Raw genomic sequence first — 113,022 nt, 5'->3', positions numbered from 1 at the left:
AACAGCTGGGTGCGGGCTTCGAATTCCTTCTGGCGACGTGCCGATTCCTCGGCCTCGGTCATGATGTCGATGTCCAGATTGGTCAGCTGGCTGGCCAGACGCACGTTCTGTCCGCGGCGGCCGATTGCCAGCGAGAGCTGCTCCTCAGGCACCACAACTTCGATTTTACCGGCTTCTTCGTCCAGAACCACCTTAGAAACTTCGGCAGGCTGAAGCGCGTTCACAAGGAAGGTCGGCTGATCTTCGTTCCACGGGATGATGTCGATCTTTTCACCCTGCAGCTCGTTCACAACGGCCTGCACGCGGCTGCCGCGCATACCAACGCAGGCACCGACGGGATCAATCGAACCGTCGTACGAGATCACAGCGATCTTGGCGCGCGAACCGGGGTCGCGGGCCACGGCCTTAACCTCGATGATGCCGTCATAAATTTCCGGCACTTCCATCTTGAACAGCTCGGCCATGAATTCCGGCGCAGTGCGCGACAGGAAGATCTGGTGGCCACGAACCTCGCGGCGAACCTCTTTGATGTAGGCGCGCACGCGGTCGTTGGGGCGATAGCTTTCGCGGCCGATCTTGTCATTGCGGCGCAGAACAGCCTCGGCACCGCCTAGATCGACGATGACATTGCCAAATTCTTCGCGCTTGACCGCACCGTTGATGATGGTGCCTGCGCGATCCTTGAACTCTTCGTACTGGCGATCACGTTCCGCTTCGCGGACCTTCTGCAGAATCACCTGTTTGGCGGATTGCGCCGCGATACGGCCCATTTCAACCGGGGGAACTTCTTCGACGAAGACGTCACCAACCTCGGGGTTTTCCATGTACTGCTTGGCTTGTTCGACGGTGAACTCGGCCTGATAGTTTTCCAGCTCTTCATCCTCAACCACGGTGCGGACGCGGGTAAAGGTCGCCTTGCCGGTCTTGCGGTCGATGGACACGCGGATGTCCATCTCGGCGCCGTAGCGGCTCTTGGCGGCACGGGCGAGCGATTCTTCCATCGCTTCGACAACCAGACCGGGGTCGATCATCTTTTCGCGGGCCACGGCCTCGGCGGTCTGCAGCAGCTCCAGCTGGTTGGCTGAGGTGATTGCCATCAGTTCGTCTCCTCTTCGGACCCTTCGGTCTCAATCTCGTCGAAAGCGTTTTCGTTCAGGGCACCGGCGTCTTTGCGCTGGCGCAGCATTTCCTTGATCAGGTCATCGGTCAAAACCAGCTTGGCGTCGCTCAACCAGTCGAATTGCAGACCGATTGTGATCGTCTCAGACCCTTCGGGGATGTTGATCAGAACCTCATCCCCTTCGATCCCGGCCAATTCGCCCTTAAAGCGGCGACGGCCGTCGATCAGCTCGGCGGTTTCGATCTTGGCCTCATAGCCTTCGAACATCTCAAAATCCTTGAGACGGGTCAGAGGCCGGTCGATACCGGGGCTCGACACCTCAAGCGTATAGGCGTCCAGAATCGGGTCCTCGACATCCAGCGAAGCGCTGACGGCGTTGGAAATCTCGGCGCAGTCATCCACTTCGATGCCGCCATCGGGCTTATCGGCCATGATCTGCAGCGTGGTGGTCTTGCCGCTCATCAGGCGGATACGGACAAGCTCATACCCCAGATCCTCGATCACGGGGGTGATGATCTCGGCCAGTCGCCGGTCGATGGCTGCTTTGGCTATCAGGTCGTTTGTCATTCAGGTCTCTACCCTTCAATCGGGCACAAAAAAACGGGCGCGCGGCCCGTCGTATTTTCCGGTGGAGCCTTGGACCAGAAGTCCAACGCGCCGCTGTTGCAACTGCATATACGCAGGAGTTGCCGAGTCTGCAACCCCCGGCGTGAAACGTGATCAGGTCAGGCCAGCCACCACCGTTCTGCAATGCGCCCATCGTCCAGCGCACGCCCCCCGATCTGGCGCGGCATTCCCACCTGTCCGGCCACGGCCAGCGCCATGTCGTCCTGACTGGGGTGGTACCGCAGGCCGCGCTGATCCTTCAGGCCATCGCTGTCGGGCAGCGCCGCCACGTCCACATAACCGTCACGCAACGCCTCGGCCCGAACTTTGGCGTCAGGGATCACAATAACCTCAAGCGCATCGGCCCAACCGGCCTGTCCGTCCTTGTAGTGATCCGACACCCGGCGGCCAAGAAAATGCCGATCATCCTCGGCCCGTTCCACCCGGTAGCATCCGGTGCCATTGGCGGTGTGCAAGGGCGTCACGCCCTGGCCATCGCGCGTGATGACGAACCGCGTATCGGCCAACAGGAAAGGCAAGCCGGGATTGGCCTCGGCCAGCTCCAGCCGCACCGATTCCGGCGTCAGAGCTTCAGCCCGTCCGACCTGTTGCAGCACCGACACCACATCCGCCACATTCAGCGCCGCACCGTCATGAAATGCCACATCATCGCGCAGGTCAAAGCTCCAGACCCGCGCATCCGCATCCGTGTGCCACCCGGTCGCCAATTCACCCCGCAGGGTGCCATCGGGCGCGATCTCGGTCAGGGTATCAAAGACAGCCCCGCGCGCCACCTGTTCCAGACTGTCATCGCGCGGTACGGCAAGTCGCAGCGTTCCGCCCTTTTTGGGCGTATCCGCCAGCGAGGCCCCCGTGGCCGCCAGCAATGCCGCCGCAGCACCCGAGGCGAATAAAGCACGACGGTCCATCCGGGTCATGCGATCCCCTCCGCCACACGGTCCATGATCCGCACCAGCTCGGCGCTGATGCCGGGCTCGGACAGGGCATGACCTGCCTGACGCACCATCTTCAGCTCGGCATTTGGCCAACGCTCGGCCAAAGACCACGCGGCCTGCGGCGGGCAGATCATGTCATAGCGCCCCTGCACAATATGGCCGGGGATATGGGCGATCCGGTCCATCTGATCCAGAATCTGCCCATCTTTCTCAAGGAAAGCCCCATGGGTGAAATAGTGATTCTCAAGCCGCGCAAAGGCGCGCGCGTATTCTCCGGGGCTTTCGCCGGTGGACCCGTGCGAATGAATCGACGCCAGCGCATTTTCCCACGCCGACCATGCCCGCGCATACAGGATTTCCGTCGCACGATCGCCCGAAAACAGGCGTTTGTGATAGGCACCTATGGTGTCCGACAGCTCATCCTCGGTCAGCAGAGCGGTGAATTTCGCCCATTGCTCGGGCCAGAACTTGCCCGCGCCGCCGCCATAGAACCAATCCAGCTCGGCCTGCGTCGCCAGAAACACACCGCGCAGCACCAGCCGGTTCACCCGGTCCGGATGCGCCTGCGCATAGACCAACGCCAGCGTCGCGCCCCAGCTGCCGCCAAACACCGTCCAGTCGTCGATATCCAGCAACGTCCGCAGACGCTCGATGTCATCCACCAGATCCCACGTCGTGTTGTCCACCACCGAGGCATGCGGCCGCGACCGCCCGCACCCGCGCTGATCAAACAGAATCACCCGAAACACACGCGGATCGAAATAGCGCCGCATCGCCGGGCTACACCCGCCACCGGGGCCGCCATGCAGGATCACAACTGGCAGCCCTTCGGGATTGCCGCATTGCTCCATATAAATACGGTGCCCGTCGCCCACATCGACCATCCGCTGATCGAACGGGTCGATCGGCGGGTACAGATATTGAACTGCGCGCTTTTGGTCCGGGTACTTATCCATTAGGGCCCTATATAGTCTTTAAACGTAAAAGAGCACACGGAGACAGGAATGCAAGCGCATCCGAACACGGTGGACCCGTCCGAGATCGCAAAATTCGAGGCGATGGCCGCAGAATGGTGGGACCCCCATGGGAAATTCAAACCCTTGCACATGCTCAATCCGTGCCGTCTGGACTATATCACACAGCAGATTGCCGGTGAATTTGACCGTGACATGACGGCTGCGAAACCTTTCGAGGGCCTGCGCCTGCTGGATATCGGCTGCGGCGGCGGGCTGTTGAGCGAACCGATGGCGCGTCTGGGCGCGACGGTCGTGGGCGCAGACGCCGCCGAGCGCAATCTACCCGTCGCCCGCATTCATGCCGAGCAGTCGGGGCTTGAGATCGATTATCGCCACACCACCGCCGAGGACATGGCCGCCGCGGGCGAGCAATTCGACGTGGTGCTGAATATGGAGGTGGTCGAACACGTGGCCGACCCTCTGGGTTATCTCACCGCAACACAACAGTTGCTGATACCCGGCGGGTTGCAGGTATGTTCGACCATAAACCGCAACCCAAAATCCTATGCGATGGCCATCTTCGGGGCCGAAGTCGTCATGCGCTGGCTGCCGCGCGGCACGCATGAGTGGAACAAGTTCATCACCCCCGATGAGCTGTTCGACCTGCTGCGCCAAGCCGGGCTGGAGCCAGTGGACCGCAAGGGGTTCGTCTTCAACCCGATCCTGTGGAGCTGGTCGATCTCGGACCGCGATCTAAGCGTGAATTATGTGACGGCGAGTGTGAAGCCAGGGTGAGGCTACTCCCCCTCCAACTGCAACCTCAAATCCCGCAGCACGGGCAACGTGCTGCGCACCCGCTCCAACCCTAACTCTCCGACCACGCGGTTGATCAGCGGCGCAATCGAGGAAATCGCCTGATCGCGGGCGCGGCGACCGGCTGGGCTGATGGCGACCATCTTGCGGCGGGCGTCGTCCCAGTCGGGACGGATGTGGATGTATCCGGCCCATTCCAGCTTGGCCAAAGTGTTGGTCATCGCCCCACGCGTCACGTGGAAGGTGCTGGCCAGTTGCGCCGGGGTGCGTTCATCTCCGACAAACACCAGATGGTTCAGCACCGAGAAATGCGAGATTTCCATGCCCTTGGGCAGCACCCGGCTTAGTCGGTTGCGCAATAGCTGGTCGGCGGTCAGGATCTCGCTGAACAGCGTGACCGCAAGGGCATTGGTGTCGTCCGTCATTGGGTCCGGCTCTGGATCAGGGGCCGTCAAAAGCCCGCAGGTGCGTCAATGAGGGCACGCGGCGGCGCGCCTCTGTCACAGAACTATCATCCAAATCGAAAATGTGAATGCCCGGATCGGTGCCTGCGTCGATGACGACCTCTCCCCATGGGGCCACAACCATGCTGTGACCGTGGGTGTGGCGGGTCTTGCCACGGGTTTTCGGATGCGCGCCGGTTTGCGCCGGGGCCAGTACCCAGGCTCCGTTTTCAATCGCCCGTGCGCGCAGAAGCGATTCCCAGTGCGCCTTGCCGGTGACCGGCGAAAATGCCGCCGGAACGGTCAGAATCCGCGCCCCGCCCTGCGCCAAGGCGGCAAACAGATGCGGAAAGCGTATGTCGTAGCAGATGGCCATGCCGACCTTGCCGAAATCAGTGTCAGCAATCACCGCCCGGTCGCCGGGTCGGTAGTTTTTCGATTCGCGGAAGGTCTCGGAGTCTGAGACCTGCACGTCGAACATATGGATCTTGTCATAGCGCGCCACGATCTGCCCCTGCGGGTCGATCATGTAGGAACGGTTGGCAAAGCGCCCATCGGCGTCATGCGTCTTGATCCCAAGCGAGCCGATCAGCAGCCAAACACCCAGCGCGGCGGCCTGATCGCGCAGGCCCGCCAGCGTCTGGTCGTCTTCCTCGTGCTGCAGAACCTCGCGCTGGCGCGTGGTGGAATTAGACACACAATTCGTCACCTCGGGCGTCAGAATGAACTGCGCGCCCTGCCCGGCAGCCTCGGCCATCAGGGCGCGCACCATGTTCAGATTATAAGACGGATCATCCGACGAGGTGATCTGCAGCAGCGCAGTCTTCATGCCGCCAGCAGACGGTCCAGCTTGCCCTGACGGTCCAGCTCGTACAGGTCATCGCAGCCACCCACGTGCTGGGTGCCTATGAAGATTTGCGGCACGGTGCGTTTGCCGCCCGCACGTTTGATCATCTCGGGCTTGCGCTTGGGGTGCATCAGAACGTCGACCTCTTTGAACTCGACGCCTTTCTGTTTCAGCAGGCGTTTGGCGGCGTGACAGAAGCCGCACAGAGGCGATGTGTAAATCTCAACCGGTTTCATAAGTCGTCCCTTCGGGTTTCGCGTAATCCTGCGCGAATTAGGTATCCTTGGCAACGCGCGCTAGGGTCAACACGAAAATATGATTTGCGCCCGACGCAAGACAGACTCGCGCACAAGCCGCCAGCGTCGCGCCCGAGGTCATCACGTCATCCATCAACAGCACATCCCGCCCGTGCATCCGGTTTAAGCGTTTGGGATGCGGCGCAATAGCGTTTTCCAGCGTCTCGGCCCGCTGCGCGGCGGTTTTTCCATCCAGAACCGGGGTTTTGATGCATCGGATCAGCAGGTCAGGGCAGACCTCAAGCCCCGTGTGCCACCCCAGATGCTGCGCCAGCAGGGCCGACTGGTTATAGCGCCGTTTCAACAATCGGGACCAATGCAGAGGTACCGGGGCCAGCAACATATCGTCGCGGAACAAATCTCGACCCGCCTGCGCCATCCACCGCGCCGCCGGACGTGCCAAGTCCGGCCTGTCGCCATGTTTCAACGCAAGGATCAGCCCCCGTGCCTTACCATCATACAACAGCGCCGAGCGTCCGTCCTGCCATGGTCGGGGCGTTTTCATACAGTCGTCGCATTCAATACGGTGGCCATCTGCCTCACCAGGCAGGGGCATTCCGCAGCTTTCGCAGACCACCCCTCCGATAAAGGGCGTGTCGCGCCAACAGGGGCCGCAGAGGCCGAAATCGGACTCGGTCAGCTCTCCACACCCTATGCAGCGGGGTGGATAGATCATCTGAAGGGCGGTTTGAATCCGCGGCCAGATGCGATACTTGCGCCCTATGAAACTGCCTGCTTCCAACGCACCCTCTCTGTTCGACCGCAAGGCCCTGACCCTGCATCGCGCCCGCGCGCGGGACGAGGCGCTGTTCTTGCACCGCGCCGCCGTGGACGAGGTTCAGGATCGACTCAGCATGGTTAACAAAACCTTTACGGCTCCGGCTGTGGTGACGCCCTTCGCCCATGTCTGGCGAGATGTGATGCCAAAAGCGCAGATCGTGGCGGATGATGAGGTGCTGAACCTGACCCCTGGCGCGCATGATCTGGTGATCCACGCGTTGGCGCTGCACTGGGCCAACGACCCTGTCGGCCAACTCATTCAATGCCACCGGGCCCTGCAGCCTGACGGGCTGTTGCTGGTGGTCTGTCTGGGCGGAGAAACCCTGCACGAACTTCGCGCAGCATTGGGTCAGGCCGAGATCGAAATCTCTGGCGGACTCAGCCCACGCATCGCACCGATGGGCGAACTGCGTGATCTGGGCGGCTTGCTGCAACGGGCCGGGCTGGCCTTGCCGGTGGCAGATACGGCGCGACTGACGGCGGAATACCGCGACCTGCGGCACCTAATGCAGGACTTGCGCGCCATGGGTGAAACCAACAGCCTAACCGATCGCATCAAACGCCCCACTCGGCGGCAGATCTTTGACCGCGCCCAGCAGATATACGCCGATCACTTTGCAACGCCCGAAGGGCGGCTGAACACCACCTATGAACTGATCTGCCTGACCGGCTGGTCCCCTGATGACAGTCAGCAAAAGCCCCTGCGCCCTGGATCGGCCCAAACCCGCCTTGCTGAAGCGCTGGGCACAAAAGAGGGCAAACTGACCGATTGACGACTGGACAAATCCGTTTATCTCAGCCCGGTACAAAGAAATTCAGGAAGCCCCTCATGTTTGACGCCACTCGCCCCGCCCATGCCCCTGCCGACCACCCGAAGGTGAAAATGGGCCGCGTCGGCATTCTGCTGGCCAATCTGGGCACGCCGGACGACTATACCTATTGGCCCATGCGCCGTTACCTGAACGAGTTCTTGTCGGATCAGCGCGTCATCGACTATCCGAAATGGAAATGGCAGCCGATCCTGCAGGGGATCATTCTGACCAAACGGCCCTTCAGCTCGGGCGAGGCGTACAAGTCGATCTGGAACCACGACAAGGGCGAAAGCCCGCTGATGACGATCACAAAGGACCAAACCGCCAAGATGCGCGATGCGATGCAGGCGCGCTATGGCGATCAGGTGATGGTCGATTTCTGTATGCGCTACGGCAACCCCTCAACCAAATCCAAAGTGCGCGAGATGGTGGCCGCGGGTTGTGATCGCATCCTGTTCTTCCCGCTCTACCCGCAATATGCAGGCGCAACGACGGCTACTGCCAATGACCAGTTCTTCCGCGCCCTGATGGAGGAGGCTTGGCAACCCTCCAGCCGCACGGTTCCGGCTTATTTCGACGAACCTGCTTATATCGACGCTTTGGCCGGGTCGGTGGAACAGGCCTACGCCGCGATGGAGACCAAGCCCGACATTCTGGTCTGCTCCTATCACGGAATGCCGGACCGCTATCTGCAGCAGGGCGATCCCTATCACTGCCAATGTGCAAAAACCTCTCGCCTTCTGAAAGAACGGCTGGGTTGGGCGGATGATCAGCTTGTCTCAACCTTCCAGTCGCGATTCGGCCCCGAGGAATGGCTGAAGCCTTACACGGTCGATCACGTGGCAGAACTGGCGCGTCAGGGGAAAAAGAATATCGCGGTGATCGCGCCTGCGTTTTCGGCCGATTGCATCGAGACGCTGGAAGAAATCAACGAAGAGATCAAGGAAAGCTTTGAAGAGGCCGGCGGCGAGAGCTTTACCTATATTCCCTGCCTCAACGACGACGATTCGCACATTGCTGCTTTGGGCAAAGTAATCGAGGACAATTTGAAAGGCTGGCTGGACTGACCAGCTCTGTCAGGACCGGCGAACAGACACAAAAAAGGCGATGGATTTCTCCACCGCCTTTTTCTTGGATAATTCGTATCGAATTAGCTTGCTGCAACAGCTGCTGCAACAACAACCAGCAGGATCAGCGGCAGGATGATGCCCTGCGACGAACCCTGAGTTTCTTCGACAACAACAGGTGCTTCAACAACCGGCTCTTCCAGGTTGCCAGCATAAGCGGTCGAAGCAGCAGCAGTCAGTGCAGCGGCGAGAACGAGTTTCTTCATATTAACCTCCAGAATAAGCACGGTTTCAGATAGCGAAACCGCACACCCAAGACTTACCTCGTGTTTTTTTCTAACCAGCTATCCAACTGGAATGCAAATGGAAGTTGCTTCGCAAGCGACTTCATGCGCGGTTTTGTCGTCAAATTAGCAACACTTGAGTGCCAACCTTCGCCATCGAAAACAGCTCGGCAATATCTTCGTTGAAAAGACCGATGCATCCGTTCGAAGACCGACGCCCTATTTTGCGCGTATCGTGGGTTCCGTGGATTCGGTAGTACTTCCAGCTTAGATACAAAGCGTGCGTTCCCAACGGGTTATCTGGACCCGGCGGGATATAGTCCGGCCATTCGGGGTTTCGCTTCTTCATCGAAGGTGTCGGCGCCCAGCTGGGCCCTTCGACCTTGCGAATGACGCTTGTGCGACCGCGACGCGTGAGTTCTTCGGTCAGCGGAACCGATGATGGGTAGAGTTTATACACGCTTTGGTCGTCTGACCAATAATGCAGTGCCCGTGAAACGGTATCGACCAGGATTGCGCCATTGCGCGTGTTGTCAAAATAGGGCTGCCAGTCCAAAGCACGGAAACCCGAAATGTTTCGCCGCACCTGCGGTTCGGGTTCGGGTGCCGGACGCAGAGGATCGCCCGGAATGTACTGAGCAATCGCCGGAGTAGACAGAAAGGCTGACGCACCGACCAGAAATCCGCGGCGCGAGGAAGGAATGAGTTTCTTGACCATTTGTGACGGTCCTTTGCTAAACCAGAAAAGGAATTTGACGCATTTTATTGCCTGAATACGTCAATCGCAAATCAAACCGGCAAAATCACGCGGGAATCAGCCATTGCAGGTTTGCCCAAGCCCGTTGGTCGCGCTATTGCGTAAGATGACACAAAAATCAGGTCGACCATGACGCGTATTATTACACTTCTGTTCTTATGTTTTGCTGCAGTGGCGGCTTGCACCCCAAGCTCAACCACGACGATTGGTGCGGATGGCCGTCCGCTGCCCACTGTTTACAAGATTCGCGGCAATCCCGAAAAGCTGCAGTTCCGCATGCTTGATTCGGTTAACGCACTGCGGCAAGCTTCGGGTCTGCAGCCTGTGCAACTGAATTCACAGCTCAATGCTGCGGCTGCCACACATTCCAAGGATATGGCACGCCAGAACCGGCCATGGCATTTTGGGTCCGATGGATCATCCCCAATAGATCGGGCCGCGCGCGTTGGGTATTTCGGCACATTCCTGGGCGAAGCTATTTCGGAAACCTTCGAAACCGAAACCGAGACATTGGCTGCCTGGATGCAGGAACCCGGTCCAAGATCAGTGATACTGGATCCTAAAGCCACGCAGATGGGATTTGCTTGGCATCAAGAATCGGGTGGAAAAATCTGGTGGACGTTGGAAATGGGAACCGGCGGCTGACCACCGCCGTAGCCTCGAAATACAAAGCCCCCGATTATCGGGGGCTTTTTCGTTAGTACGCTTCAAGCGCAGGATCAGGCCGCTTGCATCGATTGCGCCTCGGTCAGGATCGCATAGAGCTTGACCGGGTCAGGGTTGGCACGCAGCTTGGCGCAAACCGCTGTGTCACGCAGGGTACGAGACACCAGCGCGAGCGCTTTCAGATGGTCTACACCCGCTTCTTCCGGTGCGAAAAGCGCGAAGGCGATATCGACTGGCTGACGATCAACCGAGCCAAAATCGATGGGCTTTTCCAGCATGACAAACGCGCCAGCGACCTGTTCGATTTCAGTCAGACGCGCATGGGGAAGCGCAACGCCATGGCCCACACCCGTGGGCCCAAGGCTTTCACGTTCGAGCAGACCATCAACGACAGTTTGCTCGTCCAGGCCCAAGGTTGCCGCAGCAACATCGCCAATTTCCTGAAACAGCCGCTTCTTGCTGGAAGCGGCTGACAATACACGTACTGCTTCGGGCTTCAGAATGCTCGAAAGCTCCATGATTTTGCTCCAATGGCAAGCCCCTGCCAATGCAGGGGCACGCCTTTCTAATCTTGCCTGTTATGGATCGATCCAGCCGATGTTACCGTCTTCCCGACGATACACGACATTCAATCCATCCTTGTTCTCATTCCGGAACACCAGCACCGGGGCACCAGCCAATTCCATCTGCATAACGGCTTCACCAACACTCAGCGATGGGATCTTGGTTTCCATCTCAGCCACGATCATCGGCTGCAGAGATTCTGGCTCATCTGCCGACTCAGATTCGTCAGAGGCGAGGATATAAGAGGAAGCTCCGAAGAGTTCAACCGGCTCGACCCGATCCTTGTGGTGATCCTTTAGGCGGCGTTTATAACGGCGCAATTGTGTTTCCATCTTGTCACAGCACCCCTCGAATGCCGCGTAAATCTCGGTAGCATGGGCTTTGGCCTGCGCCGTCAGGCCGGTGGAAAGATGTACGGTGGTCTCGCACACATATTCATGCGCAGAACGGGAAAAGACGACATTGGCGTCGGTCGGTCGCTGGGCGTATTTGCCCACAACCTCGCCAAGTTCGGTCTGCACATGGGTCTGAAGTGCTTCACCGATGTCGATCTGTTTTCCGCTGATTTGGTAACGCATGTGATCTCCTTCACAATTCACACCCATTCTGACGCTGCGTAACACAGCGCGCTTCTTTTTATCGGGTGGGGGGTATCGGCATGTTCCGCGGTAGCCGGAACTTGATCCCTTCCAAGAAGGGGCATCGTGATCCAGACTGGAACCGAAAAAATGCCATGACCCAATTGAGGCAAGAGACGGCGGAAGAGTCAATCAAAACAGGCGTGTATATACGAGATTTCCGCCATGCATTCGGCGCAATACCGCGCAAACCTATGAAATACGGAAGTTTTCGCCCAAGTAGACGCGCCGCACGTTTTCGTTTTCAACGACTTCGTCCGGTGTTCCGGACATAAGTACCTGACCGTCATGCAAAATATAGGCGCGGTCCACGATCTCGAGCGTTTCACGCACGTTGTGATCCGTGATCAAAACCCCGATCCCGCGTTTTTTCAGATCAGCGACCAGATGACGGATGTCACCCACGCTGATCGGGTCGACCCCGGCAAAAGGTTCGTCGAGCAACAGGTACTTTGGATCGGCAGCCAGACAACGCGCAATCTCGACCCGGCGGCGCTCACCACCCGACAAGGCCAGCGCGGGCGCACGGCGCAGATGCTCGATCGAGAAATCGGACAGCAGCTCTTCCAGACGTTCTTTGCGGCGATGGGCGTGCCCCACCGTGATATCCAGAACAGCCGAGATATTGTCTTCAACGCTCATCCCGCGAAAAATCGACATCTCTTGCGGCAAATATCCGATCCCAAGCCGCGCCCGGCGATACATTGGAAGGGTCGTCACCACCTGCCCATCGATGGTTACGCGACCAGCTTCGGGAAAAACCAACCCTGCAACAGAATAGAAAGTGGTGGTCTTGCCGGACCCGTTCGGCCCCAGCAACGCGACCACTTCGGATCGGTCCAACGTCATTGACACATCTCGGATGACGGTCTTTTTCCGATAAGACTTCCGCAGCTTTTCGATCCTGAGCCCCGAACTGCCCTGAGCCAGTTTCAGGTTCGGTCCAGCCATCAGTTGGCACCCTGCTGCAGAATGGTTTTAACGTTGCCCGTCATGGTCGCCGTCCCTGTCGTCAGGTTGGCGTTCATCTGATCGCCGCTGATCGTACTTGGCCCCTGCGTCAGCAGAACGTTGCCGCGCATGACGATCACACCCGAATCGATGGTATATTCGGCCCAATCCCCTTCAGCTGCATCTGGCGGGCTGACCAGAACCACATCCTCGGTCGCTTCCATACGCTCGATGCCAGACCGATCCGCATTGTAGATGACAAGTACGCGCTCGGCCGTCAGGCGCATTTCACCCTGAACGACAATTACATTGCCAATGAACTCGGCCGAGCCATCTTCCTGATTCACGTTCAACGACTCAGACGTGACTTCGACTGGCAGGCTGGGGTCAGCTTTTTGTGCGCCAAACGCCACTTGTGTTTCCTGAGCGGACACTGAAAAAGTGCTGCTCAACAAGGCAATTCCGACAAGGGCAATTCGAAAATCGAACACAGGCTATCTTTCTGCTCTTTTCGGCTCGTATATCAGTTTCACGCCGTCTGTAAAAATAATATGGACCGGGCCGTCCTTTTTTTCGGTCCCAAAGGTCATGCGACCTGCTGAAAAATTTCCGATAACCCCGGTCCCATTGACCTGACCCGGAGTGTCGCCGCGTATCTCGTCCAGCGCGGTGTTCAGCAAATTCGTGGTCACTTCGATTCCGTCAGTGGTCGTGATCACCACATCCCCGATGAAGGTCGCAGTGTTCTTGTCAGGACGGATCATGCCCGAGTTCGAATCCAGAGTGATAATACCCCCGTTAGACAGCCCCAGCCGCCCACGGAACTCGGATGCTGTCGGGACCGAGTTCTCGGTACCTTGTGTGGCCTGGATTGCTTCAATCTGAACTTCTTCGCCCTTGCGCGTGGTTCCGCGATAATTGGGCCGAGTCACGATCTGATCCGCCAGACGTTCTTCTATATCGCGTTGTGTGAAGGGAACTTTGACGTCGGTTTCGATACTGCGGGACAGAAGGAACACGGTGGACAGCATCACGATAGCCACCAACGGCAGCAGCACCTTGAGGAATTGCACCATGCGTGAATGGCTGTCCACGGTCGCGCCCTCTTAACCCAGTCCAACGCGCAGGCAGTCGTGGATATGCAGCAGGCCCAGCGCCTGCCCGTCCGCATCCGGTTCGACAACGAACAAGGACGTAATCTTACGATCATTCATTATGGCCACTGCCTCTTCTGCCAACGCATCGGGGCCAATAGTGGTCGGGTCTTCCGTCATCACCTGAACTGCGGTTTTGGTCAGCAAACCGTCCATGTGGCGACGAAGGTCCCCGTCGGTGATGATCCCGGCAAGTTGCCCGTCAGCCGTTGTCACGCCGGCAACGCCAAAGCCTTTTTGGCTGATTTCGATCAGCGCGTCGCTCATCGCGACGTCTGACGCCAACAACGGTAAAGCACTGCCCGTGTGCATCAAATCTCGCACCGTGCTAAGCCGTGCACCCAGTTTGCCGCCGGGATGAAATGCGCGAAAGTCCTCGGGCTTGAAATCTCGATACTTCATCAGCGCAATCGCCAGCGCATCCCCCATCGCCAGCGTCAGCGTGGTCGAGATGGAAGGCACCATGCCAAACCCGCACGCCTCGCCCATCGACGGGATCAGCAAATGCACGTCCGCTTGTTTCATCAGCGTGCTTTCGGGTTTGCTGGACAAGCCGATCAGCGGAATGCCAAAGCGGCGCGTGAAAGCCAGAAGGTTTGCCAGTTCAGGCGCTTCGCCCGAATTCGAGATCGCAAGAACAACGTCCCCTTTGGACACCATTCCCAGATCGCCATGACTCGCCTCGGCCGGGTGAACAAAATAAGCGGGTGTTCCGGTGCTCGCCAATGTCGCCGCTATCTTATGGCCGATATGCCCCGATTTGCCGATGCCACTGATGATGATACGGCCCGTCGCCTGCAGGATCAGCTGCACGGCCTCGGCGAAATCTTCGTTCAGGCTATCGGCCAGCACGTCAAGCGCGCGGGCTTCGTCGGTGACGACCTGTCGGGCGGTTCTCAGGAAAGCTTCGGTATCGGTCATGAGTGCGCAAAAATATCCGTTTCGGGCCAACCGGCGAGGTCAAGTTTCGCACGCATCGGCAAGAAGTCAAAACAGGCCTGAGCCATTTCCGTTCGGCCTTCGCGGGCCAGCCGCTCGTCCAGCGCCTCGCGCAGGCGGTGCAGGTACAAAACGTCCGAGGCAGCATATTCCAACTGTGCGTCGGTCAGGGTTTCGGCGCCCCAATCGCTCATTTGTTGCTGTTTCGAGATGTCGACGCCGATCAGCTCCTGACACAGGTTTTTCAATCCGTGACGGTCGGTATAGGTGCGCACCAGACGGCTGGCGATCTTGGTGCAATAAACCGGCGCGGCCAGGGCACCAAAGGCATGGTACATCGCGGCGATGTCAAAACGGCCAAAGTGGAACAGTTTCAACACATTGGGATTTTCAAGCATCGCACACAGGTTCGGGGCTTTGGTCTGACCCTTTTCCACTTGCACGATGTGGCTGTTTCCATCGCCACCCGACATCTGGATCACGCACAGGCGATCCCGATGCGGGTTCAGACCCATGGTTTCGCAGTCGATGGCCACGACAGGGCCAAGGTCCAACCCGTCCGGCAGGTCGTTTTTATAGAGATGGTTGGCCAACGAGCTTGTCCTTTGTGCGATTTCGCCTCCGAGATAGGCGGTTTGATCCGTAAACTCAACGCCATCCGTGGAACGCGGCCTATATGCGCGGGTTTCTTGACCTCGCGTTCCAGTGCTGGAAAATGGCGGCCACCCCCGTGTCGTTGATATCGCGCTTAGGAAACCCCGAGGTATCGCAAATGCTGAGCGTGCTGCGCAACCGAACCTACCGCCACTTGCTGGCCGCACAGGTCGCGGCCTTGACCGGAACCGGGTTGGCAACAATTGCCTTGGGTTTGCTGGCCTATGACCTCGCACAAGACGCTGCAGCATTGGTGCTTGGAACTGTTTTGACAATCAAAATGGTAGCCTATGTCACCGTAGCACCACTGGCTGCGGCATTTGCCGAGCGCGTCGATCGGCGCAAAATGCTTGTTGTGCTGGATATCGTGCGCGCAGCCGTCGCGGTGTTCCTGCCCTTCGTAACCGAAGTCTGGCAGGTCTATGTGCTGATCTTCATCCTGCAATCGGCGTCTGCCGGTTTCACTCCAGCCTTTCAGGCCACCATCCCCGACGTGTTGACCGACGAACAGGATTATACCAAGGCCCTTTCGCTGTCCCGGCTGGCCTATGATATGGAAAGTGTCCTGAGCCCATCCTTGGCTGCAGCTTTGCTGACTATCGTCAGCTTCGACAACCTGTTCTGGGGCACCGCCTTGGGCTTTGTCGCTTCTGCTCTGCTGGTCGTTTCGGTCGCCTTGCCTTCGCCCATGCCGACACGGCCCCGCGGGATTTACGACCGCACAACCCGTGGCATTCGTATCTACCTGAACACTCCGCGTCTGCGGGCGCTGCTGGCCCTGACGTGGACCGCTGCCGCCCTCAGCGCGATGGTCATCGTGAACACTGTCGTCATCGTGCGCACCGATATGGGGTTACCGGAAAGCGCAGTCGCACTGGCTTTGGCCGGATTCGGAGGGGGATCAATGCTGGCAGCCATCACTCTGCCATCTTTGCTGAACAGGTTTCGGGACCGCTCGGTTATGCTGTTCGGGGCCACCACAGGCACAATTTTCATGGCCATGGCTGCTTATCTGTTTGCCAATTTCCCGATGACACTCCCTACACTCGCCTTGATCTGGGCCTGCGTTGGGTTTGGGTATTCGTCCACCCTGACACCGTCCGGGCGCTTACTGTCCCGATCCGCGAAACCAGAAGACCGCCCGGCCGTTTTTGCCGCGCAGTTTACGCTGTCACATCTATGCTGGCTGATGCTTTATCCATTGGCCGGTTGGCTAATGACAACGAAAGGCACGGCAGTGACGCTGACTTGGATGACCATTGCTGCGTTTGCTGGTCTGGTCATTGTCAGTGTGCTGTGGCCTGAAAAATCACCCGAGGGGACCGCAGGTAAAGATGCGCCCAAGCCTTGAGGCTGCACCCCACTCTGCCTTACACCTTGGCGTTATGGATCAACTGGACCGTCGTATCATCGCCGCCCTGCAACACAACGCGCGGGAATCAACTACCAAGATCGCAGCCAAACTTGGGTTGGCACGCACAACCGTGCATGAGCGGATCAGGCGGATGGAGGAAAGCGGAGTCATTGCAGGGTATTCCGTTGTGCTGAACAAGGCTGAAGACACCCCGCGAGTTCAGGTCGTGGTGATGCTGGAAGTCCAACAGAAAGAGACGACCCGCATCATCAAACGGCTTGAGGCTTACCCCGAGGTCAAGCGGTGTCTTTCAATCAATGGCGAGTTTGACCTGCTTCTGTCCGCCGAAGCCCCCAGAATCGAGGACCTGGACATTCTGGTTGACGAATTGGCTAAAATCCCCGGTGTTCTGCGCACCAATACCAGCGTTGTTTTTGGCCGCAGGATCGACCGGAAATGATTGGGCGCTAACCCTCTGTAAACCCTGCCGCAGCTAACCTGACCCGGATTGATCAGAATCCCGGACCGGCAGAATGCCCCATCGAACGATACCTGGACTTTTGGCGCTTGCGCTTTGCGTGGGTCAACAGGCGCTCGCCATGCCCAACCCCCACACCGCAGACATATGCGATCGGGCCGCCCAGCGTGCGGCTACGTCCGAAGGCGTCCCGCTTGAGGTGTTGCACGCCATAACACGCGTTGAAACAGGCCGCGCCATTGACGGACGGCTTTCGCCTTGGCCATGGGCCATCAATGTCGAAGGAAAGGGCTTTTGGTTCAAATCCGAGTTTGAGGCAAAGTCTTATGTTTTCAATATCTTCAAGGCAGGAAAACGCAGCTTTGACATTGGATGTTTCCAGATCAACTACCGCTGGCATGGCAAGGCGTTCCGGTCCATCGACGCAATGTTTGACCCCGATGAAAACGCCACTTACGCCGCACGGTTCCTGAAAGATCTTTATGCTGAGCTCGGCTCGTGGACCGCGGCTGCGGGGGCATACCACTCGCGCACACCCCATTTGGCACAGACCTATTCTGATAGGTTCCAGCGTGTCTTGGCGCAGTTGGACTACAACGAAACACGCGCCATCGCGTCACGCGATCCGTTTACCGGATCGGCGTCTCCGCTGATCCCGCTGCGGGCCGATCAAGCGCCCGCTGGCGCGCTTGGGTCGCTGATGCCGGCGACCGGATCTGCCTCTGCCTTCATTTCCTTCAACTAGGAGCCTCGCGTGCCCAAGATCGACGCCCGTTCCCTGTTTTCCCCGACCGTTCTGCTGGCAGTGGCTCTGATGACGGTCATCGTGATGATGATCCTGCCGATGCCAGCCTGGGTACTGGACGTTGGGTTGGCCGCCTCGTTCGCGTTGGCCATTTTGATTTTTACGCTGACCCTGTTTGTCGAGCGGCCGCTGGATTTCTCATCCTTCCCGACGATCCTGCTGGCCTCACTTATGTTGCGGCTATCGCTGAACGTGTCCTCAACCAAGCTGATCATTGGTCAGGGCCATACCGGCCCCAACGCCGCGGGCGACGTGATTGAGGGGTTTGCTAACTTCGTCATGGGCGGCAGCATCTTTCTGGGTCTCGTGGTATTCGGCGTGCTGCTGATCGTGAATTTCATGGTCATCACCAAGGGCGCCGCCCGCATGGCCGAAGTCGGCGCGCGCTTTGCGCTGGACGGGATGCCGGGCAAGCAACTGGCCATCGACAGCGACATGTCCGCCGGTGCCATCGACCATCAACAGGCCAAGGAAAGGCGCGAACGGGAACAGCAAGAGACTACCTTTTTCGGCTCACTTGATGGTGCATCGAAATTCGTCAAAGGAGACGCGGTTGCGGGTCTGCTGATCACGTTGTTGAACCTTGTGATGGGACTGATCATGGGGGTGATCGTCCATGGGATGCCGGTTTCTTCGGCGTTTGAAACCTATGCGATTCTCACCGTAGGCGATGGGCTGGTTACGCAGATTCCGGCCGTGATCATCTCGATCGCATCCGCGCTGCTGCTGGCGCGTGGCGGAACGCAGGGCGCAACCGACAGCGCGTTGTTCTCGCAGCTTGGCCGCCACCCGGCGGCGCTTGGTACCGTTGCAGTTCTGATGGTTCTGTTTGCGCTGGTGCCGGGGTTACCGTTCTTGCCCTTCATCATCGGTGCCGGGGTCTTGGGGTACACCGCATATAGCGTCTACCAAAAGCAAAAAGCGGCTGACGATGCGGCGATGGCTCCGACACCGGATACAGACACACCCGTTTCACAGGCCATTGCGGACATTCTCGACCTGGACGATGTGCATCTGGAATTCGCGCCCGACCTTGTCAGCATGGTTCTGAACCCCGGTACCGGTCTTGATGCACGGATCGCCAATATGAGGACCTATGTCGCCTCAACCTTCGGGCTGATCCTTCCGGACATTCGCCTGACTGACCGGGCGGATCTTCCCATGGGGACCTATGTGGTGAAGGTTCAAGGCGTCGAACAGGCGCGCGGGGTTCTGAACCCCGATCTGGTTTTGGCGCTGGTACAAGACGGACATGACCTGTTGCCCGACGGCAATGACGTGACCGAGCCGGTTTATGGTGCACCCGCCCGCTGGATCTTGCCCAAAGATCAAGAAGCCGCTGCAATGAGTGGTGCCACCATCGTCTCTCCACCAGAGATTCTGGCGACTCATTTGCTTGAGATCATCAAGCAGAATTTCTCGCGCCTGCTGACGCTGAAATCCCTGCGCCGCCTGCTGTCTGAAATGACCAAGCTAAGTGATCCTGTTCGGGCCGAGGCCAACCGCAAACTATTGGATGAGTTGATACCGGATAAAGTGCCCATCGACACGCTGCACGCGGTGTTGCGGTTGTTGCTGGACGAGCGGGTCTCGATTCGCAACATGGCCCTGATTTTGGAAAGCGTGGCCGAGGCGCGCCTGACCACCACCCAGCCCGAAGGTATCTGCGAACTGGTTCGGCAACGCTTGGGCTTTCAACTGGTCGCCGAAATGAAGCGCGAGGATGGATCGATTCCCCTGATTCAGCTGGCGCCAGAATGGGAGGACACATTCGTCACCTACCAGATCGACGCACCCAATGCCGGTCTGGACGTAGCTTTGCCGCCGAACCTGTTCAACAAACTGGCCGATGGTGTCGTGGACAGCGTCGCGCAATCCGCCGATCACGGGCTGTTCCCCGCAGTTGTGACCTCGACCCGGCGACGCAGGCTATTGCGCACGATCATGCACGCCCGCGGCATATCCAACCCGGTCCTGTCTTTTGAAGAAATCGGTCTGGAAGCGCGACCGGCCCTTGTTGGAACGGTTCCCGCGTGATCGCCCTCCCGCCCGAGCTATTGCCCCAGTTGGGGGACGGGCTTTGGCACCTTTTTGCCGTGTTTCTTAGGGTATCGGCACTGGTCTCTTTGCTGCCAGCATTTGGAGAGCGAAGCATCCCAACCCGCGTAAAACTTGCCATCGCGGTTGCTTTTACATTGGTGGTCAGCCCAGCCACGCCGTCCCCTGAAGGTGGAACAGGCTTGCTGCCTCTTGTCCGACTTATCGGAACGGAAATTCTGGTCGGGATGATTCTGGGGTTGGGGCTGCGTCTGTTCGTGCTGGCCCTGCAAACTGCGGGATCTATTGCAGCGCAGGCCACCTCCCTTTCCCAAATTCTCGGAGTAGCCGCAGCCGATCCTGTTCCGGCCATGGGATACATGCTGACGCTTGCCGGGTTGACCCTTGCGGTATTGCTTGGTCTGCATGTCCGTGTAGCCGAGTTTCTGATACACAGCTACATGCTGTTTCCAATGGGCACCGCGCCTGCGGCATCGGATCTCTCGCACTGGGGCGTTCGCAACATCGCCCAGAGTTTTGCGCTGGCCTTTAGCCTGGCAATGCCATTTGTGATTGCCTCACTGATCTATAACCTCGCGCTTGGCGTCATCAACCGCGCCATGCCCCAACTCATGGTCGCTTTCGTCGGTGCGCCTGCGATCACATTTGCGGGCCTGTTTCTTCTTTTTTCCGGAACACCCTTGATCCTGTCTGTGTGGTCGGACGCCCTGTTCGCATTCATTGCCAACCCGTTGGGGGCCACCAGATGAGCGCTGGTGACGACGAAAGCGAAAAGTCCTTTGAACCAACCCCGCAAAAGCTGCAGAAGGCACGCGAAAAGGGCGAGGTTGCAAAATCCAATGACCTGTCTGTCGTTGCCGCATATTCCGGATTTCTTTTGGCAATGTTGGCCGCGGGCCAATACGGTGTGCAACAGCTTGGGACCGTCTTTGTCGTTCTGATTGATCAAGCAGACGACCTTTCAGGTCTGTTAGTCCAAGGCCCTTCCGTCAACCCTGTCGGCGGTATGCTCAAGACCACCCTCGCCGCAGTTTCCGTTCTGTTTGCGTTACCTGCTGCGGCCGTTCTACTCAGCCTGATCGCCCAGCGCGCGCTGATCTTCGCACCGACCAAACTCAAACCCAAACTGTCGCGCGTTTCGGTGCTGTCCAACGCCAAGAACAAGTTCGGGCGTGGAGGCCTGTTCGAATTCGCCAAGAGCTTTGTAAAACTGACAATTTATGGAACCTGCCTCGCCTTGTTTTTGCGTGCAAACCTGGACGATATCCTGTCGGCAAGCGCTGCACCGGTACAATCATCCTTATTGTTGATGATAAACCTGCTGCTTCGATTCCTTTTCATCGTCGTAGTGATCGCCCTTGTGATCGGAGCCGTGGACTATTTCTGGCAATATGCCGAGCACATCCGGAAGAACCGCATGTCGCGCAAGGAAATCCAGGACGAAACCAAAGATGCCGAAGGCGATCCCCATGTTAAACAACAACGGCGGCAGAGAGCTCAGGACATTGCCACAAACCAGATGATGGCTGACGTTCCGAGGGCAGATGTGGTGATCGTGAACCCAACCCACTTTGCGGTAGCGTTGAAATGGTCCCGCAAAACAGGATCTGCCCCCGTTTGTGTGGCCAAAGGTGTGGATGAGGTTGCGGCCTCGATCCGGTCGGCTGCCGGGACGGCAGGTGTCCCCATCCATTCTGATCCGCCAACCGCAAGGGCATTGCACGCCACCGTCGAGATCGGTCAGGAAATCCCGGAGGAACTCTACCGCCCGGTCGCCGCTGCCATTCGCTTTGCCGAAACGATGCGCAAACGCGCGAAGGAACAGATCAGATGAAATCAAAGAAATATGCGGATATCAGCGCGGCGACCCAGGCCGCTTTTCAGAAGGAATACCAAAACCTGAAACCTGTGCTCGAAGAGGAAGCGCGGATCAAGCAACAGCTGTCACGGCTGGACGGTCAGGTCCAGAAATCGCGCGTCGACGCGGGACAAACCAAAGGATACCAAGTGACCGGTACTGACGTCTTGTGGAGTGGATGGGAGTCCCGGACGCGGCGTCAACTGAACATGGAACTTGCTCGCGTCACGGCGCAAAAGCTTGCCTCGATGGATGCTTTGCGGTTGGCATTCGGGCGGCAACAAGCCGTAGAAAGACTGTCCGAAATGCAAAAAGCCGAACGCCGTTTGGCGCTCGGCAAGAAACAGACCTATTAGCCCGGTTTCAGATGTCTTGTCGGTTGACGCTCGTAATCAGCACGTTTTGAACGCTTTTCCCAAGATCCTTCTGCGCCACCTCAAGCAAAGCCTTGCGCAATAAATCAAGATTATCAGAGGTGGTGAAGTTGCCATCAAATCCACCCATGTTGGCGTGATCGAACAAGACCTGCAGGAAACGATCCCTCAGCTTGGGCTCAATCGCATAAAAACTGTCGGATATCCCGCCATCCGCTTCAAGGCTCAGTGACATCGTAACCATGCCCGAGATCCGTTCGGCCTCGACAACCGGAATTACGAATTGTTTGGTAAGCTTCAGATACTCCATCCCGCCTGACTTGCCTTTCTTGTCAGCCGATTTGGATTTGGCGTCTTTCTTTTTTTCTTTTGCTTCGGTCTTGTCGGCTTTGTCCGCTTTTTTTGCATCGCTTGGCTTTACCTCGTCCGACGGTGACAGAACGACGCCTGCGCCGATACCGCCACCGAGACCAACCAACAGAAAAATAACTGGAAGAAGTTTCTTAATCAAAGCGCGACCTCAGAACGGCAAAAGTGTATCGAGGACCTGCTGCCCGTAGCGGGGCTGCTGGACGTCGGTAATCTGGCCACGGCCACCATAAGACACGCGCGCCGAGGCGATTTTGTCATAGGTAATTTCATTCTGTCGCGAGATATCCTGCGGGCGCACATAGCCTGTGACCAGCAGCTCTCGCAGTTCGAAATTCACTCGCAATTCTTGTGAACCGGAAATGGCCAGCACACCGTTGGGAAGCGCATCGATAACAGTCGCAGCGACCCGCAATGTCAGCTTTTCCTTGCGTTTAACCGAGCCCTTCCCACGACTGGACGACGCCGAATCGATCGAAACCGCTTCATCCAGAGACGCCCCTTCAGGCAGTTGTTCCAGCGCCCTCTGCGGCAGGCCAAACAGACCCGGTATCTCAAGATTTTCAGACCCGGACCGAGACCGGTTCGTGTCGTTCGAAATTTCAGCTTTTTCGTCAAGTTCGATGACAACAGTTAAGATATCGCCTTTTTTGATGGCGCGCTGATCCCCCAAAAGCGATTTCTGCCCCCCGGTCCAAAGCGATGATTGGTCAACAGGCCGCTGCGGTTGAGTATGCAGTGGCAAACCCGGCCAGAGCATCGCGACATGTTCCGGAGAATCCTCGTTCGGAGTAAAACTGGGCGGTTTGCCCAGATGATCCACGCGGCCACAGGCCGACAAAGCAAGCGCGCCCAAAAGAACTGTTTTGGCAAGTCCTGACATCATTTTACCTCGATTTGACCGTCGAGCCGGATGAGACCGGTCACGGTGGTTCGGGACGACAGATTCATCACTCGGATCCGGTCGCCAACTGCCCCACGCCCCAACGCGCGTCCTTCGGCAGTGATTGACAGAGGCTGGCGGTCAAAAACTAGAACCACCAGGTCATTGCGGTCCACGAGTGCGGGTGGGCCGAAGTCACCCGCGCGAATGGGGCGACCGGGATAAAGCGCCACTCTCGCTTCCTGTCCCACCAGAATATCCGGGGTCGCAACCGCTCCGGGAACATCCTGTTCCTTGGTGACAAGGTCGGTGGGCGCGATGATCTCTTTCGCGCGAATTGTGCGGGTTGGTACGACGATATCGGCAAGCGCCGCAGAGGGCCCCACCAGGGCAAGGATCAAAAGAAATGTCCGCATCAGCGCACCTGTGTCGTCGCGCCCATCATCTGATCAACAGCAGAGATGACTTTGGCGTTCATTTCATAGCCCCGCTGGGCCTCGATCAGTTCGGTGACCTCACGCACGGCGTCGACGGAACTGTCCTCGAGGTAACCTTGCCGCAACGTGCCCAATCCGTCCTCACCCGGAGTGCCGACTACGGGCGCGCCCGAAGCCTCGGTCTCTTTGAACAGATTGCTGCCGATCGCCTCCAGACCTTTGGCGTTCGAAAAGCTGGCCAATGTGAATTCACCCAACAGCTGACCTTCTGGCGCGTCGTCGAAATAGGCATAGACCTCGCCCGATGCGTTAATCGAGATCGATCTTGCATCGTCTGGAATGGTGATTTCGGGCGCAACAGCGAACCCGTCCGAGGTGACGATCAGCCCCTCAGCAGATCGCTTCAAACTGCCATCGCGGGTAAATGCCGATTGGCCATTGGGCAACGTGACTTCCAGATAGCCGCGCCCCTCCACAGCCACATCAAGATCGCTACCGGTGGCGGACAAAGCACCCTGCGCCAATTGTACGGTGACGGCAGCAGGCCGCACGCCAAGGCCAAGTTGAATGCCCGTAGGCAGAACTGTGCCGTCATTAGCGTTCACAGATCCGGCGCGCGCCATTTGCTGATAATGCAGATCAGCAAACTCAGCCCGGCGGGCGTTGTAGCCTGTGGTGTTCATGTTCGCGAGTTTGTTCGAGATCGTCTCGACCCGCATTTGCTGCGCGGTCATGCCCGTCGCTGCAATTTTCAATGCTCGCATGTCAGATCCTCCGTTCCAATGTCAGCGCATCAGCGCTTTGAGCGCGCCCCGCACCCGTTCGTCTTCGGTTTCAAGAAAGCTCTGGCCCAGCTCATAGGCGCGCTGGATTTCGACCAGCCGTGTCACTTGTTCGATCGCGTTGACGTTGGACCCTTCGAGAAAGCGATGAACGATCACCGGCTCTTCGATCGGCACTACGTCGCCTTCGCTGCGGAACTGCGTGCTGCCTTCGCGTACCAGGGACTTGGGATCTTCGACCCGGTAGACACCAAGCTGTCCCAGCAATTGCCCCTCAATACTGAGGGTGCCGTCACTGCCGACGTCGATCGAGGCCGCGTCGGGGGGTACAAAAACCGGCGCGCCGTTGCTATCCAGCACACGGTGGCCATCCATCGTGACCAAATCTCCCTCGGCGCTGGGCGAGAACGCCCCTGCCCGTGTCAATCGATTGCCGTCCGGAGTTTCGACCATGAAGAATCCATCGCCTTCGATGGCGAAATCAAAATCGCCCCCAGTCTCAGTCAGAACCCCTTGCTGCAATGACGTGTTGCGCACCTCGGCCCGCGCCATTGACAAGGACGGATTGCCGGGCATGTCGCGCACGAATTCGGAAAACACCAAGCCTTGCGCGCGGTATCCGGTGGTGTTGGCATTGGCGATATTGTTCGCCACCAGCCGCATTTCGTTCATCAGCCCCGACTGGCGGGACAAGGTGGTATAGGCGGTATCCATCAGCGACCTCCGGCGATAAGAGGGACAAGGGTTGTGGTGAAAAACGTCACCAGCGTCTGGGTCATGAACCCCATGGAAATCCAAAACACGATGACGATGGCGATCAGCTTGGGCACGAAGGTCAGCGTCATCTCCTGCACCGAGGTCAGCGCCTGGAACAGGCCCACGATCAGGCCCGAGACCAGCGCCACCGCCAGGATCGGGACCGAGGTGATCACCGCGACCCACAGCGCCTGACGCACGATGTCATAGAACAGACCTTCGCTGAGCATCGCGTCAGACCGGCATCCGCAGGATTTCCTGATAGGCCTCGACCACTTTGTTGCGCACGACCACGGCCGTCTCGACCGCCAGTTCGGTCTGCGCCAGCGCCTGCACCAGCGCGTGCGGATCAGCCTGGCCGGTCATCGCGGTATGCGAGATGGCCTCGGACTGTTTCAACATCGCGGCGAAATCCTGAAACGTACTGCGCAATCCTTGCGCCATTCCGGCGTGATCGGGATCGGCCTGCGTTGCAGAGCGCGCGCCAGCATAGTTCTGGGCAGCATTGAGGGCTCGGATATCCATTCTGGTGTCCTTTATTTTCTGAGGAGTTCCATCAGGCTCGACGACATCTGACGTGTCTGGTCGAACATCTTGAGATTAGCTTCGTAACTGCGCTGTGCCTCGCGGGCGTCGGCGATCTCGATCATCAGATCGACATTCGAGCCGCTATAATGGCCGGTCTCATCCCCCATCGGATGACCGGGGTCGTAAACGCGCGACGCGTCGCGGCGGTCCAGCTTGACCCGCCCGGCCTGCACCACCTCGCGCCCGTCTTTCTGCACGGTTTCAAAAGGCACGGTCTTGCGGCGATAGCCCGGCGTATCGGCGTTCGAAATATTCTCGGACACATGTCGCAGACGCGCCGATTGCGCGCGCAGGGCGCTGGTCGAGGCGGCAAGGGAATGGGAAAAATCACTCATCTGGTTGCCTCCTTATGACCGACCGAGGCTAGTGCGCAGGATGTTCACCGAGGATTTGTAGATGGTCAGCGCGCGGTCATGCTGGCGCTTGACCTCGACCGCCTTGAACATCTCTTCCTCGACGGACACACCATTGCCATTGGGATCACCCGAAGGCGCGACGTCATATTCGGCCCAGGGCTGCGACGCGTTGTTGCCGTTCAAATGCCCGGCGCGCGTTGCGGTCATCGCAGCCCCGCGCCCGGTCATTTCAAATGCTTTTTGAAAGGCCTCAAGATCGCGGGGCTGGTAGCCCGGCGTATCCGCGTTGGCCATGTTGCGCGCAATTACCGCCTGCCGTTGCCCGGCATGGGTTGCCATTGCGTGCGCTGTCTTAAAGACGTTCAGGTCATAGAACATCGGGGCTTCTCCCTCGATCAATTTCAATCAAGGCTTAACCCCGATTCCTTTAGAAACCGTTTTCAGAAACCCGTTGGAGAACCCACGATGTCCGATCTCGACCCAAGCTTTCTGAAATCCGAATTCGACCGTCTTTCCGCCGTGCGCCATATGGGGCGTGTGTCCGGCGTGACGCGTGGAGTTGTTGAAATTCTAGGACTTGAAGGGCAAGCACGGATCGGCGATCACCTGACCCTGCGGCGGCGCAACGGCCCCGATCTGGCCGGAGAAGTGCTGCATGTCGAATCGGACCTGATCCACATGATGCCCACCGCCGCACCTGATGGCGTTTGTCTGGGCGACCGGGTGATTCTAGAGCAGACGCCTGAGTTTGCGCCGGGGATGCATTGGCTGGGGCGGGTGATCGATCCGTTCGGGAAACCACTGGATGGCAAACCTCTGCTCTCTGGTACGCAGGAGCGCGTCATCATGCAGGCCCCGCCCCTCGCCGTGGCCCGAAAACCTTTGGGCATACGGATGGAGACCGGGCTGGCCATGCTCAACACCATGCTTCCGGTGGTGCAAGGGCAGCGCGTTGGGCTGTTTGCGGGTTCGGGCGTGGGCAAGTCGACGCTGTTGGCCACGCTCGCCAAGTCGATGCAGGCGGATGCGGTGGTGGTTGCACTGGTCGGTGAACGTGGGCGCGAGGTGAATGAATTCGTCAAACACGCGCTGGGGCACGAGGGGATGAAACGGTCGATTGTGGTGGCCGCGACCTCGGATCAGTCGGCGTTGGCGCGCAGACGCTGCGCTTGGTCGGCAATGTCCGTGGCCGAGTATCTACGCGATCAGGGGCTGAACGTCCTGCTTCTGGCCGATTCGGTGACCCGCTTTGCCGAGGCGCATCGCGAAATCGCCGTCGCCATGGGCGAATCCCCGTCCCTGCGCGGTTTCCCTCCGTCGGTCACGCCGCTGATCGCCGGTCTGTGCGAACGGGCCGGACCGGGGGCGGCGGATCAGGGCGATATCACCGCCGTGTTCAGTGTTCTGGTGCCCGGATCGGATATGGATGAACCCGTGGCCGACATTCTGCGCGGCGTTCTGGACGGCCATATTGTCCTGAGCCGCGAAATTGCCGAGCGCGGGCGATTCCCGGCCATCGACCTCAGCCGCTCAGTCTCGCGCAGCCTGCCGGGTGCCGCGTCCGAGGATGAAAACCGCATGATCGCCGAGGCCCGCAAGCTGGTCGGCAGCTATGAACAATCCGAGGTGATGATCAAGGCGGGGCTCTATTCCGAGGGCGCGGACCCGCTACTGGATCAGGCCGTGCGGGTGCATGAGGAACTGGATGCTTTCTTTGCTAAATCTGAATCAAATGGGATCAAGAACAGCTTCAACCACCTGCAGCTGATCCTGCGACGGGCCGGGTCCACGCTGGCGCGACAGTGAAATCCGAACAGTTTTAAGTGTTAAGCCCACCTTAAGACCTGCCCGGCTACCCCTGTCGTCGGGTGATAGAAAAGGTGGTGGAGATGGGTGCGCAATCCAATGCGGCGCCAATCATCATCAAGAAGAAACGTGTGTCAGGTGGCGATGGCCACCACGGTGGCGCGTGGAAAGTGGCATATGCCGACTTTGTCACGGCCATGATGGCGTTCTTCATGTTGATGTGGCTGCTGAATGCAACGACGGAACAACAACGCAAAGGGCTGGCGGATTATTTCTCGCCAACGATTCCGGTGAATCCAGTCTCGGGCGGAGGCGACGGGGCCTTTGGCGGCAACAATATGTTCTCGGAATTGACCATGGTCATGGATGGCTCGGGTGCCAGTCAGCGCAGCCCCACCGCCGCCCGTCAGGCACGGGGGTCGATCGGTGTCGCCAATGAAGGGGGCAAGCAAAGCACCGAGGAGTTCTCGACCCTTGAAGCGCGCCTTATGGGACGAACCGGAGAGAGCATGGTCTCGGACAAGGTGCTGAAACACATTGTCACGCGCCTGACCGATGAAGGGTTGGTGGTCGAACTGTTCGACACTGAGGATCAACCTCTTTTCGAATCGGGCAGCGACACACCGACTGCGATCATGCGTGCTCTGGCGCTATTGGTTGCCCGTTCTTCGGACCTTGTGACCAATGATATCGCGGTTGAGGGTCACGTTGGCTCGTCTCCGGTCGTGGTGGCCAGTAATCCGGTTTGGACAGTATCGACATCTCGGGCGCAGAAAGTGCGTCAGATGCTTCAGGATAAAGGTGTTCCACCTGTTCGGCTGGATCGGGTTACCGGTCACGCGGATCGCGAATTACATGATGAGAACCCGATGGCGGCGCGCAATAACAGGATCGAGATCATCTTCCTGCGCAATTCCTGATAGGAAAGGATAGGACGCATTTTACCTGTTAGCGCGCTGTTAAGGCCCAGCGCGTTAGCTGTTGCATCAAGGATTGACGCAACAGAAGGGCGTGCCCATGACTATTTCATCTTCATTGAATGCTGGCGTGGCTGCATTGAATGCCAATGCAAATCGGTTGGCAACGATTTCCGACAACATCGCCAACTCGTCCACATTTGGGTACAAGCGGGTTGAAACTGATTTTCATTCCATGGTCACGTCTGGCCAAGGCGGCAGCTATTCGGCGGGCGGTGTGCGCACCACCAGCCAGCGACTGATCGACCAGCGCGGCTCGCTGGTAACGACGAACAACTCGACTGATCTGGCAGTACGCGGGCGTGGGATGTTACCGGTGCGTCCCAGTTCCCAGATCGCGGGTGGTTCGAACGAGATGTTGTTGACCACAACCGGTTCGTTTCGCACCAATGAAGAAGGGTATCTGGTCACCGAATCCGGTTTGGTTTTGCTAGGCTGGCGGGCAAATCCTGACGGGTCCATCCCGGCAGTACCACGGGACACGCCCGCCGCGCTGGAACCCATTCAACTGAGTGTCAATCAGTTGTCTGGCGCGCCAACCACGCAGATGAACCTGCGTATGAACTTGCCTGCTACCGCAACCGATGCGGGGGCATCTGGGGACAGCCAACCTCTGCCCGTCGAATATTTTGACAATCTGGGTAAATCGGAAAGCATCGATATCGAACTGGTGCCCACCGTTCCCGCAACAGGATCCAGCAACGAATAGACCATGATCATGCGCGATTCGGCTTCGGGCGGCGCTGTGATCGGGGAGTATACTTTGACCTTTACCGACAGCCGGACAGCAGGCGGCACCCTTGCCAGCGTCACGGCAGTTTCGGGCGGTGCTTATGACCCTGCCACCGGCAGCGTTGTGGTGAACACGGCGGGCGGCCCGATGGAGGTTAATATCGGCCAGATCGGCGACGCAGATGGTATCACACAGTTGTCGGATACATTTGCGCCGGTTTCGATCACTCGGGATGGGTCAGCTGTGGGAACGATGACCAGTGTTCAGGTCGACGAGAATGGCTATGTCTACGCGTTTTATGACACTGGCGTCAGCCGCCGTATGTTCCAGATTCCGTTGGCAGATGTTCCAAATCCCAACGGCTTGACGGCATTGGACAGCCAAACCTATGCACCGTCGCGCGAAAGCGGCACGTTCTTTTTGTGGAATGCGGGTGAAGGTCCGACGGGTGATCTGGTTTCTTTCGCGCGCGAGGAATCCACCACCGATGTCGCGACCGAATTGACCTCGATGATCCAAACGCAGCGGGCTTACTCTTCAAGCGCGAAAGTCATCCAGACGGTCGATGAGATGCTGCAGGAAACCACCAATATCAAACGCTGATTTCGGCGCTAACCCAGCGAAAGGACCCGTGCCATGAACATGTCGACGGCCCTGAACAATGCCATTGGCGGTCTTACGGCCGCCAGCCGCGGCGCCTCGGTAGTGTCCGAGAACATCGCCAACGCGCTAACGCCCGGCTATGCACGCAGAAGTTTGGAACTGACGACGAACACGATTTCTGGCCATGGCGTTAGAACCGTCGGCGTGGTTCGAAACCAGGATCCTGTGCTGACAGCCAACCGCCGCACCGCAGATGCCGAACTGGCACGTCAATCGACCGTTTCAGGTTTTCACAGCAGATTGGAGGGACTTGTCGGCACCCCGGATGACGCCACATCCGTTGCAGCCCGTCTGGCCGATTTCGACGGCGCCTTGATCACCGCGTCCAGTCTGCCCGACTCGTCAGAGCGTCTGGATCAGGTTGCCCGCACGGGTCGTGATCTCGCAAACAGTCTGAATGCTGCCTCGGAAGGGCTGCGTGATCTGCGGTCGGACGCGGATCGGTCAATTGGTCGATTTATCGACAGGCTGAACCAGACGTTGACCGACATTGAGGCATTGAATGCCAAAATTCCCGCCGTCAAATACGCCGGTGGTGAGATTGGAGCCTTGCTGGACCAAAGGCAGGTTCTGATCGATCAAGTCAACGAGGTTATTCCAGTTAATGTTGTGCCTCGGGCCAATGATCAGGTGTCCATCTACTCGGATGGAGGGTTGATCTTGCTTGAAGGTACAGCAGCCGAGTTTACGTTCACCACAACTGGCGAGACCAAGCCCCATATGACTGTGGCAAACGGCTTGTTGTCGGGCCTGCAGATGAACGGAAACCCGGTTCGCACCAGCGGTGACAACGCGCAGATCATAGGGGGTGCTCTTGCCGCTGAGTTCGAAAGCCGCGATGAGCTTGCTGTTGAGGCCCAGGGTAATCTGGACACGGTCGCGCGCGATCTGATCGAGCGGTTTGAAACACCGGGTCTGGACCCTACGGCGCTGGCCACCGATCCAGGGTTGTTCACTGATGAAGGCAATCGTTTTGATCCGACTGCGCCTGCCGGGCTGGCCTCGCGGATTAACCTGAATTCCATTGTCGATCCTGACAACGGCGGCCAAAGCTGGAAATTGCGCGCAGGCCTAGGGGCAATAACCCCCGGAGACCCCGGAAACGCCACGCAATTGCAGGCGTTCGGGGCCGCTCTATCGCAAGCGCGACCGGTAGCCGGATCCCCTTTCGGGACCGGAGACATGCGCGCATCCGACCTGACCGAGGCGCTTCTATCCAGGACCGGTGCGAATGCGCACACGGCCAGTCAACGTCTGGCTTTCGCCAATAGCGCCCAGCTCGAGATGACCAAGATCGAAGCAGAACAAGGCGTGGACACGGATCAGGAGCTTCAGCGTCTGATCCAGATTGAACAGATCTATTCAGCGAACGCGCGGCTTATCTCGGTCGTGGATGAGTTGATGGAAACATTGCTGAGGTTGTGATCATGACTTTGACATCTATAGGTGATTTGGCGCGCGGCCTCACTCTGAAAAGCCGCGCAACCGAAATCAAAACCCAGATCGAAACTCTGTCCTACGAAATGTCAACGGGCAAAGTGCAGGACGTCAGTGGCCGTCTGGACGGGGACTATTCTCATCTGCTTGATCTCGATCGCAGTCTGTCACAGCTTGAGGCGTTCAAAGTCTCAACTGCCGAGGCCAGCTTGTTCACCGATGCCATGCAGCTAAGCCTGACGACGATTGACGACTCGGTCGGAGAGATAACCGCTGCACTTTTGTCTTTTGGCACGTCCAATCAAGCGGTTACCCACGAAAACGCTTCGGTACTGGCAAGGAATGAGCTGGACACGATCATGTCAGCACTGAACACCCGTGCCGGGGGGCGCAGTCTGTTTTCAGGCACAGCAACGGATGTCTCACCCTTGCCGACCGCAGACACCCTTCTGACAGCGCTTGAGGCCGAGTTGACCGGGTTGGTCACGGCAACAGATATTCAGCAGGCGGCGGAAGACTGGTTCAATGACCCTACGGGGTTTGACGCGGTTATTTACCAGGGTTCGGCGGCAACGCTTTCTGCGATGCAAATCTCTGAGAATGAAAGCGTCAACATACCGGTAACTGCGACCGACCCGGCGCTGAAGGCCGCGATCAGGGACATCGCTGTCGCTGCTCTGGTTTCGGATAACGCGTTGAACCTACCCCGCGATCAACGAACCGCGCTGTTCAAGCAGTTGGGTGTCGATCTGGCCAACACGCAAAATGAAACAGTAAACCTGCGCGCTCTGGTCGGCGCAGCAGAAGCCCGAATTGATCAGGCGGCAACACGCAACAGCGCAGCAATGACAAGCCTTGAATTCAGTCGAAACGAACTGATTGCCGCGGACCCTTATCAAACCGCTGCGCAGTTGCAGACAGTCCAGTTTCAATTGGAAAGCCTGTATTCCGTAACCGTTCGCAACGCGAACCTGTCACTGGTGAACTTCCTGAGATGAGAGTTCTGGTTTTCATTTTGATGTTGCTGCCTGGCCTGGCCTCGGCCGGAGCGATCCGGTTGAAAGACTTAGTGGACTTTGATGGTGTTCGGGGAAATGACCTTGTCGGCTATGGCCTTGTGGTTGGCCTGAACGGAACCGGGGATGGGCTGCGCAATTCCCCATTCACCGAGGAAATCATGTCCAACATCCTCGAACGTTTGGGCGTGAACGTGAACGGTGAGGATTTTCGGCCCAAGAACGTGGCCGCCGTGTTGGTAACCGCCAGCTTGCCACCATTTGCCAGGGTCGGTGGCGAGATTGATGTGACGGTTTCAGCCATCGGGGATTCCAACAGTCTTTTAGGAGGCACCCTGATCATGACGCCCTTGAACGCAGCGGACGGTCAGATCTATGCGGTCGCCCAAGGCACCGTTCTGGCAGGTGGTGCCGCTGTCGAGGGCGAAGCCGCGTCTGTCGTGCGCGGGGTTCCAACCTCTGGCGTCATCCCCTCTGGGGCGAGGGTCGAGCGCGAGATTGATTTTGACCTTTCGTCACTGACACAAATGCGGCTGGCGCTCAGAGAGCCGGATTTTACTACTGCTGGCCGGATTGAGTCTGCAATCAACACGGAATTTAATCGCCCCGTTGCCATCATGCGAGATTCTGGCACGGTGGAGTTGAACATTGCCGCGACACAGTCGATCTCGACTGCGCATGCGTTGGGTCGGATCGAAAACATTCTGGTCGAGCCGGAAACCAAAGCGCGCGTCGTCGTGGATCAGCGCTCTGGCACGATTGTCATGGGTCAAGAAGTCCGCATTTCGCGCGTTGCAGTCTCGCAGGGGAACCTGACCCTCACGGTAGAAGAAGCACCTATTGCAGTACAACCCAACCCGTTTGCGCGTGGTGAAACAGTTGTTGTCCCCCGAACGATCGCCGGGATCGAAGAAGAAGAAGGGACTGGTTTGGCCGAAATCCCCGAGGCAACAACCCTATCAGAGGTTGTTGCCGGCCTGAACGCACTAGGCGTTTCCCCCCGCGACATGATCGATATTCTGAAAACGATCAAAGCCGCTGGGGCATTGCACGCGGAATTTGTAGTGCGTTAAGGGTGCGGCGGGTCCATGGGCCCCATCTTACCTTTTCCGAAAGAAGAACGGGCATTACTTGGATTTCCAGCTGTCCAGCCACTTCCTGAACCTGCTGCTTTGCTCTCCAATCGCATCCCCGGCGGCGTATAACCCGTCTTCGACGTTTTCGATCACAGGATCGACTCGTGCCGCGCGGAACCTGCGCCAACGCACCCATATGGCCCAGACGATCGCGAAAAAGACGGTCAGGAAAATGATGTTGAACCAAGGGATCAGCCGCACATCGGGGCTATCGACCGGGCGAACAGAAACAGCATTTGGAAAGATCGACATTAGCTGATTACGCCAGCCGTAATGGCGCAGCACCACCCATTGAGGGTTATCCGCAGTCGAGACCAAATTGGTCAGTTCGGCCTGCAGGTTCGAACTATCAAGCTTGAAGTAAGGTGGCCATCCCCAACCGGTATCTTCATTGCGGTAAACACGCGGTTTGCCATTGGGGCGGAAGGTTTCCACAAAGCGCACATCGCGATTGACGGTCTGCGCGCCCTCTTGCCCGGTGTCCTGCTGCGCCCAGAAGATCGAGTTCTCACCGAAATCGACGCGCCGCACCTCGGTCTTGACGATCCGCACCACATCCTGCTGCGGCAGGGTGTATTCCAGAACCGAGGCAACAAGCCCCCAGAAGACGATGATGAATGCCCATTTGATATAGACCATCTATTCGGCCCTCACATGAAATTTGTTATATAGATCAGCAGGGCAATGCCCCCCAGCGGGATGACATAGACACCCAGCAACAGTTTCTTTCGAAACGAGTTATCATACTGCCGCATCCCCCGCTGTAGAAATGCGTCACGATCGCCGTGCAGCCCTTTCTTTTCCCAATGTGCGATCAGTTTACGACGGCGTATCAGACGGGAATAGATCGACAACCCGACATAAATCACTGTCAGAATGACCAGTAAGGGGATCAGAAAACGGATTGCGACGATCATTCAGCTTCTCCCTACCGCGCCCCAGGGGCCGACCCGCGCGATGACCGCGTCGCTGACCCGGTCGGTGCCGCTCATGTCCGGTTCATGGCCAAACAGCGCGGCGCGGGCACCGGCCTTGTCCACCTGATACTCGCGCGCGAGGAAGTCGGCAACATAGGCTTTCTTGGTGTCCGGCCAGGTGGAATAGGTCCGGTAGAACAGCTCTTTGTGGCAGATGAACATCTGGCGCGGGTCCAGCGGGGCCAGCTCGGCCAGCAACATGTTCACCAGATCGCGGTTCGGCGTGTCGGCCGCGCGCAGCGTATAGAAATAAGCTGGGTGGTCCGAGGTGATCCGCGGCCACGGCCCTCCGTCACTGGCCCAGCGCAGCAACTGGGCCAGGCCATGATAGGCCTCGGGCAAGTGATCGGCGTGGTTGCGGGCCAGACGGCGCATATCGCTGCGGTCCAGCCCGGTCAGGTCAACGCCTGCGTCGGCGGCGGCATGGATGGTCAGGAAATCCATCTTTTGCTGCAACACAGCAGCCGAGTTCACGCCGCGCGCCTCGATGATGGTCTCGACCAGAGAATTATCGTTCAGGAAGGCCGCAATCTGGTGCCGTTGCACCGGATCGAGCACGTGGTTCAACGGCAAATCATCAGCCCGCTCGCCCATGCAAATCGCCGCCGGATAGTCCAGGTCAGGGAACAGGTAGAGCCCGCCGAAATGCGCCGTCCAGAAATTGCGCTGTTCGAACGCAGTGTGACGCAGGTGAACGGGGTTTCGGGTGACGTCCCCGGTTTCTTTGGCGGTTTCGATCATTTTGGCGATCAGCACATCGTCGAACCAGGCGTCCTCTTGGGTTTTGAACTGTTCGACCATACCTGCAAGTTGTTCAGCCCTGCGCAGAGTACCGCCCACCGTGTCGGCTTCAATCTCAATCTTGCGTAGGTTCAGAAGATCGGCGGACGTGGTGAGTTTGAAGACCGAGTTCACCAGCTCTCCGGCCACCGCATCCGTGGCGGTCAGGGCGAACAACTGCGCCTCGTTCATCTCGATGAACTCGCGCAGAATGTCGCGCGAGGTCGAGAATTTGACGTTCAGCAACGGCGCGCGTTTCTGTTCAGTCGTCAACAGGATGAATTGCCGGTTGACCCCGTTGGGGTTGAGGTAGAGCGGGTCGTCCAATTCCTGCCCCACTTCGGGCGAATAGCCCGAGATATCCACATGGAAATCTGTCAGATCAGTGGTCTTGCCCGCCAAATGCTGCAACGCGCGGTTATACCGCTCGACCAAGGCCGGGCTGGAAATGTGGACGAGGTTGCCAAACATCAGGCCTTTTTCGATGAGACGGATCATGGAAGATACCTTTTGAAAACCCATCGCTCCAGAAGAAGCAAAATTGATAAGATCACGCCGAGGAAACACCCAAATACTAGGAAGCTGAGAAAAACTTCGTTTGGTGAATCCGTTGTGCCACAACTACGAATGACCCGGAAGTTTTCGGGCATCAGCCCTTCCCAACCGCAAATAGTGGTGGTCATAAATACAGCCAGAATGACTGCAAATAAGACTGCGGCGATGATCACTCTCAAGTTCGTCACCTCATCATTCTATTTAGACGACCAACAACCACAATTGCCAGCACCAACAGTGGCAGCGCAAACGCCCGCGCGGTGATCTGCAAGTTGAAGCCGATATAAGACACCACACTGCCTTCAAACAGGATCAGGGTCTCGTCCCACGACGCGCCTTCAAAGCCGCTGCCTGCATTCACACCGAACTGAGTCAGATACAGAACCGCAACGGCGCCCAGAAATCCGAACACACCCCAACGCAGGGGCAGGATCAGGCCCAGTACAAGCGCCAAACCAGAGATTGCGAGAGTTAAAGTCATGTCATTACGTCCTTTTTCCGGCGATGCGTGACTGCATACGCTCCGCCGGCCAAGATCATTGCGGGGACGAACCAGAACAACGCCTGCGCAAGAAAATGTGAAGGGGCCTGACCCGGACCAAAGGCGTGGACCAATGAGGCGGGGCGCAGGACCGAGGCACCGTTGATCCAGATTTCAAACAACGCGCTCCAAACGTAAGTAACCGCGAAAATAATTAGCGCCATCATTGCAAAGGCGGGCCGGGCAGCTGCGCGGCGACGCGCGACCGTGATGCCGAAAAACAGGCACGCGCCGATCAGCGATCCGAAGATCAAGATCAAGCCGCCGGTCATGTTTTCCCCTTCAGATACCGCCGCTTGGCTTCTTCCATCCGGCCCATTTCGCGGACGGCGTTCTCGATGGCGACCTCGTCGCTCTTGTCGGCATAGCGGAATTCACTGTCGGCATAGCGGTTGATTTCCTGCATCACCATGTCCACCGTGATCGGCTGGCGCAGGTCCTCGATCATTGCTTTCTTGGTGTCGTAGTCGCGGAACAGGAACAGTTCGGGGTTCTCCATCCACTCATCAGGCAGTTCGAAATCCATCGCGCGGACCTTGACCGCGTCGGTGATGTTCTTGATGGCGCGGCCCGTGAACCGCTCATCCGCTTGCTGTATCGCCTTGAGATAAGTGCCCAGCTTGGCGATCGTATCCATCTGGCCGATCTCGCCGGAGACCCGGTCATAGACCTGCATCAGTGCATCCTCATGCGGGCGCGCATGGCTTTCGAAACTGGCGGCGACGGCCTTTTTGATTTCTTGCGCGGCATAAGCCTCGTGCTCGCCCAGCGGGATGTCGTGGTTGCGGCCCATCAGCAGATGCAGAATGTCGATGTAGTCCTCGCGCGTCTGGGGACCGTCCACCAAAAACCGCGCTCCCGCCCGCTGGCGCAGAGCATCGTCCACATTCTCAGGGTAGTTCGAGAACATACCAAAGGTGCAGTTGCCGCGTACAACGGTGTTGGCACCCGCAAAGCTCTCCATCAGCACAGCGGTGATTTCCAATTGCCCGGCTGAGGACTGCCGGTCGCCGCGTTTGCCTGCCAATTGGTCGATATCATCGATGGTGCCAAAGCCGATAACCGAGGGGTCGATGATCGTGTTGATAAACGCCTTGGCGTTCTGGCCGGATTTGCCCTGATAGCTGTCGATATTGTCGGTGCTCAGGTTTTGATAGCGGAACGGATAGCCCGCGTTCTGGCAATAATCGTTGATCAGCCCGGCCATCATTTGGATCAGGGTGGTCTTGCCTGTGCCCGGTTTGCCGTCGCCCATGAAGGTAAAGATGAACCCGCCGAGTTCCGCAAACGGGTTCAGGCGGCGGTCAAAGTCATAAGCCATCAGCATCTTGGCCAGCTTCATGGCCTGATATTTGGCGATGTGGTTGCCCACCACCTCGTTCGGCTTCTTGAACGTCATGGTCAGGGTGGTGGATTTGGCCTTGGAGGCGGGCTCGAACCCCCGGATCGTCAGGTCGTCGGCCTCAATATGCCACGCGGCGTTCTGGAACGGGGCCAAATGATCCGCCGACTGCGCGCGCAGGGCAGCCTTGTCCATCAGTTGTTCAGCATAGGCGCTCGTGGCCGCGATCAGATGCACATCATCGGGGGCGTGTTTTGCCAACACTTGATCCAGTTCCCACAGGGCACCATGCAACGCAAGCTGGCCATTGTCGGTCAGGACCTCTTCGATTTCGCCGAGGTCGACGGTGGTCTCGCCCAGATGCGAAGACATCAGGTAGGCCAGCGCATTCCCGAAGGTATGGGACGTGATCAAAGCCTCAGCCGTCAGCAATTCCGAGAATTCTGTTTTGCGCGCGGCGGGCAGATCCCCCGCCAGGTTGGCGCGTTTCAGATCGGCCAGCGGGGTCTGTTCCGCATAAGCCTCGGCCACGGCCAGAGCGATCGCAATCGCCCGGCGAATGGCTTGCTGTGTTGTGGCTTGCGGTGGCGAGACCAGTGTATCGCCGTCGTCCGAAGCCTCGATCCGCTCAACCAGATGCACCCCGTCCGCGCGCGCGGTGCGCCGCGTCACCAGCCCCGGCGTCGTGGATCGAAACCGCCGTCCGGTCGAAACACCCGGAGACCGCTCAACCGCTGCCTCAACCGGTTTGGCAATCCGCGGCGCGTGTTCGAACCCGTTCAGCAAAGCGGTCGCTGCCGGGTAATGCTTGCGAATGTCGTCTTCGCGCAATTCCATCTGATCTGACGTCAAACTCATTTAAAAAACCGCCGTTGCTTCTTCTGTTCAAAAATACTTCCGCCCGATGCGAAAAAACTAGTATCTCAACACCTGCCCGGTCTTGCTGACAACGAATTTGCGCACATCAGCAAACCCTGGCGGGCTGCGCTCGGCCAGCACCTGAAACGGGCGCTGGGGCAGGATGATCGACCGCTGCGTTTGCGTCGCTCCGGTCTCGGCCCCCTGCCCGCCGAACGGGTCCAAGGCGAACACCTCTCGCTCGACGGTCGAGAACCACCCAGCGCGTTCTTCGATTACGTCCTCGCTTTCCAACTGTTCCATGGTCCAGGCCAGCGCCCAATCCTGACCTTCGGGGGCCTGCGCGTCCTCCAGCACTTGCCGCAGGGGTCCGGATTGTTCCGTATAGGCCGAGGAATACATCGGGCCCACATGGATGCGGCGCAGGTGTTTGGGGTGCAGGTCGTCAAAATCCTGATCGAAGCCCGTGGCGATCGTCACCTGCTTCAGCCCGCCCAAAGACTGCGCCATCAGATGCGCCTGTACCTCGGGCCAGCGACGCTGGTCCTTGGGCAGGGCCGTGCGCCCGCTGTCTTCCAACTTCATCATGTAGATGACTGGCAGGTTGATCTGGCTGTCATAAACCGCCCAGTGGATCAGAAACTTGCGCCGATCCCCTTCATTCCCGATCCAAAGGCATTCGGGATCGTTACGGGCCCAGAACAGCTGTCCTTTCAGCAATTCCTCGTAATAGAGCCTTTGCGACAGTGCGAATTGCAGCTTGGTCGGTATCTCGCGGTCGCCAATGATGGTGCGTACCATGTCGGTTTTCAGATCGTCGGCTGATGGCATATTGGCCAGATGCACCTGCGCCTGCTGCGCGTCATTGGCCATGGTCAGCAACTCGGCCGCCACCGGAAACCCGCTGTCGCGTTTGTCCATGGCAAGGCTGCCAAAGAACCGCCCCGTATCACGCCCGACCAGCAGGTATTTCATGGACAGTGCCCGGAACGTATAGAGCAACCCGGAGAGGTAGCGCGACACGATCCGCACCTCTTGCTTGCTGATCGCGCCCTCGGCCTCCATCGTCGCGGCCACGCGAAGGAGGTGGACGGTGATCACCTCGAATTTGCGGAAGTAGCGACGCGAGGCGAAGGTGTCGGTCAGGCCGACATGGTCTTGAACGGGGTTAGTCATTTGGGGGCTTTTTGTAGTTTTCGCCAAACATGTGCCGGGCATGATCTTTGCCATACAAAAATTCGATGCCTTCGCCCAACCCGTAGTTTCTGAAACTTTCTAAACAGAGTTGAGCGGCCCCTAGGAACGCAACAATCACCCCCATAGCTGCAGCTACCGAGCCGATCGAGATCGCAGTTTTATTCGCGAAACTGATTCCGAACGTGAAAGCGACCCCGCTGGAACAAGCTGCAACGAGGACAAACAATCTCAGAGCTTTCTTCTCAAAATCGTTCATCCGCCGCACAAACTCCTAAAGCTTTTCTTAACAACCACTTTTAGCCCAAAAGGGGCAAAGGTGCCGTTCAGGCTGACACGCTCTCGGGTGGGGTTAGTCATGCATCACCACCGCCAAAGCCACCAAAATCCCGGCCGGGCGACTGCCCGCCATCGCCATGGTTGTTGGTTGGTACGCTGTTAATTCCTTGCGACCTGCGAAACATCTCCAACCGATAGGTAGACCAAATAGCTCCGAGAGCACCAGCACCGCACAATAAGTAGAATCCATTCACCATCATCGTCAGAAAAAAGATTAGAAAAGCGAGCCCAATTGCACCCCAAACAAGCTCACCGTTTCGCTCGACCCATGTCTTGCTTTTGTCTTGCTCCAAGAAAAATGGCATTCGTCGCAACCAGCCTTTTCTTATCCACCATACAAATTCTTATCATGCTTCTCGACAATCGCCGCGAACCGGCGGGCAAAGCGTTCATCCGCCTTGGCTTTTTTCTCCAGCACGTCGCGGGCAAAGACCATGTGGCCTTCGTGCGCCTCAAGCATGTCGGCCATTTTCTGGTTGGTCGCTGTGCCGATGGCCGCCATGGCCGTCTGCGCCTCTTGGTCGGTCTGCACGCCGATCTCGTTGATGCGGTGGGCCACGTCCTGCTGCTGCGCGGTTTTCAGCGATTTGGTCAGGGCATCGTACAGCACCACGCGCTGCTGCGTGTCTGTCTGCAGCTTGTTGATCAGCACCATCTGCGTCGCCGCCTGGTTCTGCAGTGAATCGACCCAGGTCTTGCCCTTTTCAATGTAACGCTCCAGCGTCTGAGACTTAGCCAGCTTGACCTGCTCTTCCTGAACCTTGGCGTTGTATTGCTTGTTCAGTTCGGCCAGCTCGGTTTCAAGCTGAGTGCGCGCGGCGGCGTCCTGTTCGACGCTGATCTTGTTTTCCAGCGTAATGATGGTCGGGTCCATGCCCTGGATTTCAGCCCGCAATGCTTCCAGTTCGGCCACTGTCGCCTCACGATCATCCAGCGTGCCGGTCAGGTTGTCCTCGACCTTCACGCGCTGTTCCTCCAGCACGGACAGCTGCCCTTCCAGCAGTTTCACGATCACGTCGGATTTGGCGATCAGGTCCTGCAGCTTGTCGTCGATATTGGCGGTGCGCATCCGCTCCTGCCGCATGGATTCGGACTTGCCCTTGGCGAAGATGCCAACAAAACTCTCCCACCCGGTTTTCGAGCGCATCTCGTCGAAATCCTTGGAGAACGCGTTGGTGACGTCATCCAGACCCATGATCAGCTCGGCAATATTGGCGTTCATCACCTCAGTATGGGCGTGCACATCTTCCAGCGTAGCGTTTTCGATGTCGATATCGGCCTCGGCCGTGCCAATCTTGGCCCGGGCGTCGTCAATGCGCGAGGTCAGGTTTTCGATCTGCGACTGGCTTTCGCGGACTTTCGCCTGCGTTTCTTCGATCAACGCGTCAAATCTATGGTTCGACATCTGCACTATCCCCTTTTTTGTTCAATTACCCAATAAGATAGGGAATGTTACATCTATTTACATCCCCCGAGAGACAAAGTTCCTGCAAACTGTGGCAAACTCGGCCCGAAAAAGATAGGCGCGATCTTTCGCGCCCGAGTGCCGCTTTTGATCAAATCTGGATTGATCCCTGCCGGGTTGTGGACATAGACATTCCAGACCCCACCTGTTTGTGTGCGACAACTCTAAATTCCTGCCGGAGGCCAAGCTATGCTGGACACGACAACCGATCTGAAATCCATCCTGAAAAACCCCGATCTCCTAGCAACCAAGGCCTATATTGGCGGTCAGTGGGTGGACGGCGACAACGGCACGTTTGCCGTCACGAACCCCGCGCGCAGAGATGTCGTGGCCGAGGTCGCGGACCTAAGCCGCGCGCAGGTAGCAGGTGCGATTGCGCAGGCCGAGGCAGCGCAAAAGGAATGGGCCAAACTGACTGGTAAAGAACGCGCAGTTATCCTGCGCCGCTGGTTCGACCTTATGATGGAAAACGCCGAGGATCTGGGCAAGATTCTGACCGCCGAACAGGGCAAACCGCTGGCTGAAGCGATTGGCGAAATCGGTTATGGTGCGTCCTTCATCGAATTCTTCGGCGAAGAGGCAAAGCGGGTTTACGGTGAGATGATCCCGGGCCATCAGCGCGACAAGCGGATCATGGTTCTGAAGCAACCCATAGGCGTTGCAGCCTCGATCACGCCGTGGAACTTTCCCAACGCGATGATTACGCGTAAAGCCGCGCCGGCACTGGCGGCCGGATGCGCCTTTGTTGCGCGCCCTGCTAAGGAAACACCTTTATCTGCACTGGTCATGGGCGTTCTGGCCGAACAGGCTGGCATTCCGGCGGGCGTGTTCAACGTGCTGCCGTCCTCCAGCGCCAGCGAGATCGGCAAGGAGTTCTGCGAAAACCCCGGCGTGCGCAAACTGACCTTTACCGGCTCGACCGAAGTGGGCCGTATCCTGCTGAAACAAGCGGCCGATCAGGTCATGAAATGCTCGATGGAGCTGGGCGGCAACGCGCCGTTCATCGTGTTTGACGACGCAGATCTGGATGCCGCGGTCGAGGGCGCAATGCTGTGCAAGTTCCGCAACAATGGTCAGACCTGTGTCTGCGCGAACCGTATCTACGTGCAGGCAGGTGTCTATAACGCTTTCGCGGCTAAACTGAAAGCCGCCGTTGAGGCGCTGAAGATTGGTGATGGCCTGTCCGAAGGCACGACCACGGGCCCGCTGATCAACGCAGAGGCGGTCGCCAAGGTCGAAGAGCATATTAAGGACGTCACCGATAAGGGCGGTGCCGTTTTGACTGGGGGTCTGCCGCATGATCTGGGTGGCACCTTCTTCCAGCCCACCATCGTAACTGGCGTGACGCAGGACATGATGGTCGCGCAGGATGAAACCTTCGGCCCGCTGGCCCCGCTGTTCAAATTCGAGGACGAAGATGACGTGATTGCCATGGCCAATGACACGATCTTTGGTCTGGCCTCTTACTTCTATGCCAAGGATCTAAGCCGCGTCTACAAGGTGGCCGAGGCATTGGAATATGGCATAGTCGGCGTGAACACGGGCATCATCTCGACCGAGGTTGGGCCTTTTGGCGGTGTCAAACAATCCGGTCTGGGTCGCGAAGGCAGCCATCATGGAATGGAGGACTACCTTGAGATGAAATACGTCTGTCTTTCGGTCTAACTCTTCGCGGCCACTGCCCCGGTAGTGGCCGCGTTTGTCACAAAACTGAAGCCAAACTGTCACAACACCGCAACGATCCCGGTCCATCCCCCTCGCATCCGAGTGAAAAGAGGAAACCCACCGATGTCATTGCGCACTGTCTGCCTGACATCTGCCCTTGCTCTGACTGCTAGTCAGGCCTTGGCAGAGATGAATTTCAACCGAATTGCATCCTTCCCCGTGGTGAAAAACATGGCCGAAGGCGCGGACACCACCCGCGAAACCTCGCCCGAGATCATCGCGGCGACCGCAGATGGCATGACGCTGGTCTACACCGACAGCCCGCTGGGCGTGATCGGCATGGTCGACATCACCGATCCCGCGAACCCTGCGCCCTTGGGTGCGATGGAGGTTGGTGGCGAGCCAACCTCAGTCGGGATCGTTGGCGCAAATGCTTTTGTTGGCGTGAACACTTCGGACAGCTATACCGCCCCGTCGGGCAAACTTATATCGGTCGATATCGCGGGAAAGGCGCAGACCGGCGCCTGTGATCTGGGCGGTCAGCCAGACAGCGTCGCCATCGCTCCCGATGCCAGCTTTGTTGCTGTGGCGATAGAAAATGAGCGGGACGAAGACCTCAACGATGGCATCATCCCGCAGCTGCCCGCAGGTGAGCTGGCGCTGGTGCCGCTAAAAGATGGCGCGCTGGATTGCGCAGGCATGAAAATGGCCTCGCTAACCGGCCTGGCCGAGGTTGCGCCCACCGATCCCGAGCCCGAGTTCGTGGATATCAACGGCCTTGGCGAAACGGTCGTCACCCTGCAGGAAAACAACCACATCGCGGTTGTTGCCAAAGACGGCACCGTGATCAGCCATTTCTCGGCCGGCAGCGTGGATCTGGAAGGCATCGACGCCACCGATGAGCGCGGCGCGCTGATCTTCACCGAAAGCCAGCCGGGCCGCCTGCGTGAACCCGACGCGGTGAAATGGATCGACGACAACCACTTCGCCACCGCCAACGAAGGCGACTACGAAGGTGGCTCGCGCGGCTGGACGATCTTCCACAAGGACGGGACCGTTGTTTACGAAAACGGCACCGATTTCGAAAAGGCCATCATTCAGATTGGCCACTACCCTGACAAACGCTCGGACAGCAAAGGGGTCGAGCCGGAAAGCGTGACCGCAGCCACCTTTGGCGGTACTCCGATGATCTTTGTGGGAGCCGAGCGCGCCTCGGTCGTGGGGGTCTATGACGCCACCGACCCTGCGAGCCCGGTTCTGAAACAACTGCTGCCCTCGGGCGTTGGTCCGGAAGGCTATGTGGCAATCCCCGAGCGGAACCTGCTGATCTCGGCCAATGAAAAAGACCTGATCGAAGATGGTGGGCCGCGTGCACATGTGTCGATCTTCGAATATCAGGATGCGCCCGCCGCCTACCCGCACCTGACATCGGAAGGCGCGGATGAGCTGATTGGATGGGGTGCGCTGTCCGGTCTGGTCGCGGATGAAGACGGCATGATCTATGCGGTCAATGACAGCTTCTATGGCTTCCAGCCCTCGATCTTCAAGATCGACCCCAGCCAGCAACCCGCCCGCATCGTGGACGTGATCCGCATTCACCGTCAGGACGGTAACCCAGCGCAGAAGCTGGACCTTGAGGGCATCACGCTGGACGGCAAGGGTGGCTTCTACGTCGCATCCGAAGGTCGCACTGACCGTGTGATCCCGCACGCGATCTACCACGTTTCAGCCGAGGGCAAGATCAAGGATCGCAAAGGCGAGATCGGCTTGCCTGCCGAGTTGATGGCGGTCGAGAAACGCTTTGGCTTCGAGGGCATCACCCGCGTCGGTGACACTCTGTGGATGGCTGTTCAGCGTGAATGGAAGGACGACCCGGAAAACCACGTGAAACTGGTGGCCTATAACCTTGAGACCAAGGAATGGGGCGCGGTTCACTACCCCAAAGCGGACCCGGATACCGGTTGGGTCGGCCTGTCGGAAATCGTGGCCTTCGGCGACCATGTCTATGTGATCGAGCGCGACAACCAGCACGACCATCGCGCCGTGACCAAAAAGGTCTATCGTGTTCCACTGTCGGAAATGACCCCTGCCCCGCTGGGCGGCCCCCTGCCAGTGGTCAGCAAGGAAGAGGTTCGCGACCTGCTGCCTGATCTGACCTCGACCGGAGGCTATGTTCTGGACAAGATCGAAGGTCTTGCCATCCTACCCTCGGGCGAGGCGTTTGTGATGACCGACAATGACGGCGTCGACGATGCCTCGGGCGAGACGATGTTCTGGTCGATCGGGTCGGTGACGGCTGGGAACTGAGGCACATATTCCTAAACTATTGGCGCCGCGCATTACCTGCGCGGCGCTAAACTTTTCAGCATGTAACTCTTAGTCAGTTGCAAGCCGACTGACCTGCATACATTCCAAGTCCAGCACCTGCCGCAGTCGCCAGTGTTTGGCCTGATCCGCCGCCAAAGCGATTACCGACAACGCCACCAAGAGCCGCGCCGCCCAAAATACCTGCTGCGCAACGCGCATCGTGTTGGACCCGGGCCTGTGTTGGCGTCGTTGGCGCCCCGCACGCCGCCAAAGCAAGCGTGCCCACAAGCAGGCAAGATATAGTTACTTTCTTCATTTCAGATTCCTTCCATTCACTCGCACTCAGTTGTCCTTACTTTTGGTCATGTAAGTCCCAACGAATCCCTACCCACCACGGAACTGACCCAGATCAAGATGGCTGGGTTCAAGTAGCTCGTTGAACATTCAACCTCTGCACTATTGCGCAGGATAGATATTGGTTTGGGGAACAACGCCCCGCGTCTGGAGGAACGCGGGGCGTGCAGTCTGCGATAACCCCGAGAGGCAGGACTATCGCGGTGGTCGGACGGCCTTAGTTCACGGCTTTGGCGTCAACCACGTCCTTTTCGATGGCCTGACCAGACGAAATCTGAATCCGGCGCGGTTTCAGCGCTTCGGGCACCTCGCGCTTGAGGTCGATGTTCAGCATCCCGTTCTCATGGCTGGCACCAGTCACGCGGACGTGGTCGGCCAGCGCAAAGCGGCGCTCGAACGCACGGGTGGCAATGCCACGGTGCAGGTAGGAACGGTCCTTGTCCCCGGCAGCTTTCTTGCCGGCCACGATCAGGGCGTTTTCTTTTACTTCGACCGACAAATCGGCCTCGGCGAAACCAGCGACAGCGACGGAAATCCGATAGGTGTCGGCATCGGTTTTTTCGATGTTATAGGGCGGATAGCTGGGCTGAGCCACGTCATTGGTCAGAACGCGATCCATCATGTCGGCGATCTGGTCGAAACCAATGGTGGCGCGGTGAAGCGGTGCAAAATCAAAACTACGCATGTGGTGTATCCTCATCTGAGCGATCTACGATATGCCCTCCGGTTTGGACGGGCGCTTGCTGTGTCAGGCCCCATCATTGGCGACCCGATACAGTTCAGATGGGTAACGATTTGACCGAGTTCAACCCCCGCCCGAGCTGATGAATTTCGCGCCGGAATTGGACTTGCCCGAACCGACCTGCAAGCGTCGGATCTCGGCTTTGGGTTGCGGCGCGTCCCGACGCAGCGCGGCCTTCAATTCCGACACTATTCCGGACAATTCCATCCCGAACCCGACCTTTTGCCGCCCGTCGCTGCCGACCGCGGATACGACGGAGAGAATCTGCCAGCGTGACCCGCTCCGGGCCAGCAAGGCCGAACCGGACGACCCAAAGGTGATATCGCAATTGAACGTGATCAATCCCTGATGGCGCTGCAGAATACGACAAGAGCGTTCCCGCGTTATCGCCTCGGACCGGCCGCGCCCGTACGAAGCAAGGCTGACCTCATTGCCCAAAACGCGCCCGCTGTGCAGGGCGAAAGGATTGGCCACCGAATACGGGATCGGCTGATCCAGCCGCATCAGCGCAACGTCAATCCGAACAGCCTCGGCCGATTGCCCACCGTGCTTGGTATAGTCGGGATGAATGGCGATCTGTTCGACTTTGCGCTCGGCCAGTGCCTCACCATCGCTCAGCCCAGCCCGAAATGTTAACTGGCCGGGTGCATATAATTGCCCGGTTCCCCGATCCAGCGCACAATGGGCAGCGGTCAGGACAATATTCTGCGCGATCAGAGTTCCGGTGCAAAAACCTCGGTTGCCGATATCCAGACGCCCCACAGCCTCCCAACCGTAAAGATCATCCCGGTCGGTCAGCTTTCGCTTTGCGCTCTGTGCAAAAGATGCGGTCGCTAGGCCGATAAGGCACAAAGCAGTCAGCAATGCACGGATCATGGTTTGACGAACCTTGCGCCAACATTATTTCGCGCGGCGCCCTGCGGGGTCTTGGCGATAAAGCCACGCCCCGCCGACAATTCCCTTTGCAGAATGGTCAGAGAATCTTCGACCGTTGTTCCGACCGCCACGCGCTGTCCGTCAAATTCTGCCTTTGCGGCGACCACGGACACAATGCGAGGACGATCACCCTCGAAGGAAAATACTGGCGCACCAGAGGACCCGAACTCTACGTCACAAGACATGACAAGAACGTCGGATCTGCGGCTCATGACTGAGCACACCTCTTGCAGAGCCGGAGCTTCGGCCCTGTCTCGCGCGTAGGATACGACACCAACCTCTTCGCCTCGGGCAGGGCGATCACCTGTTTCAAAAGGAATGACCGTTGTGTTTCGGATCGGTTGCCACAACTCGATCAGCGCAATGTCACTGCCGATGCGGGCTGCGGTCGCATCTTCGCCATACTGGTATTTCGGATGCACAACCGCTCGACGCGCGGCGCGATAGGCAGATGCGCGCCCAAGTCGCCATGCGGCCAGAAACTCGACATCAGACAAATCCACACGCTGACCTGTGGCTTTGTCAAACAGGCAATGCGCGGCCGTCAGGACCAGCGTCGGAGAGATCAACGTGCCTGTACAGAACCCCGTTCCGCCAATATCCAAGCGTCCAACCGCCATCCACGCGCGGCCCGCATCAGTCGTGTCCAGGCTTTTCAACCTGGAATCCTGGGCCATCGCAGCCATCGGCATCAAAGCCAGTGTCAGAACCTTCAACCAGTGTCGCAAGCGCTTCTCCGACGTTGCTTGGTACGTTTCCTCCTACGCGCCACGTGGGGCGAAATTAGGGCGCTTGCTTGTCGGGTTGAATCCGATCGCGACAGTCTAGCACTGCCGCATCAGATACCTACCTTAAGATCGGCACCTCTCGGTCTGGCCTGCGGTCCTGCTGCATAGCCCGCGGCAGCGGACCTCCGGTCGCCCAATCAAGCAGTTCGACCGTATGCAGAATCGGAACCTCGGTGGCCGACCCTATTTGCATCATACATCCGATATTGCCTGCGGCAATAACGTCGGGGTTCTTGGCCTCCAACGTTCTAACCTTGCGTTGTTTCAGCTTGCCCGAGATTTCGGGCTGCATCAGATTGTACGTACCCGCGCTGCCGCAACACAGATGGCTGTCGGCGGGTTCAACCACTGAAAAACCCGCGCGTTTCAGCAGATCCTTTGGATAGGTCTTGATCTTTTGACCATGCTGCAGCGAACAGGCCGCGTGGTAGGCGACGGTCATGCCCTTTTCTGCGCCTTCAGACAGGTCCATCTGCATCAGCACCTCGCTGATGTCCATGGCGATATCCGACACTCGCGCCGCGTCCTTGGCCAAGGCGTCATTGCGGAACATATGCCCGTAATCCTTCACGGTCGTCCCACAACCCGAAGTGTTGATGACGATGGCATCCAACCCGTCCCCGTCCATCTCGGCCACCCAAGCGCGGATATTGGCAGCGGCCGCTTTGTGGCTGTCATCGGACTTGCCCATGTGATGCGTCAGCGCCCCACAACAACCCGCGCCCTCGGCTACGACAACCTCACACCCCAGCCGGGTCAGCAGGCGGATGGTGGCATCGTTTATATCAGTGTTCAGCGCCTTCTGAGCGCATCCCGTCATCAGCGCCACACGCTTTTTGCGCGCACCCTTGGGCGCAAAGCTTTGCGGATCATCATTGCGACTGACCGGAGGGATATGTTTTGGCGCCATATCCAGCATCGCCCGCAACCGCGCATCCGGCATCAGGAATTTGAACGGACGGCCCAGCTTAGCCCCGATCAAAGCCCACCGGAACCGCATCGGATAAGGCAGGATCTTCGCCAGCACCCAGCGTAAGGCGCGGTCGGTGAAGGGACGTTTGTACTTCTGCTCGATATATTCGCGCGCGTGATCGACCAAATGCATGTAATGCACACCGGATGGACAGGTGGTCATGCAGGCCAGACAGGACAGGCAGCGGTCGATATGTTTGACCGTTTTTTCATCCGGTACACGCTCGTTCTCCAGCATGTCCTTGATCAGGTAAATGCGCCCGCGGGGGCTGTCCAACTCGTCGCCCAGCACCTGATAGGTGGGGCATGTGGCGGTGCAAAAGCCGCAATGCACACAACTGCGCAGAATCTGGTTCGAGCGCTGGATCGCCGGATCTTGCAGTTGTTTTTCGGTGAATGTCGTCTGCATCGGCCTACCCCATCAATCCCGGATTGAACAACCCGCGCGGGTCGAAACGCTGACGAATGCCCTGTGTCAGAGCCTGAATCCCGGCACTTTCCGGCTGGAACCGCCCCAGGGCCTCAACCGTTTCGGCCGCTGCCCTGACCAGGGTCGCGTGGCCGTCAAATGCCCCAAGACGTGCCCGCAGGTCGTCCCCTTTGCGCACCAGCGCCCAGATCAGCCCGCCGCCCCAATCGAACAGAGTCTGATCCGCCCCAAGCCGCGCCGCAATCCCAGGCGCATCCGAGGGTTTGACCGAGATCCGCCATACATCTCCTTCATGCCCGTGAAACACCGATACGTCCCGAATGGCCTGCCAAATCTCGGCCGAACCGTCGCGCTCCGCGACATCCCCGTATTCCGCCAAAACCGACTTTAACTGCCCAACGCGATACGCCACTGAGTCAGCGAAACCCTCAATTCTAAGCAAAGCATGACCGTCTTGCGGATCAAAGGCCGCACCCGAGACCTCGAAAGGGGATTTCAAGGCCGCAGACAATGCCCCCACCGCACGGGATCCATCCGCAACTCGCACTGCCAACGTCGCCACCGCCTGTGGCTTGGGCAGCACTTTCAGCGAAACTTCGGTCAACACACCCAATGTGCCCCACGACCCGCCCATCAGCTTGACCAGATCATAGCCGGTGACGTTCTTCATCACCCGCCCGCCATTCTTGACCACTTGGCCCTTGCCATCGACATAGCGCACACCCAGCAAGAAATCGCGACATGCCCCGGCCTGAATGCGGCGCGGGCCCGAGATATTGGCGGCCACGACACCGCCAATGGTCGGTGCACCATTCGTACCCAACAGACCGCGATGATCCATCGGCTCAAACGCCAGTTGCTGCCCTTCGGCCTCCAACGCGGCCTCGATCTCGGCCACGGGGGTGCCGGCTTGCGCCACAATCGTCAGCGCGCCCGGTTCGTACAGGGTGATCCCGCTAAGTCCGCCGGTTTCGATAGTCATCTCTGACCCGCCGATCCCACGGGTACCGCCACCGGCAATTCGCACGGGATCCTGCAGCCCGGCCACTGTTTCGGCCAGCTCGGCCTCAGTCCTGGGTTTCATCATATTTCTTCTTTATTAGAGCCTATTCTGCAGCGATCCGCGCCTCGCGGCGGGGCTGAGAAACATCCAATGGGAACACCTTGGCCGGGTTCAGCAACCAGTTCGGATCGAATACATCCTTGACGGCCATCTGCGCCTCAAGATCCTCAGGCGCGTATTGATGCGACATCAGATCCCGCTTTTCGATGCCCACACCATGCTCGCCGGTCAAGCAGCCGCCCACATCCACGCAGAGCTTTAGGATATCCGCTCCGAACGCTTCGCATTTCTCAAGATCGCCGGGTTTATTGGCATCGAACAGGATCAGCGGGTGCATATTGCCGTCGCCCGCGTGGAACACGTTGCCCACGGGCAGGCCATACTCCTCGCTCAGCTCTCCAATACGGCGCAAAACCTGCGGCAATGCCGAGACCGGGATGGTCCCATCCAGACACATATAGTCGTTCATCTGACCCATCGCGCCGAAGGCCGATTTGCGCCCTAGCCAAATCTTGGCGCTTTCTTCTGCGGACTGACTTTCGCGCAGCTCGACAGGGTTATGCCGCTTGGCAATCTCAATGATCTTGGACAGCTGATAGTCGATTTCGGCCTCAGAGCCTTCGACCTCGACGATCAGCAAGGCGTGGCAGTCGGGGTAGCCGGCCTGAGCAAAGTTCTCGCACGCCTTGATACACAGCGTATCCATGAACTCGATCGCCACCGGCAGGATGCCAGATTTGATAATGTCAGAAACACATTGCCCGGCGACTTCGTTATCATCAAACCCCATCAGCACGGGCCGCGCGCCTTCGGGTTTGCGCAGGATGCGCAGCGTCGCCTCGGTCACGACACCCAACTGTCCCTCGGATCCGCAGACCACGCCCAGCAAGTCCAGCCCGCCCGCGTCCAGATGCGCGCCACCGATTTCGACCACACTGCCATCCATCATCACCATCGTGACGCCCAGCAAGTTGTTCGTGGTCACACCGTATTTCAGACAATGCGCCCCACCCGAATTCATCCCGATATTGCCCGCAATCGCGCAGGCCAGCTGCGACGACGGGTCGGGGGCATAGAAGAAATCATCTTCTTCCACGGCACCGGTCACACTCAGATTAGTACGGCCGGTCTGAACGCGGATGAAGCGGTTATCATAGTCGGTTTCCAGAACGTCATTCATTCGGGCAATGCCAAGAATGACGCTGTCCGCCGTGGGCAACGCCCCACCTGCGAGCGACGTGCCCGAGCCGCGCGGCACCACCGGCACGCCCTCTTCATTGCAGATGCGCAGCACGTCCGAGACCTCAGACGTCGTAGACGGTAGTACCGCCAACATCGGAGGGCAGCGATAAGCCGTCAGCGCGTCGCACTCATAAGCGCGCGTCTCGGCCGGGTCGTGGATCACCGCATCTTCTGGCAAAACCTGCTGCAATCGGCGCAGAACCACGTCCTTTCGACGCAGGATGTCGGGATTTGGCTTTGGCATTTCCATGGCGGCCCTCCAGTTTGGTAAAATAATATTACCAATTTTCTGATCTGGCAAGTTCTAACGTCACAACTTAGTGTCACGCTTATGTCCTGGATTGATCAGTCTCTGCCCTTCGCGCCACTCGATTTTGTCGGCATCGCCCTGCTGATCGGCGCGTGGCTGTGGATCGGCTGGCGGATCGAAAACCCGCCCCCTGAAAAACCCTCGGTTGGGATGATCATGGATGGCTATCGCCGGGACTGGATGAAGGAAATGGTCACGCGTCAGCCGCGTATGTTTGACGCGCAAGTGGTGGGCACGATGCGACAGGGTAGCACATTCTTCGCCTCGACTACGATGATCGCCATCGGGGGCGGGCTGGCCCTGTTGGGCAATACCGAACGGTTGGCAGGACTGGCGCAGGATCTGGCCCTGGGGACCGCACCCGCGTTGGTGTGGGAGGTCAAGATCCTGATCATCCTGTTGTTTTTGGCCAATGCCTTTCTGAAATATGTCTGGGCGCATAGATTGTTTGGCTATTGCGCCGTGCTGATGGCCGCCGTTCCAAATGACCCCGATGATCCCACCGCTTATCCCCGTGCTGGGCAAGCAGCCGAGATTTGCGTTACCGCCGCCCGCGCCTTTAATCGCGGCCTGCGGGCGACGTATTTCGCACTGGCGGCCGTGGCGTGGATTCTAGGGCCTGTAGCTTTGATTGCGGGGACCGTAGCAACACTGGCGATGCTGTATCGGCGCGAGTTCGCATCGCATTCGCGCACGGTGCTGCTTAACACCGGATCGTGATCACCACTCTGCATCAATGAGGTTAAGTTCACATCATGCGATATCTTGTTTTAACCGCCCTTCTGGCCACCCCCGCCCTTGCCGATGATCCCGTGATCGAGGCCGTCACTGCCAAACAGAGCGGCGCGACATGGCGATTCGATGTCACCGTCCTCCATCCCGAAACGGGTTGGGATGACTACGCAGATGGCTGGCGCGTGCTGGATATGGAGGGGAAAGAGCTAGGGATGCGCGTACTGCATCACCCGCATGAGAATGAACAACCCTTCACCCGATCGCTCAGTGGTGTGGCGATTCCCGAAGGAGTGGCGCAGGTTCAGGTGCAAGCCCGCACCAACACGGACGGCTGGGCCAAAGAGACCTTTGTGGTCGATTTGCACTGAGATCAGAAGACCCCCATCGCCAACCCAGCGGCCATAGCCAAGCCCAATTCGCGGCAGTTGTCCAACTGGGCGTCGGGGATGGTTTTCTCGGCCAATATCGCCTCGGGCGTTTGCGCATGGGTGCAGATGATCAAAGGCGGCTGCACCTCTTTCAACCGCCAGCCCGTTGCGATTCGGGCGGTTTGGCGTGCGGCGTTTTCGCCATCGGACCCGGCGCAAACCATTTGCGCATAGGGTCGGCCCTCAATGCGGCCCAGAACCGGGTAGTAGCTGCGATCGAAGAACTCTTTCATTAGACCCGAAATAGCGGCCAGATTCTCAGGCGCGCAGAAGACATAGCCGTCAGCTTTCAGTAAGTCTTCGGGTCCGGCCTGATCCGCGGTTTTCAGAACCACATCCGTCTCATCCCGCGCGGCCTGCGCTGCGGCTTCGGCCATCTGCCGGGCCCCGCCGGTACGCGAATGGTAGACGATCAAAAGCTGCGCCATATCAGACTCGATGATAAGGGCCGCCCGAGAGAATGGTCGTAGCCCGATAGAGTTGCTCGGCCAGCATCACACGGACCAGCATATGGGGCCAGACCATCGACCCGAATGAGATGGAAAAATCCGCTTCATCCCGCAGATTAGGGTCTATTCCATCCGCCCCGCCGATGATCAGCGCCAAATCCTGCCGCCCGGCATCACGCCAGCCGCCCAGCTTTTTGGCAAAATCCGGCGAGGACATCACTCGCCCGCGTTCGTCCAGCGTACAGATCACCGCGCCCTTGGGCAGCGCCTTGCGTAGCAGCGCGGCCTCGGCCCCCATGCCTGCGTTTTTTTTGTCTTCAACCTCAATCACCCGCGCGGGACCAAGGCCCAGCGCGCGGCCGGTCCGGTCAAATCGGGTCAGGTAATCGTCAAGCAGGGTCTTTTCGGGTCCGGCGCGCAATCGCCCGACCACAACTATGCTGATCCGCATATCTCTCTCGCCTCCGACCCTTCAACAGGGGCCGGGATGGCGCCTCAGTTGGCCGAGGCGCTGCCGCCCGCAGGCAGCCACATCTTTTCCAGCTGGTAGAATTCACGCACTTCGGGGCGGAAGATATGGACGATCACGTCGCCCGTATCGATAAGCACCCAGTCGCCGGCATCCTTGCCTTCGACCTTCGAGGTGAAACCGAATTCCTGCTTGATGCGATCCGTCAGCTTTTCCGCCATGGCCGCCACCTGACGGGTCGACCGACCCGAGGCAATCACCATGTGATCCGCAACAGAAGACTTACCTTGCAGGTTGATCTGCACGACGTCTTCGGCCTTGTCATCGGAAAGTGAGGAAAGGATACGCTCAAGCAGCTTGTCGCTGATTGACTGAGAGTGGGCCATCACGCTGGCCCCGTCATCGGCGGGCAAACCCGCCTGGGTATGTAGAGACAGGACATAGTCCTCCTTTGCTGCACGCCATCAAATCCCGGCGCCGGGGTACTAATAAGGTAACAAGGGGAATGCAACATTTCAATGAAGCGCCGCGCAACGTGGGGTCACTCCAATGCGATCTGTTGCTACTCTGCGTCGGACAAAAGTCGCACTTCACGCTGCGGGAAAGGCAGCGATATCCCCTCGGCTTTAAACGCATCCCAAAGCGCCAAATAGACATTGCCGCGGATGTTTGTCAGCCCTTTGGTCGGGTCGCTGATCCAAAAGCGCAAGACATAGTCGACGCTGCTGTCCCCGAAACCGGTAATATGGCAGACCGGTTCATGTAGACCGCCGCTCAGAACACGACCTACCGCTTTTACTGATTTGATGGCCGTTGCACGTACCTGGTGCGGGTCGTCGTCGTAGCTGGTGCCGAACTCAAGATCCAGCCGCACGAACTTGTCGGAATGCGACCAGTTCACGACCTGACTGGTAATCAGATCTTCGTTCGGGATCAGGTATTCCCGCCCATCCCGTGTCACGACCGAGACATAACGCGCGCCCAGCGCGTTGATCCACCCAAACGTATCGCCAAGCGATATCACATCGCCCGGCTTGATCGAGCGATCCATCAGGATGATAATCCCCGAGATTAGGTTCGATACCACCTTTTGCAGCCCAAACCCGATGCCCACACCGATGGCACCGGACAACAGCGCAATCCCGGTCAGGTCAAAGCCCAACGTGCGAATGGCTGCCAAGAAAACCGCACCATACAGAACCACCTGAATGCCCTTGGCCAATAGCACCTGCATGGAAGGCGTAATGTCATCGTTGTTTTTCAAACCACGTTCGGCTGCGCGCGTACCCACACGCGCCAACGTCAGCAGAACACCGATCAAAAGCGTCGCCTTGATGATCCCCAGCACCGAGATATGCAGATCTCCGATAGAAATCGCGACTCCGTCCAAAAACTCGGCCACGTCATCAGTCAGATTCAGGGCAACAAGCGTTGCATAGACCCACATGGCCCATTTGAAGATCCGCCGCAGCGTCCGGTTGCGCACCAGTCGCGCCACCAGCGCTATGGCCAACCACGCCGTCGCCAATGTCGCGATGACGCCAATGATATAGCTGCGGGACGGCCATGTGATCTGCTGCATGACCAGATACAGTGCCCAGGACAGCACTACGAAATAGACCAGCGTCAAGCGCTGCATCAGCTGTACTAAAACGCGCAACCGCCATTTGGGCCACCCAGTGCGCGCCCGCGCCCAAGAATCCCACCGGCCTTGCGTGAAAAGCTTAAGGCCAAATGCCAAAGCCCATAGCAATAGAATGATCACCAGCTGGTGCTGACGCCAGCCCGGCGTGACCACCAGTTCAAGAAGGTTTTCGAATTGCACGGAAAAGCCCGCGACCATGTTGTCATAAAGGTCCGACAGCGAGCTGGGGATCAGGTCTTGATTCATACCCCCAGCTTGGACAGCACAGCCCCATGATGCAAGCCTGACGCAGTTTTGAACCTTGATTGACGGCAAGCCGCGATATATCTGGACGCCATGAGACTCACTGTAGCCCAAATTCAGAACCTGGAAGACCGCGCGCGTCTGCGTGAACGGTTCTTTGGCGCTGCCCGCACGGTTCTGGCGCGGCTATCCGCGGCCTGAGCCATTTCGCCAGCCATTTCTCATTACATACGGGAGAGGACCGATGTCCCCCAAAACACTCTATGACAAGATCTGGGATGCCCATGTCGCGCACGAAGCCGATGATGGCACCTGCCTGCTGTATATTGACCGCCACCTGGTTCACGAAGTGACCAGCCCGCAGGCCTTTGAAGGGCTGCGTATGGCGGGCCGCAAAGTGCGCGCGCCGGAAAAAACCATCGCCGTGCCGGATCACAACGTTCCGACGACACCGGACCGTGTGAACGGGATCGAGAACCCGGAATCGCGCATTCAGGTCGAAGCGCTGGACAAGAACGCCAAGGATTTCGGCATTCACTACTATCCTGTGCATGACGTCCGTCAGGGCATCGTCCACATTGTCGGCCCCGAACAGGGCTGGACCCTGCCCGGCATGACCGTTGTCTGCGGCGACAGCCACACCGCCACCCACGGCGCGTTTGGCGCGCTGGCCCACGGCATCGGCACATCCGAGGTTGAGCACGTTCTGGCCACCCAGACCCTGATCCAGAAAAAATCCAAGAACATGAAGGTGGAAATCACCGGCAAATTGCAGCCGGGCGTGACCGCCAAGGATATCACTCTGGCCGTGATCGGTGAGACCGGTACCGCTGGCGGCACCGGCTATGTCATCGAATATTGCGGTGAAGCGATCCGCGATCTGTCGATGGAAGGCCGCATGACAGTCTGTAACATGGCGATCGAAGGCGGCGCCCGCGCGGGCCTGATCGCCCCTGACGAGACCACGTTCGAATATGTCAAAGGCCGCCCCCACGCCCCGAAAGGCGCACAATGGGAAGCCGCGATGGACTGGTGGAAAACGCTCTATACCGACGAAGGCGCGCATTTCGACAAGGTCATCACCCTGCGCGGTGAAGACATCGCGCCCGTCGTCACATGGGGCACCAGCCCCGAAGACGTGCTGCCAATCACCGCAACCGTGCCGAACCCCGAAGATTTCGAAGGTGGCAAGGTCGACGCGGCCCGCCGCTCGATCGAGTATATGGGTCTGGAAGCCGGTCAGAAGCTGAGCGATGTGCAAATCGACACCGTCTTTATCGGGTCTTGCACCAATGGCCGGATCGAAGATTTGCGCGCCGCTGCTGAAATCCTGAAGGGCAAAAAGATCAAGGACGGAATGCGCGCCATGGTCGTGCCTGGCTCGGGCCTTGTGCGCCTGCAGGCCGAGGAAGAAGGGCTGGCAGATATCTTCAAAGAGGCCGGTTTCGAATGGCGTTTGGCGGGATGCTCCATGTGTCTGGCGATGAACCCTGACCAGTTGCAACCGGGCGAGCGCTGTGCTGCGACCTCGAACCGCAACTTCGAAGGCCGTCAGGGCCGCGGAGGCCGCACCCACCTGCTAAGCCCGGCCATGGCTGCCGCTGCGGCACTCACAGGACGGCTGACAGACGTCCGTGAATTGATGTAAGGTGCCCTCATATCTGAATATTTGAGGGATTGAACTGATGAGTGACTGGATCAAATGGCTGCTGTTGGGGCTTCTGTCCATCGCGTTTGGCATCTTTGTGCTGGGCGCGCCCGCGGTGGCGTCTATTGCAGTAACGGTGGTAACCGGTGTGTTACTGCTGATTTCGGGTGTGTTGCAGATTGTCGGCGGCTTTACGGTCGAGGGCACCGGTAACAAGATCCTGTCGCTCATCATGGGTGTGGTGATGGTGTTCCTTGGATGGTCCTTCTGGATGCATCCGCTTGAGGGCACGCTGACATTGGCAACCGTCTGCCTAATCCTATTTCTGGCTGGCGGTATCGCCCGGGTTATCCTGTCGTTCCAGATGCGTGGCACACAGTATTTCTGGGCAACGCTGATCTCGGGCGTGATGTCGATTGTTCTGGCCGTCCTGATCTGGCGCTTTGCTGCCACCGACCCTGCGGTACTGTTCCAGTTGCTGGGCATTCTGCTGGGGATCGAGATGCTGTTCAACGGGCTTGGTCTGGTCTTCATGGCGTTCTTCGTCAAGAACAACCCCGATGCCGCCCTATCACCTGACGAAACCACAGAAGCGAAACAAGCTTAAAAGCAGGGCACGGGCGCGGCCCTCCCCTGCAGGAGTGTAGAGATGGAAAAGTTCGAAAAAGTCCACGGGGTGGCCGCCCCAATGCCGCTGATCAATATCGACACCGATATGATCATCCCCAAAGTGCACCTGAAAACGATCAAACGGTCTGGCCTTGGCGTCGTGCTGTTTGACGAGATGCGCTATCACGACCACGGCGGCGAGAACGAAGATTTCGTTCTGAACAAACCCGCCTATCGCAACACCGAGATTCTGGTGGCCGGCGACAATTTCGGCTGCGGCTCGTCGCGCGAACACGCGCCCTGGGCGATCAAGGATTTCGGCATCAAGGTCGTGATCTCGACCAGCTTTGCCGACATCTTCTTCAACAACTGCTTCAAGAACGGTATCCTGCCCATCGTGGTCGAGGACGAGCACCATGCGATCCTGATGGATGACGCGCACAAAGGTGAAAACGCCCGCATGACCGTGCATCTGGAAGAGCAGAAGATCACCACTTCGGACGGCGTCGAGATCACGTTTGACATCGACCCGCACCGCAAACATTGCTTGCTGAACGGTCTGGACGACATTGGCCTGACCATGGAGAAAGATCACCACATCGACAAGTTCGAGGATCACGCAAGCCAGGCCCGCCCCTGGGTCTGATTCTTTCGATTCTGCAAACACTCAACTTATTGGGGTCGCGTCAGCGGCCCCTTTCGCATTCTTGGGGTCGAGATTAACGCAACCACAACATGTAGCGGGCATCTTAAATACCGCGTCGGATTTGCGACACGAATGATGCAATCCCGCACCAGTTTTGCCATCTTTTTGCCCAAAATGGCGTGTTTTCTGCACCTTGGCTTGAGCGAAGTGCCTCAGGGGGCCAGTGTTGGCGCTAAAGAGGCATCCGTCAGAATAATCAACGGCGGGCACAAGTTGGAAAGAAGTCGGCAAAGAATCGGCCTATCCAGTTTGAAAGGGTTCGGATAGTGATTGCGCGCACAACAGGGGCGGCAATTCGGGGGATATTGGTTGCACTTATGGTGCTGACCCCCGCGTTGTATCTGCCCGTATCGTCAACGAATGGGACCGAGATCGTCGTGTTTCTCGCCATTCTCGCGTTTTTCCTGACGTTTGCTGAATATAACTCGGCCTTTCCCAGCTTTATCGAATTCCGAGATGCGCCGCCTGTAAACCGCCTGAGGTTCGTCGGACTTGTATCGATGATCATGTTCCTGACACTGATCTGCAAGAATGCCTACGCGCCGACCGCTTTGACCGAGGTATTCTACACGATAGGCGTTGGTGTCGCGAATGTCGTCGATTTCCCGTATTCGCCCGTTCGGCTGATAGTTCTTATGCTGCCCGTTGACGCAAGCATTCCACTGACCGAACTGGTTCGCATTTCAGCCAGCGTTGCGTATGTGGCTGCGCTGGCCACGATCGGCAGCTTTGCATATGCGGTTAAACTGCGCGGGTGGCCCACAGGCAATGGCGCGTTCAATGTCTGGACCAACCTACCCCTGTTCGACCCCACCAAAGGCGGAGACGTCGTCACCCGCCTGCAGCGAGACGGTCGTCTGAATATCTCGATCGGAGTATTGCTGCCCTTCCTGATACCGGCGCTGATCAAACTGCTGACCGACTATGCGAATCCGATCTCGCTCACTAACCCGCAGACGCTGATCTGGACCATGAGCGCCTGGGCCTTCCTGCCGGCCAGCATGATCATGCGCGGTATGGCCACCCTGCGCATTGCGAACCTGATCGTCGAAAAGCGCCGTGCGTATTCAACAACCGAGTCCACACAGACCGCATGATCCGCGTCTTGCTTTTGCTGCTGCTGCCCTTTGCGGCGCAGGCAGAAACCATCCGTGTAGCCTCATTCAACACCGAGCTCAGCCGTGACGGCCCCGGCCTGCTGCTGCGCGATATTCGGCGCGGCGATCCGCAGGTACAGGCCGTGGTCGCGGTTCTGACACGGACCCGCCCCGATATCGTTGCGCTACAGGGTGTCGACTGGGACCTGAATGGCGAAGTGCTTGCTGCTCTGAAGTCCAAGCTGCGCTTGGCTGGGCTGGACTATTTGCACCACTTTTCCGCGCAACCAAACGCAGGTTTGGAAACCGATCTGGATCTGGATGGCGACGGTCGCACACATGGTCCCGGAGACGCTCAGGGTTGGGGTCGTTTTACTGGTCAGGCGGGCATAGTAGTTCTGTCCCGCTATCCCATTGTGCGTGAAGGCGTTCAGGATTTCACGCCATTGCTGTGGCGCAATGCACCCGATGCGCAGCTACCGGTCAAGGATGGTGCCCCCTTCCCATCCGACGCGGCGCACCGCGTTCAGCGCTTGTCTTCGGTCGGGCATTGGGTTGTTCCGGTCGAAACGCCCTTCGGGCCATTGGACCTGCTAACCTTCCACGCAGCGCCGCCGGTGTTCGACGGGCCTGAAGACCGCAATGGCCTGCGCAACAAAGATGAAATCCTGTTGTGGCGTGCCCTTTTAGACGATCGGATCGGCACACCACCCCATGCGGCTTTCGTCATTGCCGGAGACGCAAACCTGGACCCGTCACGGGGCGAAGGGCGCAAAGAGGCCATTCGCATGCTGTTAGAAGACCAACGTCTGCAAGACCCTGAGCCTGCGGATCCGACCGGCAACACGGCCACGGTCAGTTGGAAAGCAGTTGGGGAAATGCGGGTCGACTACGTTCTGCCCTCGACGCATTTGCGTGTGGTGGACGCGGGCATTCATTGGCCCGACAAAGACACAGGCTTGCGAAAAGAGGCGCAAGCAGCCAGTCGCCACCGTTTGGTATGGGTCGACTTGGCCCAGCCATAGAGGCTCTAAAAGCGATATCAGCAGGAATACAAACCCTGCACAGGACGTCAGCCCGGACCAGCAGATATCCGGGCTGCGTCACAGAATTCAATCAGAGCGGGCCGGTATAGGTGCCACGCGGCGGGTAATCATTGCCTAATGTGAATTTCAGGCCGCCGACGATATCAGAAATGGCCGGGCGGCCGAACGGCGTTGTCTGCTGCCACGCATAGTACAACGTCCTGTCTGTCCCGATATAGAAATGGCCGGGTTCGGCGAACATCGCGGGCTCGGTACTGCCCTCGCGCGCGGTTGAGATTTGCAGCCCCCAATACTCACGCGCGGCGGCCAAAGGCAGGCTGTGCCCCACACGCAGACGCGACACCCCGGCTTTTTCGGCAGTTTCCGCAGCACGTTCAGCAGTATCCGTGGTCACCATGATCACCTCAACACTCAGAGCGGCGAAATCGTCCAGCGCGGCCTCAACCTCGGTCATCTGCTTGATGCAGATAGGGCAATGCAGCCCGCGATATTGAATCACCAGCGTGCCGTTTTCACCCTTATCGGCATCCAGATCGAAACTTCCGTGGCTGACGGTATCGATTTTCAGGCCTGGAACAGGATTTCCCGGTGTTAACATGTGTTTTCCTCGTGATTTGGCTGGATCGTCTCATTGACCCGCTCGGGTCCAGACGCTAGGCCCTGTGCGACGAAACGCAAGGAGATCCTTCATGTCCAACCCTTCGCTCCTCATCCTGCCCGGAGACGGAATTGGCCCGGAAGTTATGGCCGAAGTGCGCAGAATCATCGGATGGTTCGGCGACAAGCGCGGCCTTCACTTTGACGTGAGCGAGGATCTGGTCGGCGGTGCCGCCTATGACGCGCATGGCAAGCCCCTTTCGGATGAAACCATGGCCAAGGCACAAGAGGTGGACGCGGTTCTGCTGGGTGCCGTGGGCGGCCCGAAATACGACGATCTTGATTTCAGCGTAAAGCCTGAACGCGGCCTGTTGCGCCTGCGCAAGGAAATGGACCTGTTTTCCAACCTGCGCCCGGCCCAGTGCTTTGACGCACTGGCGGATTTCTCGTCGCTGAAGAAAGACATCGTGGCCGGACTGGACATCATGATCGTGCGCGAGCTGACATCGGGCGTCTATTTCGGCGAACCGCGCGGCATCTTCAACGAAGGCAATGAACGCGTGGGCATCAACACCCAGCGTTACACCGAGTCCGAAATCGAACGCGCCGCGCGCTCGGCCTTTGAACTGGCGATGCGCCGGAACAAAAAGCTGTGCTCGATGGAAAAAGCCAACGTGATGGAATCGGGCATCCTGTGGCGCGAGGTCGTAGACCGTGTGGCCGCCGATTACCCCGAGGTCGAGCTGACCCACATGTATGCTGACAACGGCGCGATGCAGTTGGTGCGCGCGCCCAAGCAGTTTGACGTGATCGTCACCGATAACCTGTTCGGCGATATCCTGTCGGATTGTGCGGCGATGCTGACCGGCTCGTTGGGTATGCTGCCATCCGCTTCGTTGGGTGCGCCCATGGCCAACGGTCGCCCCAAGGCGATGTACGAACCCGTCCACGGCTCGGCCCCCGATATCGCGGGTCAGGGCAAGGCCAACCCGATTGCCTGTATCCTCAGCTTTGCTATGGCGCTGCGCTATAGCTTTGATCAGGGGAATGAGGCGGATCGCCTGGAAGCGGCAATTGAAAAAGTGCTGGCCGATGGCGTCCGCACCGCCGACCTGCTGGCCGAAGAGGGCGTACAGCCTGTGTCGACCACCGAGATGGGTGACGCGATTCTGGCGGCGCTGGACGAAAGCGTCTAATCCCCTCGACCCAAGTCAAATAAAGGCGGTGCCCGGTGCGCCGCCTTTTTCTTTGGCCGGTCAATTCCCGAAAATGTTGTTCAACAGGTTATTGATGGCCCGATCCAAACCGGTTTGCTTTTTACGACGCTGTTGCTGTGGCTGAGCGGTCCTGACGGGCGGGTCCGGTGCCAACATCGGCAGCGGTGTGGGCGTCATCCCCTCGGTCACGCGGACCATTGTTTCTTTCCATATCTCGGCGGGCAGACCACCTCCGGTAACGCCGGACAGTGGCGTGTTGTCATCATACCCCATCCATACACCAGCCACGTAGTCCGCCGTGAAGCCGACAAACCACGCATCCCGAGCGGCCTGCGTTGTACCTGTTTTGCCTGCCACCTGCCAGCCCGGCAGTTTCGCGCGCCCGCCGGTCCCTTCGGACACCACACGCTCCATCATCCAGGTCAGCTGCTTGGCCGCCTTATCGTTGATCACACGTTCGCCGATACCAGTTGTCGTCACCATGACAGGCGTTTCATCGCCCAATAGCTTCAGTTCAGTCAGGCCATAAGGCTCGACCGACGAACCGCCGTTCAGGATACCCGCATAAGCGCCGGTCATCTCGATCAGCGTGCTCTCGGACGCGCCCAGCGCCAGAGCTGGCCCCTCGGCCAGGTCGTTTGCGATGCCAAAACCGCTGGCAACAGTGCGTACGTTATCAAGCCCCGATATCTCGGCCACCTTCACCGCCGGGATATTCAGCGAGTTCATCAGCGCGTCTGCCAATGTCACCCGGCCATAGAACTTGTTGGTATAGTTCTTGGGACACCATGGTCCCGAACCGGGAATATCGATGCAGTAGGGTTCGTCCATCACCGTATCCAGCGGCGAATAGCCCAGCTCAAGCGCAGTCGCATAGACGAAAGGTTTGAAAGATGATCCGGTCTGGCGCAGTGCTTGTGTGGCGCGATTGAACGCACCCGAGACGCGGGTCTTGCGCCCGCCGACCATCGCGCGCACCGCACCATCCGCCGACATCACGACAATCGCGGCCTGAGCCTTGGATCCTTCACGCACCTTTTCCTGAAAGATATATTGCAACGCTTCTTCCGCCGACTTCTGCAGCCGCTGATCCAGAGTCGTGCGGATCACCACATCCTCAGTGGTGTTTCGGGTAAAGAACTCGGGTCCGCTGGCCATGACCCAATCGGCGAAATACCCGCCTGCGCGCGCAGCCGCGGCCTCGGACAGTTGTGCCGGCCGTGCGCGCGCCTCGCTGGCCTGCGCGGTGGACAGGTATCCCTGATCCTCCATCAACCCAACGACAAGCCGCGCCCGGTCCTGCGATCGTTGCAGGTTGTTGGTCGGCGCATAGCGGGTGGGGGCGACCAGCAAGCCCGCCAGCATCGCCGCCTCGGACGGTGAAACCTCGGCCGCTGAAATACCGAAATAACGCTGGCTGGCGGCTTCGAACCCGCGGGCGCCAGCGCCAAGGAAAGCACGGTTGAGGTAGATCGTCAAAATCTCGTCCTTGGAGTATTTCACCTCCATCGCCATCGCATAGACGGCCTCTTTTGCCTTGCGCCAGAGCGAACCCTGTCGGCAATCGGACTCGTATGCGGCCTCTGACTCCCACTCGGCGGGATCATACGGCACACCCAGACACAGCAACTTGGCCGTCTGCTGCGTGATGGTCGAGCCCCCATGGCCCGACAACGGCCCCCGTCCTTCGCTAAGGTTGATACGCACGGCACTTGCCACACCACGGGGGCTGACACCGAAATGACGGTAGAACCGTTTATCCTCGGTCGCGATGACCGCGTGTTTCAGATGCGGTGAAACCGTATCTGCTGTGATCACACCGCCGAATTGGTCGCCGCGCCATGCAAAGACCTTACCCTCGCGGTCCAGCATCGTCACGGAACCCCGCGCGCGTCCGTCCAACAGCGAATCGACATCAGGCAGTGAGGTGTAGACAACACCGATCGCCAACACGAGCAACAGCGCGCACACGGCCCCCACGCGCCAGGTCACGCCCCAGACCATACGCCAGAGCCAACGGATCAGGCGGCGGAAAAATCCGCCCCCTTTGCCACCTGATTTGTTACGTGTTTTCTTACGGGTGGACTTTCGGGTGGTGGTCTTGCGTGCGACAGCCTTCTTGCCCGCAGGTTTCGCGGTGCGCTTGGTCGCCTTGGGTTTACGACCCTTGGACGGGTATCTTTTGTCCGCAACCAAAGGGGATTTGCGACGCCTGGAATCTGTCATTTCCGAACTCTGCCCGGTTATCGTTTTGAGCCACCATACCTTGCCCGACCAATGAAGTTGAGGTCTGAATTTCAGGTAAATCGCTTCCTTATTGTGCACAATTTTTAGGCGTTGTCCTCATTCTGTGCAAAAATTGTGCACCTCGCCGCAAATTTCCCCAGCGTTTGGCTGCTCTCGGCGTTCCTAAACGCGGCCAGTCAGGCTTTTTTGCTGCGAGTGCAAACAAGCCGGACAGACCGGGAAGCAGAGGGGATCAACGTGAAACTGATCATTGCGACAATCAAGCCGTTCAAGCTGGAGGAGGTGCGCGAGGCACTGACCGAGGCCGGTGTGCGCGGCATGATGGTGACCGAAATCAAGGGCTTCGGCTCGCAGTCCGGTCACACCGAGATTTACCGCGGCGCCGAATACGCCGTGAACTTCGTACCTAAGATCAAGCTGGAAATCGTGGTGCCCGCCACGATGGCCGACCAGATCGTCGAAACCATCACCAAAACCGCCAAGACCGGCAAGATCGGCGACGGCAAGATTTTCGTCCTTGATGTCGAGCAGGCCCTGCGCGTGCGGACCGGGGAAACGAACGAAGAGGCGCTGTAAGGCGCCCCCATCCGTAAAAGGACAGATATCAGATGAAACTAAACCGAATTCTCACCACAGCCGCTGTGCTGGTCGCCTTTCCTGCGGCTGCCTTCGCTAATGACCCGCCTTCGTCGATGGAGGACGTGGGCTATATCTTCACCACTCTGCTGTTCCTGATGGCCGGTTTCCTGGTCTTCTTCATGGCGGCTGGTTTTGCCATGTTGGAAGGTGGCCTTGTGCGCTCCAAGAACGTGGCGATGCAGATGACCAAGAATATCGCGCTGTTTTCGATTGCGGCGATCATGTATTGGCTGGTTGGCTTCAACACGATGTATCCCGGCGACTTTAACGGCTTCTTCTCCCTTGGTGGTCAGACCGTTCTTGATCCGGTTGGCATTGCGTCTGCGGATGCGGCGCTGGATTATGCGTCGATCGGATCGGACTTCTTCTTCCAGCTGGTCTTCGTTGCCGCAACGGCCTCGATCGTGTCAGGTGCAGTAGCCGAGCGTATCAAGCTGTGGCCCTTCCTGATCTTCGTCGTTGTTCTGACCGGCATCCTGTACCCGATCTCTGGTTCGTGGCAGTGGGGCGGCGGCTGGCTGTCTGAAGCTGGCTTCTCGGACTTCGCTGGTTCGACCGTTGTACACTCGGTCGGCGGCTGGGCCGCTCTGGCAGGCGTGATCGTTCTGGGCCCGCGTATCGGCAAGTACAAAGACGGTAAAGTCCACCCGATGCCCGGTTCGAACCTGGCACTGGCAACCCTGGGTACGTTCATCCTGTGGCTGGGTTGGTTCGGCTTCAACGGCGGCTCGCAGCTGGCAATGGGAACCGTGGGTGACGTTTCCGACGTGTCGCGCATCTTTGCCAACACCAACATGGCCGCTGCATCCGGTGCCGTAGCGGCGCTGATCCTGACGCAACTGCTGTACAAAAAGCCTGACCTGACCATGGTGCTCAACGGCGCGCTGGCCGGTCTGGTCTCGATCACGGCTGAACCTCTGGCCCCGACTCTGTTCGGCGCACTTTGGATCGGTGCCGTGGGCGGTGTCATTGTAGTCTTCGCGGTTCCGATGCTGGACAAGTTCAAGCTGGACGACGTTGTCGGTGCGATCCCGGTTCACCTGTTCGCCGGTATCTGGGGCACCATCGCCGTGATCTTCTATGGTGAAGCCTCGTTGGGCACTCAGCTGCTGGGCATCGCAGCTTACGGTGTGTTCACCTTTGTCGGCGCGCTGATCCTGTGGGTCATCCTGAAGACCACCCTTGGCATCCGTGTCAGTGAAGAAGACGAGATCAACGGTCTCGACATGGCCGAGCTGGGCATGGAAGCCTACCCGGAATTCTCGAAGGGTTAATATCCCTGAGATACCCAAACCAAAGCCGGGCGTTCGCGCCCGGCTTTTTCTTTGGATCATACAGGCATGAAAAAAAGCCGCGCCCTAAGGCGCGGCTTTGATGTATTATTCAGATAGGCTTAAACGCCGACGTCGACAATCGCCTTGGCCAGAATCGGCACCGTGTTGGCGTTCAGACCAGCGATATTCAAACGGCTGTCTCCCACCATATAGATCCCGTGATCGTTGCGCAGTTGCTCGACCAATTCAGGTGCTGCGCCCAGACGCGAGAACATGCCGCGGTGCTGGGCGATAAAACCAAAGCGGTCTGATCCGGTCAGGCGTTGCAGCTCATCGGCCAGTTGCTGACGCAGGCCCAGCATGGACAGGCGGACCTCTTCCAGCTCGGCCGCCCAGTCGGCGCGCAGGGCATCGTCATTCAGGATCGTGGTCACAACCCGCGCGCCGTGGTCGGGCGGGAAGGAATAGTTCTGACGGTTCAGGAAGGCCAGCGTCGACTGGTTCAGCGACGTTTGCGCTGCGTCATCACTGATCGCCATCAGCAAGCCAGTCCGTTCGCGATAAACGCCGAAGTTCTTCGAGCAGGACGCCGCGATAAGGCAACGCTTGACGGATGAGGCTACCAGACGGGTTGCCTGCGCGTCTTCCTCAAGCCCGTCACCAAAGCCCTGATAGGCAATGTCGACCATCGCCACGAGGCCCAGCTCGTTGATAACGTTCACAACCTCTTGCCACTGGACCATGTTCAGGTTGGCCCCGGTCGGGTTGTGGCAGCAGCCATGCAGCAGCACGACGTCGCCTGCTTTGGCGGTTTTCAGATCGGCAATCATACCGTCGAAATCAACGCCACGGGTCTCACCGTCGAAGTACCGATAGGGAACGGTCTCCATCCCCAGATAGTTCAGGATCGACAGATGGTTCGGCCATGTTGGGTTCGACACAAAGACGCGGGCCGAGGGGTTGGCCATGCGGATCATCTCGAACGCCTGACGACAGGCACCGGTGCCGCCGGGGGTCGCCACGGCGGCGATGTTGCCACGCGGCACGGCATCGCCGAGGATCAGGTTAATCATCGCATCGGCATAGGCCGGATCACCAGCCAGACCCGTGTAAGCCTTGCTCTCCTGTTCCTCCAGAATGCGCTTTTCGGCGGCCTTGACGGCGCGCATCACCGGGGTCACGCCTTCGGCATTCTTGTAGACGCCCACACCCAAGTCGATCTTTTGATCGCGCGGGTCTTCGCGGTACATCTGCATCAGCGCCAGGATTTTATCGGCGGGCTGCGGTTTGAGGTTCTCGAACATCAGTTCTCTCCGGTTGCGACGGGCAGGGTCGGGAAGGCACCCCATTCAGCCCAGGAGCCGTCATAAAGCGAATGGTCTTTCTTGCCCAAGCGTTCCAGCGCCAGGCTAAGGATCGCGGCGGTCACGCCCGACCCGCAAGTGGTGATCGCGGGTTTTGTCAGATCAACGCCTGCGGCCTCGAACACGGCGCGGCAATCCTCGGGCGATTTCATAGTGCCGTTTTTGTTCAATAATTCGCCAAAAGGTACGTTGTGCGAACCCGGGATGTGGCCCGAGCGCAGCCCCTCGCGCGGTTCGGGCGCAGTGCCTGCAAAGCGCGCAGCCGCGCGTGCGTCGATGATTTCGTGGTCATTCAGCTTGGCAGCGGCCGAGACCTGCGTCACGTCCCGCACCAGATGGTTCTGCACGCGCACAGTCATGTGGCGGTCACGGATCACGGGGGGCAGGTCTTCGATCTCGCGGCCCTCGGCCTGCCATTTGGGAAAGCCACCGTCCAGCACGGCCACGTTCTCTTGCCCCATCAGACGGAACAGCCACCAGACCCGTGCCGCCGACATCAGCCCGGCACCGTCATAGACCACGACCTGATGCCCGTCGCCGACACCCATCGCCCGCATCCGCGACATGAACTTTTCAACCGGGGGCGCCATATGCGGCAGGTCCGAGCGGCGGTCGGAGATTTCATCAATATCAAAGAACCGGGCACCGGGGATATGGGCCGCGTCATATTCGGCCTTGGCATCGCGGTTCTGCGCAGGCAGATACCATGACCCATCCAGAACCCGCAGGTCCGGGTCTTTCATATGGGCCGCAAGCCATTCGGTAGAAACGAGGGTTTTCGGATCGTCCTGCATCAAAGCCTCCCCTAAGCGAGCTTGGGTTTTCCCTATACGCGCAGGGGTGCAGGTTCAAGACTGGATGGGAGCAGCGGACCGCTTAACCGGCCTGACCATAGTGGTGCATGTTCAGAAACGCGGCACCCTGCGGTCCAGCGCGATAGCCATGGGGCAGATCGGCGGCAAAGCGCAGCCCTTGCCCGGATTGCAAAGGCACCCATTCGCCATCGCGCAGAATCTCTAGCGATCCGTTCAGCACGAACACCTCTTCGGTAACGCCCGCGGCGTGGGCGGCGGATTCGTGGCTCTGATTTGGGGCCAGATCGACATGAAAGGTCTCGGCACCCAGAACAGGATCATAGGGAAAGACGATCTTGACCTCGATGCTGCCGGGGAAAGTCACGGTTCGAAAGAGGCTTTCATCCGTAGGGTCACGCAACACCGACGATCCTATCAGCGCGCTGAGCGGCAACTGAAACCCTTTGGCGATCTTCCAAAGGGTCGCAATGGTCGGGCTGGATTCGCCGCGCTCGATCTGGCCCAGCATGGCTTTGCTGACGCCTGTCATCTCGGCCACCTTGGACAGGCTCAGCCCAGAGGCTGCGCGCACATCCCGTAGTTTCAGCGTAATGTCGTCCTGTGCCATGTCGTTCGTCTTTCGAATCCTCTTGTGCGTTATAGCGCACATGTGGTACGTGCGCTATAACGTACGAACCCCAAGACATGCAACCCGAGGCAATAGGGACACAGCGTCATGCCACTATACCGATCCAGAACCTCTACTCATGGCCGCAACATGGCCGGCGCCCGCGGCCTGTGGCGCGCAACCGGCATGGGGGATGACGATTTCGGCAAGCCAATCATCGCCATCGTCAACTCGTTCACGCAATTTGTGCCCGGTCACGTCCACCTGAAAGACCTTGGCCAGATGGTCGCGCGCGAGGTTGAAAAGGCCGGTGGCGTCGCCAAAGAGTTCAACACGATCGCAGTGGATGATGGCATCGCCATGGGCCATGACGGGATGCTGTATTCGCTGCCCTCGCGCGAGGTAATCGCGGATTCGGTAGAATACATGGTCAATGCACATTGCGCCGACGCGATGGTCTGTATCTCGAACTGTGACAAGATCACGCCAGGTATGCTGATGGCCGCCATGCGCCTGAACATCCCTGCGATCTTTGTTTCGGGCGGGCCGATGGAGGCGGGCAAGATCGACATCGCCGATCTGGACGCCAAGAAAATCGACCTTGTGGATGCAATGGTTGCTGCCGCCGACGACCGGTTCACCGACGAGCAGGTCCAGCATATCGAGGAAAATGCCTGCCCCACCTGCGGGTCGTGCTCGGGCATGTTCACAGCGAACTCGATGAACTGTCTGGCCGAGGCGCTGGGTCTGGCACTGCCGGGCAACGGGTCCACGCTGGCCACCCACTCGGATCGCAAAGAGCTGTTCCTTGAAGCCGGTCGCCGCATCGTCGAGATCACCAAGCGCCACTATGATCTCGACGAAAAAGGCTTCCTGCCCCGCGAAATCGCCACGTTTGATGCGTTCGAAAACGCCATGTCGCTGGACATCGCCATGGGTGGCTCGACCAACACCGTGCTGCACCTGCTGGCCATCGCGCATGAGGGCGGCGTGGATTTCGACATGTCCGACATGGATCGGCTCAGCCGGAAAGTGCCGTGTCTGTGCAAAGTCGCACCCAATACAGAGAATGTGCATATGGAAGACGTTCACCGCGCCGGTGGCATCTTCTCGATCCTCGGCGAGCTCAGCCGCGCCGGTCTACTGCACGAAGGTTGCAGCACTGTACATTCCGGCACCATGGGCGAAGCGATTGCCAACTGGGACATCAAGGTGGCCAACAACCCCAAGGCGCAAGACCTGTTCAAAGCGGCCCCCGGTGGAGTGCGCACAACGCAGGCATTCAGCCAGTCCAACCGGTACAAAGAACTGGACACCGACCGCGAAGGTGGCGTGATCCGGTCCAAGGAGCACGCGTTCAGTCAGGATGGCGGTCTGGCCGTTCTGTTCGGCAATATCGCGCGCGACGGCTGTATTGTGAAAACCGCCGGTGTGGACCCGGCCAGCCTGACGTTCACCGGCTCGGCCTATGTCTGCGAAAGCCAAGATCAGGCGGTGAACGACATCCTGACCGGCAAGGTGAAAGAGGGCGACGTGGTCGTCATCCGCTACGAAGGTCCGCGCGGTGGTCCGGGGATGCAGGAAATGCTGTACCCGACCTCATACCTGAAATCCAAAGGTCTGGGCAAAGCCTGCGCGCTGCTGACCGACGGTCGGTTCTCGGGCGGCACCTCGGGTCTGTCGATTGGCCACGTCTCGCCTGAGGCGGCCGAGGGCGGTGTTATCGGTCTGGTGCGCCAGGGTGACAAGATCGAGATCGACATCCCCAAACGCTCGATCCATCTGGCAATCTCGGACGAAGAACTGGCTACCCGCCGCGCCGAGCAGGATGAAAAGGGCTGGGAGCCCGCCGCACCGCGCAAACGCAAAGTCTCCACGGCGCTGAAAGCCTATGCCAAGCTGACCACAAGCGCGGCCAAAGGGGCTGTGCGCCAGGTTTGAGTTAGACACCGCTCAAGAAAAAAGCGGCCCACCTTTAGGGTGGGCCGTTTTTTGTTCTTTCATGCGGACAAAACCGCGCTTTCGCTGCGGCTTCACCAATGGCAATTTTTCGTAAAACTTTTCAGTTTTGCGTATTGAAATCAAAGAGTGTCGAATACCGATCTCGGGCAAGCGTTTTAGCCTCGGCCACGTTCAGCGACGCCTGCGTTTCTTATTCTGTCAGGCCCTTGGCGCACGATTTCGACCACAAACGGCGTGCAGATACGGGAGACCAGGGTAAGGCAGCTTCTGACAAACACAGTCTCAGAGGCGCTGGCAGGCCATCATAGGCTGACATGGGATCACCAGTCCGACGTTTGCGGCGGAGGCTACTTTGTTCAAGATTGCCGCTCATATTTCGTCTTCCTGATCGGCCACGGGGTCGAGAACGAGGACGAGCCGGGTTTCGCCTGTTCCCTCGATGGGCGGCGATCGATGTAGCAAACCCGAAGGTGTCTCGGCAGGCCAAAGCGTTCCGCGCAAGAGGATGGGTGAGCCGGTTTGAACCGTGAACACACGTTCCGGTTCAGTACCGTCGGTCGATATTCCGTATTGCGTTCCGGTGCCTCGATAGGTGCACACAAGCCGTGCAGTGATGGCGTCGATGTGAAACCTGCGACAGGCGTTGGTTGTTACGACGTCCAACCGCAGTCGCAGGAAACTGGCGATCATCAAGTCTGAGAACATGTCGGCCAGCCCAGCGATATCCGCCTGAAGCCAGTCGCGTTCCGCCCCGGCGGGCAAATTGGCCATGTCAAAGAGGTGCTGGACCGTTTCACCGACTGCATGCGCCGGAAGGATAACCCGAGCGCGAGGCAGAGTTTCGACGTCAACGCCATCCAACCAGGATTGCACCTCTGGCGGCGTTTGCCGACGCCAGATCGCAGCGGCACAGCCGGGCTTCAGGAACGTGCTCAAGGCCGTTGGATCATCTGCGATACCGACACCAATGGCGGCATCCTTGATGTTCTTCCGGGCAAAATTCATGCTGCATCCTCAACACGACGCCACCCCGGAAACGGATCGGGCAGGTCAAGCGGCAAGGCGTCTGGTCCGCTTGCCACGACTGTCGGAACAAGGCAGCCATCCAGTTTTGCCGTCAGAGCGGTCCAGTTAATACCGGCACCGATGAAAACCAGTTCCTGCCGCCGGTCTCCCCAAGGCTTTGCCCAATGTTGTTTCATGTAGCCAGATGCCGCGACATGTTCGGGCCAGCGATCTTTGGGCACGTTCGCCCACCAGGTTCCAATGGGCTTGATGCTCGACAACGATCCAGCCAACGAAAATTCCGCCACCCATTCTGGTCGGGTTGCGATCCAGAAATGACCTTTAGCCCGGATGACGCCCGGCATGTCATCGTTCAAGGCTGCAAGAATTTTTTCAGGGATAAACGGAGCCTTTGCACGGTAAACGTAGGAGGCCACACCATATTCCTCTGTCTCAGGCACATGGTCAGCAAAACCATACAGCTCCTTTGCCCACATCGGATGTTCATGTGCCTGCTCGAAATCGAAAAGACCTGTATCGAGGATCTTTTCAGCTGCAACCTGCGATTGGTTGGTTTCGATGATTTCCGCATCGGCATTGAGGCTTCGGATTATCTTGCGCGCCCCGTCGACCTTTTCGGGGCCTGCATCATTGACCTTGTTCAAGATGACAACATCGGCAAACTCAATCTGATCTGTCAGCAGATGCACGAGGGTGCGTTCGTCCTCTTCGCCCATGGTTTCGCCGCGATCGCTCAGGAAATCGTGGCTGCCGTAGTCGTTCAGAAGGTTCACGGCATCAACCACCGTGACCATGGTATCGAGCCGAGCCACATCTGACAGGCTCTCCCCGAATTCATCTCTGAAATCGAAAGTGGCGGCGACGGGCAGTGGTTCGGATATCCCGGTGGATTCGATCAGAAGATAGTCAAAGCGCCCCTCTGTGGCGAAGCGGCGCACTTCGTCAAGCAGGTCATCACGCAGGGTGCAGCAAATGCAACCGTTTGAAATCTCCACCAGCGTCTCGTCCGTTCGACTAAGCTCGGTATCGGCCCGGACCAGGTCCGCATCAATGTTCACTTCCGACATATCGTTGACGATAACCGCGACTCGTCTTCCGTCCCGATTATTGAGAACCCGGTTGAGAAGAGTTGTTCTTCCTGCACCCAGAAAGCCGGAAAGCACCGTGACCGGAAGACGTTCATCTGACATAAACCGCTCCAAAGCTGATGTGATATTTCTCGCAACTTACGCAGTTACTAGACTAATGCAACTACAAAAGTTACGTGTATGATCCGTTTGGAGAAAAACCGCACATGAAACGAAACTCTCGCCTGTCGCTTGCTCTGCATACACTCAGCCATATGGCCGGAGAGCCGGACCGCGTGCGGACGTCGTCCGACATCGCAGATCACGCGGGCACCAATCCTGTTGTGGTCCGCCGCGTGCTAGGAAGGCTGCGAGAGGCGGGTCTGCTGACCTCGGAGAAGGGTCACGCAGGCGGTTGGCGCCTGGCCCGCAAACCGCAAGAAATTTCCCTGGCCGATGTCTACCTTGCCCTTGATGAGCGTTTGGTCGCTTCTGACGAGATCAGCGAAGCCCCTGCATGTTCCGTCGAGCACGCGTTGCAAAAACGCGTATCCGGTGTCCTTGAGGAAATCGAACAGAGCCTTATCCAGAAGCTTAGCGAAACATCGATTTCCGAAGTGCGGGATGCCTGATCTGGCATAGATCCGCACAGAGCAACCGTTTGGTTAGCGTGCAGCATCGTTTGGTTTAGGCTCGGAGCAGACATTTGCCGCGCCTGGGCAGAATGACGGTTCTGCAGACAAAGCTGCCATTAGCTAATAAGTAAGCAATGGCAGCGGTTCGCAAGAAAGCGGACATTTCCGCTCCACACGTTGGTCCGGACGACCGCCTCGGCTTTGCTCATTCACAGTGTAACCTCCGCGCGTTTACCTTTTAACGCAGCTACACTAACTCGAAAAACGGCCTTCTGAGCTGCCGATAAGACAAACAGCAGTACCGAGACGACGACGTATTACGAAGTTGTCTTTTCAGTTTGACAAGAAGTGCTCGGGTTTCTCTCCGCCTCACTTTAACTAATTCGTATTTTTGACTTTGTTTGGTAAGCGCGTACAATTGTAACAGCTTTAGGCGCAAAATCCGCAAGTTAGGCCACCTTCACAGCGACGAAGTAAGGAACGCGGAAGGCACGGGAGAGGGATATGAAGAGAATTTTTGGTTGGCTATTTGCCTTCGTGTTGCTTACCGGCTGCTGGGAGAAGGAAGAAGATGCGACCCAAACACTTATTCGACCTGTCAGAGCCATCGAGATTTCCGACCTCTCCAGTTTGCATGACCGATATTTTGTCGGAACAGCCAGGGCCGCGCGCGAAGTCTCATTGGCCTTTCGCGTACCGGGCAATGTTGTTGGCGTCGATGTTCAGGTTGGCGACCTTGTAACGAAGGGTGCCATTATGGCAGCCTTGGATCCAGCCCCATACCAGGCCGAAGTAGACCGGCTTACCGCCGAACTAGCAAGCGCACAGGCAACGTTTGAGAACGCCAAGTTGCAAACAGATCGGCAACGATCGTTGGTCGAAAAGGACGTTGCAGCTCAGGCGACACTTGACCGATTTATCGCTGGCGAGACATCCGCTCAGGCGGCCATCAATTCTGTTCAAGGCGCTCTGGACAGAGCCACTCTGGATTTAACCTATACGAGTTTGGCGGCACCGTTCGATGGCCGTGTTGTCGGCAAATACATTGAAGATTTCGAAGAAGTCGCCGCTCAGACTCCGGTGCTGCGCATTTTGGATGCCGAACGCATCGAAGTGGTGATCGATATCCCCGAACGATACATCGCCCTGATCCCCCACATTGAAGACATCACCGTTACTTTTGATGCTCTGGGGGATGTGGTTCTACCGGCGGAAATCAGCGAGATTGGATCCGAGGCTTCGGCGACGACCCGAACCTTCCCTGTCACGTTGATTATGGATCAACCGGAAGACGCACTTGTTCTTCCCGGTATGGCTGGGCGCGTCCGTGGCCAGCCAAAGGAGGGGCACGAACCATTCGATGCGATCATGGTTCCTGCCAGCGCGGTTTTCGTGCCTGAAGGGGAAACAGATCCGCATGTCTGGGTATTCGATGCCAGCTCAGAAACCGTAACGGCAAGGAAGGTTTCGCTTGGCACGCCCCGGTCACAAGGGGTGGCCGTTAGTGAAGGTCTGGAATTTGGTGATGTGGTCGTCACTGCCGGAGCGAACTCTTTGCGAGAAGGCCAAAAAGTTTCACGACTTTCCGAGGATACAGAGTAATGGGTCTCGCGGCGTTCTCCATCCGCAACGCTAAATTCGTTTGGTTCACGGTAGTCATGCTTACGTTGGGCGGCATTTCGGCTTTCTTTAGTCTGGGGCAGCTAGAAGACCCCGAGTTCACTATCAAAACTGCGGTTGTGACCACCCTCTATCCCGGCGCCAGCCCTGAAGAAGTTGAGCAAGAGATCACAGAACGTATCGAGCTGAAACTCCAGGAAATTAAGGAGATTGATTACATCTCGAGCGAAAGCAGGGCGGGTGTGTCGACGATTAAAGTCGAAATTCGCCCGAACTATTGGTCGGACCAGCTACCGCAAATCTGGGACACACTACGTCGGAAAGTCAGAGACGTGGAAACAGACCTGCCCCCTGGCGCGGGTCGTCCTGCCATCAACGATGATTTCGGTGATGTCTTCGGTCTACTGCTGGCGATGACGTCCGATGGGTTCTCCGCTCAGGAGCTTGATGGGTATGCCGAAGATTTCAAGCGAGAGCTCTCGTTAATCGACGGTGTCGGCCGCGTCGATCTTTGGGGCGAACGCGACAGGGTCATTTATCTGGAAACACGGGAAGAAGCCTTGGCCGCATTGGGAGTCTCGGCTCAGACAATTCTCAACACGTTACAGACCCAGAATGCGATCGTGGATGCAGGGCAGGTAAACGTCGGTGACTACCGCATGCGCATTGCGCCCAGCGGAACCTTCACAAGCCCAACTGACATAGCAGATCTAGTCGTCCGACCGAGTGGTCTGGATCAGGCTCAAAGCGGTCAACGTCGTGGGCCAGAGTTGCTAAGGCTGGGCGACATCGTTGAGGTTAAAGAAGGCTACATTGACCCACCGATAACTATGATGCGCTATAATGGCCTTTCATCTATTGGGTTGGCCATATCCTTCCAGTCTGGGGTCAACGTTGTCAGTGTTGGTGAGGCGGTAGATGCGAGAGTATCAGAACTGATCGCAAGCCTGCCGATGGGCATCGAGGTTGAACGGGTTCATTGGCAATCCGATGACGTAAACCTTGCGGTCAGCAGTTTTCTGGTGAGCCTTGCCCAAGCCGTCGCAATTGTCCTGGTCGTTTTAACTTTGGCGATGGGTGTTCGGATGGGGATCATCATCGGCAGTGGGCTGATTCTAACAATCCTTGCCACCTTCATACCCTTGGCAGCACTTGGCATAGATCTTCAGCGCATGTCCTTGGGTGCATTGATCATTGCGCTCGGCATGATGGTAGATAACTCGATCGTCGTAGCGGACGGCGCGATGGTACGGATGTCGCAAGGAATGGACCGAGCAAAGGCCGCGATTGAGGCCGCAACGCGTCCCGCCATGTCGTTGCTTGGGGCCACGTTTGTCGCGGTCATGGCTTTCTACCCGATCTTTGCATCTGTCGAGAGCGCAGGGGAGTACTGCCGAACACTCTTCTCAGTTGTCGGGATCGCGCTGCTGGTCAGTTGGTTGCTGTCGATGACGGTTACGCCACTGCAATGCGTTGCCATGCTACCGGAGCCAAAAGGTGGAGCAAGCGAGACCTTTGACACCGGTTTCTATGCGATTTACCGCCGCTTTCTAACTGCGGCGATCCGCGTGCGTTATCTGACGATCGGGGTGGCTTTGGGTGCTTTGGTCATTGCCGGGGTTGGTTTTGGCTCTGTCACGCAGCTGTTCTTCCCGACCTCGTCGATGACCAAATACATGATCGACTATTACGCGCCCGAGGGAACTCGGATTGAAGCCGTGTCAGAAGCGATCTCACGGATCGAAGAAAAGGTTGAAATGGACGATCGTGTGACCGGCATCGCCAGCTTTATCGGAGCTGGCCCGCCCCGTTTCTACCTGCCAGTCGACCCCGAGGGAACCAACCCGTCCTACGCGCAAGTCATTGTGAATGTCGAGGATTACCGCGACATTCCCGAGATGACCAAAGAGATATCGCTTTGGATATCAGCCAACATGCCTGAGGCGACCTCTTTCACACGTCAATTCGGTGTGGGACCCAGCAACACCTGGGCATTCGAGAACCGCATCATTGGCCCATCGGATGCTGATCCTGAGACTCTGCGCGAAATTGGTGACAGAGCAGTTGCGATACTGGATCAGCATCAATGGACGAAAGTGGCGCGCACCGATTGGCGCAACCGTGTCCTGAAAACTGTCCCAGACTATGACCAGGACCGAGCACGGTGGACCGGTATCACGTATGAAGATCTTGGAAACACAACAAAACGTGCATTTGACGGGCGTTCGGTCGGCCTCTACCGCGAAGGTGACGAGTTGCTGCCAATCATCGTTCGGCCTGGTGCAGAAGATGTGGCAGCCGTCGACAACTTTGAACTGTTGCAACTTCAGTCACCGTTTTCTGTTGAGCCTGTCCCATTGGCACAGGTTGTACGCGGCGTGAATATTCAGCCGGAAGATCCAACGATCAATCGTCGCGACCGGCGCCGTGTTCTGACTGTGCAAGCCAATCCAATCGATAGCGTAACTCTGCCGAGTTATCGCGCCGCAGTTCTTGCCGAATTCGAAGCTTTGGAGGCTGACTTGCCACCGGGCTACAGCATGGAATGGGGTGGAGAGCACGAGGACACAGTGTCCGCGCAAGCGTCTTTGATTCCGGGTATGATCCCCGCGTTTTCGATCATGGCACTGATTGTCGTTGGGCTATTTAACTCATACCGCAGACCGTTGGTCATTTTCCTGACTGTACCTTTTGTGCTGATAGGTATTGTTCCGAGCCTACTTCTGACAAATACACCGTTTGGGTTCGTTGCATTGCTCGGGGGCATGAGCCTGGCGGGCATGATGATCAAAAACGCAATCGTTCTGATCGATCAGATCAACGATAACTTGGCCGAAGGTCAGCCGGGCTATGACGCCGTTTTGAATGCCGGGGCCTCAAGACTTCGCCCCGTCGTACTGGCCGCCGCCACTACCGTTTTGGGTGTGATACCGCTACTCCCAGACGTGTTTTGGGTCGGTCTTGCTGTCACGATCATGGGCGGTTTGACGGTGGGTACGATGCTCACAATGATTCTGGTCCCGGTCTTGTTCGCCACGCTGAGCGGCATTCGACAGTCACCGAAAGCGGTTTGACGTCACCTTTTTTAACGGTCTTTGGATCGTTTTTTGTGGAGCATGTAGTTGTTGAGTTTAGACAACTCATTCGGGGGTAAAGATGGACAATACGGTACTCTACTTTCTAGTCGGCATCTTCGTGGTTGGCTTAGTTTCATTGGGATATTTTGCCAAAGGTAGCGGGGCACTGCTTGTGATAGTGATACTGGTTGGTGTGTTGTTGGCAATGAGCGCATATTTTGGAGGTTTCTTTGGCGAAACACCGAAGTGAGCTTGCTATGGCATTTTTGAAGACGCGTCGCTAGTTGCACGAAACGTCAGTTTATCCGAGAACGAGGCTTACTGGATTCTCTGTCTTTTTGCTGCGCCGAGAAAAAGATGGATTTCCTGTGCTAGTGGCCGATTTTCACCAGCGCCTCCTGAGAATATTGCCGCTGCGAAAGCGCCTGTCAAACTTGAGTCCAACAAACGAAACCTCGCGCATAGCAGCATAGACGCGACTAGAAGTCGGTGTGCTCTCCTCCTTGCGGTCAACAAGTCGCAATTAGAGATACCAGTTAGCAGATTTCCATAAGTTTAAGCGCAATCTGTTTGGCCTGCTGTGGTTGCTTTTCAGACCTTCACCAATGCCCGAATGGCTATCCGCACGGAGGTATTCGCCTAACTGCGAGAAGTCCGCTTTCTGCGCATTGCCTCCGCTTTTCCAATGCAAAGCGTAGATCAAAGTGGACTCAAAGCAGACGCTCATAAGCAAATCATGCCTTAGACAAATGCATCTCTGCCCGGGGGCGCCTGCGGCCCCTCAATCGCCCAGTTTGGCGTGAACCTCGTCCAGATCAATCTCGCCGATTGGCATTTTGTTCGCAGGGTTCTCGAAATCATATTTGAACAGCTCGAAATCCTGTTTGTAGATTTCATAGACCAGATGCATCGACAGATCGTCGAAGTAATCCTCGACCGGGTGGGCGCGCTTGGGGCCGTGACCTTCGGACTCGTTGAAGCGCGGGATCTGGGACAGGTCCACACTGTGCGGCGTGTCCAGATGGTTCAGAACGTCCTGCATTCCGTCATTGAACGCTTCGGTCCAGAAAATCTGGTCGTATCGCCCGCCGTTGACGATCAAGGTCGAGACATGACCTGACATAGCCGACCAGTGAATATCGGGATCCATCGGCCTGCGCCAACGGATCGTATCACGCGCAAACAGCAGAAACCGGCGGAAACTGGCGATCTGGTCGAACTCACCCTTTCCGTCATCACCGCCAACCTCGATCCCGTAATTGTAGATCAGCGTCGGTACCAGGTTCCCGCGATACCGTTTTCCGTTGCGCTGAATCCCGCATATCTTGTCAAAAAACGAACTTAGAATCCGGGTGTATGGATTGCGCACGCATGTGAACGCATAAGACGCATGCGACCTGACATTGTCCGAGATCGGCCCCTGACTGCCGTCAAAAGCCCATTTGTGCATCCCATCCTTGGCGTCATGGATGTCACCTTCAAAAAACTGACCGTGATCCGAATAGTACATGATCTGCCCGATGGTCGAGCAGGCGCATTTCGGTACCACACGGTACACCATGCTTTCACTCTCGGTCATCCATGTTCCGGGAAAACCCATCTGCAAGCCTCCTATGCGGTTTGCCGCACTCGCATTTCATTGCAAAAAACCAAAAATATTCTGTTTATTCAATCGTTCATCCTCAGTATCACGGGTGGCACCGGGCGAAAATGGGAAACAATGAACCAACATGGCGCGCATTGCCTATATCCTTCTGTGTCATAAAGATCCGGACGCAATCATAGCGCAGGCCGAACAGCTGACTGCGGCCGGTGACTGTATGTCTATACACTTTGATGCCCGCGCCGATGCGGTGGCGTTTCAACGCATACAGGATGCGCTGAAAGACAATCCGAATGTGACCTTTGCCGGCAAGCGGATCAAGTGCGGTTGGGGGGAATGGTCCCTGGTTCAAGCGACACTGTACGCCTTGCAGGCTGCGGTGCATGCGTTTCCCCGGGCCACGCATTTCTACATGCTGTCCGGCGATTGCATGGCCATCAAGACTGCGGAATACACGCACCGTTTTCTGGCCGAGCAGGACATGGATATCGTGGAATGCCACGATTTCTTCGAAAGCAATTGGATCAAAACCGGGATGAAGGAAGACCGGCTGATCTATCGCCATTTCTTCAACGAACGCACGCAAAGCTGGCCCTTCTATACCTCATACGAATTGCAGAAACGCTTTGGCCTGACCCGCGAGGTTCCGGCGGATATTCAGGTGATGATCGGCAGCCAATGGTGGTGCCTGCGCCGCCGCACGATCGAGATGATCCTGGATTTCCTGCGCAAGAGGCCGGACGTGAAACGGTTTTTCTCAACCACCTGGATTCCGGACGAGACGTTTTTTCAAACGCTTGTGCGCCATCTTGTGCCAAAAGAAGAGATCGACAACCGCACCCCCACTTTCCTGATGTTCTCGGACTACGGGATGCCCGTGACGTTTTACAACGATCACTATTACATGTTGTTGGGTCAGGATTACCTGTTCGCCCGCAAAATCAGCCCCGAGGCTCACGAGTTGAAAGAACGTTTGGGCCGACTTTATGCAACCAAGGGCGTTGATTTCCCGATCTCGAACGAAGGGCGCAACCTCTATAGCTTTCTGACAGGACGTGGCCGTGTCGGGCGTCGACATGGGCAACGCTTCTGGGAAGCCAGCAATACTCTGGGGTCCGAGCGCGAGCTGTTCGTGGTCGTTTGCAAAAAGTGGCATGTCGCCAAGCGCCTTGTCGACCAAATCGCCTCGGAAACGGATGTTCCTTGCGTCGAATACCTGTTCAACGAAGATGATACCCAATTACCCGACTTGGGCGGTATAGAAACAACATTGTTGAAACGGTCGCGCCACCGGCGTGCCGTCGTGCGGATGCTGTTTGAAAACTTTGAAAGTGATGCTCTGGTCTTGTGCGTCGATCCGGCCAACCTGGACATCATCAAGGATTTCTGCGCCGATCAAGCCAAAACCCACGTGTTAGAGATAGAATGTCAGTATTCTGACGACTACCTGATCGGTCATGCCCGACGTGTCGGATTGGCCGGGGTGGATAGTCCTGCGGACACTGTTGCGCCATTAGTTCCAACGCTGCGCAATGCCTTGGCCTATGAATCTGAATTGATCAGAAACGCCGCACTTGATGAATACACACGCTTGCGCGAGACAAATTCGCGGGCCGAGAACGAGGCTGCGGTTGCCCGGTTTCTGCGTGTATCGAAAGAAAAGGCGCAAGCGATCATGCAGCTGGATTACCTTTTCGCGGATTGATCCGGCGGCGCTGTTTTGCGCCGCCGGGCTGCTTGTTCAGATGTCGAACTTCACGCCCTGTGCCAGAGGCAATTCAGCCGAGTAATTCACCGTATTGGTCTGCCGCCGCATATAGGCTTTCCAGGCGTCCGAGCCGCTTTCGCGCCCACCGCCGGTTTCTTTTTCTCCACCAAAGGCTCCGCCGATCTCGGCCCCAGACGGACCGATATTGACGTTGGCGATACCGCAATCCGATCCGGCCGCGGTCAGAAACTGTTCCGCTTCGCGCATGTTCAGGGTGAATACGCAGGACGACAGACCTTGTGGCACGTCGTTCTGAATCTCGATGGCGTTATCGAAATCATCATAGCCCATCACATAGAGGATCGGCGCAAAGGTCTCGGTCTTTACGGTGGCCGTCTGGCCAGGCATCTCGACAATGGCGGGCTGCATATAGACGCCATCCGGCACGCCCTCGGTGACGCGCTGACCGCCGAAAACTGCGCCGCCTTCGGCCTCGGCGGCCTTCAGCGCGGCCGTCATGGCCGCGCCCGAGGCCTCATCGACCAGCGGGCCAATCAGCGTGCCCACAGTCAGCGGGTTACCGATAGGCAGACCGGCATAGGCTTTCTTCAGGCGGCCCACCAGTTCCTCGCGGATTGAGTTATGTACGATCAGGCGGCGCAGCGTGGTGCAGCGTTGACCGGCTGTTCCCACGGCTGAGAAGACAATTGCGCGCACCGCCATTTCCAGATCGGCCGAAGGGCCGACGATCATCGCATTGTTGCCTCCCAGCTCCAGAATGCACTTGCCGAACCGCTGCGCCACCACAGGCGCCACTGCGCGGCCCATGCGGGTGGAGCCGGTGGCCGAGATCACTGGAACATCCTCACTGGCCACCAGCGCCTCGCCCAGCGCAGCACCGCCGATCAGCGTTTGCAGCAGATGGTCGGGCGCATCGCCGAAACGGGCTAGCGCGCGTTCAAAGATCTTCTGGCAGGCCATCGCGGTCAGTGGTGTTTTTTCGGACGGCTTCCAGATCACCGTATCGCCGCAAACCAGCGCAATCGCCGCGTTCCAAGACCACACCGCAACCGGGAAGTTGAAGGCCGAAATCACGCCGACTGGCCCCGCCGGGTGCCATGTCTCCATCATCCGGTGGCCGGGGCGCTCGGACGCAATCGTCAGGCCGTATAGTTGCCGCGACAGACCCACGGCAAAGTCGCAGATGTCGATCATCTCCTGCACTTCGCCCAGCCCTTCGGAGGTTATCTTGCCCGCCTCCCAACTGACCAGCGCGCCCAGATCATCCTTGGCGGCGCGCAGTTCCTCGCCCAGAAGGCGGATCAACTCACCCCGGCGCGGGGCGGGTACGGTGCGCCAGGCTTTGAACGCCGTTTTGGCGTTTGCGAACACAGTCTCAATGTCGCCCGCCGGGGTTTCATGCACCTCGGCCAGCAGGCTGCCGTCGATGGGCGAGTGCACGGCCAATGAGCCGCCGGTCAGTTCTGCGGCCGTCAGGTCCAGATTGGCGAGGGTGGTTTGCGCAGTCATCACGATGTCTTTCATATCTCAGGCCGCCTTGTTTTGTTGGGTTGCATCACCAGCGCGGTACAGCTGGCCAAATTCGGTGTTTAGGAAATCGGACAGGACCACTTGTTCCTGCCGGACAAAGCCCTTGGAAGGCAGCGCACCGGTGCGCATCAGATCGACCACACCCAGAACACCGGCGGCAGTGGTGACTTGAATGGCGCTCCAAACCTGTCCGTTGATCTTGCGGGCATAGCTTTTGTTGATCAGGGATTTCTCGCGCAGTACCCCGTCGATCTGGCCTTTGGCAGTGCAATAAACCAGCACCACATCCTGATCCGTGCGCGGAAGGGCGGTCTCGAAAATATCCTTGAGCAGATCGCGCCGACGTTCCAGCCTCAGATCCTTGAGCAGCAGCTTCAGAATATCGCAATGGCCGGGATACCGGATCGAGCGATAGGACACTGCGCGCGCCTTGCCCTCCAACGTTTCGGGCAATGTGCCCAAGCCACCCGAGGTGTTGAAACACTCATACTCCACCCCATCATGGCCGATCCGCTCGTAATCCTCCAGCGGGGCGGTCTTGACCCGTGCGCCGTTCACAATCGCATCGCAAGGGTTGCAGTATTCGTTAATCAGCCCGTCGGTGGACCATGTCAGGTTGTATTTCAGCGCGTTGGTCGGGAACAGAGGCAACGCCCCTACCCGCATATGCAGGCTGTCCAGCGTATCGAACTCGGCCGCCAGCGCCGCCCCGGCGATGCCGACAAAACCCGGTGCCAGTCCACATTGCGGCATGAAGGCGGTTCTGCTGCCTTCCGCCAGATCACGCACGGCATTGGTGGCGGCCACATCCTCGGTCAGGTCAAAGTAATGCGCGCCGGCATCCTTGGCCGCCTTGGCAATCTGCGGCGTCAGAAAGAAAGGCGCGGCCGAGATCACCGCATCGAACCCATCCAACGCCTTGGTCAGGTGCACCGCATCGGTGACGTCAATCTGCCGTGTGGAAATACCTTGCCGGTTCAATCCCGACAACGCGGCCAGATCGCGGTCGGCCACGGTGACCGAGTAGTTGGATGATGATTTCAACAAGGCAGCGATCATCTGACCGATCTTGCCTGCTCCGATGACACAAATATTCCAGCTCAAAACGCGCCTCCTCTTTCGTTTTGGGAAAGTATGAAGGCACGGCTGTTCGGTCCGCAGGGGCAATCTTGACGAAATTATCGATTATTCCGTCATTTCGACGGTTTTTCCGTCATTTATCCGACTTGCGCCATCCGTGATGCGATTGCCGCTGCAGGCGGTGCGGCGCTACGCACCCCCATCTGTTTCAGCGCATGATCCGCTGCCGCCACAACAGCGCGCATGACCTCGGCATCCATGCGGCCAATGCAGCCGATGCGGAAACTGTCCACCTGGGTCAGTTTGCCGGGATAGATGATAAAGCCTTGTTCCTTCATCAGATCATAGAACCGCGTAAATTCGAAACGCGGATCGGCAGGGCAAAAGAATGTCACGATGATGGGCGACAACCACGCATCCGGCAGCAGGGTTTCAAACCCCAGCGCGCGCATCCCCGCGACCATCACATCGCGGTTCTCTGCGTAACGCGCGCCGCGCCCGGCCACGCCACCCTCGGCTGCGTGTTCGTTCAATGCTTGCAGAAAGGCGGCAACCACATGAGTCGGTGGGGTAAAGCGCCACTGGCCGGTTTTCTCCATCGCGTCCCATTGCGCGTACAGGTCGAGACTGAGCGAGGGGCAATTCCCCTTGGCCGAGGCCAGCGCCGTTTTGCGGGCCAACACAAAACCAAAACCCGGTACGCCTTCGATACATTTATTGGCCGAGGAAACCATCGCCTCGAACGTATATTCGCTGGGGGACAGCGGGATCGCACCAAAAGCCGACATACTGTCGATCAACAGCTTGCGGCCCGCCGCTTCGGCGGCCTGTGAAATCTCGTGCAGAGGGTTCAGGATACCTGAGCTGGTCTCGCAATGGATTGCAACCACATGGGTGATCGCCGGATCATCAGCCAGAATTTGTGCCACTTCGACCCCACGCGGCGGCAGATAATCGCCCTTGTCCGACACAACACAGGCCCGCCCGGCATAGTCCAGCGTCTGCGCCGCCCGTTTGCCATAAGCCCCGTTGGCCAGCACCAGCGCCTTGCCATCTTGCGGGATGAAAGAGGTCAGCATCGCCTCGACCGCGAAACTGCCCGAGCCCTGCATCGGAACACAATCATATGCCTCGTGCCCGTCGCCCAGCAGGCTCAGCAGCCGCGCGCGCAGTTCGGCTGTCATGGCGCGGAAGTCGCTATCCCAGCTACCCCAGTCGCGCAGCATCGCTTGTTTCACGGTATATGAGGTCGTCAGAGGACCTGGTGTCAGCAAGTAAGGCTCACCAAGTTGCGGGCGGGGCAAGGAAGTCATCGGGCACGGCCTTTTTGAAAAGCGGTTTGGCCCGGTCACTGTATTGAGATTTACTTCTTTAGGATATGCATCATAGCTTTTTTGTATGACATGCCCGCTGTCAGAAATCTGACATGTGATTTATTATCACGACACCTCCCCGCGGCACGACAAACCCTTCAGGGTCTGATGTACCGGGTGGGTCGGATTGTGGTGTTCATGCCTCGGGGCTCAGCCCTTCGGTGGACAGATCGTCCAGTTTGGGCATCAGCCGCAGCAGTTCGCTTGCATATTCAGTCTGCGGATTGGCAAACAGATCGTTGGTCTCTTGCAGTTCTACCACCTTGCCCTGTTTCATCACGGCAACTCGGTCGCACATCTGGCGCACGACCGGCAGGTCATGACTGATGAACAGCAGGGTCAGACCCAGATGCTCCTGCAAATCCTTCAGAATGTTCAGGATTTGGGCCTGAATAGACACGTCCAGCGCGCTGGTTGGTTCGTCACAGATCAGGAAGCGCGGCTGCGTGGCAAGCGCGCGGGCAATGGAAATCCGCTGACGCTGACCGCCCGAGAATTCATGCGGATACTTCAGCCCAGCCTCATGACCCAGCCCAACCTGATCCAGCAATTCATCCACACGGCGCTTGATGTCAGCACCGTCCATCAGCTTGTGATGGCGGATCGGCTCGGCCACGATCTCATCCACCCGCATTCGGGGGTTGAGAGAGGAATACGGGTCCTGAAAGATCATCTGGATGTTCTTGCGATAGGCATCCAGCGCGGCCTTGTTGGTCAGATCGCTGACCGTCTGCCCTTCGAAGGTGATCGTGCCGCCATCAACAGGGTAAAGCCCGGCAATCATCCGCGCGACGGTGGACTTGCCCGAACCGGATTCACCAACCACGCCAAACACCTCGCCCGCGCGGATATCAAAGCTGACATCGTCAACAGCGGTGAAATAGGTGCGGTCCCACGGCAGAAGTCCGCGCTTTTGCAGGAACTTCTTGGTCAGGTTACGGATTTCAAACACCGGCTTGCTGGTGTCATTGTCCACCTTGGGCCAGTGGCGGGCCATGTCTTCGATCGCAAAGCGGGTCTCGCGCCCGCCATAGCTGATTTGCGGAAAGCGATGCAGTTTGAGTGTTGGGCGCGGTACGGCGGCGATCAGGGACTTGGTGTATTCGTGGGTCGGCTGGCCCATGACCTGAGACGTAGGGCCGCTTTCGACCACTTTACCCGCATACATCACCGTCACTTTGTCGGTGGTGTCGGCAATCACACCCATGTCGTGGGTGATCAGGATAACGCCCACCTGACGCTCGGTCGCCAGTTCCTTGATCAGGTCCAGAATCTGCGCCTGAACGGATACATCCAGCGCCGTGGTCGGTTCATCCGCGATGATCACGTCCGGCTCGGTGCACAACGCCAAGGCGATCACCACACGCTGCCGCATCCCGCCCGAGAACTGGTGCGGGTACTGGTCCAGCCGTGTATCAGGGTCAGGGATACCTACCCGGTCAATCAGATCGCGGGCGCGTTTGTTGGCCTCACTATCCGAACCACCCAGATGCGCCTGAATGGTCTCGACCAGTTGCTCGCGCACCGTGAACAGCGGGTTCAGCGAGGTCAGCGGATCCTGAAAGATCATCGAGATCTTTTTGCCGCGCAGCCCGCGCATCGCGTCGGCGTCCAGACCGCTGATCTGATCACCGCTCAGCCGGATGGTGCCGCTGGCAATACGGCCGGGGCGATCCAGCAGGCCCATGATGGCTGCACCGATGGTGGATTTACCGGCCCCGGATTCGCCCACAAGACCGTGGATTTCGCCGGGCTCCACCGACAGGTCCACATGGTCCACGGCAGTGAACAGTTTGCGGCGGGTCGGGAATTCGACCGTAAGGTCATTGATCGTCAGAAGGCTCATAAAATCACCGCAGCTTGGGGTTCAGCGCATCGCGCAGCCAGTCGCCCAGCAGGTTCACAGACAAGGCCAACGCCAGAAGGGTGCAGGCCGGGAAGAACAGAATCCACCACTCACCCGAGAACAGGAAACCCTGCCCGATGCGGATCAGTGTGCCCAAAGACGGCTGGGTCGGCGGCGCGCCCACACCCAGAAAGCTGAGCGTCGCCTCGGCAATGATCGCCAGCGCCAGCGAGATCGTGGCAATCACCAGAACCGGGCTGAGGACATTGGGCAGGATATGGCGGAACATGATCGGGAAAGATCCGCGCCCGATCAGACGGGCGGCTTGGACGTATTCCTTGTTTTTCTCGACCAACGCCGCACCACGCACCACACGGGCGAACTGGACCCAGTCAGACAGCGCAATGGCGACGATCAGGACGTAGATCGCCATCTCATCGCGGTATTCCGGCGGGGTGACGCCTTTGGCGATACCAAAGATCAACATGGCGACCAGAATGGCCGGGAAAGTCAGCTGCACATCGGCGACCCGCATGATCAGCGTTTCAATCCAGCCGCCGAAATAAGCCGCGACCAGCCCAAGAACGATGCCGATGATCAAGGCCAACAGCACGGCAGATGCGCCCACGAACAGGGAAACGCGCATCCCGTACAGGATGGTCGAGAACACGTCGCGCCCCTGATCGTCGGTTCCCAGCAGGAAGGTCTCCTGCGTAAAGGCGTTGGGTGTTCCGGGCGGCGTAAACCCGTTCATCAGGTTCAGTGAGGACGGATCGAACGGATTATAGGGCGCGATCAGCGGCGCAAAGATCGCCGAAAGCACAAGTATGGCGACAACCAGAGTCGCGACAATAGCCACAGGTGAATGCCGAAAGGACCATGCGAAGTCGCCGTCCCAGAACTTGGCGAACCGCGACTTTTCCGGCGCTTTGGGGGTATCGAGAATATCGGTCATGTGGCCCTCGCGTCGACACGCAGGCGCGGGTCAATAGCATAATAAAGAAGATCGACAATCAGGTTGATCGTCACGAACATGACCGAAATCAGCATCAGATAGGCGGCCATGACGGGGATATCGACGAACTGGATCGCGTTGATGAACAGCAGACCGACGCCCGGCCATTGGAACACCGTCTCGGTGATGATGGCGAACGCAATGATCGAGCCTAGTTGCAAACCGGTAATGGTGATCACCGGCACCAATGTGTTCTTCAGCGCGTGACGGAAGTTGATCACCCGGTCCGACAATCCGCGGGCACGGGCAAAACGAACGTAATCGGCGCGCAACACTTCCAGCATCTCGGACCGCACAAGCCTCATGATCAGCGTCATCTGATACAAGCCCAGCGTGATCGCAGGCAGGATCAACGCCTTAAGGCCCGACGACGTCAAAAAGCCCGTAGACCAGTTCCCAATCATAACGGTTTCGCCCCTCCCGAAGCTGGGAAGAAGGTCAAGTTCGACCGAGAAGATATAGATCAGCAAAATCCCGATCAGGAAGGTCGGCAACGAAACCCCGATCAAACTGACGGTCATAATCACATTCGCCGCGATCCCTTGTCGTCGGATCGCTGTGAACACGCCCAGAGCAATGCCCATCGTAATGGCCAGGAAACCTGACACAAAAGCCAGTTCCAGCGTCGCGGGTGCACGTTCTGCGATGATGGTCGAAACCGGACGACCCTGGCGGTAAGAGACGCCAAAATTGCCCTGAACGGCCCCTTGCAGGAACTTGAAATACTGGACCGGGAAGGGCTTATCCAACCCAAGCTCGCCCCTAAGCCGGTCGATATCGGCCTGGGTGCGCTCTTGCCCCAGCATGTTGTCGATCGGATCGCCGACAAATCGGAACATGGAAAAAGCGACCAGACCCACGACCAAAAGCACGATCACGGATTGGAACATCCTTCGAACGATATATGCGAACATTTAGTTTCCCCGTTGATCTGCCTCTCTACGCACGCCCTGTCCAAATGGTCAAGATGTCGCAGAGGACAAGCTGACCCGATCCTGTGGCTCAGCCCAGTTTATCTGTGGCCCCAATGGCACGATCCCCAGCGGGTTTCGCAGCTCGGAGGGTGAGAAATACCCGGCCTTGTAGATATCGGGCTTCACTGTCCGGGCAATCTCCGGTCGAGAATACAAATCCCGCGCATAGCCCCACAGATGCGGATAGTCCACCAGACGCCGCAAATTGCAGCGGAAGGCATAGTGATAGGCCACATCGAACCGCGCCAGTGTCGCGAACAGGCGCAGGTCGGCCTCGGTCAGCTCGTCGCCGCACAGGTACCGGTTGGTAGCCAGATGGGTCTCGATCTCGTCCAGCATGGTGAAGACATCGTGGAATCCGGCCTCGTACGCCTCTTGCGTGCGGGCAAACCCGGCGCGATAGACGCCATTGTTCAGGCGCGGATAGATTTTATCGTTCCAGGCGTTGATCTGATCCAGCTTTTCTGGCGGGGCCAGATTGGGGCCATAGCCTTCTAACGTGCCCAGCATACGCACGAGATCGGCGGATTCATTCGACACCGCGCGGTTTTTGGCGCGATCCCACAACAAAGGCACGGTGATGCGCCCGGTATAAGCAGGATCAACCTTTGCATAGGCTTGATGCAACGCGGTGACACCGAACAGAGGATCGGCATAGTCACCATCGGTGTCGTACACCCAACCGTCCGGCGTGCGGCGCGGGCGGGCATAGGCGACGGTGATCAACTCCTCCAATCCCTTAACGGCGCGCGTCAGCAGGACCCGATGCGCCCAAGGGCAATTCCACGCGGCATACAGGTGGAACCGCCCCGGCCCGTACGGACCGTCGGGCAGAGCGTTGCGGATGGACGACGTCTGACGACGGTATGCGCCGTCAAGCGATGTGTCGGGGGCGGGGTCGTCCACATGGTAGACCCCGGCAATCATGACACCCATGCGGTCAGTTCACCGTAACCCAGCGCAGGATGAAGAAGTTATCCGGGCGTTGTGTCAGGTCGATATTGCTGCCGGTCCCCCAAACCAGAGGCTGCACATACATCGGCACATAGACATGATCGTCCTGATAGATGGCCGTCACCTCATCCAGCATGGCCTGACGCTTCGTCGCGTCCAGCTCGGATTGGATCATCGGCAACAGTTCATCCACCCGTTCGTTCGAGTAGCCGCCGAAATTCCAGCTGCCCAGCTTCTTTTCCTCGTTGGGCGTGGCTACCAGAAAGCGAACGGGATGTTCGGCGTCGAATGTGCCGGGGCTCCAGCCCAACATATACATGTCGTAGTTATCCTCGCGCAGCTCTGGCCAGTAGTTGCGGACGGGCATAGCATCCAGTTCCGCCGTGATCCCAATCTGCGCCAGCATGGTGACGACGGCCTGACAGACCGGTTCGTCATTCAGATAGCGGTCATTGGGGCACTTCAGCCCGAACGAGAACCCATCCCCGTAGCCCGCCTCGGCCAGAAGCGCCTTGGCACCTTCGACATCAAAGGCGGGGCGATCTGCATTGGCGGCGGAATAGCCGCTCATAGCCGGGCTTACCAGTTGCGAGGCGGCTTCGGCACTGCCGCGCATGATCGTGGCCAGAATTGCATCCACATTGATCGCCTGCGCCACCGCCTGACGGACCCGCGCATCACGGAAAGGGTTCGGTTTGCCCGCGTCATCGGTATATTTCAGCGTCTCGGCTTCATGATCGAAACCTAGCATGATTACACGCGCCTCGATCCCCTGAATGACGTCCACATCGGCGTTTTCCTTGAGGCGTGCGACGTCCTGAATGGGCACAGGATTGATCATGTCCACATCACCCGACAGCAGCGCCGCCACGGCAGTGGCTGAGTTCTGGATCGGGTTGAATTCGGCGCGGGTAATGTTGTGTTCAACCTCACCCCACCAACCGCCATGCGGCTCTAACACGGTCTTAAGCCCCGGTTCGCGGGCCGTCACCTTGAACGCGCCGGTGCCGTTGGCATTGATCGTGGCGTAGTTGCCGGTTTCCTTATCGGGCACCACGGCGTCATTCGCCTCGGTCCAGCCTTGATCCATGATCATCCAGTTGGCGATCGAGGACGGGAACAGCGGGTTCGGCGCCGAGGTCATGATATCGACCGTATAGTCATCGACTACGATCACCTCACTGACCGGCGCAAACCAGCTGCGCGTATCCGCCGACTCGCCCGAGGCCCGCTGATAGCTAAACAGCACGTCTTGCGCATCGAAGGTGCTGCCGTCGTGAAAGGTCACACCCTCACGCAGCTTGAATCGCCAGCCTTCACCCTCTCCGATCGGCTCCCAGCTTACGGCCAGCGCGGGTTCGACTGTCATGTCCTTGCCGCGGCGCACCAACCCTTCGTAGACATTGTTGAGAAAACCCAGAACCGGGGCCGAGTTGACGGCGTGCGGGTCCATGGTCTGCGGATCGGTGGTCGAGGCCCATTTGAACTCGGCCGCCTGAACGCTGGTCGCAACCAGCAGGGCCAGGCCAATGGCACTGTTTCTAAGGATCATTTTTATCTCTCCCTGTTCTCTGCGTTCAAGTTTTCTTGGTTTTTTTCGCCTGCGCAAGGAAATCTCAGGTCGAAACAAAAAACAGGGCGCGAAAACCGCGCCCTGCCTTGTTCGCAATCGAACCGATTTAGTTCATGGTGAAGTATTTGACTTTCGGCTGGTCTTCCGCATCCACTTCGATGCCCACGCCATCAGCCATACCCCAGTTCAGAACCTGGTGGTGGATCGGGATGTACAGCGCCTCGTCCTGCACCACGCGCCAGATGTCGGCGATGTCAGCGTTCCGCGCGTCCAGATCGGTGTTCGAGGCCAGCGACTTGATCTTCGCATCCAGCGCATCGTCCTGATAGCCGGTGCCGTTCCACGTGCCGATATCGTCTTCGCGACCATGGACCAGGAAGTTGAAGATGTATTCCGAGTCATATGTCGGCACACCCCAACCCAGCATGTAGAAGTCGGTCTTGCTGTCGGTGATCAGCGGGAAGTGCTGCGCCTTGGGCTTGGCGTCCAGATTCACAGTCACGCCGATCTGACCCAGCATACCAACGGCCGCCTGACAGATCGCCTCATCATTGATGTAACGGTCATTCGGGCAGTCCAGCCGCAGCGAGAATCCGTCGCCATAGCCTGCCTCGGCCATCAAGGCCTTGGCCTTTTCCAGATCGGTCGAGGATTCGCTGTCCATATCAGCGGTCCAACCGTTGACGAAGGGAGGTGCGATCATGCCCGCAGGCTGCGACTGGCCGCGCATCACGACCTGTTTGATCGCATCACGGTTGATCGCCATCGACATGGCCTGACGCACACGCACATCGGCCAGAGGGTTCTTGCCGTCCACGTTGTCCGCTTCGATGTCATCTGCGCCCTGGTTCATACCAAAGAAGATCACACGGTTCTGCGGCGCCTGCTTGACCATCAGGCCATCTGCACCGTTGACGCGCTCGATATCCTGCACGGGCATATCCTGAAGGAAGTTCACCTCTCCCGACAGCATCGCTGCCACACGCGTCGCAGCGTTTTGGATCGGAGTATAGATGATCTCGGTCACTTCCATCGGGAACTGGTCGATGCCCCAATAGTCGTCGTTGCGCACCATCACGGTTTTCACGTCAGGCTCGCGGCTTTGCAGTTTATACGGCCCCGTGCCGTTGGCATTGGTGGTGGCATAGGTAATCTCGCCACCCTCAAAATCCTGCACGTTGACGGTGTCATTGGCCTCGGCCCAGCCTTTGTCCAGAATGAACAGGTTGGTCAGGTTCGACGGCAGGATCGGGTTCGGACCATCGGTGACGATCTCGACGGTGTAATCGTCAACCGCGCGCACTTCGGTGATCGAGCCGATCAGCTCCTTCATGTCTGAGTTCGGCTGCTTGGCGCGCTCAAAGCTGAACACCACGTCTTCGGCATTGAAATCCGCGCCGTCGTGGAATTTCACACCCTCGCGCAGCTTGAACACCCAGACATTCGGGTCATCGGCCTTGGGCCCCCATTCGGTGGCCAGTGCAGGTTCAAACGCGCCGGTTACGTCGCGGATGATCAGCGGCTCGTACATCTGGTGCCGAATGGTGTGCGACGGACCTTCGTTCTGCGAATGCGGGTCCAGCGTCAGCGCGTCACCAGCGCGCGCCCAGCGCAGGGTTTCAGCCGAAGCACCCGTGGCCATCAGCGCGGTGGCGCTGGCAGCCAACATCAAGTTTCTCAGGATCATTTTGATCTCCCCGTTTATTGTTAGCGCCGCCATTTCAGACGGCAGGCCATTTCCGTGACCTTGGTGACCCTGATCATCCAGATCATTTTCACAGTTGCAACACCAGATTGTGATCAAAACGGATAGATAGCCATGAAATTCATCCATAGACCTTATTAGGGTCTACTCATCGTCTAGGGTGAAGGCAGAATAACGGACCTGCGATATTCCTCATGGGGGAAGACACGTCCGGATTGAATACAGTCAAAGATATGCTTGAACACCTGTCCGGGCTCACCGCCCGGCGTGACCGGCCCAAAATAATTGTGACCTGTCGGGTTATCATAGCGCGTGTTGACGTCATCGCAATCGACCTGAAACACGTTGCGTGGCGTTCGGTCGATGTTTTCGGGGCCTGTGTGCCCCACCCGCCGCGAGGCCACTTTGTTCTTGAGGTTCGCCGCCTTACTGGCCCGCAGCGCCAGATCGTCTGACGCGAAATAAACCACCACATTGCGCGACGCATGACTGACCAGAACTCCCGGTTCGTCTTCGTGCACCGTTTCATTCACCACATCAGCCGCAACCATAAACGTGTTACGAAACAACAGCGGCACGCCCGAGGCCAGATCATAGCGGTCCCATTCGATCAGCGTTTGCCGCAGCACACGGTTGCCCATTGAATGCGCCAGCAGGTTGATCCGCTTTAGACACGGGGCCACGTCAGGTTCATTCTCGGCGCTGTTGCGCCATTCCAGAAACCGCTCTAACACGCGCGCAAAGGAATACCCGCTTTGGTCTGCGGATTTCTGGTCGTCCCAGTATTTCTGAACGATCCCATGCTCGTTATCGCTGGGCCAGATCAGTGGCAGCACCATCACTTCGCCCGGATCGGCCAAATCACACAGGCGTTGCACCTCGGCTGTGGTGCGAAAGACATCGTCAGGCAGGTTGTTGAACCCATGCAGGTATAGCAGAATCTGGCGGCAATCGCTGTCACGGACCCGCCGCAACAATTCGGCACTTGTGATTTCGGTATGGTGTTCGTCTTCACCCTTTTCGCAATAGAACACCGAATTGGACGGCGCGTTGTTGTTGAGGTCAAAAGTGAACCGGCGCCCGCGTCGGGTACGAATGCTTTGGGTCGGGAATCTGTTGGTTATGAAAAGCATGCAAAAAAACTCCGATTAAAAGTAAAACTACCCTAGCAAGCTGCCGGAGATCTGTCAGCTTTTGCCAAAATCACACGCTTTGGAATGGTAAGGTTTTCCTCGGTTGCATTAAAACTTCAAGCGCCCAACTATAAATTCAATGCGTGTGTTTTTTAGATTTGTTTTTACGGGTTTGGTCCTTGTGGCGATGGTTCTGATCGGGCTGCGCCTTGTTGCAAACAACCGCGAAACCATCGCTTTTGGGCAAGAACTGCCATTGGGCGGCCAATTGATCGAGACAGCCGAAGGTGCCGTTTTTGTGCTGGAACGTGGCCCTGACACTGGCGTTCCGGTCCTGTTTGCGCACGGTACGGCTGCCTGGTCCGGCCTGTGGCTTCCTTCGCTCGATTCCGTCGGGGACGCAGGCTTTCACGCCATCGCGTTTGATATGCCCCCGTTTGGATGGTCACAACACCCTGACGACAGCGATTACAGCCGCCCCAAACAAGCCGATCGCGTGATCGCCCTGCTTGAGGCATTGGACAACCAGCCAATAGCCGTCGCACATTCCATCGGGGCAGGCCCTGTTGTCGAAGCCGTGATGAGCCGCCCTGATCTGGTGTCGGGCCTTGTTGTAGTGAACGGAGCGATAGCCCTTGGCAGGCATGATCCACCAACCGAGACCCCCATTTACCTGCAAAGCGATGCTGTGCGCCCGTTTATCGCCTCGGCCACGGTGTCGAACCCGATTTTGACCAAAGCTTTCCTGCGCAGCTTCCTGCACATCAAGTCCGCAGCGACGGATGATGTCACTGCGCTCTTGCAAGAACCCATGGCCCGCATCGGATATACTGCCGCGGTGGCAGACTGGTTACCCCAGTTGCTGGTTCCGCCCCAAAATGCGCTCAGCACCCGAGCTGAGAACTGGCAGGCGCTGCAATTGCCGGTCGGTCTGATCTGGGGCGTCGAAGATACCGTGACGCCGTTGGAACAGGCCGAAGAATTGCTGACCTTGATCCCCGATGCGCAGTACAGGGCGCTTTCGGGCGTGGGACATATCCCTCAGCTTGAAGACCCACAGGCGTTTCAGGCCGCGCTGATCGAGATATTGCAAACCTTTTCAAACGCACGACCTGACGAGGCCGATTCATGAGCACATTCACCAGAAGAGCCGCCTTGTTTGCCGCCGGAGGGGTGGCCGGTTGGGGCCTGTCGCGCTGGCTTGGTGCCGATTTGCCAAGTTATGACGGAACTCACCGCACCTTTGCGCCCCAAGACGCGAAGATCATGAACGATGCCAGCGGCCTGTCACCGACCCCGATCCACAAACATCTGGTCATGACCGAGGATGCCGGCGACGCGCTTGTGACCGCAATTCGAAATGAGTTGACGCGGGCCCAGGCAGATGGGCGACCGGTCAATGTGGGCGCGGCCCGACACTCGATGGGCGGTCAGGCCATTCCACGCAACGGCACGGCGCTGACTTTCGATAATGGCTCTGTTCAGATGGACAGTACCGCGCAGACCTATCTGGCGCATGCGGGCGCGCGGTGGTCTCAGGTGATCTCGGCGCTGGACCCTGCAGGATTTTCGCCAAAGGTCATGCAGTCAAACCATGATTTCGGCGTTGCTGCGACCTATTCGGTCAATGCACACGGATGGCCGGTGCCCTTCGGTCCTATGGGATCTACGGTGCGATCATTGCGCATGGTGTTGCCATCCGGACAGCTTGTCACCTGTTCACCCACCGAAAATGCCGATCTGTTCAACCTCGGCATGGGTGGCTACGGGCTGATCGGCATAATCGTGGACCTTGAGGTCGAGATGGTCCCGAATACCCGACTGACACCGTCTTTTGACGTGATGGAGGCGACCGCTTTTGCCGACAGCCTCAAAACGGCTGTCGAAGATCCAGCTGTCACGATGGCCTATGGTCGCCTGAATGTTGAACGCGAGACGTTCTTCGAACACGCCCTGCTGATCACCTATCGCGAAACCGGCGATCAGTCGGACCTGCCCCCTGCGGCGGGATCGGGCTGGATGTCACACGCAGCCAGCCGCCTTTATCGGGCGCAACTGGGCAGCGAGGCATTCAAGACATTCCGTTGGTGGAACGAAACCAAACTGGGCCCGGCCCTGGGCGGTGGCGAGGCGACACGGAACTCGTTGATTAACGAACCCGTCGTCACGCTGGATGACCGCAACCCGGATCGCACGGATATCCTGCACGAATACTTCGTGGGCTTCGACGCCTTTGATGATTTCCTGACTGCCTGCCGCGAAGTAATACCGGCCTCGTATCAGGAATTCCTGAATGTCACACTGCGCTATGTTGCACAGGATGATCAGGCAGTGCTGTCGTTTGCCTCGGAACCCCGGATCGCCGCTGTTATGTCTTTCAGCCAGGAAATGACGCAACGGGGCGAGGCTGACATGGCCCGCATGACTCGCGCTCTGATTGACCGGATTGTCGAGATCGGAGGGGCCTATTACCTGCCCTACCGCCCGCATGCCACGCTGAATCAACTGACAGCCGCCTATCCGCGCGCAGCAGAATTCGCGCGGGTCAAACGTACGCTCGACCCGCAACTGGTGCTGCGAAACAACCTTTGGGACAGCTATCTGGGGCAAGTATGACGAACCTTCAAAAGCTATGTATCGTTTATTTCGTCGCGCTGATGATTGCGGCGTCGTTGAACTATGTGCCCGGCCTGACTGATGAAAACGGGCTGGCCTTCGGTATTTTCGCGCTGGATATCTATGACGACGCGCTACACGTGGCCTCGGCATTGTGGGCGTTGATCGCGGGGCTCATGTCGCACAAAGCGGCGCGCACGTTCCTGATCCTGTTCGGGCTGGCCTATCTGGGCGATGGCGTCTTCGGCTTTTTCACCGGTTACGGCTATCTGGACATGGGCATCTTCACCAATCCGTCGGCCGGGATGGACCTGTCGCTGGGGCGTATCTTTGCCAATCTTCCGCATCTGGCATTGGGCGGCATCGCCGCCTGGGCCGGACTGCGTGACGCAAGGAGATCATCGTGAGGTTTCTTCTGCGCTGGCTTCGGCGCCTGGTTCTGCTCATTGTTGTGGTCGTGATCGCACTGGCCGCACCCATCATCTATGTCGAAACAAGCTGCAAAGGCACCGCACAGCCGCAATCATACGCTTCGCTTCTGCCCCCGGAACATCACCGCCCGGAAACGCGGACACTGATGACCTATCCCGAATGGCATATCGTTCATGCCTATGATGACTATGCCAAGGTTATCAGCACGGGAGACCCGCATGATTACGGCTTCTGGCAGGGGATCACCGGGTTCTGGACATCGCTCTGTGCCCTGACTGAAAACGCCTCGGCCCATGGTGAGATTGATTGGCCCACCAAACAGATGGTCTACGTTATCGGCACCAGCTTTACCGCCGAATTGGCCATGAAAGCTGCCTATGAAGAAACGGTGGGCCGCCTGTTTGCCGCACTGCGCGAACCTGATCGTGCGCCACTTGACGATCTTTCTGCGCGACAAGCCTCTGCATATGCAGAATTCCTGCAGCAGGTTCCATGGTACAAATGGCCATTTGCCGAAGACGCACAAGCCCTGTTGGAACAATCCACCGGATCTTTGCGTGACAGCGAACGGGCCATTGCGCTGGGGTTGGAGTACACGGCGAAAGACGCCTATGCTGGCGTAATTGAACAAGCCGTGGCGCAGGTGGGCACCGATGAACTGACCCTGCGAATGATCCTGACAGCAGATGAGGACATCACTGGCTATACGGATGTTAAGGTCATCGCCATTCGGCCAGAAGGGACTGAAGTTGAAACCCCCCGCTACCGTACCCTGACCAATCTGCTGGCTCAGATGGCCCGCGACGGGCTGGAAGTGGTCGAGATCGCGGGCAATGACGACATAATGTTCACCGCTATTTCGGATCAACCAACCACAGCAGGTTCCGTATTCAGTACCCCTCGTCAGGGATATGGGGATTATCGACATCTGATCGTGGTAAAGGTTCCGGCTCTTCTCGAAACCCTGCGTCAGCTAGAGAGCTCGGGTCTGACGCTGGAACACATACATGACTATTAAGTCGATCCTAACCACCTTGCCCATAGTGGTGCTGGGCTGGATAGCGACGCTTGTAATCGTTGCCCTGCTGACGGACGAAGCTCCGGCCTATGTCGTGGTGCTACCGCAGGACGGGTTACTTCGGAACCTTCCTGAAGACACAGCGGTGCTGACGGCCTCGCGGTTAAGCGTCACAGTGGCCTCGGACGTTCCGGGCTTCGCCAAATCGCTCTACGCCAGCGGAGCAAGGCTGGTTCTGCCGGCGGGCCTGCCGGGATGTTTGCCGCTGCCGAAGGTTTGATAACTATCCTTCAAATGGAACACGAGCCTCGTCCAGCGTTCTTTTTCCGGACGGCAGGCTCAGATCATGCGTCACCGGGACCGACCGAGAGATCACCCGCCCCTTGCGCACCACAGCCAGCCGGTGCGCGCGTAAGCGGATCGCCTCAATCGGATCTGCCGCTTGCAACAGCACGAAATTCGCATCACAGCCTTTGGCCACACCGTATCCGTCCAACCCCATGATGCGGGCGGAATTCGTGGTTACCGCTTCGAAACACCATGTCATGTCTGCACGGCTGGATAACTGCCCCACATGCAACCCCATAAAGGCCACGTCCAGCATGTCGGCCTTGCCCAGCGAATACCAGGGATCCATCACACAGTCAGAGCCAAACCCGACCGTGATCCCCGCATCGCGCAACTCTCGTACGCGGGTCTGGCCCCGTCGCTTGGGATAGCTGTCATGGCGGCCTTGCAGCATGATGTTGATCAGAGGATTCGGGATCGCATGCACCCCGGCCTCGACCATCAGCGGGATCAGTTTCGAAACGTAGTAATTGTCCATCGAGTGCATCGACGTCAGATGCGACCCCGCCACCCGGCCATTCAGCCCCAATCGCTGGGTTTCATAAGCAAGCGTCTCGATATGGCGGCTATGGGGATCGTCACTCTCATCACAGTGCATATCGACCATCAAGCCGCGTTCAGCCGCGATTTCACACAGCAGTCGGACGGATTCCGCCCCATCCGACATGGTCCTTTCGAAATGCGGGATACCGCCCACCACATCTACGCCCATATCCAGCGCGCGGAGTGTGTTCTGCATCGCGGTCGGGTCGCGTAACACACCATCCTGCGGGAAGGCCACCAGTTGCAGGTCCAAATAGTCTTTCACCTGCTCGCGTACCTGCAACAGCGCCTGCACGCCCTTCAGTTTATCATCGCAAGTATCCACATGGCTGCGGATCGCGCCGATGCCTTTGGCTACGGCAAGTTCGCAATAGCGCAACGCGCGGGCGACGATGTCATCGACCGATTGCAACGGCTTTAACTCGCCCCACAGCGCGATCCCCTCAAGCAGCGTGCCCGAGACGTTCATGCGTGGATTGCCCAGTGATAGGGTCGCATCCATGTGGAAATGCGGATCGACAAAAGGGGGTGAGACCAGCTGACCCTGGGCGTCGATCACCTCTGCCGCGTCGGCGGTGATTCCGGCCTCGACCGCCGTGATCTTGCCGCCCTGGCAGGCGATATCCATGCCGGTCTGACCGTCCGTTAGGGTGGCGTTTTTGATAAGCAGATCGACCATAGTCAGCGTTGACCTTTAAACCATGGGGTAAGCAATGCTCGTGGATAATCGGCCGAGCGCGCGGCAATCACAAGGGCGATGATCGACAGGACATAGGGTACCATCAGGAAGACCTGACCGGGGACCAACGCACCAACCTCGGTTTGCAAGCGTACCTGTAGCGCGTCGAACGCACCGAATAGCAGCGCGCCCAGCAGCGCCTTGCCCGGCCTCCAGCTGGCGAAAATGACCAGCGCAATACAGACCCAGCCGCGTCCATTGACCATACCGAAAAAGAAAGCGTCAAAGGCGCTCATGGTCAGGAAGGCTCCGCCCAGAGCCATCAGGGCCGAACCCACGACGATGGCACCGATCCGCAGGCCGTAAACCGACAGACCCTGCGCATCGACGCTGTCGGGGTTGTCGCCCACGGCCTTGATCGCCACGCCCAGCGCGGTGCGGTTCAGCACGTACCAGACCACCACAACCAGCAGCAGCGCAAGCCATGTCAGCGCCGTCTGTTGGAACAAAACAGACCCTAAAAAAGGTAAATCTGACAGCACAGGCAGATCCAGCGGCTGAAACGGCTCGATCCTTGGCGGCGATGAAACGTTCGGCAGCGCGGTGCGATAGGTGTAATAGCTGGCCGAGGTCGCAAATAATGTAATCCCCAGCCCCGAGACGTGTTGCGACAGTCCCAAAGGCACCGTCAGGATCGCGTGAAGCAAGCCGAAGAACCCTCCGGCCAGAGCGGCAACCAAAACACCACCCCACAAGCCAGCACCCAACCAGACGGCCATCCAGCCGCACATGGCGCCGACGACAAAGATGCCCTCGATTCCAAGGTTCAAAACGCCCGCCCGTTCGCAGATCAGCGCGCCCAGCACGCCAAAGATCAGCGGTGTAGCAATACGCAGGGATGCAGCCCAAAAGCTTTCAGAGAGCAGGATGTTAAGGATATCCATCATGACGCAGCCCTCGTGGTGCTGGCCCGGACGATGTGATACCGCGCCACGAACCCGCCGACCAGAACGCAGAGCAACGACATTGAGACGACCAGATCCGCCAGGAACGACGAGACCCCCATGGCCCGGCTCATACTGTCGGCGCCCACGAAGACTGAGGCGATAAACAGCGCAGCAATCACGACCCCCACCGGCGACAGCCCCGCCAGCATGGCGACGACAATGCCCGTGTAGCCAAAGCCCGGCGACAGATCAGCGGTCAGGTATCCTTTCAAACCTGCGACTTCACTGACACCCGCAAGCCCGGCCAGACCACCCGACAGAATGGCCACGCCGAACAGCGATCGGTTCACGTTGATCCCTGCGTGACGCGCGGCGGCGGCGTTCTCTCCGACTGCGCGCAGCCGGAAGCCCCATACAGATCGCGCCAACATGAATTGTGCCAATCCGGCCAGTATTAGAGCCAAAATAAGCCCCGAATGAACGCGCATCCGGTCCAACAACGGAGGCAGCATTCCCTGATCCAAAACCGGAGCAGATTGCGGCCAACCCAACCCCATCGGATCTTTCAATGGCCCTTCCAGCATCATCTGAACGAAGATCAGGATAATGAAGTTCAGCAACAGCGTCGTGACCACCTCATCCGCACCAAAGCGGGTTTTCAAATAAGTGGGGGCGACCATCCCCGCCGCCCCCGCCGCCGCGCCCATAAGAACGATCAGCGGTAACAGAAGGATGCCAGAGATATCCAGCACCCCAGATCCAATAGCCACGGCGGCCATAGCGCCCAGATAAAGCTGTCCCTCGGCCCCGATGTTCCACAGCTTTGCGCGAAAGGCCAACGCGGCGGCGAGGCCGGTAAAGATCAACGGTGTCGCCCGCGTCAGCACCTCAGAGAAGGCAAAGACCGACCCAAAGACGCCACGAAACATCTCGGCATATGCAGTGATCGGATTTGCACCCGCAGCCAACAGGGGAATGGCAGCAAAGCCCAGCGCGATCACGGCGGACAGGATGGGCACACCCAGAGTGAAAGCCCGCGACTGGGTTTGGCGCGGTTCGATGCGGATCATGCCGGTTCTCCTGCCATCATCAGTCCGATCTGCTCGCGGTCGCGACCGGAGGCTTCATGCAATTCGCCGTCACGGATCACAACGATGCGGTCCGCTAGGCTTAGCAATTCATCAAGGTCCTCGGAAATCAGGACCACACCAGCGCCACGCGCCCGTGCGTTCAGCAGACGTTTGCCGACCTCAGCCGCCGCGCCCATGTCCAAACCACGTGTCGGTTGGTTTGCCAGAATAAGGCGCGGGGAGCGGTCGAACACACGCGCCAGAATAAGCTTTTGGATATTGCCCCCCGACAACAACCGCGCTGGCGCATCAACACCCGGTCCGCGCACGTCATAGGCTTTGGACAGCCTCTCTGCGTTGTCTTGGATATCTTCCCGCAGCAACAAACCGTAGGACTGAACCTCGGGGTCGTTTAACCGCTCTATCACCATGTTTTCGGCCACGCTCATGGCACCTACGATCCCCTCGTGATGCCGATCTTCGGGAATCCGACCAACGCCTGCACCCACCATTTTAGCAGGGGTCGGAGAGGTGATTTCGACGCCATCCACCCGAATTAGACCCTGTTCTGGCCTTGTCAGACCCGCAATGACGTTGGCCAGACCGCTTTGCCCGTTGCCCGATACACCGGCAATCCCCAGAATTTCATGCGCACGCACAGTCATGTTCACCCCGGTCAATGTGTCCCGTTTGGACCGCCCTGGAACCGAAACGTCGGACATGGTCAGCACGGGATCACCCGGTGTCAGTTCGGACCCGGCCAGCTCGGGCGTGTCGGCACCAACCATCATGCGTGCGATCGATTTCTCGTCGGCATCCGCAGTCAACATCTCGCCGACCTTCTTCCCGTGGCGCAACACAGCGATACGATCAGAGAAAGACAAAACCTCGCGCAGTTTGTGACTGATAAAAATGACTGACAGCCCCTCGTCCGTCATCTGTCGAATGTTCTGGAACAGCGTGTCGGCCTCTTGCGGGGTCAGAACGGCAGTCGGTTCGTCCAGAACCAGAATGCGCGCGTCGCGGTAGAGGGCTTTGAGAATCTCGACACGCTGACGCTCACCCACTGACAAACGCCCGACCGGTGTGTCCAGGGGCGCGGTCAGGCCGCTTTGCGCCATGATCGCCTCGATCTTGCGGCGGGCTTCGCGCCGGTTGCGGCGCAAGGCAAACAAGGGCTCGGACCCAAGTGTAATGTTGTCCAAAGCCGAAATATTCTCGGCCAGCGTGAAATGCTGATGCACCATCCCTACGCCCGAAGCCAGTGCCACCTGCGGATGGCCCAGCGGCAAGGGGTGCAGATGCCCGGCCTCATCCGCCACGTCAATAGATCCTGAATCGGGCAAATAATGCCCAAACAGCATATTCATCAGCGTGGTCTTGCCCGCGCCATTTTCGCCCAGCAATGCCAGAACCTCACCCTTGTTCAGGCTCAGGTCGACGTTGTCATTGGCGATAACTGGGCCGAAATGCTTGCTCAACCCGTTGAGTTTCAGAACTGTGGATTTGGTCATTTGGAAAATGGGCCGGTTTCAAAGACCGGCCCGAAAGGGATCACTGGTCCGAGACCGGGCGATCGTCATTCACATTCACGCGGAACAGGCCATCAAGGATTTCCGCCTGACGGGCATTGACCGCTTCGACAACATCAGCAGGCACCAGCTCCTCGTCCAGAACCATCGAGCCACCGCCATAGCCCATAAAGCTGTACTGGCCGTAATCCGACGCCTCGAACGTGCCGCTGGAAACGTTGGCGATGGCTTTGTCGATTGTCGGCTCCATATGCCACAAGGCCGATGCCATGATCGTACCCGGATAGTCGCCCGACGTGTCGATGACGTTGCCGACGGCCTTGACGCCGCGCTCAACCGCTGCATCCGATACACCAAAGCGTTCGGCATACATGATGTCCGCACCCGCATCCATCATGGCGATCGCGCTTTCCTTGGCTTTAGGCGGGTCGTACCAGCTGTCGATAAAGGTCACGAGGAATTTGACATCCGGGTTCACCTCGCGTGCGCCGTCCATGAAGGCGTTCATCAGGCGGTTCACCTCGGGGATGGCGTAACCGCCGACCATACCGATCACGTTCGATTCAGTCGCGGCACCGGCAACCATGCCTGTCAGATAGGAAGGTTCGTGAATCCAGTTGTCAAAGACCGAGAAATTCGGCCCCACAGGACCGAAGGACGATCCCATCAGGAATGCCGTGTCAGGATAATCCTTGGCCACTTTGCGCGCCGCACGTTCCAGACCAAACACCTCGCCCACGATCAGTTGCGAACCCTGTTCAGCATATTCGCGCATCACCCGCTCGTAATCCGTGTTGGCCACGTTCTCCGAGAATACGTATTCGATATCGCCGCGCTCGGCGGCAGCGTTCAGCGCTTTGTGGATGCGGCTGATCCATTGTTGTTCCACCGGCAGAGTGTAGATTGCGGCCACCTTGACCGTCTCAGCCGCCGCCAGACCGGCAGAGTACAAAGTGGACGCCGCTGCAACGGCAGCAAGCAATAACCTTCGCGATAATTTATGATCAGCCATGACACTCTCCTGTTTTTTGGGATGCGAGCATTTTTTTACTGTTCAGTCAAATTGTTCATCTGGCGTAGCGGGTTGGTTGCACGGTTTTTTGACTCTGGCGACCATTTTTTAATCATCGCCCGCAAACTCTTTTCGGCGTTTAGAAACAAACGCTTAGTACCTTCCAAACGGCAATAGGGCAGTCTTGGGCACATGAGCTTCACCTTTTGGATAAGGGGTGAGTCAAAAATGTACGAACTCAATCAAAAAAGAGAATTCTACATCGCAAACATGCCCCTTAGCTTGTCAAAGGAAAGGCCATTCTCTAGGACCAAAGACAACCTAGGTTTGATTGAGTGAAACCAACATGCAGATTACTCCCGTTCTTTTGTGCGGAGGCTCTGGAACCCGCTTGTGGCCGCTTTCCCGCAAAAGCTATCCAAAGCAATTCGTGTCCCTGATCGGGGACAACACCCTGTTTCAAAGCTCGGCGCTGCGATTGTCCGCTGACAACGATCAGCTGCAATGCACCGCACCAATGGTTCTGACCAACTCGGACTTTCGCTTTATCGTGACCGAGCAATTGCAGGCCGTTGGCATTGACCCCGGTGCCATCCTGATCGAGCCCGAGGGCCGCAACACTGCCCCAGCCGTTCTGGCTGCCGCCCTTCATGCGCATGCTGAAAACAAAGACGCAGTGCTGTTGGTTGCACCGTCCGACCACGTCGTTCCTGATGTCGCAGCATTTCACGCTGCTGTGGCACAGGGTCTGGATGCGGTGGCGCAGAGGCAACTGGTGACATTTGGCATAACGCCGACACATGCGGAAACGGCTTATGGATACCTGGAACTGGCTGAACAACCCGGCACAGACGGCGCCACTGTTCCTTTGAAGCAATTCGTGGAAAAGCCCGATGCCGAGCGGGCGGCTCAGATGTTGGCGGCTGGAAATTTCAAATGGAACGCCGGTATCTTTCTGTTCCGCGCGACCGATATCATTGCAGCTTTCGAAAAACATGCGCCAACGCTGCTGGAGCCTGTGCAAAAAGCGCTGGACGTCGCTAAACCTGACCTGGGCTTTCTGCGTCTTGCAGCTGAACCATGGTCGAAGGCCGAGGATATCTCGATCGACTATGCAGTCATGGAAAAGGCGGACAACCTAGCCGTGGTTCCGTTTGATGCAGCCTGGTCGGATCTGGGCGGCTGGGACGCGGTATGGCGCGAAAGCGGGCCAGATGCCGATGGAGTCGTGACCACCGGAGATGCCACCGCCATCGACTGTCATGACACTCTGCTACGGTCGGACAGCGACAGGCTTGAGGTCGTGGGTATCGGGTTGAACAATATTATGGCCGTTGCGATGAATGATGCGGTGCTGGTGGCAGACAAATCCCGCGCGCAGGATGTCAAGAAAGCCGTTTCCGCGCTTAAGGCCAAGGGGTCGGCGCAAGCCACCCAATTCCCCAAGGACCATCGGCCTTGGGGGTGGTTTGAGAGCCTGGTTGTGGGTGACCGCTTTCAGGTCAAGCGGATACTTGTCCATCCCGGCGCGTCATTGTCGCTGCAAAGCCATGTCCACCGGTCTGAGCATTGGATCGTGGTCGAAGGCACCGCAAAAGTGACAATCGACGACGAAGTAAAACTGGTGACCGAGAACCAGAGCGTTTACGTACCGCTCGGCTCGGTCCACCGGATGGAGAATCCGGGCAAAGTGCCCATGGTACTGATCGAAGTTCAGACCGGGGCCTATGTCGGCGAAGATGACATCATTCGATACGAAGACGTTTATGCGCGGGACTGATCGCATCAACTTGACGGCAGCGCGGTATTGAAGCGCTGTCAGTTTCACAGGTTTTTTGAATGACAGATTTTAAAGCGCTTGCAACCGAGCATTCCGAGAGGAATTCGGCCGATTTGGCGGGGCTTCAGAGCTAGTCGGCATCAGGACCGCGGAGGTGCACGGCATGTGTTGAAAGTGTGTTTTAAATCAGAGATTTATATTAACTTCACCGAAAATTTTAGAAGCCTTGGAAATTACTACAGGAAGTCGTTTATGCCGAACGGCAGAGGTACAGTCGTCGGTGGCATCCGGGCTTTGAATTAGTTGTTAAAACAATCCCGGATGATCTGGTTACCGTCCGTATCTATGGCGCCCGTATCGAACTTAATTTGCGGTGCCAAACGCGGGCGAGTGAAGGCAATCGAATCAAAGGTTTGGGCTGAGATAATCAAATCGCCAAACCAAGGGGTATAGTCCAGAAACGCCTCGGTCATGAGTAACGTGTCACCCTCAGCAAAAAGCGGGATCCGGTCCGCGTAGAAGATCATCTGCGCATTTGTAAGATCCGTCAGCCCGTCGGTCGACTCGGACCAACAGAATTCCAAAACACGCTGCGCCTGATCCGCGCAATCTGCCGTACACTCGACCGTCGACATCCTGAGTTCGGTTGGATAGCTGTTGTTTGTCAGAAACCTGTAAATGCTGTCCATACCGTCGAAATAGCTTGAATCGATGAAATTGTCTTCCCGGCTGACCATGTCAGATACAGTATAGGCTGCCTTAGACTGCAGATACGTAACCCGTATCGCATCCTGCACACCGATACCTCCGGCCGTCAAAAAGATCAGAAACGGTAACACCATTCCCATCTCGACAAGCGCGGCACCGCTTGTATCTGCTTTAAGGCGGGCAACAGCGCCAGACACGGCGCGGGCGTAACTGTTCAACTGGTTAAACATGTCAGAAAGGCTCGTTCACAAAGGCTGATTTGGACACAAGGGCGAAATTCCCGAACTCGTCATACCGCGGCAGCGATCGCAGCGCGTTGATCGGGGGAAACAATGAGCCCTGAATCAGGCAGGCCCGCGCCACCATCAACTGGTTCTCGATTCCAGTACTGAAATCAATTGGCGGCATATAACCGTCTTCCGGTGTCGTATCGAGGCAATTGGTTTGACCCAGATCCAAGTTCCACACCGATCTTTCTACCTCGCGCACCTGCAGCAACAGGTTGTCCGAACAATTCCAAAGGATGAAACGCGCCAAGGGTTTGGCACACATAGCATCTTTGACCTTTTCGTGATCCGGATCGGGAATCAATCCGAGGCGTAGCTCGCGAAAAGTCTGGTCCGTCACACGATCCAGCGAGATCTGGCGCATCTTCAGAAAGCTGAACTCAAGCGTCATATAGCAGATCAACAAAAGCAGCGGTAAGCAGAACGCATATTCGACCAGCACTGCGCCAGCTTCGTTCTTTCGCCAATTTCGAAGTCTGGTCATAAAGCCGCCGTTCGCATTGGATTCTGGTTGTTGCGATACGGCCATATTTTTGTCGTTACGAATGGTAGTCATGATCAAAACCCTCCGCCCTCGCTACTGTGTCAATCGCAAGCGGTTGATCTGCCGCGCGATCGACTCAAAGGCCGAGGCAATATCGAGGCTATTCACGTCATAGAAAAAGGCGGGGGACGAGGCACAGTCCAAAAGAGTGGCATCGCCCTGCGCATAGGTATCCATGCCGATGGTAAAGATAGTGATACCACTGTCCTTGGCCGCCTGACAGATCGCGGAGGTACGAGGGTTCTTCGTCGTGTTTAGGGTTGATGTGACGATCCGATTATAATGGTTGTTGGCCGATCGCCGGGTATCCGCTGGCGCAAGTATGTCGATTACAAATCGGCGTACTGGCATAGCTGCCCAGACCTCTGGCCAAGTCAAACGGACGGCTCCTCCGCCTGGCGACGTGCTCCAGAAGTTACCCGGGACGTGATAGTAATCAAATGGCCCGCGACGGTTCCTGAAATAGGCATACCTGTTCGTTCCTGGCACGTTGAATACCGGCGAATTGCCACTGCGAAAGGGGGGTTTGATGTCGTAGCTCTGCGTATTCTCACCGTCTGACATCACGATCAGATATTTTACCGTATCGGCGCTGGTGAAGTCATCAGGAACGTTTCGTGCGGCCGGAGCGGCTAAGTATTCAAATCCGGCAGTTCCTGACAAGGATGACAAAACCGGTCTCAACGACGGATCCAACATGGCAGCGCCCCATTTCGTCGCCATTTCAATCGAAGTGAAACCGTAAGGCTGCATTGCTCGGATACGCGCCTTAAGAACTTCGGGATCCTCCGCCCATAGAACAATGTCACGTACAGTAGAGTCAGTTGGGCAAACTGCGCCAAACTGAGTGACATCGCTGCCAAGCCCTCGGGCGTCATGGTGCGCTGTTCTGGACAGGGTCGTATCTGTAGGGATGGCTGTCGTTTGGTAGTCGGAAGCGTTGCTGAAGGTCACGCAGTTCGAAGTGGAATGCTCGGAACTGACCGTGAAGTTGCTAAGCAATGCTTCACCGACGGAAACCTGGGTTGCAAATGGAACGAGTGAAATCGTTGTGTTACCTGGCTGACCCGGGCGAGGTTGGACAGCGTCTACGAATGCTTGGGCTGCTGGAATCAACAAATCCATCCGAGACGGCGTGGCAGCTGGCCCGCTGGTAGCCCCTGGCGCCCACGACATCGAACCGGAATTGTCCAGGGCGACCGCAATTTCCAGATCCTGGCGCGACTCTGTTGCAGCACCAACAACGGGTACATCCCATGACTCCCAACCCACAACTTGTGTTAGATAAGCCGGAACTTCTTCGCCCGCAGTAATTCTAACCGTCCGTTCAGTTGGCGTGTTTACTATCGAGACATTCTTCAGGTTGGCAGCAAGCCCTGCTTTTTCAAAAAAATCCTCGACCAGATCTTCAGGATCCAAAACCTGCTCAAGATCCGCCGAAGCAAGGCTGGCCGCGTCCGTCGTATTTTGCAGTTTGACCCGAACATTCTCGGTCAGCGCAAGCTCCAGCGCAAACCCAATAAAGGCAAGCATCGGGATGATCATCATGGCGACCAAAACCAGAACCGCACCCTCGGACTCGCTACGGAAACGGGCCATCAATCCACATGCGTCATCACTGGTTTGCTGGCTTCGCTTTATCGAAATGAAGACCGATTTTCCTTCGGTCAAATCTTCAAAATCTGTACCCATCTGAACAACTCATAACTGGTGGAACCGCGAACAATTTGAAAAAGCAGTTAATAACTTACACCAAAATGAACTTAAAATGAACTGGAAATGAACGAATTTTGTCAATTTTGGGACACATTCTTTTAATCGGATAGCTTGTACCATCTTCAAACCCGAGACTCTGCGGCGTCGTCATATCCGGCGAGACGAGTACTCGCGAATGCTATCCTAGCGGTATGTGTGCCAAGTTTTCTATTGTATTTCAAAAGCTTGAAACGCTGCTGTGCTCGCATTATTTTTCCGAACCAAACAACCTACTTGTTTGGTTTAGTTGATTAGAGGCACGGAAACTTGGTGTCACACGCTCTAAGCTACATGTCTTTCATCGCTGACTATGGTCATTTTTGAACATGAATTGGTGAACCACATACCAGTTACTCACTTATTGTTTCCACCAAGCTTGAAATTCATTTTTTAGCACTCAGTGATTAATCGATTCTGAGCCCTCTAACTCTGAATCGTTACGGCGGGATCCCGGTTGCTGATCCTGACCGGCTGCCACATCGATAACCCGACTCGCGCGGTTCGGTCGCGTAGGTTGTTTCGAACAAGCAGAAAATACTTACGCAAACGTCATTGAGCTATGCAGTTTCACTTCGCTGACGGTGCTGACAGTACCGACGGAGACTGCGGGTTGGTTTTTCTTCAGGAGAGAGAGAATCGACGACTACGGTGGTTCGTTTTGACTCTGTTAGTGTGCCTATCTTTGCTGTGTTGCGTAGCACCGCCGTAGCACCACGCTCCAACACGTCAAATGCAGAAAACGCCTCTTTGGGCGTGTAGGCTATTGTTCTCTGGCACTAGAGATTGGTTTTGGGATTAGGGTTTGCGCCTCTGACCTTCAGGTTATGCGGCTGACGAGGTGAAGACGTTAAGCAATTGATCCGGGGGATCAATTGTAGTCTGAACGGGCGTTTTGAGATTTTCTGACCCTAGAGATTGGTTGCGGGAGCAGGATTTGAACCTGCGACCTTCAGGTTATGAGCCTGACGAGCTACCGGGCTGCTCC

The 113,022-nt window shown here is 57.8% G+C and carries 116 protein-coding genes and 1 pseudogene (1 of these 117 only partly in view); 42 read left to right on the top strand and 75 right to left on the bottom strand.

Annotated elements, in window-relative coordinates; genetic code table 11:
• The 4 genes from nusA to pip form a co-directional block, all read right to left on the bottom strand.
• On the bottom strand, window positions 1-1,097 hold the 5' portion of the coding sequence (gene nusA, locus AC2FF7_RS16065) for a transcription termination factor NusA (protein WP_170755387.1). 514 nt of this gene lie to the left of the window's left edge; the window shows 1,097 of its 1,611 coding nt (coding positions 1-1,097); it begins with the start codon at window positions 1,095-1,097; its stop codon lies beyond the left edge, outside the window.
• Window positions 1,097-1,687, bottom strand: coding sequence for a ribosome maturation factor RimP (gene rimP, locus AC2FF7_RS16060; protein ID WP_170353760.1), 591 nt, complete (start codon window positions 1,685-1,687; stop codon window positions 1,097-1,099). Before rimP ends, nusA begins: the two co-directional genes overlap by 1 nt.
• Window positions 1,688-1,845: 158 nt before the next feature.
• The gene (locus AC2FF7_RS16055; RefSeq protein WP_480868693.1) at window positions 1,846-2,664 is read right to left on the bottom strand and encodes an ABC transporter substrate-binding protein; all 819 of its coding nucleotides are present in this window, start codon (window positions 2,662-2,664) and stop codon (window positions 1,846-1,848) included.
• Window positions 2,661-3,638, bottom strand: a complete 978-nt coding sequence (pip, locus tag AC2FF7_RS16050) for a prolyl aminopeptidase (protein WP_170755384.1) — start codon at window positions 3,636-3,638, stop codon at window positions 2,661-2,663. The genes AC2FF7_RS16055 and pip overlap by 4 nt, the downstream gene beginning before the upstream one ends.
• Window positions 3,639-3,686: 48 nt before the next feature.
• Between pip and ubiG the strand changes: the two genes are divergently transcribed.
• On the top strand, window positions 3,687-4,433 hold the full coding sequence (gene ubiG / locus AC2FF7_RS16045) for a bifunctional 2-polyprenyl-6-hydroxyphenol methylase/3-demethylubiquinol 3-O-methyltransferase UbiG (RefSeq protein ID WP_480868694.1): 747 nt from the start codon (window positions 3,687-3,689) through the stop codon (window positions 4,431-4,433).
• A 2-nt stretch (window positions 4,434-4,435) separates the two neighbouring features.
• Here ubiG and AC2FF7_RS16040 read toward each other — a convergent pair whose 3' ends face one another.
• From AC2FF7_RS16040 to AC2FF7_RS16025, 4 genes are read right to left on the bottom strand one after another with little or no spacing between them, the layout of a single operon-like run.
• Window positions 4,436-4,876 carry a MarR family winged helix-turn-helix transcriptional regulator gene (locus AC2FF7_RS16040; protein WP_170353764.1) on the bottom strand — a complete coding sequence of 147 codons (441 nt, stop codon included), beginning with the start codon at window positions 4,874-4,876 and terminating at the stop codon, window positions 4,436-4,438.
• Between the two features lie 16 nt (window positions 4,877-4,892).
• A complete protein-coding gene (locus tag AC2FF7_RS16035; RefSeq protein WP_480868695.1) occupies window positions 4,893-5,723 on the bottom strand; it encodes a carbon-nitrogen hydrolase family protein in 831 nt (276 codons plus the stop codon).
• Window positions 5,720-5,977 (bottom strand): glutaredoxin 3, encoded by a 258-nt coding sequence (grxC, locus tag AC2FF7_RS16030; RefSeq protein WP_170353766.1) that lies wholly within the window; start codon window positions 5,975-5,977, stop codon window positions 5,720-5,722. Before grxC ends, AC2FF7_RS16035 begins: the two co-directional genes overlap by 4 nt.
• A 37-nt stretch (window positions 5,978-6,014) precedes the next feature.
• Window positions 6,015-6,713 carry a ComF family protein gene (locus tag AC2FF7_RS16025; protein WP_496905949.1) on the bottom strand — a complete coding sequence of 233 codons (699 nt, stop codon included), beginning with the start codon at window positions 6,711-6,713 and terminating at the stop codon, window positions 6,015-6,017.
• 46 nt (window positions 6,714-6,759) lie between these two features.
• Between AC2FF7_RS16025 and AC2FF7_RS16020 the strand changes: the two genes are divergently transcribed.
• Together AC2FF7_RS16020 and hemH are read left to right on the top strand one after the other, a co-directional pair.
• Window positions 6,760-7,590, top strand: coding sequence for a methyltransferase domain-containing protein (locus tag AC2FF7_RS16020; protein WP_496905938.1), 831 nt, complete (start codon window positions 6,760-6,762; stop codon window positions 7,588-7,590).
• 56 nt (window positions 7,591-7,646) lie between these two features.
• On the top strand, window positions 7,647-8,696 hold the full coding sequence (gene hemH, locus AC2FF7_RS16015) for a ferrochelatase (protein WP_170755379.1): 1,050 nt from the start codon (window positions 7,647-7,649) through the stop codon (window positions 8,694-8,696).
• Window positions 8,697-8,779: 83 nt separating this feature from the next.
• On the opposite strand, the gene AC2FF7_RS16010 is transcribed toward hemH, so the two are convergent.
• The gene (locus tag AC2FF7_RS16010; protein WP_010442520.1) at window positions 8,780-8,962 is read right to left on the bottom strand and encodes a hypothetical protein; all 183 of its coding nucleotides are present in this window, start codon (window positions 8,960-8,962) and stop codon (window positions 8,780-8,782) included.
• Between the two features lie 139 nt (window positions 8,963-9,101).
• Entirely contained in the window at window positions 9,102-9,698 is a 597-nt protein-coding gene (locus tag AC2FF7_RS16005; RefSeq protein WP_170353770.1) for a L,D-transpeptidase, read from the bottom strand.
• Window positions 9,699-9,866: 168 nt separating this feature from the next.
• Here AC2FF7_RS16005 and dalA point away from each other — a divergent pair, with 168 nt between their 5' ends.
• On the top strand, window positions 9,867-10,382 hold the full coding sequence (gene dalA / locus AC2FF7_RS16000) for a divisome-associated lipoprotein DalA (protein WP_170755377.1): 516 nt from the start codon (window positions 9,867-9,869) through the stop codon (window positions 10,380-10,382).
• A gap of 74 nt (window positions 10,383-10,456) precedes the next feature.
• Here dalA and AC2FF7_RS15995 read toward each other — a convergent pair whose 3' ends face one another.
• The 7 genes from AC2FF7_RS15995 to AC2FF7_RS15965 all read right to left on the bottom strand — a co-directional run bounded on the left by AC2FF7_RS15995 (window position 10,457) and on the right by AC2FF7_RS15965 (window position 15,242).
• Window positions 10,457-10,921: a PTS sugar transporter subunit IIA gene (locus tag AC2FF7_RS15995; RefSeq protein ID WP_170353772.1), complete on the bottom strand. Its 465-nt coding sequence runs from the start codon at window positions 10,919-10,921 to the stop codon at window positions 10,457-10,459.
• A gap of 60 nt (window positions 10,922-10,981) precedes the next feature.
• Entirely contained in the window at window positions 10,982-11,545 is a 564-nt protein-coding gene (gene hpf / locus AC2FF7_RS15990) for a ribosome hibernation-promoting factor, HPF/YfiA family (protein ID WP_170353773.1), read from the bottom strand.
• Between the two features lie 252 nt (window positions 11,546-11,797).
• Window positions 11,798-12,556: an LPS export ABC transporter ATP-binding protein gene (lptB, locus tag AC2FF7_RS15985; RefSeq protein ID WP_170755376.1), complete on the bottom strand. Its 759-nt coding sequence runs from the start codon at window positions 12,554-12,556 to the stop codon at window positions 11,798-11,800.
• Window positions 12,556-13,008, bottom strand: coding sequence for an LptA/OstA family protein (locus tag AC2FF7_RS15980; RefSeq protein ID WP_480868702.1), 453 nt, complete (start codon window positions 13,006-13,008; stop codon window positions 12,556-12,558). The genes lptB and AC2FF7_RS15980 overlap by 1 nt, the downstream gene beginning before the upstream one ends.
• A 42-nt stretch (window positions 13,009-13,050) precedes the next feature.
• Window positions 13,051-13,650 (bottom strand): LPS export ABC transporter periplasmic protein LptC, encoded by a 600-nt coding sequence (gene lptC, locus AC2FF7_RS15975; RefSeq protein ID WP_170353775.1) that lies wholly within the window; start codon window positions 13,648-13,650, stop codon window positions 13,051-13,053.
• 12 nt (window positions 13,651-13,662) lie between these two features.
• The gene (locus AC2FF7_RS15970; RefSeq protein WP_480868704.1) at window positions 13,663-14,631 is read right to left on the bottom strand and encodes a KpsF/GutQ family sugar-phosphate isomerase; all 969 of its coding nucleotides are present in this window, start codon (window positions 14,629-14,631) and stop codon (window positions 13,663-13,665) included.
• Window positions 14,628-15,242 (bottom strand): ribonuclease D, encoded by a 615-nt coding sequence (locus AC2FF7_RS15965; RefSeq protein WP_480868706.1) that lies wholly within the window; start codon window positions 15,240-15,242, stop codon window positions 14,628-14,630. The genes AC2FF7_RS15970 and AC2FF7_RS15965 overlap by 4 nt, the downstream gene beginning before the upstream one ends.
• Window positions 15,243-15,421: 179 nt before the next feature.
• On the opposite strand from AC2FF7_RS15965, the gene AC2FF7_RS15960 reads away from it, so the two are divergent.
• The 7 genes from AC2FF7_RS15960 (at window position 15,422) to AC2FF7_RS15930 (ending at window position 22,212) form a co-directional block, all read left to right on the top strand.
• Window positions 15,422-16,654, top strand: coding sequence for an MFS transporter (locus AC2FF7_RS15960; protein WP_480868777.1), 1,233 nt, complete (start codon window positions 15,422-15,424; stop codon window positions 16,652-16,654).
• Window positions 16,638-17,117 (top strand): Lrp/AsnC family transcriptional regulator, encoded by a 480-nt coding sequence (locus AC2FF7_RS15955; protein WP_496905937.1) that lies wholly within the window; start codon window positions 16,638-16,640, stop codon window positions 17,115-17,117. The genes AC2FF7_RS15960 and AC2FF7_RS15955 overlap by 17 nt, the downstream gene beginning before the upstream one ends.
• Before the next feature lie 139 nt (window positions 17,118-17,256).
• Window positions 17,257-17,880, top strand: coding sequence for a lytic transglycosylase domain-containing protein (locus tag AC2FF7_RS15950; protein WP_480868709.1), 624 nt, complete (start codon window positions 17,257-17,259; stop codon window positions 17,878-17,880).
• A gap of 9 nt (window positions 17,881-17,889) precedes the next feature.
• On the top strand, window positions 17,890-19,977 hold the full coding sequence (gene flhA, locus AC2FF7_RS15945; protein ID WP_496905936.1) for a flagellar biosynthesis protein FlhA: 2,088 nt from the start codon (window positions 17,890-17,892) through the stop codon (window positions 19,975-19,977).
• Entirely contained in the window at window positions 19,974-20,747 is a 774-nt protein-coding gene (locus AC2FF7_RS15940; RefSeq protein WP_496905935.1) for a flagellar biosynthetic protein FliR, read from the top strand. The genes flhA and AC2FF7_RS15940 overlap by 4 nt, the downstream gene beginning before the upstream one ends.
• The gene (gene flhB, locus AC2FF7_RS15935) at window positions 20,744-21,832 is read left to right on the top strand and encodes a flagellar type III secretion system protein FlhB (RefSeq protein WP_496905934.1); all 1,089 of its coding nucleotides are present in this window, start codon (window positions 20,744-20,746) and stop codon (window positions 21,830-21,832) included. Before AC2FF7_RS15940 ends, flhB begins: the two co-directional genes overlap by 4 nt.
• Window positions 21,829-22,212, top strand: a complete 384-nt coding sequence (locus AC2FF7_RS15930; protein ID WP_496905933.1) for a hypothetical protein — start codon at window positions 21,829-21,831, stop codon at window positions 22,210-22,212. Before flhB ends, AC2FF7_RS15930 begins: the two co-directional genes overlap by 4 nt.
• A 7-nt stretch (window positions 22,213-22,219) precedes the next feature.
• Here the strand turns inward: AC2FF7_RS15930 and AC2FF7_RS15925 are convergent, their stop codons facing one another.
• Genes AC2FF7_RS15925 through AC2FF7_RS15885 form a run of 9 tightly spaced genes read right to left on the bottom strand, consistent with a single transcriptional unit; the run spans window position 22,220 to window position 26,779 of the window.
• Entirely contained in the window at window positions 22,220-22,741 is a 522-nt protein-coding gene (locus AC2FF7_RS15925) for a flagellar basal body-associated FliL family protein (protein WP_496905932.1), read from the bottom strand.
• Between the two features lie 9 nt (window positions 22,742-22,750).
• The gene (gene flgH / locus AC2FF7_RS15920) at window positions 22,751-23,482 is read right to left on the bottom strand and encodes a flagellar basal body L-ring protein FlgH (protein WP_170755365.1); all 732 of its coding nucleotides are present in this window, start codon (window positions 23,480-23,482) and stop codon (window positions 22,751-22,753) included.
• The gene (gene flgA, locus AC2FF7_RS15915; RefSeq protein WP_480868710.1) at window positions 23,482-23,898 is read right to left on the bottom strand and encodes a flagellar basal body P-ring formation chaperone FlgA; all 417 of its coding nucleotides are present in this window, start codon (window positions 23,896-23,898) and stop codon (window positions 23,482-23,484) included. The genes flgH and flgA overlap by 1 nt, the downstream gene beginning before the upstream one ends.
• Window positions 23,898-24,683 carry a flagellar basal-body rod protein FlgG gene (gene flgG / locus AC2FF7_RS15910; protein ID WP_496905931.1) on the bottom strand — a complete coding sequence of 262 codons (786 nt, stop codon included), beginning with the start codon at window positions 24,681-24,683 and terminating at the stop codon, window positions 23,898-23,900. The genes flgA and flgG overlap by 1 nt, the downstream gene beginning before the upstream one ends.
• Window positions 24,684-24,704: 21 nt before the next feature.
• Complete coding sequence (locus tag AC2FF7_RS15905) at window positions 24,705-25,415, bottom strand: flagellar hook-basal body complex protein (protein WP_496905930.1); 711 nt, start codon at window positions 25,413-25,415, stop codon at window positions 24,705-24,707.
• Window positions 25,415-25,687: a flagellar biosynthetic protein FliQ gene (locus AC2FF7_RS15900; RefSeq protein ID WP_170353788.1), complete on the bottom strand. Its 273-nt coding sequence runs from the start codon at window positions 25,685-25,687 to the stop codon at window positions 25,415-25,417. The genes AC2FF7_RS15905 and AC2FF7_RS15900 overlap by 1 nt, the downstream gene beginning before the upstream one ends.
• Window positions 25,688-25,691: 4 nt before the next feature.
• Complete coding sequence (gene fliE, locus AC2FF7_RS15895) at window positions 25,692-25,982, bottom strand: flagellar hook-basal body complex protein FliE (protein WP_480868714.1); 291 nt, start codon at window positions 25,980-25,982, stop codon at window positions 25,692-25,694.
• A gap of 11 nt (window positions 25,983-25,993) precedes the next feature.
• The gene (flgC, locus tag AC2FF7_RS15890) at window positions 25,994-26,380 is read right to left on the bottom strand and encodes a flagellar basal body rod protein FlgC (RefSeq protein ID WP_496905929.1); all 387 of its coding nucleotides are present in this window, start codon (window positions 26,378-26,380) and stop codon (window positions 25,994-25,996) included.
• A gap of 12 nt (window positions 26,381-26,392) precedes the next feature.
• On the bottom strand, window positions 26,393-26,779 hold the full coding sequence (locus AC2FF7_RS15885; RefSeq protein ID WP_480868780.1) for a FlgB family protein: 387 nt from the start codon (window positions 26,777-26,779) through the stop codon (window positions 26,393-26,395).
• 87 nt (window positions 26,780-26,866) lie between these two features.
• On the opposite strand from AC2FF7_RS15885, the gene AC2FF7_RS15880 reads away from it, so the two are divergent.
• The 6 genes and pseudogenes from AC2FF7_RS15880 (at window position 26,867) to AC2FF7_RS15855 (ending at window position 34,106) form a co-directional block, all read left to right on the top strand.
• On the top strand, window positions 26,867-28,207 hold the full coding sequence (locus AC2FF7_RS15880; RefSeq protein WP_496905928.1) for a FliI/YscN family ATPase: 1,341 nt from the start codon (window positions 26,867-26,869) through the stop codon (window positions 28,205-28,207).
• Window positions 28,208-28,290: 83 nt separating this feature from the next.
• Window positions 28,291-29,127 (top strand): flagellar motor protein MotB, encoded by an 837-nt coding sequence (locus AC2FF7_RS15875; protein WP_496905927.1) that lies wholly within the window; start codon window positions 28,291-28,293, stop codon window positions 29,125-29,127.
• Window positions 29,128-29,224: 97 nt separating this feature from the next.
• Window positions 29,225-30,520 (top strand): annotated as a pseudogene (locus tag AC2FF7_RS15870) (flagellar hook protein FlgE).
• Between the two features lie 33 nt (window positions 30,521-30,553).
• Window positions 30,554-32,005 carry a flagellar hook-associated protein FlgK gene (gene flgK, locus AC2FF7_RS15865; protein ID WP_496905926.1) on the top strand — a complete coding sequence of 484 codons (1,452 nt, stop codon included), beginning with the start codon at window positions 30,554-30,556 and terminating at the stop codon, window positions 32,003-32,005.
• Between the two features lie 2 nt (window positions 32,006-32,007).
• Complete coding sequence (locus AC2FF7_RS15860) at window positions 32,008-33,015, top strand: flagellin (protein ID WP_480868724.1); 1,008 nt, start codon at window positions 32,008-32,010, stop codon at window positions 33,013-33,015.
• A complete protein-coding gene (locus tag AC2FF7_RS15855; RefSeq protein WP_480868726.1) occupies window positions 33,012-34,106 on the top strand; it encodes a flagellar basal body P-ring protein FlgI in 1,095 nt (364 codons plus the stop codon). The genes AC2FF7_RS15860 and AC2FF7_RS15855 overlap by 4 nt, the downstream gene beginning before the upstream one ends.
• A gap of 54 nt (window positions 34,107-34,160) precedes the next feature.
• Here AC2FF7_RS15855 and AC2FF7_RS15850 read toward each other — a convergent pair whose 3' ends face one another.
• From AC2FF7_RS15850 to AC2FF7_RS15800, 11 genes are all read right to left on the bottom strand, one after another.
• Entirely contained in the window at window positions 34,161-34,808 is a 648-nt protein-coding gene (locus tag AC2FF7_RS15850) for a DUF1523 family protein (RefSeq protein ID WP_170353798.1), read from the bottom strand.
• A gap of 11 nt (window positions 34,809-34,819) precedes the next feature.
• Entirely contained in the window at window positions 34,820-35,086 is a 267-nt protein-coding gene (locus tag AC2FF7_RS15845; RefSeq protein WP_170353799.1) for a hypothetical protein, read from the bottom strand.
• Entirely contained in the window at window positions 35,087-36,424 is a 1,338-nt protein-coding gene (locus AC2FF7_RS15840; protein ID WP_496905925.1) for a DUF6638 family protein, read from the bottom strand.
• The gene (locus AC2FF7_RS15835; protein ID WP_496905924.1) at window positions 36,421-36,660 is read right to left on the bottom strand and encodes a hypothetical protein; all 240 of its coding nucleotides are present in this window, start codon (window positions 36,658-36,660) and stop codon (window positions 36,421-36,423) included. The genes AC2FF7_RS15840 and AC2FF7_RS15835 overlap by 4 nt, the downstream gene beginning before the upstream one ends.
• Before the next feature lie 5 nt (window positions 36,661-36,665).
• Entirely contained in the window at window positions 36,666-36,962 is a 297-nt protein-coding gene (locus AC2FF7_RS15830) for a hypothetical protein (RefSeq protein ID WP_170755352.1), read from the bottom strand.
• Window positions 36,959-37,294: a hypothetical protein gene (locus AC2FF7_RS15825; RefSeq protein WP_496905923.1), complete on the bottom strand. Its 336-nt coding sequence runs from the start codon at window positions 37,292-37,294 to the stop codon at window positions 36,959-36,961. The genes AC2FF7_RS15830 and AC2FF7_RS15825 overlap by 4 nt, the downstream gene beginning before the upstream one ends.
• The gene (locus AC2FF7_RS15820; protein ID WP_496905922.1) at window positions 37,291-39,222 is read right to left on the bottom strand and encodes an AAA family ATPase; all 1,932 of its coding nucleotides are present in this window, start codon (window positions 39,220-39,222) and stop codon (window positions 37,291-37,293) included. Before AC2FF7_RS15820 ends, AC2FF7_RS15825 begins: the two co-directional genes overlap by 4 nt.
• A gap of 57 nt (window positions 39,223-39,279) precedes the next feature.
• A complete protein-coding gene (locus AC2FF7_RS15815) occupies window positions 39,280-40,398 on the bottom strand; it encodes a hypothetical protein (protein ID WP_496905921.1) in 1,119 nt (372 codons plus the stop codon).
• Complete coding sequence (locus AC2FF7_RS15810; RefSeq protein ID WP_170755348.1) at window positions 40,391-40,675, bottom strand: hypothetical protein; 285 nt, start codon at window positions 40,673-40,675, stop codon at window positions 40,391-40,393. The genes AC2FF7_RS15815 and AC2FF7_RS15810 overlap by 8 nt, the downstream gene beginning before the upstream one ends.
• A 93-nt stretch (window positions 40,676-40,768) precedes the next feature.
• Complete coding sequence (locus tag AC2FF7_RS15805; protein ID WP_480868735.1) at window positions 40,769-40,945, bottom strand: hypothetical protein; 177 nt, start codon at window positions 40,943-40,945, stop codon at window positions 40,769-40,771.
• 135 nt (window positions 40,946-41,080) lie between these two features.
• Complete coding sequence (locus tag AC2FF7_RS15800) at window positions 41,081-42,160, bottom strand: coiled-coil domain-containing protein (protein ID WP_480868737.1); 1,080 nt, start codon at window positions 42,158-42,160, stop codon at window positions 41,081-41,083.
• A 249-nt stretch (window positions 42,161-42,409) separates the two neighbouring features.
• Here AC2FF7_RS15800 and AC2FF7_RS15795 point away from each other — a divergent pair, with 249 nt between their 5' ends.
• A complete protein-coding gene (locus tag AC2FF7_RS15795) occupies window positions 42,410-43,885 on the top strand; it encodes an NAD-dependent succinate-semialdehyde dehydrogenase (RefSeq protein ID WP_496905920.1) in 1,476 nt (491 codons plus the stop codon).
• Between the two features lie 123 nt (window positions 43,886-44,008).
• On the top strand, window positions 44,009-46,192 hold the full coding sequence (locus AC2FF7_RS15790; protein WP_496905919.1) for an esterase-like activity of phytase family protein: 2,184 nt from the start codon (window positions 44,009-44,011) through the stop codon (window positions 46,190-46,192).
• 73 nt (window positions 46,193-46,265) lie between these two features.
• Here AC2FF7_RS15790 and AC2FF7_RS15785 read toward each other — a convergent pair whose 3' ends face one another.
• From AC2FF7_RS15785 to AC2FF7_RS15755, 7 genes are all read right to left on the bottom strand, one after another.
• Entirely contained in the window at window positions 46,266-46,508 is a 243-nt protein-coding gene (locus tag AC2FF7_RS15785; RefSeq protein WP_480868741.1) for a glycine zipper 2TM domain-containing protein, read from the bottom strand.
• A gap of 255 nt (window positions 46,509-46,763) precedes the next feature.
• On the bottom strand, window positions 46,764-47,231 hold the full coding sequence (locus AC2FF7_RS15780) for an Hsp20 family protein (RefSeq protein WP_480868743.1): 468 nt from the start codon (window positions 47,229-47,231) through the stop codon (window positions 46,764-46,766).
• Between the two features lie 120 nt (window positions 47,232-47,351).
• A complete protein-coding gene (locus AC2FF7_RS15775; protein WP_496905918.1) occupies window positions 47,352-48,164 on the bottom strand; it encodes a trypsin-like serine peptidase in 813 nt (270 codons plus the stop codon).
• Complete coding sequence (locus tag AC2FF7_RS15770; protein ID WP_234899436.1) at window positions 48,161-48,952, bottom strand: trypsin-like serine peptidase; 792 nt, start codon at window positions 48,950-48,952, stop codon at window positions 48,161-48,163. Before AC2FF7_RS15770 ends, AC2FF7_RS15775 begins: the two co-directional genes overlap by 4 nt.
• 118 nt (window positions 48,953-49,070) lie before the next feature.
• Entirely contained in the window at window positions 49,071-50,393 is a 1,323-nt protein-coding gene (gene glcF / locus AC2FF7_RS15765) for a glycolate oxidase subunit GlcF (protein ID WP_496905917.1), read from the bottom strand.
• A gap of 4 nt (window positions 50,394-50,397) precedes the next feature.
• Window positions 50,398-51,498: an FAD-binding protein gene (locus AC2FF7_RS15760; RefSeq protein ID WP_496905948.1), complete on the bottom strand. Its 1,101-nt coding sequence runs from the start codon at window positions 51,496-51,498 to the stop codon at window positions 50,398-50,400.
• A 22-nt stretch (window positions 51,499-51,520) separates the two neighbouring features.
• Window positions 51,521-52,969, bottom strand: coding sequence for an FAD-linked oxidase C-terminal domain-containing protein (locus tag AC2FF7_RS15755; RefSeq protein ID WP_496847545.1), 1,449 nt, complete (start codon window positions 52,967-52,969; stop codon window positions 51,521-51,523).
• Window positions 52,970-53,050: 81 nt separating this feature from the next.
• On the opposite strand from AC2FF7_RS15755, the gene AC2FF7_RS15750 reads away from it, so the two are divergent.
• Window positions 53,051-53,749: a DUF599 domain-containing protein gene (locus tag AC2FF7_RS15750; protein WP_170755338.1), complete on the top strand. Its 699-nt coding sequence runs from the start codon at window positions 53,051-53,053 to the stop codon at window positions 53,747-53,749.
• Between the two features lie 35 nt (window positions 53,750-53,784).
• Window positions 53,785-54,132, top strand: coding sequence for a hypothetical protein (locus AC2FF7_RS15745; protein ID WP_170353817.1), 348 nt, complete (start codon window positions 53,785-53,787; stop codon window positions 54,130-54,132).
• 2 nt (window positions 54,133-54,134) lie between these two features.
• On the opposite strand, the gene AC2FF7_RS15740 is transcribed toward AC2FF7_RS15745, so the two are convergent.
• The 4 genes from AC2FF7_RS15740 to AC2FF7_RS15725 form a co-directional block, all read right to left on the bottom strand.
• On the bottom strand, window positions 54,135-54,620 hold the full coding sequence (locus AC2FF7_RS15740) for a flavodoxin family protein (protein ID WP_480868755.1): 486 nt from the start codon (window positions 54,618-54,620) through the stop codon (window positions 54,135-54,137).
• A gap of 1 nt (window position 54,621) precedes the next feature.
• Complete coding sequence (gene rlmH, locus AC2FF7_RS15735; protein ID WP_496905916.1) at window positions 54,622-55,092, bottom strand: 23S rRNA (pseudouridine(1915)-N(3))-methyltransferase RlmH; 471 nt, start codon at window positions 55,090-55,092, stop codon at window positions 54,622-54,624.
• Window positions 55,093-55,136: 44 nt separating this feature from the next.
• Window positions 55,137-55,496 carry a ribosome silencing factor gene (rsfS, locus tag AC2FF7_RS15730; RefSeq protein WP_170353820.1) on the bottom strand — a complete coding sequence of 120 codons (360 nt, stop codon included), beginning with the start codon at window positions 55,494-55,496 and terminating at the stop codon, window positions 55,137-55,139.
• A gap of 176 nt (window positions 55,497-55,672) precedes the next feature.
• Window positions 55,673-57,001, bottom strand: a complete 1,329-nt coding sequence (locus tag AC2FF7_RS15725; protein ID WP_170755335.1) for a mechanosensitive ion channel family protein — start codon at window positions 56,999-57,001, stop codon at window positions 55,673-55,675.
• A gap of 90 nt (window positions 57,002-57,091) precedes the next feature.
• Between AC2FF7_RS15725 and AC2FF7_RS15720 the strand changes: the two genes are divergently transcribed.
• The 6 genes from AC2FF7_RS15720 (at window position 57,092) to AC2FF7_RS15695 (ending at window position 62,083) form a co-directional block, all read left to right on the top strand.
• Entirely contained in the window at window positions 57,092-57,199 is a 108-nt protein-coding gene (locus AC2FF7_RS15720; RefSeq protein ID WP_170675431.1) for an isopropylmalate isomerase, read from the top strand.
• 43 nt (window positions 57,200-57,242) lie between these two features.
• On the top strand, window positions 57,243-58,646 hold the full coding sequence (gene leuC / locus AC2FF7_RS15715) for a 3-isopropylmalate dehydratase large subunit (protein ID WP_480868760.1): 1,404 nt from the start codon (window positions 57,243-57,245) through the stop codon (window positions 58,644-58,646).
• A 37-nt stretch (window positions 58,647-58,683) separates the two neighbouring features.
• Window positions 58,684-59,253 (top strand): HdeD family acid-resistance protein, encoded by a 570-nt coding sequence (locus tag AC2FF7_RS15710; RefSeq protein WP_170755334.1) that lies wholly within the window; start codon window positions 58,684-58,686, stop codon window positions 59,251-59,253.
• 42 nt (window positions 59,254-59,295) lie between these two features.
• Window positions 59,296-59,901, top strand: a complete 606-nt coding sequence (gene leuD / locus AC2FF7_RS15705) for a 3-isopropylmalate dehydratase small subunit (RefSeq protein WP_353390852.1) — start codon at window positions 59,296-59,298, stop codon at window positions 59,899-59,901.
• Between the two features lie 326 nt (window positions 59,902-60,227).
• Window positions 60,228-61,058, top strand: coding sequence for a hypothetical protein (locus AC2FF7_RS15700; protein WP_170755332.1), 831 nt, complete (start codon window positions 60,228-60,230; stop codon window positions 61,056-61,058).
• Window positions 61,055-62,083 (top strand): endonuclease/exonuclease/phosphatase family protein, encoded by a 1,029-nt coding sequence (locus AC2FF7_RS15695; protein ID WP_480868764.1) that lies wholly within the window; start codon window positions 61,055-61,057, stop codon window positions 62,081-62,083. Before AC2FF7_RS15700 ends, AC2FF7_RS15695 begins: the two co-directional genes overlap by 4 nt.
• 91 nt (window positions 62,084-62,174) lie before the next feature.
• Here the strand turns inward: AC2FF7_RS15695 and AC2FF7_RS15690 are convergent, their stop codons facing one another.
• The gene (locus AC2FF7_RS15690; protein ID WP_480868766.1) at window positions 62,175-62,702 is read right to left on the bottom strand and encodes a redoxin domain-containing protein; all 528 of its coding nucleotides are present in this window, start codon (window positions 62,700-62,702) and stop codon (window positions 62,175-62,177) included.
• 91 nt (window positions 62,703-62,793) lie between these two features.
• Here AC2FF7_RS15690 and leuB point away from each other — a divergent pair, with 91 nt between their 5' ends.
• Window positions 62,794-63,897, top strand: a complete 1,104-nt coding sequence (gene leuB / locus AC2FF7_RS15685; protein ID WP_496905915.1) for a 3-isopropylmalate dehydrogenase — start codon at window positions 62,794-62,796, stop codon at window positions 63,895-63,897.
• 60 nt (window positions 63,898-63,957) lie between these two features.
• Here leuB and AC2FF7_RS15680 read toward each other — a convergent pair whose 3' ends face one another.
• Window positions 63,958-66,144 carry a transglycosylase domain-containing protein gene (locus tag AC2FF7_RS15680; RefSeq protein ID WP_496905914.1) on the bottom strand — a complete coding sequence of 729 codons (2,187 nt, stop codon included), beginning with the start codon at window positions 66,142-66,144 and terminating at the stop codon, window positions 63,958-63,960.
• A gap of 258 nt (window positions 66,145-66,402) precedes the next feature.
• Here AC2FF7_RS15680 and AC2FF7_RS15675 point away from each other — a divergent pair, with 258 nt between their 5' ends.
• Window positions 66,403-66,741: a P-II family nitrogen regulator gene (locus tag AC2FF7_RS15675; protein ID WP_058273036.1), complete on the top strand. Its 339-nt coding sequence runs from the start codon at window positions 66,403-66,405 to the stop codon at window positions 66,739-66,741.
• A 32-nt stretch (window positions 66,742-66,773) separates the two neighbouring features.
• Window positions 66,774-68,078 (top strand): ammonium transporter, encoded by a 1,305-nt coding sequence (locus tag AC2FF7_RS15670; RefSeq protein WP_170353832.1) that lies wholly within the window; start codon window positions 66,774-66,776, stop codon window positions 68,076-68,078.
• Window positions 68,079-68,197: 119 nt separating this feature from the next.
• Here the strand turns inward: AC2FF7_RS15670 and AC2FF7_RS15665 are convergent, their stop codons facing one another.
• The 3 genes from AC2FF7_RS15665 to AC2FF7_RS15655 form a co-directional block, all read right to left on the bottom strand.
• Window positions 68,198-69,382, bottom strand: coding sequence for an amino acid aminotransferase (locus AC2FF7_RS15665; protein ID WP_480870227.1), 1,185 nt, complete (start codon window positions 69,380-69,382; stop codon window positions 68,198-68,200).
• On the bottom strand, window positions 69,382-70,236 hold the full coding sequence (gene sseA, locus AC2FF7_RS15660; protein ID WP_170353836.1) for a 3-mercaptopyruvate sulfurtransferase: 855 nt from the start codon (window positions 70,234-70,236) through the stop codon (window positions 69,382-69,384). The genes AC2FF7_RS15665 and sseA overlap by 1 nt, the downstream gene beginning before the upstream one ends.
• Before the next feature lie 82 nt (window positions 70,237-70,318).
• Window positions 70,319-70,864: a helix-turn-helix domain-containing protein gene (locus AC2FF7_RS15655; RefSeq protein ID WP_170353838.1), complete on the bottom strand. Its 546-nt coding sequence runs from the start codon at window positions 70,862-70,864 to the stop codon at window positions 70,319-70,321.
• Window positions 70,865-70,972: 108 nt separating this feature from the next.
• Here AC2FF7_RS15655 and ilvD point away from each other — a divergent pair, with 108 nt between their 5' ends.
• Window positions 70,973-72,805 carry a dihydroxy-acid dehydratase gene (gene ilvD, locus AC2FF7_RS15650; protein ID WP_480870234.1) on the top strand — a complete coding sequence of 611 codons (1,833 nt, stop codon included), beginning with the start codon at window positions 70,973-70,975 and terminating at the stop codon, window positions 72,803-72,805.
• A gap of 211 nt (window positions 72,806-73,016) precedes the next feature.
• Here the strand turns inward: ilvD and AC2FF7_RS15645 are convergent, their stop codons facing one another.
• Genes AC2FF7_RS15645 through AC2FF7_RS15635 form a run of 3 tightly spaced genes read right to left on the bottom strand, consistent with a single transcriptional unit; the run spans window position 73,017 to window position 75,042 of the window.
• Window positions 73,017-73,199: a DUF6525 family protein gene (locus tag AC2FF7_RS15645; protein WP_496905913.1), complete on the bottom strand. Its 183-nt coding sequence runs from the start codon at window positions 73,197-73,199 to the stop codon at window positions 73,017-73,019.
• The gene (locus AC2FF7_RS15640) at window positions 73,196-73,831 is read right to left on the bottom strand and encodes a DUF1826 domain-containing protein (RefSeq protein WP_480870239.1); all 636 of its coding nucleotides are present in this window, start codon (window positions 73,829-73,831) and stop codon (window positions 73,196-73,198) included. Before AC2FF7_RS15640 ends, AC2FF7_RS15645 begins: the two co-directional genes overlap by 4 nt.
• Window positions 73,828-75,042: a GTP-binding protein gene (locus AC2FF7_RS15635; RefSeq protein WP_496905912.1), complete on the bottom strand. Its 1,215-nt coding sequence runs from the start codon at window positions 75,040-75,042 to the stop codon at window positions 73,828-73,830. The genes AC2FF7_RS15640 and AC2FF7_RS15635 overlap by 4 nt, the downstream gene beginning before the upstream one ends.
• Window positions 75,043-75,146: 104 nt before the next feature.
• Between AC2FF7_RS15635 and AC2FF7_RS15630 the strand changes: the two genes are divergently transcribed.
• The 4 genes from AC2FF7_RS15630 to AC2FF7_RS15615 all read left to right on the top strand — a co-directional run bounded on the left by AC2FF7_RS15630 (window position 75,147) and on the right by AC2FF7_RS15615 (window position 80,501).
• A complete protein-coding gene (locus AC2FF7_RS15630) occupies window positions 75,147-75,551 on the top strand; it encodes an RrF2 family transcriptional regulator (protein WP_170353847.1) in 405 nt (134 codons plus the stop codon).
• Between the two features lie 507 nt (window positions 75,552-76,058).
• Window positions 76,059-77,156, top strand: a complete 1,098-nt coding sequence (locus tag AC2FF7_RS15625; RefSeq protein WP_170755321.1) for an efflux RND transporter periplasmic adaptor subunit — start codon at window positions 76,059-76,061, stop codon at window positions 77,154-77,156.
• Complete coding sequence (locus AC2FF7_RS15620) at window positions 77,156-80,248, top strand: efflux RND transporter permease subunit (protein ID WP_496905911.1); 3,093 nt, start codon at window positions 77,156-77,158, stop codon at window positions 80,246-80,248. Before AC2FF7_RS15625 ends, AC2FF7_RS15620 begins: the two co-directional genes overlap by 1 nt.
• 82 nt (window positions 80,249-80,330) lie before the next feature.
• A complete protein-coding gene (locus tag AC2FF7_RS15615; RefSeq protein WP_170353852.1) occupies window positions 80,331-80,501 on the top strand; it encodes a hypothetical protein in 171 nt (56 codons plus the stop codon).
• 531 nt (window positions 80,502-81,032) lie between these two features.
• On the opposite strand, the gene AC2FF7_RS15610 is transcribed toward AC2FF7_RS15615, so the two are convergent.
• Complete coding sequence (locus AC2FF7_RS15610; RefSeq protein WP_496905910.1) at window positions 81,033-81,851, bottom strand: sulfotransferase family protein; 819 nt, start codon at window positions 81,849-81,851, stop codon at window positions 81,033-81,035.
• Window positions 81,852-81,981: 130 nt separating this feature from the next.
• Here AC2FF7_RS15610 and AC2FF7_RS15605 point away from each other — a divergent pair, with 130 nt between their 5' ends.
• The gene (locus tag AC2FF7_RS15605) at window positions 81,982-83,559 is read left to right on the top strand and encodes a DUF5928 domain-containing protein (protein WP_496905909.1); all 1,578 of its coding nucleotides are present in this window, start codon (window positions 81,982-81,984) and stop codon (window positions 83,557-83,559) included.
• Between the two features lie 36 nt (window positions 83,560-83,595).
• Here the strand turns inward: AC2FF7_RS15605 and amaB are convergent, their stop codons facing one another.
• From amaB to AC2FF7_RS15555, 10 genes are all read right to left on the bottom strand, one after another.
• Window positions 83,596-85,092: an L-piperidine-6-carboxylate dehydrogenase gene (gene amaB / locus AC2FF7_RS15600; RefSeq protein WP_480870303.1), complete on the bottom strand. Its 1,497-nt coding sequence runs from the start codon at window positions 85,090-85,092 to the stop codon at window positions 83,596-83,598.
• Window positions 85,093-85,110: 18 nt separating this feature from the next.
• On the bottom strand, window positions 85,111-86,217 hold the full coding sequence (locus tag AC2FF7_RS15595) for a saccharopine dehydrogenase family protein (RefSeq protein WP_496905908.1): 1,107 nt from the start codon (window positions 86,215-86,217) through the stop codon (window positions 85,111-85,113).
• Between the two features lie 113 nt (window positions 86,218-86,330).
• Window positions 86,331-87,506: a 2-aminoethylphosphonate--pyruvate transaminase gene (locus AC2FF7_RS15590; protein ID WP_480870257.1), complete on the bottom strand. Its 1,176-nt coding sequence runs from the start codon at window positions 87,504-87,506 to the stop codon at window positions 86,331-86,333.
• A gap of 196 nt (window positions 87,507-87,702) precedes the next feature.
• Window positions 87,703-89,412, bottom strand: coding sequence for an ABC transporter ATP-binding protein (locus tag AC2FF7_RS15585; protein ID WP_480870260.1), 1,710 nt, complete (start codon window positions 89,410-89,412; stop codon window positions 87,703-87,705).
• 4 nt (window positions 89,413-89,416) lie between these two features.
• On the bottom strand, window positions 89,417-90,367 hold the full coding sequence (locus tag AC2FF7_RS15580; RefSeq protein ID WP_170353864.1) for an ABC transporter permease: 951 nt from the start codon (window positions 90,365-90,367) through the stop codon (window positions 89,417-89,419).
• The gene (locus AC2FF7_RS15575) at window positions 90,364-91,341 is read right to left on the bottom strand and encodes an ABC transporter permease (RefSeq protein WP_170353866.1); all 978 of its coding nucleotides are present in this window, start codon (window positions 91,339-91,341) and stop codon (window positions 90,364-90,366) included. Before AC2FF7_RS15575 ends, AC2FF7_RS15580 begins: the two co-directional genes overlap by 4 nt.
• Window positions 91,342-91,389: 48 nt before the next feature.
• Entirely contained in the window at window positions 91,390-92,337 is a 948-nt protein-coding gene (locus AC2FF7_RS15570) for a glutathione S-transferase family protein (RefSeq protein ID WP_496905907.1), read from the bottom strand.
• Between the two features lie 4 nt (window positions 92,338-92,341).
• Window positions 92,342-93,907, bottom strand: a complete 1,566-nt coding sequence (locus AC2FF7_RS15565) for an ABC transporter substrate-binding protein (RefSeq protein WP_480870268.1) — start codon at window positions 93,905-93,907, stop codon at window positions 92,342-92,344.
• Window positions 93,908-94,034: 127 nt separating this feature from the next.
• On the bottom strand, window positions 94,035-95,615 hold the full coding sequence (locus AC2FF7_RS15560; RefSeq protein ID WP_480870271.1) for an ABC transporter substrate-binding protein: 1,581 nt from the start codon (window positions 95,613-95,615) through the stop codon (window positions 94,035-94,037).
• A 173-nt stretch (window positions 95,616-95,788) separates the two neighbouring features.
• Window positions 95,789-96,766, bottom strand: a complete 978-nt coding sequence (locus AC2FF7_RS15555; protein WP_496905906.1) for an alpha/beta hydrolase — start codon at window positions 96,764-96,766, stop codon at window positions 95,789-95,791.
• Window positions 96,767-96,953: 187 nt separating this feature from the next.
• On the opposite strand from AC2FF7_RS15555, the gene AC2FF7_RS15550 reads away from it, so the two are divergent.
• From AC2FF7_RS15550 to AC2FF7_RS15530, 5 genes are read left to right on the top strand one after another with little or no spacing between them, the layout of a single operon-like run.
• Window positions 96,954-97,898, top strand: coding sequence for an alpha/beta fold hydrolase (locus AC2FF7_RS15550; RefSeq protein ID WP_480870305.1), 945 nt, complete (start codon window positions 96,954-96,956; stop codon window positions 97,896-97,898).
• Window positions 97,895-99,382 carry an FAD-binding protein gene (locus AC2FF7_RS15545; RefSeq protein ID WP_496905905.1) on the top strand — a complete coding sequence of 496 codons (1,488 nt, stop codon included), beginning with the start codon at window positions 97,895-97,897 and terminating at the stop codon, window positions 99,380-99,382. The genes AC2FF7_RS15550 and AC2FF7_RS15545 overlap by 4 nt, the downstream gene beginning before the upstream one ends.
• Complete coding sequence (locus AC2FF7_RS15540) at window positions 99,379-99,789, top strand: DUF4383 domain-containing protein (protein ID WP_170755307.1); 411 nt, start codon at window positions 99,379-99,381, stop codon at window positions 99,787-99,789. The genes AC2FF7_RS15545 and AC2FF7_RS15540 overlap by 4 nt, the downstream gene beginning before the upstream one ends.
• The gene (locus AC2FF7_RS15535) at window positions 99,786-100,832 is read left to right on the top strand and encodes a hypothetical protein (RefSeq protein ID WP_480870280.1); all 1,047 of its coding nucleotides are present in this window, start codon (window positions 99,786-99,788) and stop codon (window positions 100,830-100,832) included. Before AC2FF7_RS15540 ends, AC2FF7_RS15535 begins: the two co-directional genes overlap by 4 nt.
• A complete protein-coding gene (locus tag AC2FF7_RS15530) occupies window positions 100,822-101,112 on the top strand; it encodes a hypothetical protein (RefSeq protein WP_480870282.1) in 291 nt (96 codons plus the stop codon). The genes AC2FF7_RS15535 and AC2FF7_RS15530 overlap by 11 nt, the downstream gene beginning before the upstream one ends.
• A gap of 3 nt (window positions 101,113-101,115) precedes the next feature.
• Here AC2FF7_RS15530 and AC2FF7_RS15525 read toward each other — a convergent pair whose 3' ends face one another.
• From AC2FF7_RS15525 to AC2FF7_RS15505, 5 genes are read right to left on the bottom strand one after another with little or no spacing between them, the layout of a single operon-like run.
• Window positions 101,116-102,402: an amidohydrolase family protein gene (locus AC2FF7_RS15525; protein WP_496905904.1), complete on the bottom strand. Its 1,287-nt coding sequence runs from the start codon at window positions 102,400-102,402 to the stop codon at window positions 101,116-101,118.
• Between the two features lie 2 nt (window positions 102,403-102,404).
• Window positions 102,405-103,346, bottom strand: a complete 942-nt coding sequence (locus tag AC2FF7_RS15520) for an ABC transporter permease (RefSeq protein WP_170755424.1) — start codon at window positions 103,344-103,346, stop codon at window positions 102,405-102,407.
• On the bottom strand, window positions 103,346-104,416 hold the full coding sequence (locus tag AC2FF7_RS15515) for an ABC transporter permease (RefSeq protein WP_480870308.1): 1,071 nt from the start codon (window positions 104,414-104,416) through the stop codon (window positions 103,346-103,348). The genes AC2FF7_RS15520 and AC2FF7_RS15515 overlap by 1 nt, the downstream gene beginning before the upstream one ends.
• Entirely contained in the window at window positions 104,416-105,933 is a 1,518-nt protein-coding gene (locus AC2FF7_RS15510) for an ABC transporter ATP-binding protein (protein ID WP_496905903.1), read from the bottom strand. The genes AC2FF7_RS15515 and AC2FF7_RS15510 overlap by 1 nt, the downstream gene beginning before the upstream one ends.
• Window positions 105,934-105,973: 40 nt before the next feature.
• The gene (locus AC2FF7_RS15505) at window positions 105,974-106,963 is read right to left on the bottom strand and encodes a BMP family protein (RefSeq protein ID WP_170353890.1); all 990 of its coding nucleotides are present in this window, start codon (window positions 106,961-106,963) and stop codon (window positions 105,974-105,976) included.
• Window positions 106,964-107,309: 346 nt separating this feature from the next.
• Here AC2FF7_RS15505 and AC2FF7_RS15500 point away from each other — a divergent pair, with 346 nt between their 5' ends.
• On the top strand, window positions 107,310-108,743 hold the full coding sequence (locus AC2FF7_RS15500) for a mannose-1-phosphate guanylyltransferase/mannose-6-phosphate isomerase (protein WP_496905902.1): 1,434 nt from the start codon (window positions 107,310-107,312) through the stop codon (window positions 108,741-108,743).
• A gap of 299 nt (window positions 108,744-109,042) precedes the next feature.
• Here AC2FF7_RS15500 and AC2FF7_RS15495 read toward each other — a convergent pair whose 3' ends face one another.
• The 3 genes from AC2FF7_RS15495 to AC2FF7_RS15485 are packed head-to-tail and all read right to left on the bottom strand — an operon-like array spanning window position 109,043 to window position 111,974.
• Window positions 109,043-109,681: a TadE/TadG family type IV pilus assembly protein gene (locus AC2FF7_RS15495; RefSeq protein ID WP_496905901.1), complete on the bottom strand. Its 639-nt coding sequence runs from the start codon at window positions 109,679-109,681 to the stop codon at window positions 109,043-109,045.
• A gap of 1 nt (window position 109,682) precedes the next feature.
• Window positions 109,683-110,294 (bottom strand): TadE/TadG family type IV pilus assembly protein, encoded by a 612-nt coding sequence (locus AC2FF7_RS15490; RefSeq protein WP_480870297.1) that lies wholly within the window; start codon window positions 110,292-110,294, stop codon window positions 109,683-109,685.
• Between the two features lie 21 nt (window positions 110,295-110,315).
• Window positions 110,316-111,974: a TadE/TadG family type IV pilus assembly protein gene (locus AC2FF7_RS15485; RefSeq protein WP_496905900.1), complete on the bottom strand. Its 1,659-nt coding sequence runs from the start codon at window positions 111,972-111,974 to the stop codon at window positions 110,316-110,318.
• Window positions 111,975-113,022: the final 1,048 nt, after the last annotated feature.

The organism is Ruegeria sp. YTSC325 (assembly GCF_059609525.1).
This window is presented reverse-complemented; position numbering and strand designations above follow the sequence as displayed.

Coding starts and splice junctions, on each gene's coding strand:
- rimP (WP_170353760.1), bottom strand. CDS start 1,687: ATGACAAACGACCTGATAGCCAAAGCAGCCATCGACCGGCGACTGGCC.
- AC2FF7_RS16055 (WP_480868693.1), bottom strand. CDS start 2,664: ATGACCCGGATGGACCGTCGTGCTTTATTCGCCTCGGGTGCTGCGGCG.
- pip (WP_170755384.1), bottom strand. CDS start 3,638: ATGGATAAGTACCCGGACCAAAAGCGCGCAGTTCAATATCTGTACCCG.
- ubiG (WP_480868694.1), top strand. CDS start 3,687: ATGCAAGCGCATCCGAACACGGTGGACCCGTCCGAGATCGCAAAATTC.
- AC2FF7_RS16040 (WP_170353764.1), bottom strand. CDS start 4,876: ATGACGGACGACACCAATGCCCTTGCGGTCACGCTGTTCAGCGAGATC.
- AC2FF7_RS16035 (WP_480868695.1), bottom strand. CDS start 5,723: ATGAAGACTGCGCTGCTGCAGATCACCTCGTCGGATGATCCGTCTTAT.
- grxC (WP_170353766.1), bottom strand. CDS start 5,977: ATGAAACCGGTTGAGATTTACACATCGCCTCTGTGCGGCTTCTGTCAC.
- AC2FF7_RS16025 (WP_496905949.1), bottom strand. CDS start 6,713: ATGATCTATCCACCCCGCTGCATAGGGTGTGGAGAGCTGACCGAGTCC.
- AC2FF7_RS16020 (WP_496905938.1), top strand. CDS start 6,760: ATGAAACTGCCTGCTTCCAACGCACCCTCTCTGTTCGACCGCAAGGCC.
- hemH (WP_170755379.1), top strand. CDS start 7,647: ATGTTTGACGCCACTCGCCCCGCCCATGCCCCTGCCGACCACCCGAAG.
- AC2FF7_RS16010 (WP_010442520.1), bottom strand. CDS start 8,962: ATGAAGAAACTCGTTCTCGCCGCTGCACTGACTGCTGCTGCTTCGACC.
- AC2FF7_RS16005 (WP_170353770.1), bottom strand. CDS start 9,698: ATGGTCAAGAAACTCATTCCTTCCTCGCGCCGCGGATTTCTGGTCGGT.
- dalA (WP_170755377.1), top strand. CDS start 9,867: ATGACGCGTATTATTACACTTCTGTTCTTATGTTTTGCTGCAGTGGCG.
- AC2FF7_RS15995 (WP_170353772.1), bottom strand. CDS start 10,921: ATGGAGCTTTCGAGCATTCTGAAGCCCGAAGCAGTACGTGTATTGTCA.
- hpf (WP_170353773.1), bottom strand. CDS start 11,545: ATGCGTTACCAAATCAGCGGAAAACAGATCGACATCGGTGAAGCACTT.
- lptB (WP_170755376.1), bottom strand. CDS start 12,556: ATGGCTGGACCGAACCTGAAACTGGCTCAGGGCAGTTCGGGGCTCAGG.
- AC2FF7_RS15970 (WP_480868704.1), bottom strand. CDS start 14,631: ATGACCGATACCGAAGCTTTCCTGAGAACCGCCCGACAGGTCGTCACC.
- AC2FF7_RS15960 (WP_480868777.1), top strand. CDS start 15,422: ATGCTGAGCGTGCTGCGCAACCGAACCTACCGCCACTTGCTGGCCGCA.
- AC2FF7_RS15955 (WP_496905937.1), top strand. CDS start 16,638: ATGCGCCCAAGCCTTGAGGCTGCACCCCACTCTGCCTTACACCTTGGC.
- AC2FF7_RS15950 (WP_480868709.1), top strand. CDS start 17,257: ATGCCCAACCCCCACACCGCAGACATATGCGATCGGGCCGCCCAGCGT.
- flhB (WP_496905934.1), top strand. CDS start 20,744: ATGAGCGCTGGTGACGACGAAAGCGAAAAGTCCTTTGAACCAACCCCG.
- AC2FF7_RS15930 (WP_496905933.1), top strand. CDS start 21,829: ATGAAATCAAAGAAATATGCGGATATCAGCGCGGCGACCCAGGCCGCT.
- flgH (WP_170755365.1), bottom strand. CDS start 23,482: ATGTCAGGACTTGCCAAAACAGTTCTTTTGGGCGCGCTTGCTTTGTCG.
- flgA (WP_480868710.1), bottom strand. CDS start 23,898: ATGCGGACATTTCTTTTGATCCTTGCCCTGGTGGGGCCCTCTGCGGCG.
- flgG (WP_496905931.1), bottom strand. CDS start 24,683: ATGCGAGCATTGAAAATTGCAGCGACGGGCATGACCGCGCAGCAAATG.
- AC2FF7_RS15905 (WP_496905930.1), bottom strand. CDS start 25,415: ATGGATACCGCCTATACCACCTTGTCCCGCCAGTCGGGGCTGATGAAC.
- AC2FF7_RS15900 (WP_170353788.1), bottom strand. CDS start 25,687: ATGCTCAGCGAAGGTCTGTTCTATGACATCGTGCGTCAGGCGCTGTGG.
- fliE (WP_480868714.1), bottom strand. CDS start 25,982: ATGGATATCCGAGCCCTCAATGCTGCCCAGAACTATGCTGGCGCGCGC.
- flgC (WP_496905929.1), bottom strand. CDS start 26,380: ATGAGTGATTTTTCCCATTCCCTTGCCGCCTCGACCAGCGCCCTGCGC.
- AC2FF7_RS15885 (WP_480868780.1), bottom strand. CDS start 26,779: ATGTTCTATGACCTGAACGTCTTTAAGACAGCGCACGCAATGGCAACC.
- AC2FF7_RS15880 (WP_496905928.1), top strand. CDS start 26,867: ATGTCCGATCTCGACCCAAGCTTTCTGAAATCCGAATTCGACCGTCTT.
- AC2FF7_RS15875 (WP_496905927.1), top strand. CDS start 28,291: ATGGGTGCGCAATCCAATGCGGCGCCAATCATCATCAAGAAGAAACGT.
- flgK (WP_496905926.1), top strand. CDS start 30,554: ATGAACATGTCGACGGCCCTGAACAATGCCATTGGCGGTCTTACGGCC.
- AC2FF7_RS15860 (WP_480868724.1), top strand. CDS start 32,008: ATGACTTTGACATCTATAGGTGATTTGGCGCGCGGCCTCACTCTGAAA.
- AC2FF7_RS15855 (WP_480868726.1), top strand. CDS start 33,012: ATGAGAGTTCTGGTTTTCATTTTGATGTTGCTGCCTGGCCTGGCCTCG.
- AC2FF7_RS15850 (WP_170353798.1), bottom strand. CDS start 34,808: ATGGTCTATATCAAATGGGCATTCATCATCGTCTTCTGGGGGCTTGTT.
- AC2FF7_RS15845 (WP_170353799.1), bottom strand. CDS start 35,086: ATGATCGTCGCAATCCGTTTTCTGATCCCCTTACTGGTCATTCTGACA.
- AC2FF7_RS15840 (WP_496905925.1), bottom strand. CDS start 36,424: ATGATCCGTCTCATCGAAAAAGGCCTGATGTTTGGCAACCTCGTCCAC.
- AC2FF7_RS15830 (WP_170755352.1), bottom strand. CDS start 36,962: ATGACTTTAACTCTCGCAATCTCTGGTTTGGCGCTTGTACTGGGCCTG.
- AC2FF7_RS15825 (WP_496905923.1), bottom strand. CDS start 37,294: ATGACCGGCGGCTTGATCTTGATCTTCGGATCGCTGATCGGCGCGTGC.
- AC2FF7_RS15820 (WP_496905922.1), bottom strand. CDS start 39,222: ATGAGTTTGACGTCAGATCAGATGGAATTGCGCGAAGACGACATTCGC.
- AC2FF7_RS15815 (WP_496905921.1), bottom strand. CDS start 40,398: ATGACTAACCCCGTTCAAGACCATGTCGGCCTGACCGACACCTTCGCC.
- AC2FF7_RS15810 (WP_170755348.1), bottom strand. CDS start 40,675: ATGAACGATTTTGAGAAGAAAGCTCTGAGATTGTTTGTCCTCGTTGCA.
- AC2FF7_RS15805 (WP_480868735.1), bottom strand. CDS start 40,945: ATGGATTCTACTTATTGTGCGGTGCTGGTGCTCTCGGAGCTATTTGGT.
- AC2FF7_RS15800 (WP_480868737.1), bottom strand. CDS start 42,160: ATGTCGAACCATAGATTTGACGCGTTGATCGAAGAAACGCAGGCGAAA.
- AC2FF7_RS15795 (WP_496905920.1), top strand. CDS start 42,410: ATGCTGGACACGACAACCGATCTGAAATCCATCCTGAAAAACCCCGAT.
- AC2FF7_RS15790 (WP_496905919.1), top strand. CDS start 44,009: ATGTCATTGCGCACTGTCTGCCTGACATCTGCCCTTGCTCTGACTGCT.
- AC2FF7_RS15785 (WP_480868741.1), bottom strand. CDS start 46,508: ATGAAGAAAGTAACTATATCTTGCCTGCTTGTGGGCACGCTTGCTTTG.
- AC2FF7_RS15780 (WP_480868743.1), bottom strand. CDS start 47,231: ATGCGTAGTTTTGATTTTGCACCGCTTCACCGCGCCACCATTGGTTTC.
- AC2FF7_RS15775 (WP_496905918.1), bottom strand. CDS start 48,164: ATGATCCGTGCATTGCTGACTGCTTTGTGCCTTATCGGCCTAGCGACC.
- glcF (WP_496905917.1), bottom strand. CDS start 50,393: ATGCAGACGACATTCACCGAAAAACAACTGCAAGATCCGGCGATCCAG.
- AC2FF7_RS15760 (WP_496905948.1), bottom strand. CDS start 51,498: ATGAAACCCAGGACTGAGGCCGAGCTGGCCGAAACAGTGGCCGGGCTG.
- AC2FF7_RS15755 (WP_496847545.1), bottom strand. CDS start 52,969: ATGGAAATGCCAAAGCCAAATCCCGACATCCTGCGTCGAAAGGACGTG.
- AC2FF7_RS15750 (WP_170755338.1), top strand. CDS start 53,051: ATGTCCTGGATTGATCAGTCTCTGCCCTTCGCGCCACTCGATTTTGTC.
- AC2FF7_RS15745 (WP_170353817.1), top strand. CDS start 53,785: ATGCGATATCTTGTTTTAACCGCCCTTCTGGCCACCCCCGCCCTTGCC.
- AC2FF7_RS15740 (WP_480868755.1), bottom strand. CDS start 54,620: ATGGCGCAGCTTTTGATCGTCTACCATTCGCGTACCGGCGGGGCCCGG.
- rlmH (WP_496905916.1), bottom strand. CDS start 55,092: ATGCGGATCAGCATAGTTGTGGTCGGGCGATTGCGCGCCGGACCCGAA.
- rsfS (WP_170353820.1), bottom strand. CDS start 55,496: ATGGCCCACTCTCAGTCAATCAGCGACAAGCTGCTTGAGCGTATCCTT.
- AC2FF7_RS15725 (WP_170755335.1), bottom strand. CDS start 57,001: ATGAATCAAGACCTGATCCCCAGCTCGCTGTCGGACCTTTATGACAAC.
- AC2FF7_RS15720 (WP_170675431.1), top strand. CDS start 57,092: ATGAGACTCACTGTAGCCCAAATTCAGAACCTGGAAGACCGCGCGCGT.
- leuC (WP_480868760.1), top strand. CDS start 57,243: ATGTCCCCCAAAACACTCTATGACAAGATCTGGGATGCCCATGTCGCG.
- AC2FF7_RS15710 (WP_170755334.1), top strand. CDS start 58,684: ATGAGTGACTGGATCAAATGGCTGCTGTTGGGGCTTCTGTCCATCGCG.
- leuD (WP_353390852.1), top strand. CDS start 59,296: ATGGAAAAGTTCGAAAAAGTCCACGGGGTGGCCGCCCCAATGCCGCTG.
- AC2FF7_RS15695 (WP_480868764.1), top strand. CDS start 61,055: ATGATCCGCGTCTTGCTTTTGCTGCTGCTGCCCTTTGCGGCGCAGGCA.
- AC2FF7_RS15690 (WP_480868766.1), bottom strand. CDS start 62,702: ATGTTAACACCGGGAAATCCTGTTCCAGGCCTGAAAATCGATACCGTC.
- leuB (WP_496905915.1), top strand. CDS start 62,794: ATGTCCAACCCTTCGCTCCTCATCCTGCCCGGAGACGGAATTGGCCCG.
- AC2FF7_RS15680 (WP_496905914.1), bottom strand. CDS start 66,144: ATGACAGATTCCAGGCGTCGCAAATCCCCTTTGGTTGCGGACAAAAGA.
- AC2FF7_RS15670 (WP_170353832.1), top strand. CDS start 66,774: ATGAAACTAAACCGAATTCTCACCACAGCCGCTGTGCTGGTCGCCTTT.
- AC2FF7_RS15665 (WP_480870227.1), bottom strand. CDS start 69,382: ATGTTCGAGAACCTCAAACCGCAGCCCGCCGATAAAATCCTGGCGCTG.
- sseA (WP_170353836.1), bottom strand. CDS start 70,236: ATGCAGGACGATCCGAAAACCCTCGTTTCTACCGAATGGCTTGCGGCC.
- AC2FF7_RS15655 (WP_170353838.1), bottom strand. CDS start 70,864: ATGGCACAGGACGACATTACGCTGAAACTACGGGATGTGCGCGCAGCC.
- ilvD (WP_480870234.1), top strand. CDS start 70,973: ATGCCACTATACCGATCCAGAACCTCTACTCATGGCCGCAACATGGCC.
- AC2FF7_RS15645 (WP_496905913.1), bottom strand. CDS start 73,199: ATGAGCGGCAATCTTGAACAAAGTAGCCTCCGCCGCAAACGTCGGACT.
- AC2FF7_RS15640 (WP_480870239.1), bottom strand. CDS start 73,831: ATGAATTTTGCCCGGAAGAACATCAAGGATGCCGCCATTGGTGTCGGT.
- AC2FF7_RS15635 (WP_496905912.1), bottom strand. CDS start 75,042: ATGTCAGATGAACGTCTTCCGGTCACGGTGCTTTCCGGCTTTCTGGGT.
- AC2FF7_RS15630 (WP_170353847.1), top strand. CDS start 75,147: ATGAAACGAAACTCTCGCCTGTCGCTTGCTCTGCATACACTCAGCCAT.
- AC2FF7_RS15625 (WP_170755321.1), top strand. CDS start 76,059: ATGAAGAGAATTTTTGGTTGGCTATTTGCCTTCGTGTTGCTTACCGGC.
- AC2FF7_RS15620 (WP_496905911.1), top strand. CDS start 77,156: ATGGGTCTCGCGGCGTTCTCCATCCGCAACGCTAAATTCGTTTGGTTC.
- AC2FF7_RS15615 (WP_170353852.1), top strand. CDS start 80,331: ATGGACAATACGGTACTCTACTTTCTAGTCGGCATCTTCGTGGTTGGC.
- AC2FF7_RS15610 (WP_496905910.1), bottom strand. CDS start 81,851: ATGGGTTTTCCCGGAACATGGATGACCGAGAGTGAAAGCATGGTGTAC.
- AC2FF7_RS15605 (WP_496905909.1), top strand. CDS start 81,982: ATGGCGCGCATTGCCTATATCCTTCTGTGTCATAAAGATCCGGACGCA.
- amaB (WP_480870303.1), bottom strand. CDS start 85,092: ATGACTGCGCAAACCACCCTCGCCAATCTGGACCTGACGGCCGCAGAA.
- AC2FF7_RS15590 (WP_480870257.1), bottom strand. CDS start 87,506: ATGACTTCCTTGCCCCGCCCGCAACTTGGTGAGCCTTACTTGCTGACA.
- AC2FF7_RS15585 (WP_480870260.1), bottom strand. CDS start 89,412: ATGAGCCTTCTGACGATCAATGACCTTACGGTCGAATTCCCGACCCGC.
- AC2FF7_RS15580 (WP_170353864.1), bottom strand. CDS start 90,367: ATGACCGATATTCTCGATACCCCCAAAGCGCCGGAAAAGTCGCGGTTC.
- AC2FF7_RS15575 (WP_170353866.1), bottom strand. CDS start 91,341: ATGTTCGCATATATCGTTCGAAGGATGTTCCAATCCGTGATCGTGCTT.
- AC2FF7_RS15570 (WP_496905907.1), bottom strand. CDS start 92,337: ATGGGTGTCATGATTGCCGGGGTCTACCATGTGGACGACCCCGCCCCC.
- AC2FF7_RS15565 (WP_480870268.1), bottom strand. CDS start 93,907: ATGATCCTTAGAAACAGTGCCATTGGCCTGGCCCTGCTGGTTGCGACC.
- AC2FF7_RS15560 (WP_480870271.1), bottom strand. CDS start 95,615: ATGATCCTGAGAAACTTGATGTTGGCTGCCAGCGCCACCGCGCTGATG.
- AC2FF7_RS15555 (WP_496905906.1), bottom strand. CDS start 96,766: ATGCTTTTCATAACCAACAGATTCCCGACCCAAAGCATTCGTACCCGA.
- AC2FF7_RS15550 (WP_480870305.1), top strand. CDS start 96,954: ATGGTTCTGATCGGGCTGCGCCTTGTTGCAAACAACCGCGAAACCATC.
- AC2FF7_RS15545 (WP_496905905.1), top strand. CDS start 97,895: ATGAGCACATTCACCAGAAGAGCCGCCTTGTTTGCCGCCGGAGGGGTG.
- AC2FF7_RS15540 (WP_170755307.1), top strand. CDS start 99,379: ATGACGAACCTTCAAAAGCTATGTATCGTTTATTTCGTCGCGCTGATG.
- AC2FF7_RS15530 (WP_480870282.1), top strand. CDS start 100,822: ATGACTATTAAGTCGATCCTAACCACCTTGCCCATAGTGGTGCTGGGC.
- AC2FF7_RS15525 (WP_496905904.1), bottom strand. CDS start 102,402: ATGGTCGATCTGCTTATCAAAAACGCCACCCTAACGGACGGTCAGACC.
- AC2FF7_RS15520 (WP_170755424.1), bottom strand. CDS start 103,346: ATGGATATCCTTAACATCCTGCTCTCTGAAAGCTTTTGGGCTGCATCC.
- AC2FF7_RS15510 (WP_496905903.1), bottom strand. CDS start 105,933: ATGACCAAATCCACAGTTCTGAAACTCAACGGGTTGAGCAAGCATTTC.
- AC2FF7_RS15505 (WP_170353890.1), bottom strand. CDS start 106,963: ATGGCTGATCATAAATTATCGCGAAGGTTATTGCTTGCTGCCGTTGCA.
- AC2FF7_RS15500 (WP_496905902.1), top strand. CDS start 107,310: ATGCAGATTACTCCCGTTCTTTTGTGCGGAGGCTCTGGAACCCGCTTG.
- AC2FF7_RS15495 (WP_496905901.1), bottom strand. CDS start 109,681: ATGTTTAACCAGTTGAACAGTTACGCCCGCGCCGTGTCTGGCGCTGTT.
- AC2FF7_RS15490 (WP_480870297.1), bottom strand. CDS start 110,294: ATGACTACCATTCGTAACGACAAAAATATGGCCGTATCGCAACAACCA.
- AC2FF7_RS15485 (WP_496905900.1), bottom strand. CDS start 111,974: ATGGGTACAGATTTTGAAGATTTGACCGAAGGAAAATCGGTCTTCATT.